The organism is Peristeroidobacter agariperforans (assembly GCF_004138335.1).
GTDB lineage: Bacteria > Pseudomonadota > Gammaproteobacteria > Steroidobacterales > Steroidobacteraceae > Steroidobacter > Steroidobacter agariperforans.
In genome coordinates this window covers 173,015-288,357 of sequence record NZ_RYFW01000006.1, presented here as the reverse complement: position 1 = coordinate 288,357, position 115,343 = coordinate 173,015, and the positions used below count along the sequence as shown (strand labels likewise).

Here is a 115,343-nt window from a genome sequence, read left to right as displayed (position 1 = left end):
CGGCGTATTCCAACCCTTGTGAGAAGTGAAATGCACCAATCGGCAATGCCGGGCTGGCCAGGTGCAGGATGCGAAGCAGGTGTGTGCTAGGCGTGCGCATGCGGGGCGAGTGCGGCATGCGAGTGCCCGCCATAGGCGCCGGCCTCGGGCTCGAAAGGCGCTTGTTCGACGGTGACAGCAAGCCCCAGGCCGCGGACCATTTCGTCGAGCACGTGATCGTGTTGATAACGAACCCAGCCGGGGCCGATCTGCAACGCGACGTGTCGATTACCCAGATGATAGCTTGCCCGACACAGAGCCAACGGCTCGGAGGCGCGCACCGTCGACACCGTCTCGGGCTCCGCGATGACTTCCACGACGCGGCCATCCCCTGCAAGCAACAAGTCTCCGCCACGCAGGATCGATCCACGCTCGAGAATCAGGCCCACTTCTTCACCCGTATCGAGCGTGGTGCGCAAGCGGCTCTTGTTGCGCAGTTGAAACGGCAGCACGAGTTTTACTTGGGCGGGCGTTGTGGAGGAACGCAGTTTGCGAGTGATATTCAACACGGTGGTGAACTTCAGAAAAGAAAATATCGCTGAGCCAGCGGCAGCACTTTGGCCGGCTCGCAGGTGAGCAACTGGCCGTCGGCGCGCACTTCGTACGTTTGGGAATCCACGTCGATCGTCGGCTGATAGTCGTTCAGCACCAGATCGCGCTTGCGCACGGTGCGCGTTCCTTGCACGGCGACCAGGCGCTTGTCGAGCTTCAACCGCTCGGCCATGCCGTTCTCGAGCGCCGCTTTGGAAACAAAACTGACGGACGTGGTGGAGCGCGCGCGGCCGAGCGCGCCAAACATCGGGCGATAGTGGACGGGCTGCGGCGTGGGAATCGACGCATTCGGGTCGCCCATCGGAGCGGCGACGATCATGCCGCCCTTGATGATCATGGCCGGCTTGGCGCCGAAAAAAGCCGGGCGCCACAGCACGATGTCCGCGAGCTTGCCGGCCTGGATCGATCCCACTTCGTGCGCGACTCCATGCGTCAAAGCCGGATTGATCGTGTACTTGGCGAGATAGCGACGCACGCGAAAGTTATCGTTGCGCGCCGTGTCGGGCGCCAGCGAGCCACGCTGCACTTTCATCTTGTGCGCCGTCTGCCAGGTGCGTGTGATGACTTCGCCAACGCGGCCCATGGCCTGCGAGTCGGAGGAGATCATCGAGAAGGCCCCCAAGTCGTGCAGGATGTCCTCGGCGGCGATGGTCTCGCGACGAATTCGCGATTCGGCGAACGCGACGTCCTCGGCAATCCCCGGATCGAGGTGATGACACACCATCAGCATGTCGAGGTGCTCGTCGATGGTGTTGACGGTGTAGGGGCGCGTCGGATTGGTCGAGGAGGGCAGCACGTTGGCCTCGCCGCAGACCTTGATGATGTCGGGCGCGTGACCGCCACCGGCGCCTTCGGTGTGATATGTATGTATCGCACGTCCTTTGAATGCGGCGATCGTGTCCTCTACGAAGCCGGACTCGTTGAGCGTGTCCGTATGGATGGCCACCTGAACATCGTAGCGGTCGGCGACCGCGAGGCAATTATCGATCGCCGCCGGAGTCGTGCCCCAATCCTCGTGCAGCTTCAATCCCATGACGCCCGCTTCGATCTGTTCCTCGAGCGGGCGGGGCAGGCTCGCGTTGCCCTTGCCGAGCAATCCGAAGTTCATTGGCAGCGCTTCCACGGCCTGATACATGCGCTCGATATACCAACGGCCGGAGGTGCAAGTGGTCGCATTCGTGCCGGTCGCGGGACCCGTGCCGCCGCCGATCATGGTCGTAATGCCGGACATCAAGGCCTCCTCGACCTGCTGCGGGCAGATGAAATGAATGTGCGAATCGATCGCGCCAGGCGTCGCGATGAGCCCTTCGCCGGCGATCACTTCGGTGCCCGCGCCGATCACGATGTCGACGCCCGGTTGCACATCGGGATTGCCGCCCTTGCCGACGCGGACGATCCGTCCGTCCTTGATGCCGATGTCGGCTTTGACGATGCCCCAGTGGTCAACGATCAGCGCATTGGTGATGATGGTGTCGACAACGTCGGCGGCGTTGCGCTGGCCCTGGCCCATGCCGTCGCGGATGACCTTGCCGCCGCCGAACTTCACTTCCTCGCCATAGATCGTATGGTCGCGCTCGACCTCGACGACCAGCTCGGTGTCGCCCAGGCGCACTCGGTCGCCGGTCGTGGGGCCGTACATCTCGGCATACGCGGTCCGGCTGATGGAAGTCATAGTTTGCCCATCACCTGTTGATTGAATCCATACACCACGCGATCGCCGTCGTAAGCGACTAACTCCACCTCGCGCTCCTGGCCGGGCTCGAAGCGGACCGCCGTTCCGGAGGCGATGTTCAGGCGAAAGCCTCGCGTCGCCGCTCGATCGAAGCGCAGCGCCGTGTTGGCTTCGAAGAAGTGATAGTGCGAGCCGACCTGGATCGGACGGTCGCCGGTGTTCGCCACTTTGATGATGACCGTCGGGCGGCCCACGTTGAGCTCGAGCTCGCCGTCTGCAGGAAACACTTCGCCGGGTATCATGAGTCCTCGCGTCGATCTGCGTCAGGCGATCGGCTGGTGTACGGTGACGAGCTTGGTGCCGTCTGGAAAGGTTGCCTCGACCTGCACGTCGGGGATCATCTCGGCAATGCCATCCATTACGTCGTTGCGCGTCAGGATGGTGGCGCCATAGCTCATCAGCTCTGCCACGGTCTTGCCGTCGCGCGCGCCTTCCATGATCGCGGCGGAGATCAAGGCGACCGCCTCGGGATAGTTCAATTTCAGGCCGCGAGCCTTGCGGCGCTCGGCGAGCAGCGCGGCGGTGAAGATGAGCAGTTTGTCTTTCTCTCTTGGTGTCAGTTCCATGGCGTGTCTCAAGTTGCCCAGATGCGCGGCGGCACGGCCGGGCGATCGAGCAAGGATGGCCGCAACGTTTTCCAGGCTTGGATGAACGCACGCTTGATCGGCTCGGCCTGCGCGCCGAGCGCTCTGCAGACCAGCACGTTATCTACCAGCGTGACTCCCAGTTCGACATCCGGCGGTTGCAGGTTCCGGACAGCGTCGACCATCCGCCGTGTCGCAGGATACGCGAGCAATGTTCCGATGGACTCATGGCCGCCGAGGCCCCGGCGAGTGCCTCCAGAAATGCGCAGCCGATCGATCAGTAGCGGCGCGCCGGCCGCCCACAGCTCCAGGTGCAGTCGCAGCTCGCCGCGATCGAAGGGTTGATTGCGAGCCGGCAGGCCAAGACAGGCGATCTCCCAGCCAATGAACCTGGCGCGCGCTGCCAGCTCGATGCGAGTCACACTGCGCACTCGGGCCTGGGGATAGAAAATGCTCTCCTGGGGTAACCACTCGAGCGTCGTGCCATCGGCACGCAGAATCTGCTCCTGTCGAGCCGTGCGGCCGTCGCTGCGATAGAACTTTGCCGCGGCCGGCGTCGTCAGCAATGCGTGCGCGTCGTTTCTTGTTTCGACGTGCAGTTGCAACTCGTCGCCACCCACGACGCCACCCGGCGGATGAACGATGTAGGCGTGACAAACGTCGCCCTCGGGATAGAACGGCCTCTGCACAAGCAGTGGGCCGTGATGTTGTCGCGCGACGATGCGCGTTCGTCCTGCGGCTCGGGCGAACGTCAGCTGCAATCGTGCGCGCCACCCCGACGTTGGCGATTGCTCGCCGCTTGCGCTCATACCGTGAGGTGCTGGCGTACCAAGTCGTCGGTCAGCTCGGGAATCCTGCCACCGGCGACGACCCGGCCCTTGTCGAGGATGCGAAATTCGCTGGCGACGCGCCGGGCAAACGGCAATTTCTGTTCGACCAGCAGCACGGTGAGGTTCGCCTCTTGGTTGAGTCGCAGGATGATATCGCCGATTTCATGAACGATGTTCGGTTGAATGCCCTCGGTCGGCTCATCCAGGATCAGCAGGCGCGGCTCCAGGACCAAGGCGCGAGCGATGGCGAGTTGCTGCTGCTGGCCGCCGGACAGGTCGCCGCCGCGCCGACGTAACATTTTCTTCAACACTGGAAACAGCTCGAAGATCTGCTCCGGAATGTCACGGACTTTGCGCTTGCGTGCCGACAGGCCGATGCGAAGGTTCTCTTCCACCGTGAGTTGCGAAAAGATCTCGCGACCCTGCGGCACGTAGCCGATGCCGAGTCCGGCGCGGCGATCGGCGGCGAGTCGAAGGAGGTTCTGGCCGCCGTATGAAAGCTCGCCAGTCGCAGGCAGCAGGCCCATGATGCAACGGAGCAGGGTGGTTTTGCCCATGCCGTTGCGCCCCATCAGGCAGGTGCAGGAACCGGCGGCAATGTTCATGTCCACGTCCCAGAGAATGTGGCTGCCGCCGTAGAACTGATTGAGCTGTCGGATTTCCAGCATCGTTTGTCTCTGTTACTCGCCCAGATACACTTCCACGACGCGTGGATCGTTCTGGACTTCATCGATCGTGCCTTCCGCCAGCACGTGGCCTTCGTGCAGCACGGTGACTTTGTGCGCGATGGACCGGACGAAATCCATGTCGTGCTCGACCACCATGACGGAGTGTTTGCCCGCCAGCGATAGCAAAAGCTCGGCGGTGCGCTCTACCTCCTGCGGTGTCATGCCGGCAACGGGCTCGTCTACGAGCAGCAATCGTGGCTCCTGCGCGAGCAACATGCCGATCTCCAGCCATTGCTTCTGGCCGTGCGAGAGCATGCCGGCGCGCATGCTGCGGCGATCCTGCAAACGAATGGTTTCGAGCACCTCTTCGATACGCTCGTGTTGCCGGCGGTCGAGCGGGGAGCGGAGTGTGGTCCAGAGGGTCTTGTGGCCGGCGACCGCCAGCTCCAGGTTCTCCATGACGGTGTGCTGCTCGAATACGGTGGGCTTCTGAAATTTCCGGCCGATGCCCGCTTCGGCGATCTGCGGTTCGCTCAATGTCAGCAGATCGGTGGTCTGGCCGAACCACGCGGAACCTGCGTCGGGACGCGTCTTGCCGGTGATGACGTCCATCATCGTGGTCTTGCCGGCGCCGTTCGGCCCGATGATGCAACGAAGCTCGCCGGCGTCGATGTACAAGGTGAGCGCATTGAGCGCCTTGAAACCATCGAAGCTGACGCTGATGTCTTCGAGATACAGGATCGTGCCGTGCGAAGTATCGCCTGGCGCCGGACGAGCGCCCCGCGCCCCCGCGCCGAAGACCTTTTGCCAACCATTGCGAATCGCGGTGCTGGCGTTCATGCGGTCACCGTTCGAGCTGCGGGGCGGCGCAAGGCGAATTTATCGGCGAGCCCGACGACTCCCTTCGGCAGGAACAACGTAACGATCACGAACAGCGTACCGAGCGCGTACAGCCACAGCTCGGGGATGGTGGCGGTGAAGTATGTTTTCGCGTAGTTGACGAGCACCGCGCCGGCGACTGCGCCATACAACGTCCCGCGGCCGCCCACCGCTACCCAGATGACGATTTCGATGGAGTTGATGGGTTGGAATTCGCTGGGATTGATGATGCCGACCTGAGGCACATACAGCGCGCCGGCAATGCCGGCGAGGACTGCGGAGAACGCGAACACCCACAGCTTGTACGACTCTACGCGGTAGCCGATGAATCGCGTCCGGCTCTCGGCATCGCGAATTGCCTGAACGACGCGACCGGCACGCGACAAGGTGATGTAACGACATGCGAGATAGCCGAGCCCGAGTGCGGCCGCTGACGTTAGAAACAACGCGACTCGCGTCTCGGACGCGTTGATATTGGCGCCGAGGATGTCTTTGAAGTCCGTCAGTCCGTTGTTGCCGCCGAAGCCCATGTCATTGCGGAAGAAGGCGAGCATCAGCGCGTAGGTCAGCGCTTGCGTGATGATCGACAGATACACCCCGCTGACGCGCGAGCGAAATGCCAGCCACCCGAACGCCAGCGCCAGCAGTCCGGGCACGACGATGACCATGAGCGCGGCGAACCAGAACATGTCGAAGCCTTGCCAGAACCACGGCAGCTCCTTCCAATTCAGGAACACCATGAAGTCGGGCAGCAGGGGATCGCCGTAGACGCCGCGCGTGCCGATCTGCCGCATCAAGTACATGCCCATCGCGTAGCCGCCGAGTGCAAAGAAGGCGGCATGGCCGAGGCTCAAGATGCCGCAATAGCCCCAGACCAGGTCGACGGCGATGGCGAGCAGGGCATAGGTCATGTACTTGCCCATGAGCGTCATCGTGTAGCTGGACAGGTGCAGGGCCGAGCCTTCCGGAAAGGCCAGGTGCATGATCGGCGCGGCTACGCCGACAGTGAGCAGCAACGCTAGAAACACTTGCGTGCCACGCTCGCCGATGAGAAGTTGGATGGCGGGATGGGATGTCTGCATGGTCAACTCTCGGCGGCACGGCCTTTCTGCGGAAACAGGCCACGCGGGCGTCGCTGGATGAACAGGATCAGCGCGATGAGCACGAGGATCTTCGCCAGGACGGCGCCCGCGTACGGTTCGAGCGCCTGGTTCACGACGCCCAGTGACATACCGCCAATCAGTGTGCCCCACAGATTGCCGACGCCGCCGAACACGACGACCATGAACGAATCGATGATGTAGCTCTGACCGAGATTGGGTCCGACGTTGGTGAGCTGGCTCAATGCCACGCCGGCGACGCCTGCGATCCCCGAGCCCAGTCCGAAGGTGAGTGCGTCGACCCATTCGGTGCGCACGCCCATGGACTTCGCCATCGCGCGGTTTTGCGCCACTGCCCGCACCTTCAAGCCGAGCGAAGTCTTCTTCAGCACCAGTTGCAGGATCGCGAACACGATCAGCATGAACAGCACGACGTAGAGTCGGTTGTAAGTAATCGAGAACGCTTCGTTGACCTGCAGCGAACCGGCCATCCACGCCGGGGTTTCCACCGGGCGATTGTTGGCGGAGAAGATGTCGCGCACGATCTGTTGCAACACCAGGCTGACACCGAAGGTGGCCAGCAATGTTTCCAGCGGCCGACCGTACAGGAACCGCATGACGCCACGTTCGATCAGGACACCGACGCCGCCCGCAACCGCGAAAGCCACCGGAATCGCGACCAGTACCGAGGCGCCAATGTGTTGCGGCATGAGCAGCTGGATGACGTAAGTGGTGTAAGCGCCGAGCATCATCAGCTCGCCGTGCGCCATGTTGATCACGCCCATGACGCCGAAGGTGATGGCGAGCCCGATCGCGGCCAGCACCAACACCGAGCCCAGGCTGAGGCCGAAAAACAAGGTTTCCAGCGTGCTATAGAAGCTGCGCCAGTTATTGATCGCGTTGAGCGCGGCGCGCGCCGCATTGCGCACGTTTTCGTCCGGCTCGGCGTAACTGCCGTCGTCGGCCCGGGCAACACTGGCGCTGAGCCGGTTGAATGCCTCCGGATTCAGGCTGCCTTCGAGTTGGTCGACAGCGGCCAGCCGAACATCGGCATCGGCGCTGTCCAGATCCGCGATTGCCAGGCCGGTTTGGATGGCCGTGCGGACCGCATCGTTGTTTTCGGAGCTTTGCCGCGCGCGCAGGATGGAAACGCGGTCCGCATCCAGGGAACGCAGCAGCTCATTCACAGCGGCCAATCGCACGTCCGCATCGGGATCGGCAAGGTCGAAGCTGGCCAGCGCGCTCTTCAGTGCTTTACGCAACTGGTTGTTGGTCGTGATCTTGGTGCAGTCCGATGCGTCGGCGATCCCTGCGTCTGACATCGTCAACGGATCTTGCAGTCGCAGGCTCGTATCCTGCGCAGCACCGATGAACACGCGCTTGTCGTCTTTTCGATAGTAGAGATTGCCTTCCAGCAACGCGTTCAACACGGTGCGCGTGTTGGCATGGCGAGCGTCGAGCAACTCGCCGACGGCACGTTCCTTTTGTTTGAAGTTGGTGGTTGCGAGGTTGCCGAGCGCCTGCTCGAATGCAGTCGACTCCGCGGCGGCAGCGGGGCGCACGAGCATCCCGAGCATCAGGGCGAACGCGAGCCACCACAGTGCGCGGCGGGCAAGGAACGGCGGTCCCGGACTTGCGCCCGGGACCGCGTACAACGTGCAACTGAGATTTGTCACCGCTGACCCATCATTCGTAGTTCTGTCCGGAACACTTCAAGGTCTTGGTGTTGTAGTTGCCGCACTTGAGTTTCACCCAGTCGGCTTCGATGTCCTTGCTGCCCGGCAGGTAGTCGGACCATGCGTCGCCCGGCACCAGGCCATCGGTCTGCCACACAGTGTCGAACTGACCGTCGGCGCGCACTTCGCCGATCAGCACGGGCTTGGTCAGGTGATGATTCGGCAGCATCTTGGCGGTGCCGCCGCTCAAGTTCGGCACTTCGATGCCGACCATGGCGTCGATCACCTTGCTCACCTCGGTGCTCTTGGCTTTCTCCACCGCCTTGACCCACATGTTGAAGCCGATCACGTGCGCTTCCATCGGGTCGTTGGTGACGCGCTTGTTGTTCTTGATGAAGGCGCGCCACTTCTTGATGAACTCGGCATTCGCCGGCGTATCGACGCTCATGAAATAGTTCCAGGCCGCGAGATGGCCGACCAGCGGCTTGGTGTCGATGCCCGAGAGCTCTTCTTCCCCGACCGAGAAAGCGACCACCGGAATGTCCTCGGCCGAGATCTTTTGATTGCCGAGCTCCTTGTAGAACGGCACGTTGGCGTCGCCGTTGATGGTGGAGACGACGCCGGTCTTTTTCCCCGCTGAGCCGAATTTCTTGATGTCAGCGACGATGCGCTGCCAATTGGAATGCCCGAAGGGCGTGTAGTTGATCATGATGTCCTCGTCCTTGACGCCCTTGGCCTTCAAGTACGCTTCGAGGATCTTGTTGGTAGTGCGCGGATAGACGTAGTCGGTGCCCGCCAGCACCCAGCGCTTCACGCCTACTTCGTTCATCAGGTAATCGACGGCTGGAATCGCCTGCTGGTTGGGCGCCGCGCCGGTGTAGAACACGTTCTTCGAGGATTCCTCGCCCTCGTACTGCACCGGATAGAACAACAAGCCGTTGTTCTTCTCGAACACGGGCAGCACGGACTTGCGCGAGACTGAGGTCCAGCAGCCGAACACGACCGACACTTTGTCCTTGACCAGCAGTTGCTCGGCCTTCTCGGCGAACAAGGGCCAGTTGGAGGCGGGATCGACGACCACGGCTTCGAGCTTCTTGCCCATGACGCCGCCTTTCTTGTTCTGCTCGTCGATGAGCATGAGCACGGTGTCCTTGAGCGTCGTTTCCGAGATCGCCATCGTGCCCGACAGCGAGTGCAACACGCCGACCTTGATGGTGTCGGCGGCTTGCGCTGCCATGGCCGACATGAGTGCGATGGCGGCCGCAAGTTGCTTCAGTCCGCCCGGTTTTGTTTTACGCATGAATGATTGCTCCGAAGGAAGAGTGGGGACTAGATCTGAACCTGCAGGCCGACGCCCATTTGCTCGAGGTCGGCGCCGATGTTGGGGTCGAAGCTGGAGTCGATGTAGAACAGCGTGACGCGCGCGTTGAAGTCCTTGATCAGGTAAGTCAGGTTCAACTCGGTCGTGGTTTGATCGAGCTCTGCGAAGCCGTAGTCGTAGGTGGCCTCGCCGTACTTGGCGAGCACCTGGAACTTGCCGATGCCGATGGTTTGCGGAAAAACATAGGCGCCGAGCAGGTAGTAGCCATCGCTCGAGTCGTACGGGATGGGGCCGTTGATGCCGGACGCCGGCGAGGGATAACCGCCGAGGCCGTCATACTTGGCGTACTCCGCTTCGATCGTCACGACGCCGCTGTTGGCGAGCTTCTTCTCCAGCAGGAAGTCGACGGAGTAGGCGTTGTCGCCTGCGGCTGTTTGAGCCGCGATGCCGACCGCCAGCAGATCCTTCTCGCCGTAGTAGGTGCTGTTCAGGTAATAACCGCTCTCCGGATCCCAGAAATCCAGCTGTACGCGGCCCGCGTACAGCACATCCGAGCTGCCCTTGGTGAGGCCTTGTACGTCGAAGGCGCCCGCGGAAACTTTCGCGATGCCGAACTGGCCCCAATACATCACGCCGTCGTTGCGGCCTTCGGTCTCGAACGGATAGCCGTCCTGGACGCCGTCGCGATACACGCCCCAGTGATTTGCGTAGTAGGGGCCATAGAGATTGGCGCGGTCGCTCGGCGGCAGGAAACGGCCGGCCCAGATGTTGAATTCGTCGGAGAACGAGAACTGCGCGACGGCGTCGATGACGCGCACGGATTCCGGCGTCGCGCCGCCGGCGTTGTAGTCGGTGTTGAACATCAAGCTGATGTTCTCGGTCACTTTGCCGCTGATGTAGATGCGCGCGCTATTCAGTTCGAAATCGCTGACTTCATCGCCGAAGTCCGGATCGGAGTATGTGAAGCTCGAGCGCACGCCGGCGCCGACCGACACGGGTGGCAAATCCACCTCGGCGGCGAGCAGGTTGCTCGCGGGCAGCGCGGCCAGCGCGCCGATAGCGACGACGCGCAAGCCCGCAGTCGTCCGGCAGTTGATCGATGGTTGTCGCATGAAGGTTCCCTGCAAGTCGTGATTGTTGGTGCGGCCAGAGGAGTTCGTGTCCATCCCTGGCGTCGCACGCTATGCGGGCTGGCGACGTGCGCATACACGTCATTTGACGTACTCGTGGTCGGTGAGCCGTGCACGACCCATCACTGTGCAGCCGGCCTGAACGCTGCACCTCGATGTAGCACGGGCGTGCACCAGCATTGGGGAAGGGGGCCGCCGCGCCGCCCTGGAACGTTGCCTGGCACATCGCTTGCTTATGGAACGGCAACGACACAAGAACATCGAGAATGGCTGCACGACAACGGATCGTTCGAGAGCGCCGTCAGTACAACCAATGGGTGGCGAGTCAGACGCTCGAAGACTATGCGCTGCGCTACACGGCGGATCGCGCGCGCAAGTCTTCTTTCCGCGTCGGCAATACTGCGTTCGGTCCGATCGCGTTCCTGGCGTGCGAGGCGATCGGCGGCGCATTGACGATTGCCTATGGCTTTCCGAATACGGCGTGGGCGATCGCGGTGTTCTGCGTGCTGATGTTTCTGATCGGCCTGCCGATCTGCTCGTATGCGGCCCGCTATGGCGTGGACATCGACCTGCTGACGCGCGGCGCCGGCTTCGGCTACATGGGCTCGACGATCACCTCGCTGATCTATGCGTCCTTCACGTTTCTGCTGCTGGCGATCGAGGCGAGCATCATGTCGATGGCGCTGCAGATGCTGTTCGACATTCCGCTCGCCATCGGCCATCTGATCAGCTCGCTGATCGTCATTCCGATCGCGATCTATGGCATCAGTCTGATCAGCAAAATGCAGCTGGTGACGCAGCCGATCTGGCTGCTGCTGCAGTTCCTGCCGATTGCATATATCGCCTGGCGGAGTCCCGCCGACGTGTCGGCGTGGACTGGGTACGCGGGCCAGCAGGGCTCCGCCGACGGCTCGCTCGATCCGCTGTTGTTCGGTTTGGCGGTGTCCATGCTGCTGTCACTGCTCCCGCAGATCGGCGAGCAGGTGGACTATCTGAGATTCTTGCCGAACCGTGACCGTCGCAATCGGCTCGCCTGGTGGACGGCGCTGATCGCCTCGGGGCCCGGCTGGGTGTTCATGGGCGGGTTCAAGCTGCTCGCCGGTTCCTTCCTGGCGTACTTCGCCTTGCGCCACGGCGTGTTGCCGGCGCAGGCGGATGAGCCGACGGGCATGTATTTCCTCGCGTTCAGGGAAACGTTTCAGTCGCCGAGCTTTGCGCTGGTGCTGACCGGCGTCTTCGTCATCGTCTGTCAGCTGAAGATCAACGTGACCAACGCGTACGCCGGATCGATCGCGTGGTCGAACTTCTTTTCGCGTCTCACGCACAGTCATCCCGGCCGCGTCGTGTGGCTGGTGTTCAATGTGCTGCTCGCGTTGCTGCTCATGCAGACCGGCATCTTCAACGCGATCGAGAGCATCCTGGTGATCTACGCCAACTTCGCCGCGGGTTGGATTGGCGCCTTGACGGCGGACCTGGTGATCAACAAGCCGCTGGGCTATAGCCCGCCGTACATCGAGTTCAAGCGCGCGCATCTCTATGACATCAATCCCGTCGGCGTCGGCGCATTGTTGTTGTCGATCGTGATTTCCAGTCTCGCGTTCCTCGGCGTGTTCGGCACGTTCCCGCAGATTCTTTCGCCGTTGGTGGCGTTGGTGGTCGCCTTCGTCGCCGCGCCGGTAATCGCGTGGGCGACCAAGGGGCGCTACTACCTGGCGCGTCAGCCGGCGGGTCTGCCGGAGCAGGAGCCCGAGATCCGCTGCACGATCTGCGAGAATGTGTTCGGACGGAACGACATGGCGATGTGTCCGGCGTATTCCGGCCCGATCTGCTCGTTGTGCTGCACGCTGGAGGCGCGTTGCCACGATCTGTGCAAGACCGACAGTCGCCTTACGGAACAGCTGCAAGGATTCTTCGCGAGCATCCTGCCCGAGCGCGCGGCCCTGTCGTTGAACACGCGGGCCGGGCATTTCTTCGGCCTGTTGCTGGTCTTCAATCTGGCGACCGGTTTGTTGCTGTCGCTGATCTATCAACAGTCCGGCGGCGTCACTACGGCCGATCGCGAGGCGATCGGCATGACGTTATGGGTGGTGTTCATCAGTTTGTTCGTGCTGACCGGCGTTGCTGCGTGGCTCATCGTCCTCGCACACGAGAGTCGGCGCGGCGCCGAAGCGGAATCGGCGCGCCAGACCGCGATGCTGATGGACGAAATCGAGGCTCACAAACGCACGGACGCGGCCCTGCAAAAGGCGAAGGAGGTCGCGGAAGCCGCCAATGTTGCCAAGACGCGCTATATCGTCGGCATCAGCCACGAGATCCGCTCGCCGCTGAATGCGATCTTCGGTTATGCGCAGCTGCTCGAACGAGAGATCGCCGGACCTGCCGATAATGCCGCACGCGTGATCCGGCGTAGCGCCGAGCATCTGACCAACCTGATCGACGGCTTGCTGGACATCTCACGCATCGAGAACGGCATGCTGCGGCTGAATCGGGACAAAGTGCAGCTGGTGGAGTTTCTCGACCAGATCGTCGACATGTTTCGGTTGCAGGCGGCGAGCCGTGGCATCGAGTTTCGCTATCAACGGCCGCCCCACCTGCCGGCGCAGGTGTACACCGATCAGAAACGGCTGCGCCAGATCCTGATCAATCTGTTGTCGAATGCGATCAAATACACCGAGCGCGGCTATGCCAGCCTGGTGGTGCGCTATCGCAATCAAGTGGCGGAGTTCGAGATCTCCGATACCGGCCTGGGCATTGCGGAGGCCGATCTCGAGCGGGTCTTTCAACCTTTCGAGCGCGGTGAGGCGCCGACGGTGCGCGCCGTGCCGGGCATCGGCCTGGGACTCACGATCACGAAGCTGCTGACGCAAATCATGGGCGGAGAGCTGCTCGCGCGCAGCACGCTGGGCGAGGGCACGATGTTTACTGTGCGGCTGCTGCTATCCGAGGCGATGCACTCGGTCCAGCAATCGTCGCTGCCAGGGCGCATCACTGGCTACGCCGGCGCTCGCCTCAAGCTGCTGCTCATCGATGACGATCCCGCGCATCTCGATATCGTGCAGCGCCTGCTGCAGCCATTGCAGTTCGAGGTCATCACGGCGTCGAATGGCACATCGGGCATCGCGGTCGCGATCCGGGAGCGGCCCGCGTTGGTCATGATCGATATTTCGATGCCGGATCTATCGGGTTGGGAAGTCGCGAAGCATCTGCGCGATCACGCGGCGCTCACGTCGATGAAGATCGTCATGGTGTCGGCCAACGCCCATGAATACGGCGCGGGTGGCCCCGATTGCCCGCACGATGGCTTTGTGATGAAGCCCGTCGATATGCAATTGCTGCTCGATACCGTTGCGGGCCTGCTCGGGCTGCAATGGACGTACGCGACCGAAGACGATGCGCTAGAGGAGGTCGGCGCCTCGTGCGAGTTGCCATTGCACTCGCGACATCACGTCAACGATCTCTACCAGCTCGGCCGGATCGGACATGTGCGCGGCATTCAAGCCAAGCTGCGCCAGATCGAAGCCGACGATCCGGCGAGCAAACCCTTCACCACCCACATGCAGTCGCTGGTCGCGAACTTCGATCTGAAGCGCTACATGAACGTGCTGGAAACCCTGCGAAATGACGATGACTTCTGAGGTGAGCACCCGCCGCGATACCGTGCTGGTCGTGGATGACACGCCGGAGACGCTCAGCTTTCTCACCGACACGCTGGATCAGGCAGGGTTCACCGTGCTGATCGCCACCGACGGCGACAGCGCGCTGGAGCTGGTCGATCAGATCACGCCGGATCTGGTGCTGATGGATGCCGTGATGCCCGGCATCGACGGCTTCGAGGCCTGCCGACGCCTGAAGCGAGAGAAGCTGTTGTCACACTTGCCGGTCATCTTCATGACCGGGCTGAGCGATACCGAACACGTGGTCGAGGGACTCGCTGCGGGCGGCGTCGACTATGTCGCCAAGCCCATCGTCATCGACGAGTTGCTGGCGCGGATCCGCGTACACCTGGCGAATGCGAGGATCGCCTCCGGCACGCATGCGGCGCTGGATGCGACTGGACGTTTCCTGCTGGCGACCGATTTGAGCGGCCGGCTGCTTTGGTCGACGCCCAAGGCCAGGGCGCTGCTTGCCGAGTTGTTTCCGGGTCAAAACGAACAGGCCGCGAACCTGCCGGCGGAGTTGGTGCAGCAGCTGATGCAATTACGGCAGGGTGCGAAAGGCGGGGGCACGGCAGTCATGGAAGTCGGAGCGCGGCGGCTGGAGATTTCCATGCTCAGCCGTATCGGCCCGGACGAATTGTTGTTCCGGCTGGCTGAGTCGGGCACGCAGGGCGACGAGCAACAATTGCAGAGCGCACTGTCGCTCACCACGCGCGAAGCGGAGGTGCTCTTATGGATCAGTCGCGGCAAATCCAATCGAGAGATTGGCGAAATCCTCAGCATCAGCCCGCGCACGGTGAATAAACACCTGGAGCAGGTGTTCGTGAAGCTGGGCGTGGAGAATCGCGCCGCGGCCGCCGCTCGCGCGGTTCGCACTTTGGCGCGATGAGAGCGGAGGGGACTACTGTTTCAACATTCCCTCGCGTTCAATGAACGCGATCACTTTGTCCAGCCCTTCGCCCGTTTTCAAGTTCGTGAATACGAAGGGCCGCTCGCCACGCATCTTGCGCGCGTCTCGATCCATGACCTCGAGCGAGGCGCCCACATGAGGCGCCAGGTCGATCTTGTTGATGATCAGCAAGTCCGACCGCATGATGCCCGGCCCGCCCTTGCGGGGAATTTTGTCGCCGGCAGCGACATCGATCACGTACAAGGTCAGGTCCGACAGTTCGGGGCTGAACGTCGCAGCCAGGTTGTCGCCGCCGCTCTCGACGATGATCATGTCCAGCCCGGCGAATTCCTGCATCAGGCCATCGATGGCCGCGAGATTCATCGACGCGTCTTCGCGGATGGCAGTGTGCGGGCAGCCGCCCGTTTCGACGCCGCGAATACGCTCCGGTGGCAGGGCCTGGCTGCGAATCAGGAACTCGGCGTCCTCGCGCGTGTAGATGTCGTTGGTCACGACCGCGATGTTGAATCGCTCGCGCATGCGCTTGCAGAGATTGTCGACCAGCGCCGTCTTTCCCGAACCGACCGGACCGCCGACTCCAAGCCGCAATACTTCAGCTTTCGACATCGATCTTCCTCGCCCACTGGATGCTTGCGTATCATACGTTTCCCATAACTGGCCGCCTACGTCATTTGACTCAGGGCGGGAACGTCGCATCGAGGGCATGCTGGTGGTCATGTTACGTCGTACATCGTTGCTCGGATCGTTTCTCTATCTGTCGCTGCCCGCCACGGCTTTGGCACACACGGGGCATGCGACGCACAGCTTCCTGGCTGGCGTCCTGCATCCGCTTGGCGGCCTGGATCATCTGCTCGCCATGCTGGCGGTGGGCTTGCTAGCGGGCTGCAGTGCTGGGCGCCTGCGGTGGGGCCTGCCGGCGAGCTTTGTGATGGCGATGATCGTTGGTGCAATGATCGGAGCGGGCGGGGTGGAGGCGCCGTTCATCGAGATTGGCATTGCGCTGTCGCTCGTTGCGTTTGGGGCGGCGCTTGTTTGGAAACAAACGTTCCGCGCGCCGGTGCTGCTCGCGCTGACGGCAGGGTTCGCCTTGTTTCACGGTCACGCGCACGGCGCGGAGATGGGCGTGGACTTGTCGGCTGCGTCGTATGGAACGGGGTTTGTTCTGGCGACGGCGCTGTTGCACGCCTTGGGCATGCTGCTCGCGACGAGGATGGTGCAGTCTGGTCAGCTGCTGTCGCTGGTTCGATGGGGCGGGAGTGCGATTGCAGCCGTTGGGGCTGCCTCACTCGCCTTGCTTCTCGTCATTCCCTCGTGACAATCACGTGAAAATTCTTCCCTGCGTCGCTTCCAGGAGACATTGAGCCGCGAATTCAACTTCGGGAGGCCATCACTCTCGCTGCGATGAAACATTCGCAGACATCTTGTCAACGCGTGAGTGTCACGTTTAGGCTTGGTGCACGAGACGGGCGATTCGACGCTGGCATGTTGAAGCCGGGACCATCCCAAGGTGCAATATGAGTCTAGTGGATACTCTCGCGCGCAGGTCCTATCGGGCCGTCATCACCGGACTCAACTTCCAACACACACGCCAGTGTCCCATGTGCGGTTGGACGGGCTTTCAGTTTCTGCCCGCGAACCAGGGACCCTTTTTCAGGTTCGATGCAACCTGTCCCCGCTGCAAGTCGCAGGAACGGCACCGGCTCGCTTACGTGTTGCTCGCCGAGCGTCTGCCCACGCGATTGGGTAAGGTGTTGCACTTCGCGCCCGAGCCTTGCATGACCAAATGGCTGGCGTCCCGGTCGGATGACTACCACACCGCCGATCTCCTCTTGCCGACGGTCATGCACAAGGAAGACATCTGCGACATGAGCTTCGCAGACGACACCTTCGACCTCGTGTGGTGCTCTCACATCCTCGAGCACGTGACGGATGATCACAAGGCGATGCGCGAGATCCGCCGCGTTCTGAAGCCGAATGGCCTCGCCGTCATTCAGGTGCCGGTATGGGGCGCGAAGACGAGCGATGAGCCGCTGCACACGCCTGCAGAAAGAGTCTTGAAATATTTCCAGGAAGATCATGTGCGCCGCTATGGAGCGGACATCGAGAACCGGCTACGCGCGGCCGACCTCGCATTGCAAACATTGCGCCTGGGCGATCTCGACCTGCACGTCGTGCTGCGACATGGGCTTTCCGATCTGTGCGGCAGCGATGTCTTCCTGACGAGTAAGGTCAATGGGAGCGAGCGCTCAGCAGCAGCTTGATCCCGAAAAGACCGATGATGACCCCGCCGATGCGATTGATGGCAGTACGCATCGACTGATAGCGTTCGCGCACGGTGGGCAGCGCCAGGCAGGCAGCGACGAAACAAAACCACGCCAACGGCAAGACAGCGGACATGCCGATCATGGCGAGCTTGGTTGCCAGGGACGCCTGGGGCGTCAGGGCTGCTGCAAACAGACTGCCGAAGAAGACCACGACCTTGGGGTTGGTGAGATTGGTGAGCAATCCCGTGAGATAGGGGTTGCGATGACGAACCGGGATCGTTTCCGAGGATGCTGCCGGCGTGCTCGATTGCAGCATCTTCCAGGCCAGCCACAGCAGATAAAGGCCGCCCAATATTTTGATGGCGATCGTCAGCCACGCTGCACGGCTTAACACGTACGCAAGACCCAGTACGGCGAGCGCCGCATAGAAGGCCACTCCGGAAGCAATGCCAGCGGCAGTCCAGGCGCCGGCGGCGAATCCGCGGGACAAGGCGGTCTGAGACACGATGAAAAAGTCCGGGCCGGGCGAGATCATGGCCGCCAGAAACACCGGAACGAGACCGAAGAGCGCGATTGAATCGATCATGGCGATAACAAGTTGATAGCCGTGCGCGGGAGTCTAACGTACGCGATCATCTCGCTGTTGCCGGCCGCAGATTTGCCCGGCATTGCCGCAAGCGTTGCTACGCGAATGTTTGGTTGTGGTCGAGCAGTATCAAGCTGCGTCGATCAGAGCTGCGCCTTGTGATGGTTTCGCGAGTTCGGCGATCAATTGATCGGCGATCATGCGAACGGAGGGAAGCTGCCCACGACGATGTGGGATCAGCAGGGTGGTGGCCACGCCAGTCCCGGTCCAGTCCGGCAACAGCCGAACGAGCGCGCCGGATGCGACGAGTGGCCCGCAAAAGCTGCTGGCGAGACAGGCCACACCCAGCCCGGCTTTGGCAGCTTCCAGCAGGCAGACGGTCTCGTTCGCGACATAGCGGGTCGACGGTGTGATCTCGGCAACGACGCCCTGATCGTTCTGCAGCCTCCAGACCGTGTCCGAGCTCGATGCCATGAGTCCATCGAGCCCGTTCACATCCTCGGGTCCAGCCGGCATGCCTTTCTCTTGAATATATTCGCGTGAGGCGACCAGCCAGGCGGGGTCGAGACAGATGCGACGTTGCACGAGATCGGTATCCGGCAGTGGCGCGAAGTGGTTGCGGATGGCGATGTCGAAGCCCTCCTGCACGATGTCCACGAACCTGTCGCTGACATGGAGCTCGATGCGCACCTTTGGATAGCTGGCGGCAAGGCGAGGCAGTACTGGCGCGAGGCGGAACTGGGCGATCGGCAGCGATGTAGTGATGCGCACGGTTCCGCTGGGTTCCGCGAGACGGCCTTTGATCACATGCTCCGCTGCCTCCGCTTCGATCAGCATGGCGGCGGCATGGCGATGAAAATCCCGCCCGATCTCGGTCACGACAAAGCTGCGCGAGGTTCGCTGGACCAGGCGCACCCCGATCTCTTTCTCCAACGCCGAGAGTCGTTGGCTGAGCGTAGATTTCGGAATACCCATCGCGCGGCTCGCCGCAGCGAAGCCGCCGTAATCCACGACCCGAACGAAGATGAGGAGGTCATTGAGATTCAGCATGGGGATCGTTCCGATCTATGGACTATGCGTCTGCAGCTAGCGTACTACTGCTTCGGCGTCCAATACGTCATCTTTTGCGTCGACCGCTCGAATACACAAAGGACGCACACTCATGGCGAACATTTCGATCCTCGGCCTCGGCGCGATGGGGCAGGCGCTAGCCACTCGCTTTTTGCAGCGGGAGCACCGGGTCACTGTCTGGAACCGCACGCCGGGTAAGGCCGCATCACTGATCGCCCAAGGCGCTCGCGAGCGGAACTCCGCCGCCGAAGCGATAGCCGCAAGCGATGTGACGGTCATCTGCGTACTCGACTACGGCGCAGCGGGTTCGGTGATTGATGCCGCGGCTTCGATTCTTTCAGGGCGCGCGCTGGTCAATCTCACCAACGGCACGCCGGCCCAGGCGCGTGCCACCGCCAAACGGGTTGCGGAGCTCGGCGCCGAATATCTCGACGGCGGCATCATGGCGACGCCTCCGATGATCGGCGGCGAGCACGCGCTCATCCTTTACAGCGGATCGAGAGCGACCTTCGATGCGCATGCCGATTCGCTCGAGGCGCTCGGCGCCGCGAACTATCTGGGTGCGGACCCCGGCCTGGCCTCGCTGCACGATCTCGCGCTTCTCAGTGGCATGTATGGCGTTTTCGCCGGCTTCTTCCATGCCACCGCCCTGGTGGACTCCGAAGGCATTCGCTCGGACTCATTTCTCAGGCTGCTCGGCCCATGGATGGCGGCGATGATGGGCGAACTGCCCGGATACGCGCAGAAGATCGACAGCGGCAGGCACGGTGTGAATGTGGTTTCGAACCTCGGCATGCAGGCCGCGTCTCTTGAGAACATCCTTACCGCCACGCGAGAGCAGGGCGTCGCCACCGATCTGCTCGAGCCCATGCTCGAATTGTTCCGACAGCGGGCCAGTGCTGGCTTTGGTCACGAAGATATCTCGGGCATCTTCGAGCTGATGCGGAGGACGCGACCGGGGAGTCGAGTTCCGTCCGGCCGGGCCAAGCCTGCCGGTGCGCCGTAAAACGCGACACCGGCAGGGGGCAGAGACTTACTGGATCTGCGTGACCGTCACCGAGTAACCGTCGTGAGCCGCGCTTTCGGCGGCGAAGGCGCCGAGTGACAGGCTGCCGCTGACGATGACAGCCGACAGGAACATGCACACGACGGCCTGGGTTTTGCGGCTGATGGCGGTGAGCATGACGGCCTCCTGAATCTCTTTTCTGCGATGTCCGCGTTATTGCGGGGCTTGCTGTTAGGACACGGCAGGGTGCTCGGGGGTTACATCGAAAGTGAGATTGCCGGCGAATGGCGCCGGCATACCGGCGAACGACGCTGGCGCGGCCGCCCGCTCTACGCATTCCTGCGATCTCGGAGATCTGATACGCCTCCGCTCAGGTGCTTGTTTGGCGGATCGGCTTACGGAGCGAAGGAGATGCGGTACACGCCGTCGTTCTCGCGCCGCTATGTGCTGCTGATCGCGATCATCAGCCCGGCGTTGCTGGGTTCACAGTTCAAGTGCGCCGCGGTCAGCAATCCGTCTCTGGCGACGGTTCGCATCGATCAGCTCGAACCCGCTGCGCCGCGAGTGGGCGACGTCGTGCAAGCTATTGCCAGCGGCAGCGGCACACCGCCACTGCAGTTCGCGTGGGACTTTGGCGACGGCGGGCCACTCGCGTATGGCGGGCAGGCTGCCCATGTTTACACCGCTCCGGGAAGCTATCGCGTTACGCTCACCGTTCATGATGCGAGGGGCGAGGTCGCACTAGACTCGGAGCAGGTTACGGTTTTGGCTCGGCTGCCGCCTTCGATGCCCACTCTCGTGATGGTCTCTGAGGCGATCGCAAACCAGCCCGTTGAGTTCGTGGCACTGACGTTCGAAGCCGATGCCGAAGCACTGAGCTATGACTGGACGTTCAGTGATGGGCAGTCAGCGATCGGGCCTCAGACTGCTGCGATATTCCCGGTCGCCGGCGTTTATCGGGCCTCGGTTACCGTGACCAACGCTGCTGGAGAGATCGCCGTCGCACAAGCCGTCTTCAAGGTGGCGGAGGCAAGCCGCTGAAACTCTGAGCTTCGCTGAGCCACGGAGGCCATCCGGCCTCCGCGGGTCTTTGTGCCCTCAGGGCTGGAATAGAGAGAAGTTGTCTACTTCCGCCGCGGTCTTATACATCACCACACCGGCACGTTTTGCAACAGAAGTATTCGTGACATCGGCCGCCTCGAGCCGCAGTTCCCCATTCACATAAGCACGAACTCTCGATCCCACCGTTTCCAGCCGCACTCGATACGTCGTGTTCGTGGCGACCGAGAAGGGGACGGAGGCGAGCGTTTGAATTGCGCCGTTGACCAGCTTCTTGATCTGCAGCGTGTTGGAACTGCGCAGGGTCACGTAAACATAGTTATTCGCGTCTATATGGCGTGCGGCAAGTCCGATCCAGCGATCGGCGCCGTCAAACTGCGTGGGCCGCAGGTCGGCCTCGACGATCTGATCGCCATAGGTGCCCATATCGCCCCAGGTGTTGGTCAGCAGGCTCGCGCCGCCGGTCAGGTCCTCCTGAAGATACAGTCCCCACCAGACGAGGCTCCAGGAGCCCGTGGTCGGCACCAGCTTCCAGCGCTGCTCGGTGAAGTCATCGACGACCGCAGGAACGCCGGGATTTGCGTTGACCAGCACGTTGTCATAGTCGGCGCGCGTTCGGTACATCATCACGCCCGGCTGCCCGCCTGAAATATCATCGTCACGAACCGAGATGACGGGCCGGTCGTTCACCAGCACGCGCACATGATCGCCGACCGCTTCGAGCCGCAGGCGATGCGTTCGATTGAGCGTGACGGTGAGCGGTGCGGAGCCCAGCGTGGTGAAGGACCCGCCCACCATTTTCTTCAACTGCACTCCGCCACCGCTGCGAGCGGTGACGTAGTAATAGTTGGTGGAGTTCACATAGCGCGCCACCAACCCGAACCAGCGATCCGTTCCATCGAACGCGCGGGGAACGATATCGGCCTGGATGGATTGGTCGGGGTAGCTGGCGTTCGCCAACAGCGCAGCTGCGTTGCCAGTGGTGTTTGTTTGCCGGTAGACGAGTGACGTGCCGCCGGACACCACGCTGAAGCTGCCGCCGAGGGGCGTCCAGCCCTGCGCGTTGCCGTCCTGAAAACCATCCTGGAGCAACGCGGGCCGGTCCAACGTCGTCGGCAGCTCGAAAACGAAAGCTTGTCCGTTGACGACCGCTCCTGTGGGGGCGCCGGCGGCCACGACTCGCTTCGAATTTATGTCGACGCGATTCAGCTCGGATTCAACGCTGGTCGTCAACTCGGCCACTCGCGGCCACGCGCCGGAAGCATCGCGCTGATAAACCCAGTCGAGCTGAAAGGCTGCCTCTCCCGCGACCACCGTGCTTTCGTCGTCATCGAGCGCGTCCGCCCGCGTCGAGGTGTTGGTGAGCTCCCAGGTACCGTTGGAATTGCGTTCGAATATCCAACCTGCCGCGAGCAGCGTGTTGCCGCTGATCGACACAGGGCCGTTGAAGTCGCCGTTGATGTCCGGGTGTTCCCACGAGGTCACCGTCGGCGTAGCCCAGTCGCCGTTGGCGCCCGGCGAATAGATATTGAGGTGCCCTGGCGCCGGTCCGTGTTCGAACAGTGACGGTGTGCCGAAAACCGCCGCGCCAGCGGTGACGTCGACGTGCGGCCCCATATAGGTGGGGTCTTCTTCAGCAAAGCTATCGCTGTACGAAGCCACCCGTTGCCAGCCGGCGGAACTGCGTCGATACAGCGCAAGGCCATTGTCGTCACGATGGCTGATCGCGATCAGATCCCCTTGGACGGCGACCGAGAATCCATTGCCAGTGCCGTAAGTCGGGCTCGGGGCCAGGCCGAGCTGGGCGGTGCGCACCCAGCTGGAGCCTTGTTTTTCGAAGACGTGGACGCGCTCGCGATCGGGATCGCCGACGGCAATGACGTTGCCGTCGACTGCGACATCGAAGCCGAACGCATCGGGCGGATTCGTGCCCACGAGCTTCGCCGTTTGCTGCCAGGCGCCTTGAGAATTGCGTTCGAACACATAGGCTGCGCCTCGCGTCGTGGTGCCGCTGCCTGGATGCTGTTGACTGGTGGCGCCGATGACGGCGATGTTGCCGTCGATGGCCACGCTCCGGCCGTAACCTCCGTCAGGTGCGCCGTCCGCGGGCATCAAACGCGCCGTTTCCAGAAGAACCGCGGGATCGGCGAGGGCCAGCGCCGAATTGAATAACAACAACAGAGGAAACACTCGTCTCCAGCGGCCGAACCCACGACGGACATATGCGTCGTTGCGCATGACTCCCTCCTGACGTCGCGTTGCTTGTTCTTCAGATCTTTGGCGCCGCTCGACTAAATAAATATGAACTGAAGCGTGCGGCGTGACGCATGAACGGAACGTCTCTGCTGCAAGTTCCGACAGGAATCGACCGGCGGAAGGAATATTTCTCCGGGGGCGGTCCGGCATCGGTAAAACGAGGGCATCGATGCGATGAAGTGTCAAATGGATCGACGGCGGCCGAACCGGCGTGCAGCCATCGATAGAGGCATCGCGCATTGAAAGATATATCGATGCTATCGATCGATACTGACTGCCGGGTCAAATTATATGATCGAATATGATTGGTTTGTCTGAGCAATTGCGCTACTGTGAGCGCCGCCAAGAAACGCTTCACGCGTTGAAGCGCCGGGGGTTCTGTAGGAACGAAATCAACTAACGCTGGGCTGTGGCCTTGCGGGCTGGGTCGTGCGCGACTCCACAGCCGACAGCGCTGACATGATGCAAAGGAGCAGTCATGAGGCATCAAGGATGGATGCGGGTTTGTTTGTTATTCCCCGTGCTGGTTGCAGCGACGCTCGATGCGCACGCTCAAGCGCAGATGGAGCGGCTATCGCGCGGCGTCGTGGCCGTTCGCAGCAGTAGTTCCTCGGTTTATGTGGGCTGGCGCTCGTTTGGCAATGATCCTTCCGGAATTGCCTTCAACCTGTATCGCTCCACGGCCGGTGGCGCAGCCACGTTGCTGAATGGCACGCCCATCACGGCGAGCACGAACTTCGTCGACAACTCGGCGCCGACGACACAAGCCAATGCTTACTTCGTCAGGCCGGTGCTGAATGGCGTCGAGCAGGCCAACAGCGCCTCGTTCACGCTGCCAGCCAACGCGGCGACCCAGCAGTATCTGCAGATTCCTTTGCAGATTCCTGCGGGGGGCACGACGCCGAGCGGCGAGGCGTATACCTATACAGCGAATGACCTGAGCATTGGCGACCTCGACGGCGACGGCGAATATGAGTACGTGCTCAAGTGGGACCCGAGCAACGCCAAGGACAACTCACAATCCGGCTACACAGGCAATGTGTATCTCGACGCCTACGAGCTCAATGGCACGCGCCTGTGGCGCATCGACCTCGGTCGAAACATCCGCGCCGGCGCGCACTACACGCAATTCATCGTGTATGACCTCGACGGCGATGGTCGAGCCGAGGTGGCGGTCAAGACTGCGGACGGCACACGCAGTGGCACCGGCCAGGTCATTGGCAGTTCGAGCGCCGATTACCGCAACAGCAGCGGTTATGTGCTGAGCGGGCCGGAGTTTTTGACCCTCTTCAACGGACAGAATGGCGCGGTCCTGGCGACCACCAACTACGTGCCGGCCCGTGGCACTGTCAGCTCCTGGGGCGACAGCTATGGCAACCGCGTCGATCGTTTCCTCGCCGGTGTCGCCTATCTGGATGGGCAACGGCCCAGCTTGATCATGTCGCGCGGGTATTACACTCGAGCCGTGATCGCGGCGTGGGATTGGCGCAACGGTGCGCTTACTCAGCGATGGACATTCGACAGCAATGCATCGGGTAACTCTGCCTATGCAGGGCAGGGCAATCACAACTTGTCCATTGCCGATGTCGACGCCGATGGGCGGCAGGAAATCGTCTTCGGGGCCGCAACCATCGACGACAACGGCCAGGGGCTTTACGTGAGCGGCCTGGGTCACGGCGATGCGCTACACGTCGGCGACTTCGTTCCGTCGCGCTCCGGGCTGGAGATCTGGGACATTCATGAGTCCAGCTCGGTGCCCGGTGCAGACCTTCGCGACGCTCGCAGCGGCGCGCGGATATTTGCTATCAACAATACTTCGGGTAGCGAGGGGCCCGGTCGAGGCGTGGCCGCGGATATCTACTCAGGAAATGCCGGCGCAGAGTTCTGGGGCTCCGGGCCGGGGATGACGAATCTTTTCAACGCGTCCGGCGCATCGATCGGCCGCACGCCAGGCTCAGCCAATTTCCTGGTTTGGTGGGACACGGACACCGTACGTGAGCTGCTAGATAGCAATCACGTCGACAAGTACGGCACGTCGAGCGACACGCGATTGCTCACGGGCTCCGGCGTCACCTCTAACAATGGGACCAAGTCCACGCCGGCGCTCAGTGGCGATGTGCTCGGCGACTGGCGTGAAGAGGTGATCTGGCGCACGACCGACAATGCCTTCTTGCGCATTTACACCACGATCAACGTCGCAACGAATCGTTTCTATACCTTCCTGCACGATCCGCAGTATCGAGTGGCGCTGGCATGGCAGAACGTGGCTTACAACCAGCCGCCGCATCCGAGCTTCTTCGTCGGCGCCAACATGTCGCCCCCGCCGACGCCGAACATCACGATCATTGGCGGCGGCGAGAATCCGGGGACGCAGAACACGTATCAGGCCGAGAACGGCGCGGTTGGCGGCGGAACAGTCACTGAAACGACCAACGCAGGCTACATGGGCAGCGCCTATGTGAACTCCTCGGCCAACGGTGGCTATCTCGAGATCCAAGGCGTGGATGGTCAGGGCGGCGGGGGCAAGACGCTGAGCATCCGCTACGCGCTGGGAGTTACATCGAGTCGCACTGGTCGATTGTTGGTGAACGGCGTGGCTCAAAACATCACGTTCAATCCGACTGGCGCCTGGACCACGTGGTCGACGTTGAATGTTTCCGTCCCGCTCAACAACGGCAGCAACGTGCTGCGGTTCGAGTCGACCGGGCAGGACCTCGGCAACATCGATCAGGTGACCGTCCAATAGCGCTTTGAGTCATGGTCAACAGACCCAAGGAGGGGTTATGAAGGCTGTATTTCAGCATCTTGCGCGACTGCTGCTTCTTTCGTTGCTGCTCGCGCCCGGTCTCAGTTTCGCCGGCTTTTCCATTCAGAGCGGTCAACTGGTGGACAACAACGGCGTGCCGTTCATCATGCGCGGCATCAACTACCCGTACACGTGGTACCAATCGCGGCCGACTCAACAGGACTTCGCCGCGATGGCGGCTACCGGAGCGAACACGGTGCGTATCGTGCTGTCGACGGGTGGGCAGTGGGCGCGTGTGCCGGGCGCTCAAGTGAGCCAGGTCATTCAATGGGCCAAGGACAATCGCATGATTGCGGTGCTCGAGGTCCATGATTCCACGGGCTGGAGCGAACAGACCACGGCGGTGCCGATCTCGAACGCGGTCGCATATTGGACCAGCGCGGATATTCGGGCTGCGATCAATGGCCAGGAAAACTTCGTGATCATCAACATCGCGAACGAGCCGTTCGGCAATACGGCCAATGCGAATTACGTTCCCGACACGACCGCGGCGATCCAGGCACTACGGACGGCGGGTCTCACGCACACCATCATGATCGACGCGGCGAATTGGGGCCAGGACTGGTCCAACACCATGCGCACCAACGCCATGCAGTTGTGGAATGCCGACTCCCGCCGCAACCTGCTGTTCAGCGTGCACATGTACGAGGTGTATCAAACGGCGGAGCCGATCATCGCTTACATGCAGGCGTTCGATGACATGGCGCTGCCGCTGGTGATTGGCGAATTCGGTCCGCAGAACAACGGTCAGCCGGTCGACGTGGAGACGATCTTTTCGCAGGCCCAGCAGCGCGGCAATGGCTATATCGGCTGGTCCTGGTCGGGCAACGGCAGCGGTGGCGTCGTGCTCGACATGGTGCAGAACTTCAGCACGACGTTCTCGCCGTGGGGCGAACGGATCGTGAATGGAGCAAACGGCATCCGAGCCACCTCGGTGATGGCGAGCGTGTTTCAGGGGACGGGCAACAATCTCAACGTATCGCCCGCGTCGCTCTCGTTAGCTGCTGGCGCGTCTTCAGCGGCAGTCGCCGTTACATCCAACGTCAGCTGGACGGCTACGGATAATCAGACCTGGCTCAGCGTCGCGCCCGCTTCGGGCGCCAACAACGGAAGCTTTACCGTGAACGCGACCGCGAACACTGGAACGACCGCGCGCACCGGAACAGTCACCGTCAGCGGCGGCGGGATCTCACGACCCATCGCGGTAACGCAAGCGGGGCAGAGCTCTCCCGTTGGATCGGTGACCGCCACCGGCGTAGTGACGAGCAGCAGTGGCTGGTTCAGTGAAGAACAGCTGCGGCTGTCGAATACGGAGGCCATCACTGCGCTGTCGATCACGATCACGGTGCAGCGAACGGCGGGGGTGAGCGCCTCGGGTCAATACAACACGATCGGCGGCATCATCTCCCAAAGTAACAGCAGCACGGCCAGCGCGATAACCTATGTGTTTTCGCTGAATTCCGGCCAGACGCTGACGCCTGGAACCAATCGCACCTTTGCCGTGCAGATGAGTGGCAATGGCACGGTGCATCCGACCAGCGGCGACACCTATATCGTCACGGGAACGGCGAGCGGACAGCCGTTTACGTTGAGCGGTACGTTCTAACGGGCTGGGGAGAAGTGGGGCGCACCGCTACGGCCGTGCGCCTCTTTCGGCGTAGATGTCTTTCTTCGCTATCCCGAGCACGCCCATCCGCTTGTGCAGATAAGGTCGGCGCACCCCCAGCTCAATCGCCGCCTGGCTCACATTGCCGTTGTGTTTGCGTAGTACGGCGAGGATGTACTCCCGCTCAGTCTTGTCGCGGAATTCGCGCAGGGCGGAGTTGGCATTCGAGGTGTCGCTCTCGGTGGCAAAGATTTCGTCGGGAAGGTTCATCACCGTGATGCGCTCGCCGCTCATGATCAGCATGCGTTCGAGCACGTTCTCCAGCTCGCGCACGTTGCCCGGCCAGGCGTAGCGCTTGAGCTCCCACAGCACGTCCTCGTCGATCTGCTTCTCTTTCAAGTTGTTCTTCGCGCAGAGGCGCTGGGCGATGACGCGGATGAGAAGCGGAATGTCTTCGGCGCGGTCGCGCAGGCTGGGAACACGAAGTGGGACGACATTGAGCCGATAATACAGATCCTCGCGGAAGGCTCCGTTCGCCACGGCTTTCTTCAGATCCTTGTGCGTGCCCGACAGCACGCGCACGTCCACCTTGAGGCTGCGCTCCGATCCGACCTTTTGAATCTCGCCACTTTGCAAGACGCGCAGGATCTTGGCTTGAGCGGGCAGGGCGAGGTCGGCGATTTCATCGAGGAAGAGCGTGCCGCGATTGGCGACTTCGAACAGTCCTCGCTTGGCGCTGGCAGCCCCGGTGAAGGCGCCGCGCTCGTGGCCGAACAACTCGCTTTCGATCAAGTTCTCCGGAATCGCCGAGCAGTTGACCTTGACGAACGGCGCATCGCGTCGCGAGCTGTGAGCGTGAATCGAATTTGCGACGAGCTCCTTGCCCGTACCGCTCTCGCCCAAGATCAGCACGCTCGCACTGGTCTGCGCGACGCGCAGCGCTTCGGCGACCAGCTTTCTGATGGCAGGTGAGTCCCCGACAATCTGCGGTACTTGCGCCAGCGCTTCCGAACCGCTCAGACGGCGCTGCAGTTGCGTGTATTCGAGGCAGCGCCGAACGCTTACTGCCAGCTTCTCCGTCGTGAACGGCTTCTCCAGAAAATCGAAGCCGCCGAGTTTCACCGCTTGCGCAGCTTCGGTGAGCGTGGCGTGACCCGAGATAAAGATGACAGGAACATCGATCCCGTCGCTCTGCAGCTTCCTGAAGAACGTGAGACCGTCGATATCGCCCAGTCGAATGTCGAGCAGCAAGAGATCCACGACGCGTTCATTCAGCGTGCGCATTGCAGAGGCGGCGTCGTGTGCCGACAGGACGTGGTAACCCTCCGACTCGAGCGCGATCTCGATCGACCCACGAATGTTCTTTTCGTCGTCGAGGACGAGAACGGTCGGCTTCGCGGTGTCGATGACTGTCATGACACTCTCGGCAGCGTGATGACAAAGGCCGGCTGGCCAGCTTGCTCGATATAGGCGATGTCGCCGCCGTGCTCGATGACGATCTTCTTCACGATTGCGAGTCCCAGGCCCATGTTGTTGTTGCCGGTCTTGCTCGATACGTAGGGATCGAAGATGCGCGGCGCCAGATTGGTCGGGACGGGTACGCCATCATTCGTCAGCGTCAGCCGGACCTCACTCGCATCGGACGTGAGATCGACAACGAAACGCACGAGTCGGTCCGGATTCGCCTCGAGGCCGTTGCGAACGATGTTGGTGAGCACCTGCCGGAGCAATGTCGAATCGATACGTGCTCGTACGCCGCTGGTCTGGACGCGCAGATCGATCTCAGCGCATTCGATGGCGTGTGCAAGGATCTTTACCTGCTGCGCCAGAACCTCCGCCACGTCTTGCTCTGCGACGACGACCTGGGGCAGCTGCGCGAACTCGCCGAATCGGTTGACGGTGTTCTTGAGATGGGCGAGCTCCTCGTTGATCATGCTTTCCGTCTTGGCCAGCTGCGCCCGGAACTCGGGCTCGGTCTTTTGCAGATACGAGCGTGACAGCGAGCTCACCAGCACCTCGATGGGCGTCAGCGGATTCTTGATCTCGTGCGCGAGCATCCGCGCGAGCTCCTGCCACGAGGACATTTCTTGCAGGTAGCGCACCTTCTCGCGCTGACTCGTCAGTTCCTCGAACACGAGCCGATAGCGCCCGGCGATTCGTCGGCTCAGCAGGGCGGCCGCAAGCACGGCCAGCAGGACCGTGGCGATGAGCCCGGCGCCGAAATAGATTTTGAGCGAGCCTTCGATGCCACGACGGATCAGCGCCGGATCGCTGTAGACCTGTTTCAGACTCTGCACCTCCTCGAAGTGCGCTCGATAGGCGTCGCGGTGTTCGGCATCGAGGCGACCGAGCGTGCGCAGATGTTCGGAGGACCGATCGAGTACCCGTACCACCTGCGGGTTGAAGCCCAGGTTGAGACTGGTCGCGAGCGTCTGATCGAGTAGATAGAAGGCGGCGAGCAGCGGCGCGGCGCTCATGACGAGGATGGTGAGAAAGAGCGGAATCCGCACGTCACCGGCTTTCATCGGTGAGCTCCTGGAGCCGAAAGGGCCGGGACGTCGATGTTTCCTGCCAGACGGCCGCGAGGTCGGCGCCCTTGGCGTATTGCTCGAAGATGCGGTTGAAGAGGGTGACGGACAGAGCGCCGCCCGCCGTGCGGCCGCCGATGTCGGCGGGAGGAATGCTGTTCTCCGCGACCCACTTTTTGATCATCTCCATGCGCTCGCGATCGACCGGGTTCAACAGGATTTCGGCCGTTACTGTGTGAGCTTGCGCGGCGGCGACACCATCGCCTGCAAACAATGGTGGCAAACGCAGCTTGCGCAAAGCTGCCTGCATTTCCTCCGCATTCCGAATCGTGCGAGCCTCGGCGGCCACACCGTCCAGAGTTACGTTCATCGTGAAACGCTCGTCCCACAGATCGTACCTGATGGCGATCTCGACGGCGCGCTGTTGCACGATCTCGGCGCCGCGCGCGAGGCGCACGCGGATGAGAATGCGATTGGTCAATCCGCTGGTGAGATCTTTGCGCAGTGTGGCTGGCCACTCGGTCGCTTCGATCAGCACGGTCAGCTGCCCGGAATCCAGGGAGGGCGTGAGTTGCCCGGTCCAGCCGGCGGCGGCATACAGCAGCAGCGTGAACGTCGCCACGCAATGCCGGATCATCGGTCTTCATCCCATGAGCCCAGCACGTACAAGTCGATCAAGCCGAGCGTCGATGTTTCCAGCCGGATGCCGACCTTGAGGCCGAGTTCGTTGATGAGCTGGCCGCCCTCGCGGTAGCCGGCGTGGCTGTTGCCGGCCTCGACGTACCAGCGGCCCCGCTGAATGAAGTCGCTGGGCGGCAGCGCTCGCGCATAGGCGACTGAGAGGAACTGGCTTTCGCTGAATGTCTGGCGGTATTCCGGACTCGGATCGCCGCCGAGCTTCACCGAGACGAAGCCGCCCACCAGCGGCCAGGTCTTACGGAACTGGAGATGGAATTCGTTGTCCGGGTCATCGGTGCCGCTGTTCCAGCCGAAGCCGGTTTGAAAGCTCGAGCCTTGCGTCGGGAAGTAGATATCGTCTTCGGAGTTCCAGCCGTACAGCACGTCGACAGCGTGCCGATTGCGGTTCTCCTTGAGCTCGAAGGTTCCGTCCTTTTGCCAGCGGCCGGTGCGTTGTTCGAGGCGGGCGCGATAGCCGTAACCGATGCTGAGATAGGAGAAGTCCCAGAGCCGGCGTCCGAGCGTCGCGCCGAAGCGCAGCATGGTGTTTTCACCGAAATTGCCGTCGCGCGTCCCGACTTCCGCGTCGACATAGCTCGCTGTCACGATGCCGAAGTAGCGTCGCGAGCCGAACAGATGCGGGTCGGCATAACGCAGCGCTGCTACGTAGGCCTCCTCGGAAGGACCGTTGAGCGGCTGGACCGTGATCAGTGACAGATCGGCGAACTTGCCCGCGCCGAACAGGTTTTGATTGGTGAGGCGTCCTGCCGTGACGCTCCTGAAGGCGCCAAGGCGATAAGACGCGCCTACCAGCCACTCCGTGGCGAGTTGATTGGCTTCAGCCACCTCGACGATGACGATGGCTTTGCCGCGTGCCGAACCTTTCTCGAGGTAGATGTTGACGGACTTGAACATGCGCAGCGTGGCGAGTCGCAGCTGCGCATTGCGGACTTCCGCTTCATCGAGCGCATCGCCGCGTTCCAGGTACAGATAGCCAAGGATGAAATCGCAGGTCGTCGCGGTGTTGCCTCGACACTGCAGATCCTCGACCTCGAGGCGACTTTCATCCGGCGCTTGAGCGATCGATGCGAGCGGCGCGAGCATGCCGAACAGCATGATCGCGGCAACCGTTCCCCTGGCTGACCTGTTCACGCGCGTGACCTTAGAATTGGTAGACGATGCCGGCCGAAACCACGTCGAAATCGCCGTCGCTCACGTCCACGACTTCGTATTCCGCTCGGAGCCTGAGCCCTCGGAGCACGGCAAGCTCGACACCGATGCCGTACGCCAGATCCTCGCCACTATCGCTATCGCGGGCCACGAGATCGCCGAGACGCCCGGTGGCCTCGGAGTCGTAGAACGCATAGCCCAGCTTGCCGAACACAGCGAACTGCTCGCCGAGCGGCAGACGGGCCACCGCGCTTGCAATCACGCCGGTGCTTTCATTTTCGATAAGCACGCTGTCGACGGTATCCGCCTGTGTGCCCGCATCGATATAGGCGAGCTCGATGCCGAAGTAGCGATTGAAGGCGTAGCCAGCGGTCAGCTTGAATGCAGTGTCGCTGCCTTTGAATTCGCCTACTTCGTTGCTCGCCTCGCCGACGCTGGCGCCGAGGTATGCGCCCGCCGATTCCTGTGCTTGAGAGTTGCAGGCGCAGCCGAGGCCGACCATGAGAATGCTTGCTCGGAGACCGTTCCGCATTTTCTGCTTCCTTTGGTGAATGGTAACAGGAGCAGAGCAAGCGGCGTACCAACTCGCCTGGGCGAGTGAGACACGAACAATCGCGTGAATTTCCGAGCGCGCACGCAACGCTGGGTGTCCACATCGGTGGACAGGTGTCTGCGATGTGATGTGCGCCGCAAGCTTCGCATCGACTCGTCGAGTCCGGCTGGTCGCGAACCCGGCCGTTGCAGTACTCTTCGCGCTCCATTCGAACAGTGCTCGAGGAAGAAACAATGAAGAAGGTCGCAGTGGTGGTGATGGCCGCGGCGTGTTTGACTGCCGGTGTCGGCATTGGCTATGCGGCAAAAACCAAGGGTCCTGGCATGACCCTCCTGAGCGGCAAGCCTGCGAAGGAAGCTGGCGTCGCCGCGCTGAAAGAAGCCGAACGTCTGGCCGAAGGCGGCAGCTGGGAGTTGATTCAGATCGGCCGCGCCTACTACCTGTCCGGCGACAAGGCCACGGGCCAGGCCCTGTTCGACAAGGTGTTGAACGGCGGTGGCGAGTCGGGCGACTGGTTCCGAATCGCGCGTGTCTACGTCGAGGCCGGCGAAAATGCCAAGGCTGAACCGTTGTTCCTGCGCGCGCTCGCGGCAGAGCCGAAGGATGACAGCGGCCAGGCCGAAGTGGGGGCGTGGTACATCCGCACCGGCCAACGCGAGAAGGGCGAGGAACTGCTGTCCAAAGCCTTTGCGCGTAACTCGGAAGAAATCTGGCACTACGTCCGCGCCGGCGAGGCGTACATGGGCGTGTCCCCGAAGTAACCAGCTTCGGGAAGCCAGTCGGGGTCCATGCCTGCTTCATGAGCATGGACCCGCTGCTGCGCCGGTCGGTCAGAACGTCACATTCAACCGCAGCGAGAAGGCGTTGAATGCCGCGGCGATGTGACGATGAAGCGGTACTTTGTCGATGGTGAGCCGCGAGCGTTGCATCCGATCGTGCGTGAAGAAGGGATCCTGATCGCGCGGGAAGCGCTCGCCAACGCGCGTCGGCATGCTCACAACCTCGCCCCCTGGGACATTTTGTCCCGCTGATTGTCGCCGACTTAATTTGATTCGCAGGGCAGGCGTCGCTACGCTTCCCTGGATGAATCGGTTCTCATTCTCATCAATCCGCGGCCAATGGCTGGCGCGGATCGTGGCTTCCATGGCCTGGCTCGTGCTGTTCGGGACGAACGGGGCCATGTCGGCGGAGGATGACAACCTCGATCTGCAGGTCCGCCAGCTCTGGCAGCTCATCGATTATGTCGCGGTGGATTACGCCGGCGCCGTGCTCGACGGACAGGTCAGCGACGCCGGCGAATATAAGGAGATGGTGGAGTTCACGGCGACCATTCGGGAGCGCGTGGAGTCATTGCCTTCGCGCGAAGATCAGGAGCTGCTGGCTCAGCAGGGCCAGTTGCTGGAAACAGCCGTATCTCAGCAGGCCGACGCAGCCAAGGTGGCACAGATCGCCCGCGGGCTCGCCAATCAACTGTTGGCGATCTATCCGGTGCCGATTGCGCCGAAGGCTGTGCCCGATCTCGCTCGCGGAGCGGCGTTGTATCAAGAGCAGTGTGTGGCTTGCCATGGCGTTGCAGGTCATGGCGATGGGCCCGCTGCAGCTCAACTCGATCCGCCGCCGATCGCATTTACCGATGCAGAGCGAGCGCGTTCACGAAGTCTTTATTCGTTGTATGAAGCGATCAGCCAAGGTGTCGCGGGCACAGCGATGCCGGGATTCTCGTCGCTGTCGGCGGAGGATCGCTGGGCGTTGAGTTTCTACGTCGGCACGCTTGCTTATCCGGCAACTGCGCGTGACGAGGGCGCCAAACTCTGGCGGCAAGACCCAACGCTGCGTGAACGCATTCCGGGTCTGGAAACGTTGGTCCGCCAGACCGAGAACGAGCTTTCCGGCGAGCTGGATCCGAATCGCGCACAGGCCGTGCTTTCTTATCTCCGAGCTACTCCAACTGCGCTTGCCGGCGAGACTGGTGTGGCGCTCGCGCGTTCTCGTTTGCATCAGAGCTTTGCGGCTTACCAGTCGGGCAACACCGAGGGGGCGTCGCGACTGGCATTGTCTGCATATCTCGATGGCATCGAGCCGATCGAGCCGCGGCTGGCGGCACGCGATGCCAAACTCATGGCGCGCGTGGAAGAGGTGATGTCGGAATATCGAGCGCGTCTGGATCGGGGCGCGACGACTGCCGAACTGAAGCAGCACCTCGCGGTTGTCGAAGAGGTCCTGAGCTCGGCGAATGAAGTTCTGGAGCGAAGCAACACCGGCGCGGCGACGACGTTCATCGCGAGCTTCACGATCCTCGTGCGAGAAGGATTGGAAGCACTGCTGCTGGTGGTGGCCATCGTTGCGTTGCTTCGCAAGTCCGGACGCCAGGAGTTGATGCCCTATGTTCACGGTGGCTGGATCTCGGCGCTTGCGGCCGGTGGCGTCACCTGGCTGGTCGCGAGATATCTGATCGACATCAGCGGTGCGAGTCGTGAGTTGACGGAAGGATACGCATCGCTGTTCGCTGCGTTCGTGCTTCTGACCGTAGGCTTGTGGATGCATCAGAAGAGCGTCGCCGGGCACTGGCAGCGCTACTTGCAGAGCAATCTCTCCGGGATCTTGCAAGGCCGGTCGGCGTGGCTGCTCGCGGGCCTTGCGTTCCTGATGGTGTATCGCGAAGTGTTCGAGACCATCCTGTTCTATGCGGCGCTGAGCAGCGAGGGCAATGGAGCCGCGCTACTGGGTGGCCTGGTCGCGGGTGCGGCGGTGCTGGCTTTTGTTTCCGCCGCGCTGCTGAAATTCAGTGCGCGCCTGCCGATCGGCAAGTTTTTTTCCGTCAGCTCCATTCTCATCGCGGTACTCGCGGTGGTGTTAGCGGGCAAGGGAGCCGAGGCGTTGCAGGAAGCGGGAATTTTGTCGGTACAGACATTGCCCTTGCCACGGATCGAGCTGGTGGGCGTGTTTCCTTCCGTACAGACGTTGTTGTTACAAGGCCTCGTCGCGCTCGCGGCCATCGCGGGCTTCGTCTACAACGCGCGCTCTGCCCGGCAGGCGCGCGTCGACTGATAACTCGAAGGCGTCCAACACAGTCGTTACTTGCCCGACTGCTTCACAAATTCCTCGGAGCGTCGGCCCATCTCCTCGGGCGTCAGATCTTCCACGTGCGTACTCACAGTCCAAATGTGGCCAAAGGGATCCTGCAGGGTCCCTGAACGGTCGCCGTAGAACTGATCTTTGACGGCTTGCAATTCTTGCGCGCCCGCGGCGATGGCGCGCTTGAAGACTTCATCGACCTTCTCGATATACAACATGATGCTGATGCCCGCGCCGCCGATTGACAGAGGGCTGCGATAACCCATTTCCGGGTACTCGTCGGCCAGCATGATTCTCGAGTCGCCGATGGCAAGCTCGGCGTGGCCGATCGTCCCATCGGGCTTCGGCATACGCATGACTTCGGTCGCGCCGAATGCGCGCTTGTAGAACTCGATCGCGTCGCTCGCTCCCTTGATGATGAGGTAGGGAGTGATCGAGTGATAACCTTCGGGAATGGCTTTGACCATGATCGTCTCCTCCTTCGGCTGGCTGAAAGCGCAGGGTAGGGGCGAATCATGACACCTGCTGGCATGCGGGCGTCAAATGCTGATCGGTTCGTCCAGGCAGCTTCGGAAAAACACCGACTAACCTCACACGATGAACAGTTCTGCCTTCATCTCCTGTGACGAGAGTGTCATTCGCGGCACTCGGCCCGGCGATTCTGTTTGTCCGGAAAACGCCAAGCCCTGGGTTTTGGCCGCAACGATCGTCGGCTCGAGCATGGCGTTCATCGACACCTCGGTCGTCAACGTTGCACTGCCTGCCATTCAAGCAGATCTCGCTGCAGCGGTGCGGGAAGCTCAGTGGATCGTCAATGCATACATGCTGATGCTTGGCGCGTTGCTTCTTGTCGGCGGCGCCGCTGGCGATCGATTCGGTCGCAAGCGTGTGTTCATCATCGGTGTCACGGTCTTCGCGGCCGCTTCGATAGCGTGTGCTTGGGCGCCGAACGCCGCTGCACTCATCGCAGCAAGAGCCGTGCAAGGCGTCGGCGGGGCTATGCTGGTTCCAGGCAGTCTCGCGATCATCAGTGCGATGTTTCCCGAACAGGAGCGAGGTCGCGCCATTGGCACGTGGGCGGGCGCTTCGGCGCTCACGACTGCTCTGGGGCCGGTGTTGGGCGGGTGGCTCGTGGACACCTGGTCGTGGCGAATCATCTTTCTGATCAATGTTCCGATTGCACTGGTCGCTGTTGCGCTCACGATCTGGCGCATGCCCGAGAGTCGGGATGAATCGAGCAATGTGTCTGTTGATTGGGGCGGTGGGGCGCTTGCCGTCGTGGGGCTGGGCGCGCTTGCCTATGGATTGACGCTGGCATCGGAGCAGGGATGGCGGGGAGTGACCGTGCGGGGCTCGCTATTGCTTGCGGTGCTCATGCTGTGCTTGTTCCTGTGGCGCGAGGCGCGAGTAAGCCATCCAATGATGCCGCTAGAGTTGTTCCGGTCGAGAAACTTCAGCGGTGCAAATGCGATCACGCTGCTGTTGTATTTCGCGCTGGGCGGCGCGATGTTTTTCATCCCGTTCAACCTGATCCGGATTCAGGGTTATTCGGCGGCGCTGGCCGGTGCGGCATTCCTGCCTTTCAGCCTCGTCATGGGCGTGCTGTCGCGCTGGTCGGGCGGGCTGATCGATCGGTATGGCGCGCGCACGCTGTTAACGGTGGGACCGGCAATCGTGGCGATCGGATTTGCGCTGCTCGCCTTGCCGGGCATCGGCGGCTCCTATTGGACGACGTTCTTCCCACCGATGGTCGTGGTGGGCTTCGGCATGGCGGTCAGCGTGGCGCCGCTCACAACGAGTGTCATGCGCGCCGTCGATGATCGGCACGCGGGCGTTGCGTCGGGCATAAACAACGCAACTGCACGCATCGCTGGGATGCTCGCGGTGGCTGTGTTGGGAATGGTGGCCGTTGCCGCGTTCGGCAAGGCGGTGGATGAGCGTCTGGATCGAATGTCACTGTCGAGCGAAACGCGCGCGCTCGTGCGTGCCGAGATTCCGAAACTGGCTGAAGCTCAACCGCCTCGCTCCATGGACGAAGCGCGACGAGATGAGCTTCAACAAGCTTTCAAAGAGTCGTTCGTCTACAGCTTTCGGCTGGTGTCGCTGGTCGCAGCCGCGCTCGCTTTCGCGAGCGCGGTGTGCGGGTGGTTGACTATCGAGCCGAACCGTCAGAACTTGATCGTCGCGCCCAGCGTGTAGGTGCGGCCGATGTCGGTCTGGAACAGCGTGTCTTCGCGGACGCTGTCGATGAACAACGTGTTGCGCTCTTCGGTGAGGTTCTGCGCTTCCAGGATCAGCGTCAGATAGTCATTGAAGTTCCACGAGGCCGCGGCGTCGAGATAGAACGTGTCGCCGTTACCCTGCAGGTCGCTGCCAGCGGAAGCCGGAATACCGCGAATGTACTTGTCACGGTAGGTGCCGGTGGTGCGAATGCTGAAGACGCCGTCATCGTAGAACAGCGTGCCGCTCGCGGAGTTCTTCGACAATCCGACGAGATCGGCCGTGGTCGAGGACGTGACGACACCGCCGCTGCTGGTCAGGATGTACTCGATCTCCGATTCGACGCGCGTGTAGTTGGCAAGCACGCCGAAGTGGCTCCAGATGCCTGGCAGCATGTCGAGCTGCAGTTGCGCGTTGAGCTCGAAGCCCTTGAGCGGACCGCCGTCGGTGTTCTCCAGTCGGCTCACGTTGAACACGTCGGTGGGCGAGGCCGGAGTGCCAGCGAGCAGCGCGTCAGGCAGCCCCAGCTCGGTGTACACGACCGGGCTGGTGATGCGCTGAATGTAAGTCTCGATGTCCTTGTAGAAGTACGCGACCGACAGCAGCGAGCCCGGGCGGAAATACCACTCGAGACTCAGGTCCGCGGTCTTGGCGCGAATCGGATCGAGGAACGGATTGTTCACGGTGCCGGTGCGCGTCGTGGCGGTAATCGTTGCGGTCGGGGTCAGATTGCCGAGTTCGGGGCGTGACATGACCTTTGCCGCCGAGAAGCGCGCCAACAGATCGGGTGTGAGATCGACCACCACGTTCAGAGATGGCAACGTGTCGCTGTATTCGCGGTCAACCTGATTGCGCTGCCCGACGGTGGGGTATGGCGCGCCGGCGGGAGCGGCGACAGGAATGTGGCCGATGGCCGTCTGGTCCGTCTTCACATAGCGCACACCGACATCGCCGCGGACCGGGAAGCGCCAGTCGCTGCCGCTGTCGAACGAGAACTGGAAGAAGCCGCTGGTGACTTTCTCCAGGATCTGCGACTGACCGGCGCCGCATTCGACGCCGCAGAAATCCATGTCGCCGAAGTTGAACACGTCGCGCCATTTCTTCGAGTCGACCGCTACCCAGCTCGCCGGTGCGCCGGCTCCGAACAGATCGTCCAGATCGGTGATCCGAGTTGAAATGTCAGCCACGGTCACGCCGTTCGGCAGCGCCTGCACCGGAACCTGCGAGGGCACGAGGTTCGAGTTACGGGCATGGAAATCGTTCTCGCGATACTGGCCGCCGAGCGTCAGCGCGATCTGATCCGTGGCCTGCCACTCGCCGGCCAGATCGAAGTTCGCGATCTGAGTCACGTTGCGGGACGGTTTGCCCTGCGTGGAGAAACCGCCGAGCACAGTCTGATTACCATCTGGGGTCGGGGCGTACTCGAAGCTGCCCGGGTCGTTCACGTCGATGCCGAAGCCGATCAGCGGAGTTTCGCGGCCGCCGCGGAAGTCGAGTGTGAAGTTGGGGGTGTCGATGGCGTCGAGGAACGTCTGCAGACGCATCGGGCCGTCCCAGATTGAGTTGGACCGGCCGGCCAGACCGCTGATCTTGAATTTATCGTTGAAGCGGTGTTCGAACGTCAGGTTCGCCTGCTCGAAGGTGGAGACGAATTGATCCACCAGACCTTCGGAGCGCACGTCGACACCGTCGAACACGGCGTATTCCACCGAGCCGTTGCGATCGAATGAAATGTCCTGAACCGACACCATCGGCTGGCCACTGTTGGTGAGATTGCGGCCGAACGACAGACCGAGGATGTAATTGTCGCGGCGCTCGACTTGATAGCGTGACAACAGGCCATCGAGGGCGATGTCTGTATTCTCGTTCGGTTTCCACTGCAGCGAGAGGGTGCCGCCAGTGCGCTCGGTGTCTTGCTCCGAGTTCACGTAGCGCGGCAGGCGAGGCAGGAAGGCGCCGCTGCCCGGAGTATTGGGGGCACTCTCGCGACGCAAGTTATAGACCGTGTTGAAGGCGTCCAGGTTGCTCGAGCGGGCAGTGCGGGAGCTGCAGTTCGTGTCCGTTGCTCCGCGGCTGCCAGGCACGGGGCTCGGTGCAGTCGCGGTCCAGCCGATCGGCGTGCAGTAGGGCAGCAGGATCGGGGCCGCGTTGGTGCCGATATTGTTGGCGTTGGTATTGGCCGAGAGAATGTCGACGGCCGAATAACCGACTTCGCGAATGTTACGTTTCTGGAAGGCCGCGGAGGCCAGGACGCCAAACGTGTTATCGAAGAGCTTTTGCGAGAACAGCATCGAGGCGCGAGGATCGACGTCTTCGCTGATCGTATTGAACACGCCGCGGCCGGTCAGCGTGAACACCCGATCCTGCTCGAAATCGAACGGGTGGGGCGCTTTCAGATCGACGGTGGCGCCGAGCGAGCCTTCTTCGACATTCGCCGAAGGCGTCTTGCGGACTGCGAGCTGCGAGAAGATCTCGGTGGGGAAGACGTTGAAGTCAAAGCTGCGGCCGCTGTTGCCGGCGCCGTAGATATCGCTGGAGCCGCTCTGCGCAGCGGCTTCCATGCCATTGATCCGGACTCGGGTGAACAGTGGACCCAGACCACGCACCGAGATATTGCGGCCTTCGCCGCCATCGCCGCGAGACAGCGTCACGCCAGGAATGCGCTGCATGGATTCGGCCAGGTTGCTGTCCGGGAATTTGCCGATGTCCTCGGCTGCGATGACATCGATAGCCGCAGTCTCCGCGCGCTTTTCAGCCAGTGCTGTGTTCAGCGAGCCGCGGAAGCCGGTGACTACGATCTCTTCGAGCTGGGTGTCTTGCTGGTCAGTCTCCGCAGCCGAGGCTGCCAGGGGGATGACATAGGCGGAACTCAACAAGGCCGCGGTCACAGCGGCAGAAACGACAGATCGACGATTCGACATCGACATAGGTCCCCCATCATTCGTTATATGAGCTGTTCGCCCGGCATGGGGTAACCGGTTACCTCCGGCGCCCACAATTGTCCGAGTTAGATGGCATCATGACAGTTCCTGATTGAAAGTGAAATATTTTGAAGCTAAATGATGGCTTGCCGGGGACAGGAAAGCATTTTGCAGAGCAACGAAAGCCCGCTGGCTCACCCGGGTCTGGCGTGTCGAGTTCTCGGAAAGTCAGAGAGTTAGACCACGCCTCCGCACCCGCCACAGGTGCGGTGCATTCGGCGTCCGGAGTCGCGAAAGCATCCTGTGCGCTCTTGTTTCCTCCCGGCAAGCGCGATGTGAAATTCACACGCGCACCGAGCTTGTCGGTGAACGCGAGTTGCTCTTCGTCGTTCAGGCCGATGCGAGGAAACACCAGCACACGCGCTTCAAGCAACTCCAGACAGCGGCGCGACCTCGTCGTCCCGGAGCGCGACCTTTTCCACGTGAACGGCGGTTCCAATGGCAGGCCTGATGTCTTCGGTCTTCATGGCCTGTCCGGGCGTGGCGACGAGAGCTCTACCGTAAGAGCCGCACGACAGCCGAACCGCCTTTTCCGCCAAAAGTGCGCATGGCTGTACTAGCGGACTCGACCAGGGTAAAGCCAGGCTCGAGGATGACCGATGCGCTCATAAATACGACGTGCGTGTGCGCCGTGCTCGCGGGTGCATTTGTGTTCGCCGTGTTCGAACAGACGAGCGGCCTGGAGAACTGGACGTTCGAGTCACAGCGTCGAGAACAGGCACGCGCAGGCCGGATGTGGGCGTCGCCGGTTACGCTTGGTGAGAGCTCCGACGTGCGATGGCTTCCCTGGTCCAAGGATGCGAACTCTGGGCGCATCTACATCGTCGACTTCATCTATACGAGCTGTCCGGGGCTGTGCGAGGGGCTCGGAGCGCAGTTTCGATTGATGCAGCGAGAGTTACAGCGCCAGGTTGAAACCATGCCGGTCTCGTTGCTCTCGGTCTCCTTCGATCTGGCCGGCGACACACCAGAGCAACTCGCCGCCTACTCGCAACGACACGGAGCAGACGCGAGTGTGTGGCGTGTGGTACGGCCGGCCGATCAGAGGGAGGCGGACAGACTGCTTCGGACGCTCGGTATCGTTGCCCTCGAGGACGGCACGGGAGGATTCGTTCACAACAGCGCACTGCACCTCATCGATCAGTACGGTCAGGTCCGTGGAATTTACGACTATGGCAACTGGCAGGCGGCGCTCGAAGGAGCGGGATTGCAGGCGCGTGAAACGGCACGTGCGATCGATGAATCGTATCGAGAAACCCGCCAATGAAGCGCGCAGGGGCATACGCCGCGTGCTTCACGATTCTGCCATCCGTGCTGTTCCTGGATGGCGTGCGTCACTTCATCGAGACTCGTATGCTGCTTCATATGCTGCTCGAGTTTCCGCTGTTGTTTCTTTCGGGAGCGGCTGCGGCTGCGCTAATGGTTTCATACGCAGGCGGGACTGCTTGGGTCATCGAAAAGATTGACTATCGTGGACTAACGGCCATCACGTTGGTCCTGTGCGTGTCCGCCTACTGGATGATCCCGGCCTCGCTCGACAACTCACTGCTCCAACCCGGCGTTGCCCTCGCGAAGTACGCGAGCTGGTGGTTCGCCGGGTGGATGCTGGCGCTGAGCTGGCGGCGCATGAGCGAAGTGCTTCGCATGTTCATGCTCGGCAACTTGTGCTGGATGTTTGGCTCGGTGGGCTCGTTATTTCAAGTCAGCGAATCGCGGCTGTGTGTGAACTATTTGTTTGGCGATCAGCAGATGACGGGTCGAGCTCTAGTCGGGGTCGCCGTGAGCCTGGCCGCTCTCCTCATCTACAGAGCTCACGAGTACAGTCGACGCACCGGGGCAACCGCCTGAAAAGCTATTGGCCCAACCTGGCAAGCTCTTCATCGCCGTGAAACGGGCCACGCACCCCGGTCTCTTTGCGCATTTCAGTCACGACCTGCGCCGCAATCGGACCGGCGCCGTTGCCCCAGGCGCCTCGAATATAACTCGCGATTGCGGCGATCTCGTCGTCGCTCAGCATTTCCTTGAATGCCGGCATGACTCCGTTGTACTTGATGGAGCTCACCGTCAGCTCGCCCTCGACGCCGTTGAGGACGATTGCGACGAGCGTACGTTCGGCGCCCTTGACCCATTCCGAATTGGCGAGCGGCGGAAATACGCCTGCCAGGCCCGTGCCGCTAGCCTGATGGCAGGCTGAGCATCGAGCAGTGAATAGCGCGGCGCCATCGAGTGCATTGGTAGCATTGCCGGGAGCGGCGTTGCCGGCGCTCAGCTCGGCCATCGTGCGGCCATCGCCCCAAGCGGGAGACGTGTTGGGGTTCTCGACCAGAATGTAGCCAACGCCATAGATCCCGAGGAGGCCCGCCAACCCGAGCACGAATCTCGGCACCGGCCTGCTGTTCTCGTGCGGGTCGCTGTGTTCGCGGCGCTGCTGAGGAGAGATCTTTCTCATGAGGGGCTTCTAGCGTTCTTGCTCGCGCACGGGATGCGTCCGGTCCAGGCTCAACAAATAACTCACCAGCTCCTGAGCCTCGGGGGTGGCGACCACGACCTTGCCGGCCGGCGCATTGCCCTCCGGAAGTTGCACGACCACATCGCCTGGCTCTGCCTGATCTTTGATGACAAACAAATAGGGATAGCTCGGCATGACGCTGCCGGGAACATATGCGCGTGGTTGATACAAGTGGCCCAGATGCCATTGCACGCTCGGCTGGCGGGCACCGATGTTGAGAAGGTCGGGGCCGGTTCGCATCGTTCCTAGCAGATGCGGCGTGTCGAAGGCATAGTCGCCCGCCACCGATGCACGACCCCAACCCCTTTTCGCATCGGGCGCCATGCTCGCAGCGCGTGGCTGCTGCGAATGGCAATACAAGCAGCCGTTGCTGATGTAGTGCTCCCGTCCGCGCAGCTCGGTCGACGTATAGGGCTTCATGCCCGGTGTGGGCTCGACGTTTGCGACCTGCACATAGGGAATGACCACCAGGGCACTGGCTGCGAAGGCAAGCATTGCCATTGCGCCGATGAGGAGGCGTGACTCGCTTTTCATGTCACGGTGCTCCCGCCGGCGCATCGCCGAGCAGCGTTGCCCCAACGCGCCGTGGACCCAGGTTGAAGATCATGCAGGCAAAGTGGGTTGCAAAGACCAGGTGGCCGAGCCCCATGAGTGCGCCTCCGACGGTGCGTGCTTTGAGGTACGGCAAGGTGACCGCCACTGAGTCCATGAAGGGTTTGCTCGCATCCAGCATGGCCTCACCCTGCAGCCAGCCGCCGACGCACAAGGCGATGACGTAGATGGCAACGCCAGTCGAAGACAGCCAGAAATGAGCAGCGATGAGGCGCGGGTAAGGCCACTCACGGCGCGTGACTCTCGGCACGATGAAGTACATCGCGCCGAAGAAGACCAGTGTCACGAACGCATACAGGCCAAGGTGAGAGTGGCCCACCGTGTAGTGCGTGAAGTGCGTGACGGCATTGACGCTGCGTAGTGCCTCGAACGAGCCTTGCAGCGAGCTGGCGGTGTACATCAGGCCGCCGAGGCCGATGAAACGCAGGGTCGGCGAGTAACGCAGCGCCGACAAGTAGCCATCCAGCGTTTGATACTGGTTGACGGTGAACGCAATCACCGGCAGCACCATCATCATGCTCTGGACGATCGACAGCGTGATCAGCCAGGCCGGCACCGGTCCGCCGATGAGATGATGACCGCCGACCTGGCCGTAGAAGAACGCCAGGCCCCAGAAGCCGATGAGCGACAGATTGTAGGATTGGACCGGGCGGCCGATCACTTTGGGCAGAAAGTAATAAACCGCCGCGAGCGCCAGCGGCGTATAGAACAGCCCCAGCACGTTGTGGCCGAACCACCAGTTCATCGTGGCCTGTTCGACGCCTCTGTGCAGCTCGGGAACGTTTGCGACGACGAACATCACCGGGAACCAGAACAGCGCACAGGCCATGTACCAGACCGAGACATATAAGTGCTCGACCTTGCGTTTCGCCAGGGTCAGCACGAGAGGTACCGCCACCAGCAAGCCGCCGGTCACGAACAGCACATCGATCTGCCACGGAATCTCCAGCCACTCCAGGCCGTCGTTGATGCCCACGGCGATGCTTGCGAGTCCAGAGATCAGCGCCGCATTCCACAGCGCCGCGCCCAGAATCGCGAAGCCGCCGCCTAGCAGCGGCCGGCCGAGCAGGCGAGGCAGCACGAACATCGCGATGCCGAGTCCTGCCATCGGCGCCCAGCCATACGCCACGGCATTCAGATGGACGGTGCGCACGCGCCCGAAGGTCAGCCATGCGTACTGCGTCAGAAAATCGGGCTCGTGAAGTTTGTAAGAGGCGAGCAGACCGGCAGCGGTCGCGACGAGCAGCCACGCGAACGCGGCACAAAACATGAAGAACACGACCGGCGTGCTCGATTCATCAGCCGCGGCTCGCGCTCTCAGATCGCTGACGCTCGCCGGGGCAGCCATCTTGCCGGAGACCTGATTCACCTGCTGTTGCAGGGCATGGGCTGCTGTGGACGTAACCGCCGGTTCTTCGGCTCGGCCGATCTCATCAGCGCCGAAGATGACATTGGCGCCGCTGGAATCGCGGCTGAACAGTCCGTGACGCTGGGACCAGATGAACACCAGCAGCGCCACGAACGACAGGACGAACGCGGACGCCAGTATCACGCTAGTGCTCAAGATGTGCTCCCACGACGAGTCCCGCCCGCGTTGTCGCGGTTCTCTTTGTTGCCGGGGCATTGTCGACAACGTCTGCGGGCGTTTCTTGTAAAAGCGGGCTATTGCTTGAATCGGTGCTACGCTCCGCGTTCAAACTGTCGATGGGAAAGTCATGCGGATAGCGATCGTCGGGGCGGGCGCAATTGGCATCTGGTTGGGCGTGCGACTGGCGAACGCCGGTCAGGATGTGAGTGTGCTCGCCCGAGGGGAGACGCTGGCAGCGGTGAGGCAGTATGGATTGCGTCTCGCCAGCGGCGGCAACACGCAGGCCGCCGCCGTCACTGTCAGCGATCGTGCATCGGATCTCGGCAAACAGGATCTGGTGGTGCTCGCCGTCAAGGGTCAAGCGTTGGCGAGCGTGGCCGAGTCTGTCTCGGCTTTGCTTGATGAAGAGACGATGATCCTGCCGGCGATGAATGGCATTCCGTGGTGGTTCTTTCACGGCTTGCCGGTGACGCTCGACGATACCTCATTGAGCTCGGTCGATCCCGACGGCCGGGTGACTCGGTCGATGCCGCCTGAGCGCGTGCTCGGCTGTGTCGTGCATGCGTCATGTTCTGTGCAGGCACCCGGATATTCCGTTCACAAGAACGGCAACGGGCTCATCGTCGGTGAGCCGCGCGGCGGCAGTTCAGCAAGGCTCGACGCCGCTGTGAATGCGCTTCGTACTGCAGGCTTCGACGTCACTGTCAGTCCCCAGATTCAAAAAGACATTTGGTACAAGCTCTGGGGCAACATGACGATGAACCCCATCTCCGCACTCACGGCGGCCACGAGCGATCTCATTCTGGACGATCCGCTCGTCAGCGGTTTCATCCTGCGAGTCATGACCGAAGCCGCGGCGATCGGTGCTCGCATCGGCTGTCCGATTGCAGAGAGCGGCGAGGATCGCATGGCCGTCACTCGCAAGCTTGGCGCGTTTAAAACATCCATGTTGCAAGATGCGGAAGCGGGCCGTTCGCTCGAAATCGATGCGTTGGTGGCTGCGCCTAGGGAGATCGGCCGCAAGGTTGGCGTCGAAACGCCGAACATGGACGCGCTGCACGGACTCATCCGTTTGTTTGCAAGCGCGCGGAGGAACACTGCGTCCTCTTGAGCTGTTGGAGTGGTGAGCGGATCCGCTCACACGACGGGGAGTGGGGACATGCAAAATCAATTCAGAGCGGCCGCCCAGGCGGCGCGCCGATGCGCAATCGCCCTGGCCTTCAGTTTTTGCGGCATGGCAGCGGGGCAAGCAACCTCGCGAGAACCCATCAATTACTGCGCGTACGAGCTCGGCAGAGGGCTCGTCGCTGAAGCGATCAACAACCAGAATCAGATCGTCGGCACCGCGGCGATGGGTGATCTGGCTCAGGCTTTCATCTGGGATAGCAGCCGCGGCGCTCGGCTGCTTGGCGTGTTGCCGGGGGCTGCGATTTCGCTCGGCAATGACATCAACGATCTCCGACAAGTGGTAGGCACCAGCGGCGCGCGTCCCTTCATCTGGGACGCGCGCAATGGCATGCGACCGTTCGCCACGTTGGGAGGAGAGTCCGCCACGGCCACTCATATCAATGATGCGGGTCAGATCATTGGTTTGAGCGCCACGGCGGCGGAGGACGGCGAACACCTGTACTTCCGGGACGTGAATGGGGACGTGGAGGATTTGGGAGTCGGTCGAATACCTTTTGGGCTGACCGATGCCGGCCAGGTCGGCTTTTCCACTCAGTCGCAGCAGCCGCCGCCCACCGCCGACGTGTTCCTTTGGGATGCTCGCAAAGGCGAGCGAGAGCTGCGTGGGTTCCCGGACAATCGTCTCATCCTGCCCAGCGCCATCAACAATCGTCTGCACATCGTGGGCAGCGCAGTTCAAGACGATCAACTGCCGCACGCGATGCGCTGGACGCGAGGTCAGGGCATGCGGTTTCTGCCATCGCTCAACGAGGAGGGCTTCTCGCAGGCCACCGATGTCAACTCGCGCGGAACGGTCGTCGGCTACGTCGACATGGCGTTTGGAGTTCCGATTCGGCCTTTCATCTGGACCAAGCGATCGGGTACGCGCGATCTGACCACGCTGCTCGCGCCGAGCAGCTTGCCGCTGGCGCAAGCGGATACGATCGCGGCACGCGCGTTGAACGACCTGGGATGGATCGCGATCAATACTTCCGACACCGTTGGAACGAACCCGCGTGCGTATGTGCTGACGCCGAAGTTCCGAGGCGATGAATCGGAGTGCGCGGCGCCTCCGCCGGTGTTCGGAGAAGATTAGATGGTCAGCTCGGCGTCCCGCATCACATAGCGGTCGTAACGATAGTCGCGGATGAAGACGATCCTGCCGTCCCGCCATTTCAACCACATGAAGTACGCGGGCGAAGGATCGCCTTTGTGCTCGTACACCGCGATGACCTCGCGTCCTTCGAGCCACGCGGGTGCGAGCCGGATGCCGTCGATCGTGGCGTACTTGCCGAAGAACCCGCCGACGTCTTTCGATCCGCTGCGCACGGGGTGCGACGATTGTTGAAGCTTCACATCATCGGCCAGCAGCGCGCGCAGCCCTGCCCAATCGTGCTGATTGAATAGCGCGACGTATCGAGAGACGTCGTTTGAATGTGTGCGGTCAGCGGCGGGCGAGGGGATCTGTGCATTGATCTCACGCAGTCGCGCGCGACCGCGAGCCAGATGAGCTTTGACCGAATCCACGGATACATCCAGCAAGCTGGCGATGTCGGCCAGCGGTTCGTCCAGGACATCCTTGAGAATCACGATGCTCCGCTGCACGGTCGGCAGCTCGGTGAAGCGCGACACGGCCGTCTTGATCGCTTCTCGCCGCATGAGGGTCTCCATCGGATCCGGAGTGGCATCGGCGATATCCAACGCGGCCTCGATCGGCTCCGCGTTACGCAGCGCGCGGCCGCGGAGCAGATCCATCGCGCGATTGTGAGCAATACGGAACAGCCAGGCGCGCAGCGCTGCAGGCTCGCCGGATTCCTGCAGTGCCACTACCGCCCGAGCGAGCGTGTCTTGCACCACGTCCTCGCCTTCGATCACCGATCCCATGAGACGTGCGCAATACCGATGCAGCTCGGGCCGCAACTCGCCCGCTCGCGCGAGAAAGTCGGCGCGGCGTTCGGCATCAAGCGGTTGTGATCCTTCGCTCAATCCGCAAGTCCCTCCATCATGGTGACACCGGCATCGCCTGTCAGACCGAAAGCAAAGCCGTCGGCATATTTCGGATCGCTCAGGGCGGATATCACATTCTGTCCAAAGTCCCTTGGCGGCATCGGCGCGCCGAAGCGGGTCACGAACTCCTTCGGCTCGATGCCCAGTGCCTTTGCGTACGCGCCGGCGGCGGTGTCGCCGATGCCCGTGCCCAGAATCATCTGACGCGGGATGATGGTTTGGAAACAGATGCCCAGCTCCCTCTGCGTCGACACGCGATTGGCATACTTGGCCATCATCCAGAGCATGCGCTTGGCGCCGCCATAACCACCCGACATCGGCGAACCGCCCACTGCGGCCCCGCTCGACACTACCAGGACGCGACTGCCTGGGGCGAGCGGGAGGTTCAGTGCGGCCTGCAGCCAATGCAATCCTGCTTTGACGTCATATTCCCACGGCACGGTGAAGTCCGCCCAGCTGATCTGATCCAGTCGCGCCATCACCGGCTTCGCGCCCGCGTTCAAGACGAGGATGTCAGGCCGTACGGTGGCGATGATAGTGCGCGCCGCCGCCTCATCTCTGATGTCCGCAGCGACAGTGTTGACGCCTAACTTCGACCGCACGGCCGCGAGTGCGTCGGACTCACGCGCGACGACAGTGACGCTTGCGCCATGCTCCACCAGCGTCTCGACCAGCCCCAGCCCCAAGCCTCGGCTTCCGCCGGTGACTACAACACTCTTGTTCTTGATGTCCATGCAATCGCTCCGCCTCAACTGGATATAGTCAAGACGGACGAGGGTGGGGAAAAGAGTCAGGGAAGCTGTTGAGTGCTTTCTCAGAACCCATCGAAGAACGATTTGGACGCCTGCAGACAGAACGCCGGCACCAGCACGTCATGGTATTCCTCGACGACCGTGGATCTGCCTTCGATCAATTTCAGCAGGGACTTGGTCCGCGCGAAGCCCTTCCGCAGACTCTTGTAGGGGCCGTCGTGCGAAGGCGGGGCATCCACGTTCAGAACGATGACCGGGCTCTCCGGCGCAGTGACGGCCCAGTATCCTTGCATCAGCTGTGTATTGAGATAGAAGACCACGGGATCCTCATCGCCCGCGCACAGAAGCATCGGCGACGTCGGCGCCCAATCGCGCAGGTCGTTCTTCTTCAACGCTTGTCGTAACGTATTCGCCGGACTGTCGGGCGGCAGACCGCTCGTCGTGTTCGGGTACCCGCCGTCGGGAGCGGCAAGCGCATCTTGCAAGTAGCTCAGTCGATAGTCGTTCGTGATCAGGTGGTCCGTCCCGAACCCATGCGCAAACACCGGGCCAAGTTTGGCGGGTGCGGTTGCCGGAGTCAGCGCGGCGAGCTCGGGAAGCGGCGGTGTGCTGCTGAAGACTGCACTCTCTGGAATCATTCCTTGTGCGACGAGCGTGCCGGTGCCGGTAGTACCTGGAAGCAGTGTGTCGGCTGTCGCGTACTTCGCCTCGTACACATCGGTGGGGCTCGAATAGATGTTTCCGTACGCATGTTGATAGCTCGACGTCAGCATCAGGATTTCCTCGACCGCACCCCTGCCGACCTGGCCCAAGAACATGGCATCCGCGAACGCTGAGAGCGCGTATGGCCCCGACATCGGCGCCGAAGCAGTGACCGGAATACCTGCAGCCTGCAGGGCACGATGCGTTGCCATCGCGACATAGCCGCCTTCGGAGTAGCCGGTTAGAAACAGTTTCTGATTGTCGGCCATATTCGTCGCCGGTAACGCGGCGCGCGCCGCGGCCAGCGCGTCCATCATGTCGCTGGACTGCTGGTCTGCATTCATGAACGCGTGATAGCCGAGCGTGGATGTATCGTATCCGGCGTAGTTCGGCGCCACCGCGATGTAGCCGTCGCCCGCCAGCGCCAGCGCGATGATCAGGCCTTCATAGTTGGTCTGCCCCGACAGGTCCGCGATGTTGAAGAATGTGAGATTTCTCTTGCCATGGGCGTACAACACGATCGGCCGCGGGCTCTGGCACGTGGGGTCCGAGCCCGTCGGAATCATCAGTGCAGCCGATGCGCTCGTCGGCTCGTTCTGGGCCCCGACCGTTGCGTATCGCAACTGGTACACCGTGACTGCGCACCGCGGAGAAAAGGTGCGCCGAAGCAGCCAGCGGGAGATCGTCCCATCCGTGATTTTGGAGATCAGATCGGAAGGCGAGTAGGCCCCGAGCAGCACCGGCGGATTCTCGAGAAGCTGCCCACGCTCGGGCGAAGCGGCGGTGCTTTGGGCGAAGCTTTCGCCTACGTGCGCAGTGCTCGCAAGCCACAGTGTGATGATGAGCAGCGGACGGAGCCGAGGGATCATGGCGCTTTCCCCGTTGATGGGTCAGCCTCTCAGCAGCGCCGCTCTTGTTGGAATACGTAGATGGGGATCTATATTTCCTCGAGTGCTTGCAGAATTGCCTGCTCGAGCGGCGAATACTCTGCGTTCCTGCGATCGAGGCAAATCGGCTCACGTGGCAGCAGTGGAGGTTGCGCCAGGAATCGTGGGTTCTTGCCGCGATGAGGTTGAGCCGCATGCACGATGAATGGATGGCAGAGGTAAACAGTGCCGGCTGCGCCGACTGCCAACGCCTCGGGTCGATGCGCGGAAGCGGCGAAACCATCCGCTGCCAATTCTCGCAAGGTGAGCCCGGCATCTCCTGCTGGCGCGAGTTGCCGGGCAATATCGAGATGTGACCCGACTCGAATGCGCGTCGGTGCGTCGTTTTGTTCGACGTCCGAGAACAGAAACAACATCAACAACGCGCGCCCACGGCTGCTCACATTCGCACGCCATTCCATGAAGTCCGGCGTCTCCATTCCGAAGCTCACGTCGATGTGCCAACCATCGTCACCTGGAGCATTGGCGGAGGGAAAGCGGACGGGGAAGGTGCCGAGCGCGCCCGGAGGCAGCCATCGTCCAGGTCCGACCAGTTGATCGAGGGCTCGGTGCAGGACGGGCGAATGTGCAGCTTCGCGAAACGGAGGCTGAGCGAATTGGCCGAGGCGGATGACGGGGCGGGTCCACGTCGACGGATCGTCGGGATCGCATCCCGTTGCCCGCCAGAGAATGGTGCGCGCCTCCGCGGCCGTCTCCCTCGAGAAAGCTCGATCGACGCGAACGAAGCCATCGCGAATGAACGAGGCAATTTCTGCATCACTCAGCATCGTGCACCCGCGCTTGCCACTGCATCGGCTACTGCAGCCGCATGTCGCTTCGGATACAGCCGCAGGACCTTGCGGGGCGGGTTCACCAAGCCTGCGTCCAGCACATCGATCGCCCACGACGAGCCTGTGGCACCGGGGCCGTCCATCGTTTGTCCGGTCTCGAATTCGGGATTGGAGTGGAGCAGATAAAGCGACACGTTGCGCAAATAGTTATCGACATTCGAAGGTTCGTACTCGTCGCTGGCGAAGATGGCTTCGATGTCCATACGGTCCAGTTGGCTGTTGCCGACCGTGTCCATCAGCGCGAGCTGGTCGGTGAGCTGGAACAGGCGAACGTTGGTCCACAGCGGCAAAGGAATCAGCTCGTCCGCCGCACAATCCCGCCACACTCTCGAGAAGCCGGCGTGATCTCGCAACACTTCGCCGTTCGGATTGAAATAGCACAACACGCCGGCCGCTTCACCTGCGGCCAGCACCAAACGACTCAGGAAGTTCAGCTCATCGACAGGATCGTAGTTCGCGGGCAATAGCGGCGCACCCTCGGCGGCGCCGACCGCATATCTGAGCCGGATGCGGATGAATCCGGAGTGCGCGTCTGCGATGCTCCGGCCCGCGGCCCAGGACCACGCATGCTGTCTGGCACGCTGCAATCCGTTAGGAAACGTCCAGGGACCGAAGTGGCCCATCGACCACGCGCCGAATGTCGTCGTATCGGACTCCGGATGCCCCATCGTGTCGGGCCAGGGCCTGTTGACCAGATCGAGGATCGCACAGCCGTTCACTTCGGGGCGGTAGCCGACTACCACCGCAGGACCGCCAAACTGCCACTGCTTGAGGGGCCGTATTTCTTTGACGATTTCGAAGCTGTGTCTCTGCAGCGCCGACGTCACCTCGAGCAGTGTGGCCTGACCGTCGGTCAGCAGACACACGGATTGACTGAAGAGTCCCTTGGCCATCGACGTTCCTCGAGCTCGAATGAAACCTTTGTCATCGACCTGCACGCCGAGGCGCATTCGCTCGTCATGCACTGGCGACGCAAATATACTTGCCGCCCCTGAATCACCACGGGTAGACCGCAAGATGAAAAAGCATGGCGTCGCCGCCGCGCTCGCTGCCTTTGTCTGGCTCGCAGCCCCTATTGTATCCAACGCCGCCTCCGAGCCCACGCCGCCCGCCGAGCAGGAAAAGAAGGAGGCTGTGGATAAGCAGGAGAAGCCGAAGCCCGAGGCGAAGGTGTGGACCTCGCGCCATCAGATTCGCATCGGCGGCAAGGCCATCGACTACGAGGCTACCACCGGCACGCTGCTGATGAAGGACGAGAAGGACGAACCGATCGCGCTGTTCGGCTTCACCGCTTATGTCCGCCAGGGCCAGAATGCGGGCACCCGTCCGATCGTGTTTGCATACAATGGCGGTCCGGGGTCGGCCTCGGCGTGGCTGCACATGGGCATTCTCGGCCCGCGCCGCGCGGCGATCGAGGATCTCGCCAGCAATACGCGTGGTCCCTTCAAGCTCGTGGACAACGAGTACAGTTTTCTGGATCGCGCCGATCTGGTGTTGATCGATCCGGTCGGCACCGGCTTCTCACGCCCGGTCGGCAAGGCCGAGGGCAAGCAGTTCTGGGGCGTGGACAACGACATCAAGTCGGTGTCCGACTTCATCGTGCGATACCTCGGCGAGTACCGGCGTTGGGCGAGTCCGAAATTCGTGCTCGGCGAAAGCTACGGCGGCATCCGCACCGGCGGCGTGACGTACGACTTGCTGACCCGTCACAACGTGGCGTTGAACGGCATCATCCTGGTGTCGCCTTACCTGGACTTCGTCAGTGGCACGGCCGGCCTGAACACGGACGCGGGCGACTCCAACTTCATGTCCACGTATGCCGCAACGGCCTGGTACCACAAGGCGCTCAACCCACAACCGCCCGAGCTGTTGCCGTTCCTGCGCGAAGTGGAGCAGTGGATCGACACCGTCTATCACCCCATCCTCTACAAGGGCGCGCGAGCCACGCCTGAAGAGCGTCAGGCAGCGCTCGAGGGTCTCGCACGCTACACAGGCGTGAATGCTGCGTACTGGGACGCTGCCAACCTGCGCATGGACGAGAACCATTTTCTGCAAGAGCTGATGCGCGCCCAAGGCAAGACGATCGGTCGCATCGATTCACGCTTCGCCGGCGGCATGCCGAGCCGGATTGCCGAAACGACCGCGTTCGATCCGTATGCGAGCGCCGTTGCGCCGGCCGTCGTCGCCACTTACAACGCTTACGTTCGTGACGAACTGAACGTCCGCTCGGAACTGAAGTACGAGCTCTCGGCCGGTCTGTACAAGGATTGGGATGTGAGTCACGTGCAGCCCGATACCAACGGCCAGAAGGTCCCGTACGCGAACGTGCTGCCCGATATTTCTTACGCGATGACCATGAACCCGAAGATGAAGGTGCTGGTGCAGTCGGGCTATTTCGACCTCGCATGCCCGTACGGCACCGTGAAGCACGCCATCGATCATCTCAACATCACGCCGGAGCTGCGGCGTAATGTGCAGCTCGAGCTCTACGAGGCGGGCCACATGATGTACGTGCATCCCGGCTCGATGGGCAAGTTCAGCGAACACATCAAGACGTTCATCGACGAGAACGCACAGTAAAGCAACGGCTCCCCGGAGGCGTAATGCTTCCGGGGAGCCGTGCCGTCGTGCAAGCAAGCTGACGCGGCCTGTGTCGCCTAACGCTGCACAGCCGCGAAGCAGCTGGCTGCATGTAGCGCTCTTGCGTGCAGCATCGCGCACGCCCTCATTTTGAGCAGCCTTCCGAGTGAGCGAGTCTCACTCTCGTCATAACAAGCTGCATTTCTCGAATCAAAGCGCGCGATGCGGTCGCCAGCACGATGCGCTTCACAGTGGTGCGCCTGCCTGGAATGACCCTGGCATACAAGATGCTTGTATGAGCTCGGATTCGCAGGAGAGCGAGCGCCGGCGGCGACGCCGGCGCTCCGCCGAAGGAGCAATCTCCCATGAACTCTCAGGCTCAAGTACTGCGGATCTGTAATGCCGTCTGAAGAGCGAGGCGCGAGCAGGCACGCGTCTCCACCGACGGGGCAAGCGCGACCTTGAAAGTCGTGCGGAAACTCTCAGGTACCAGGACAGCGGGAGCGGCGCAAACAACCCTAGAAATAAAGGGCGGCGCCGCTTTGTCCGTGCTGAGGGAGTTGAGTCATGTCGAAGCTCACGTCTTGTCTCTCGCTGCGTGCTGCTGTTTCCAGGTGTCTCGGAGTGGTGCTGACATCAGCATCGCTCGCTGCGCTCAATGCCGAAGCGCAGGAAACATCGGCGATGGAGGGCCCGATCGATTCAGTCACGGTCACCGGCACTCGCATTGCGCGTGACGGTTACGATGCGCCAACGCCGGTGAGCGTGCTCGGTGCGGAGGAGATCCAGACTGCGGGCACGGCCAACGTCGCCGACTTTGTGAATACTCTGCCTTCGGTCGTCGGCAGCGCCACGGCGTCCAACTCGTCAGGTGCGCTGAGCAACGGCCAAGCGGGCATCGCTGCGCTGAACCTGCGTTCGCTGGGCACGAATCGCACGCTGGTGCTGCTCGATGGCCAGCGTTCGGTGGCGTCCGCGTCGACCGGCACGGTCGACATCAACACATTTCCGCAAGCGCTGATCGAGCGCGTCGAGATCGTCACGGGCGGTGCTTCGGCAGCTTACGGCTCGGATGCCGTCGGCGGCGTGGTGAACTTCATCCTCGATCGCGACTTCACTGGCGTGAAGACCGACTACGAGTATGGCGTCACGACCTACGACGACAATCCCAATCACACTTTCACGCTCGCGGCCGGTATGCCGTTCGGCGGCGGGCGCGGTCACGTGCTGTTCAGTAGTGAATACTTCACGCAGGACGGTGTTCACACCATCGATCGTGACTGGAACGACGGCGGCTTCTTCCAGATCAACAATCCCAATTACACGGCGACCAACGGTCAGCCTTTTCGTCTGGTGCAGGCTGGCATCGGGCCCAGTCAACACACGCCGGGCGGGTTGATTGTAAGTGGACCCTTGCGAGGCACTTACTTCGGCACGATCGATCAGGCGACGGGGCGCGCAACCGTGGGCCGGCTGGCGTATGGCACGACGAGCGCGAGCAATCCGTGGATGATCGGCGGAGACTGGCAGTACACGAGTCAGGGCCACGCGGGCAGCAATTCGCTCGCGCCCGATGAGGAACGACGCACGATCTTCGGTCGTGCGAGCTTTGAGTTGACGCCGGCGGTGACGGTATTCGCGCAGCTGTCGCACAACGAGTACCAGGGCCTCAGTTACTACCAGCAGACGCCGAATGTCGGCAACGTCACGATCCGCACCGACAACGCCTATCTGCCGGCCTCGGTTGTGCAGCAGATCGCCCAATACAACGCGGCGAACGATCCCGACATTACGTCCTTCGTCATGGGCACGACCAACGCTGGCATTCCGGCAGCGGGCAGCGACAACGAGCGCGAGGTGAATCGGTATCTCATCGGCGCCGACGGCGATTTCGCGTTGCTCGGCCGGGACTGGAATTGGGACGCCTATGCACAGCGAGGCGTCGCCAAACTCAATGAGCAGCTCATCAACACTTGGAGCAACGCGCGCATGGCGCTCGCGCAAGATGCCGTCGTTCACCCAACGACCGGGGAGGTCGTGTGCCGTTCGTCGATTGTCGACCCGGGCAACGGCTGCGTGCCCATCAACCGCATTGGGATCGGCGGCGTAACGCAAGCTGCTCTCGACTACGTCATTCCGAGCAATCCCTATCGCGAGCAGGAGCTGACGCAGGATGTTGCGGCATTCAACTTCGCGACCAATAACATATTCAGCACCTGGGCAGGCCCGGTGTCGCTGGCGTTCGGCGGCGAATGGCGCGAAGAGAAGATCGACGGCTTCGTCGAGACGCAGTATCAGAGCGGCTGGCTCTATGGCAACTACCTGGTCACCAAAGGCGACTATCACGTCACGGAAGGTTACATCGAGACCGTGGTGCCTCTGTGGGAAGGGCTGGATTTCAACGGCGCCTTGCGGTTCACCGATTACAGCCTCTCGGGCAGTGTCGAGACGTGGAAGGCGGGCCTGACGTATCAGCCTGTCGCGGACGTGAAATTGCGTGTCACGGGCTCCAAGGATATTCGCGCGCCGAATCTCAACGAGCTGTTCGCTGCGGGCACGGCACGGACCAACACCGTCAATGTGCCGCCGAGCAATCAGGCAGTGCAGTTCGTACAAAAGCAGACGGGCAGCCTGGCGCTGGTGCCGGAGGAGGCACAGTCGCTCGGCATCGGCGTGGTCGTCACGCCGTCGTTCGCGGCGGGCCTCGCGTTCTCCGTGGACTATTTCGACATCGAGATCGAGGACGCGATCGGCACAGTGACTGCGCAGAACACAGTTGATCTATGTTTCGAGCAGAATGTGCAATCTTTCTGCGACAACATCAGCTACATTACAGTTGGCGACGTGCAGCAGATCGCGGAGATCCTGCTCGTGCCATTCAACTTCGCCAGTCAGAGGACCAAGGGGCTGGACATCGAAGCGAGCTACCGGCTCGCGCTCGGGCACGGCGACCTGACGCTGCGAGGACTGGCGACGCACTACATAGAAAACATCACGGACAACGGCATCGACTTTCCGATCGATTATGCCGGTGTGAACCAGGGGGCGAATGCAACGCCGAGCTGGAGTTATCGCCTCAGTGCGACTTATGCGGTGGACATGCTGTCGTTTACGCTGATCGGGCGCGGCGTGAGCAGCGGCGTTTACAACAACTCCTTCATCGAGTGCGCCAGCAACTGCCCGGTGTCGACAGTCGAGCATCGCACGATCGACGAGAACGACATCGACGGGGCGTTTTACCTGGACGCGTCGGCCACGTATTCATTCACGGTGGGGCCGGCGGAAGCCGAGGCATTTCTTGCCATCCGCAATCTGCTCAACACCGATCCGGAGCTGGTGGGCAACGGTCCGGATGGCAACAACACGCCGGCGTATCCACAGACCAATCGCATCCTGTACGACACCATGGGGCGGGTCTTCCGGCTCGGCGTGCGGATGTCGTTCTAGTACTTCCAATAAACAACCATCGGACCATCAACGGAGATCAACGTGATCAAGACGAGCATTGGAGTTCTGACGGCTCTGTTCGCCCCGGCTGTGCTGGCGCAGGCGGCACCGGAGTTGAAGCAGGCGACCCTCGCAGGCGTCGACAAACGCGCCAAGCTGGTTCAGGAAATGGTCGACTCCATCTACAGTTTTGCGGAGCCGGGCTTTCAGGAGTTCCGCACTTCCGAGTACATCACCGGCATTCTGGAAAAGAATGGCTTCACTATCGAGCGCGGCGTGGCAGGCATTCCCACCGCGTGGACCGCGACGTGGGGAAAGTCGGGGCCGACGATCGCGCTCGGCAGCGATATCGACGCGCTGCTCGGTCTGTCGCAGGTGCCGGGTTCGGCGGCGATCACACCACAATTGGCCGGTGCGCCCGGGCATGGTGAAGGTCACAACTCCGGCATGCCGGCCGTCGTCGCTGCGGCACTCGCTGTCAAGGAAGTGATGGAGAAGAACAAGATCGAGGGCCGCCTGATGATCTGGCCGGGCGTCGCCGAGGAACTGTTAGGCACCAAGGCGTTCTATGTCCGCGCCGGGATGTTCCAAGGCGTGGACGCGTCCATCTTCACGCACGTGAGCAAGGACCTCAGCACCTCGTGGGGACCGGCCGGCAACAACGGCATGGTGTCCGTCGAGTACACGTTCAGCGGCAAGACGGCGCATTCGGCAGGTTCACCGTGGTCCGGGCGTAGCGCGCTCGACGGTGTCGAGCTCATGAACATCGCATGGAACATGCGCCGTGAGCATCTGCCACTCACGCAACGTTCGCACTACGTGATCACCAACGGCGGTGGCCAGCCGAACGTCGTGCCTGGCGTCGGCACCGTCTGGTATTACTTCCGTGATCAGACGTTCGCAGCGATCCGCGATCTGTACGAGGTTGGCAACACCATTTCGGAGGCGGCCGCGCAGGCGACTGGCACGAAGGTCAGCCGACGTTTGCTCGGCTATGCGGCGCCGAATTTCGGTAACAAACCGCTGGCCGAGGCTGCGTACGAGAACATGAAGGCCATCGGCATGCCGCAGTGGAGCGAGGCCGATCAGACGTTCGCGAAATCGGTGCAAGAGGCGAATGGGTTCAAGGTGGAAAAGCTTGCGACCGAGGTGGCGCCGCTGCAGACACCGGAGTCGAAGGAAAATGCCATGCGTGGCGGCTCTGACGACATCGGCGACATCATGTGGACGGTGCCGACGATCACGATCCGCTTCCCGTCGAATATTCCCAACACCATCGGTCACAACGTCACCGCTGCCATGGCGATGGCGACGCCGATTGCTCACAAAGGCGCGGTGACCGGCGCGAAGGCGGTGGCGCTCACGGTGATGGACATGATGACGACGCCGGCGCTGCTCGCGAGCGCGAAGGATTACTTCAACAACGAGCAACTGAAGGATATGAAATACGATCCGGTGCTGGCGCCGGCGGATCAGCCCGCCATTCATCTCAACAAGGAGCTGATGGAGCGGATCCGCCCGCAGATGACCAGGTACTACTACAACCCGAAGAAGTACAGCAGTTATCTCGAGCAACTCGGCATCGCCTATCCGGGCACCCCGGCATCGGCGGTGGCAGCAGGCGCGGCTCCTTGAAGTAGAGGCAGGTCACGCTGGCGTCTTAGTGACGCCAGCGTCGCCGCATGCGCTACCATCGCGGCATGAGTAGCGTTCAATCACTCCTGGCTCTGCTCGGCATCGAGCATCCCATCATCCAGGCGCCGATGGCGGGTGTATCCACGCCGGCGTTGGCGGCGGCGGTTTCGAACAGCGGCGGTTTGGGCTCGCTGGGGCTCGGTGCAAGCAACGTCGAGCAATCTCGCGCGATGATCTGCTCGACGCGAGCGCTCACGTCGCGGCCGTTCAACGTCAATTTGTTCTGCCATCGTCCGGCGATGGCTGATGCTACGCGCGAGGCTGCGTGGCTGGCGTATCTCGAGCCGCAGTTCGCAAGGTTTGGTGCGAAGCCACCGCCAGCATTGCGGGAGATCTATCAGACCTTCGTGGGCAACGAGCCGATGCTCGCCATGTTACTGGAAGAGCGGCCGGCGATCGTCAGCTTTCATTTCGGGCTGCCATCGCCCGAGTGGATCAAGCTGTTTCGCGCGGCCGGCATCGTAACGCTGGCGTGTGCGACGAATGCAGAAGAGGCAAGGCTATGTGAGCACGCCGGCGTGGATGCCATCGTCGCGCAGGGAGTGGAGGCGGGCGGTCATCGAGGTGTGTTCGATCCCTCGCGCGGCGATGATGACATCGGTACCTTCGCCCTCGTTCGAATACTGGTGAAGCAGTGCAGTGTTCCAATCATCGCCGCGGGCGGCATCATGGATGGCCGAGGTATCGTCGCTGCAATGACATTGGGAGCCGCCGGCGTGCAAATGGGCACTGCGTTCGTGCTCTGCCCCGAGTCATCTGCAAACGCCGCGTACAGAGAACAAATGAAGAGCGAACGTGCGCACCACACTCGCATTACGGCCGCCATTTCCGGTCGCGGTGCGCGTGGTCTTCCAAATCAAATGTATGAGCTCGTCGAAGCGGGCGCGCCGGCATTGCCGGACTATCCGATTGCGTACGACGCCGCGAAGGCGTTGCACGCGGCAGCCAGCGCCAAGGGTAATCACGAGTTCGCAGCGTACTGGGCGGGGCAAGCTGCGCCGCTAGCTCGGGAGTTGCCCGCCGCCGTGTTGATGAGCCAGCTCGTTCAAGAGTGGCGCGCGGCAAGCGGCATGGAATGATCGCTGCTGGTGAGGCGGATCAGCCGGCGCTGAGCGCGGACTTCGGGAATGCGCGCTGTCGCGGTGGCGCGCTCGACTCGCGCTCGATGAGCGTGCCGGGCAGGACCTTCTGGGTTCGTTTGTCGTCGTCTGCATCGCCGGCCATGCCTGCAGCGTGCAACATGCGGATCGCGCTTCGCGCCATCTCGGCGATGGGCTGGCGCGCCGTCGTGATGGCCGGCGAAACGATCGAAGCAATGGGCGTGTCATCGAAGCCCACGATGGTGAGATCGTCCGGCACGCTCAGATGATGTCGATGCGCGACCGAGATCGCGGCAGCGGCCATGTCGTCGTTGCACGCGATGATGGCGGTGCACTCGGTGAACGATTTGAGCAGGCGCTCGGTGGCCTCCAGCCCCGATTGGAACGTGAAATAACCTTGCTCGATCGGACATTTCTCGATATCCGCCGCCGCCATGGCCCGCAGGTGTCCACGCAAGCGCTCGGCGCCGCCCTTGGACGCCGGATCCCCGGCGATGAAGCCGATGTGACGATGACCCAGCTCGATCAGCCGCGCTGTCATCCGGCCGGCGATGTCGAAATGATCGGCCGACACACTGAAGGGATGAATTTCCAGATTCGCCGGTGAGATCGCCACCCAGCGCGCCTTCGCTTCTCGCAGTAACTTGACCACGTCGGGCGCATCGCAGGCGGGCGAGGGCAGCAGGAACGAGGTCACGCCACTGCGCAGGAGCGATTCGATCTCTGCGGTGCGGTCATGGCTGTCGGCATCGGCGGTCAATGTGAGCTGCATGCCGAGCTTGCTGGACTCTTTCAGCGCGCCGGTCAGCAACTCGCCGAGATAGGCCTGGCTGGGGTTCGAATAGACCAGGCCCACGCGCGACGGCCCGGAGCCGGCCAACGCGCGAGCGGAAACATTCAACCGGTAGTTGAGTTTCTTGACCGCCGCGAACACGCGTTCCTGAAGGGGCGCGCGCACCAGATGCCCACCACGCAGGACTCGAGATACGGTCATGCGTGAGACGCCGGCTTCCTCCGCCACATCGTCGATGGTGACTTCTTGTATCTGACGGCGGGGTCGCCGTTTGTCCTGCGTAGCCAGCGCTGTCTCCGCCTGAATTGACCGCAGCGCGAGGATGCGCTGCGGCTCGGCGGGGCGTCAAGACTGGCCTGACAGCGAGGGTCAATAGCTGAAGACGATGCCGGCGTGCGCCTGGTCGCCTCGGTCCTCGCCGGACAACGAGTGCAACTGCCAGCCGTAAGCGAAGCGCAACTCGCAGGACTGGCCGAAGGCCATGCGGCCGCCAAGACCGACGCTGCTCAACGTGGCGCGGTCGCGCTCGCCAGGCAACAGACGTTTGTTCGCGCCCTGGGCATAGTCATAGAACACCAGCGGCTGCAGGCGCACGTATAACGAGCTGGCATTCACATGCGGCAGCAACAGCTCGTTGCGGATCATGTAGCCGCCATCGGCGAAGCTGTCGTTCTCGCCGTACCCTCTGACGCCGTACGTGCCCGTGAGCGCGAGCTGCTCGGAGCCGAGCAGGTTGTCGCTCGCGGCTTGCAGCGATGCGGTCAAGCGCCAGGCGAAGTTGGCGGGCAGCTTTGTCAAGCGCTCCAGATCGATGCGGGCGTATGAGTAGTCCGATTCCGCGCCCCAGCGGCTGATGTCGAAATATCGGGTCTCGTTGCGGCTGCCGATCGAGCCAGGCGAATAGACAACGGTGGCGGCGACGCCGGTGCGCCCGTACTTGTCTTCGGCGCTCATTCGGTAGCCGAGCACCGCCTGCACGATATCGGTGGTGTTGTCGGTCACCGGCACGCCGCCGAATTCCAGGTTGTTGTCGGAGCGCTTGAAGTCGGCGCCCGCGAGCAGCGATTGATTCCAGCCGCGCTCGGTGGGTTGCAGCGGCGCTTCGTAGCGAAAGGCCGTTTGCCACGACGTGCCCTGCGAATCGAAATCCACCGGCACGTCGGCATTGATGCGCGACCAGGCGCCGCTGAAGGTCAGCAGGTGATGCCACGGCAAGGGCACGACATAGCTGGCCGAGTGGCCGATGGAACGATCGAAGTCGGCGCTGCTGGTCAGCTGATAGTTGAGTTGATGTCCGCGTCCGAAGGCATTACCCCAATTCACGCCGAGCCCCAGGCGTTCTTCGCCGGTGTTGGGCGAGCCGGTGTTGTCCGCGTTGGCGTAGACGCGCACGGGATAGCGCTCGTTGGCGTGAACGATCAGATTCGTGCCGCCGAAGGATTCGCCGGGCGCCGCCACGATGGTGGCTGCACGGAACGGGTTGCGATTGACCCATGCAATGTTCGCTTCGAGCTGTGATTTCCGCAGCGAATCGCCGGCGCGGAGGCCAAGCGCCGCGAGGTACTGCTCATCGGAAAAGTAGCGATTGCCTTCGACTTTGACCTGTTCGACGCGGCCTTCGACGACGAGGATACGCAACACTCCGTCGGTTACGTCCTGCGCAGGCGCGCTTGCGCTCACGAAGGGCTTGTCATTGGCGGCGTAGAACAAGTTGATAGTGGCCAACAGACGTTTCAGTCCGCTCTGACGCAGCGGCTCGCCGAGATACGGCTCGATGCGATTGCGGAATGTTTGGTTGTCGAGCAGCGGGATGCGGGAGGAATCCACCGCCGCATCGCCTGCCTTCGCTTCAGTGAGCTGCTCGGGTTTGCTGATGAAGATCAGGCTGCGCAGCTCGGGCAACAACAGCGTCGACGACGCAGCCGCGCCGGGAGCATCGCCAACGTTCGGAGTGACGGGCGGAGGCTCGACAGCTGGCACGGGCGCGGGCTGAATACGATTCAAGTCCTGCGCGACAGAAGCAGCAGACCAGCAGCCGAGCGCAGTGAGAAGAGCGAGATGTTTCATATCTTATTTCCGACGCGCTCAGGGACGGTTCTGGAGGGCCTCGAGAGCCCTGAGGGCGTCGAGCCGGGCTTGCACGGCCGAGGGCAAGGAGACGGGCGGCATGTGCTGCGGCAATTGTGGGGGCGTCGGGGCCGAGAACTTCGTGTCATCGGGCTTCTGTGGGAGATTGAGATCGCGGAGGACTGGCGTTTTGACAGCTCCGGCTTGGCTCGCGGCAATCTGCGTCGCGGCTTGAACGACCGACATGACCAAACTAGTGATCGCTCCGGAATACAGCTGCTGCGCTGATTCCCGCATGTCGTTCGCTTTTTCCTGGAGTTCCTGGAGCGCTTGATCGCGGGCAGCCAGGCGTTCATCCAAAGCGCGGTTACGCTGTTCCATTGCCAACTTCGCCATGATGATGGCCAGCTGTTGTTCCAGTATGTGCGGCGACTGCTGCCCCAACAGCTGCAGCACTTCAGGCGACATCGATTTCAGCAGCTGCGAGATCTGGGCGCTGCTCATCCCGGCCGTTTCCTTGCCAGGGGCGCTCTGCACCGCCTGCAGAAACGCGCTCAGCCGCGCGACCATATCTTCGATCTGATCGAGGACCCGCTGTTCCAGCCGCTCCGGCGGCGGCTGATTTTCAGGCGCACCGATCGGTCGCTTGCTGGTGTTCGTGCCTTTGACGTCGGCGAGCTCGGCCAACGCTTCCAGCTGGTCGGTTTTCCCGGTCGACCAGTTCGCCGGGTCGCCTGGTGGCAGAGGCGGCGTGAGCACTCCCAGATTTGCGGCCAGCCGGGAGAAGTCGTCCGGCGAGGGGCGACTGAGCTGCTCGAACGAATTACCATCGAGCGCGGTCTGGATGATCTGCGATGGTGGCAGAGGCGGCGGCTCGGGGATGACCGGCGGATCGACCGGATCCGGAGGATCCACTGGTTCTTCAGGATCGACAGGATCGACCGGGCCAGGATCCGATGGGCCTGGCTCCTGCGGCGCGCTGCCGCTGTAATAGAAGCCGGTGCTGGCGGCGGTCTCGTGCTCCGCCGAATAAGAAACATTGTACTGAGCCGCGCCTTCGAGGCCGCCATTGTCGCCGACGGCAGATGCGTACACGCGCGTGCGGCCGAGTCCCGTGGAGGAGGTGCCGAAAACGTTGGCGCCTGCGGTGGATTGATTGCGTAACACGCCACCGGCCGCAACCAAAGTCACATCGCCACCGACCTGCGTGTGGAACTCCGGTGCCAGTGTCAGATTGCCCGAGGTTCGCACACGGAAATTGCCGTAGGTGGAGTAGCCGATGCCGCCGACATTGCTCGTGGTCAAGCTGAGTCCGCCAGCGCTATCGACGATGTCGACTTCGCCGCTCTGCGCGCGCAGGTCACGCATGAACGTGATGGAGCCGAGTTGGTTCTGCTCATTGGTCAGCCAGGTGGGGCCGCCGATGTCGTAAAGCGTGACGTTCTGCGCGACGACGCGATTCGCGAGATTCACCTGTTCGGCTGCTGACAGCCACAGGTCGCGGACCGTGATGGTCGCGGGCTCGAGATCCGTCACGGCGGCGTTGAGTGAGATCAAATGCAAGGCGCCGTTGCTGCCGTCGATCGCCTGATTGATGTCCACAGTGTCGTCGGCCTGCAAGGTGAGTCGGGTGGCGGCCTGCCAGCTCAGCGGTGCAAACACGTCGATGTAGCGGCCCGCTCCGTTCGCGGCAATCTTCACATTGCCGTAATTCAGCTGCGTAGCGAGCGCGTCGGAGTCGAGGACAGGGAGAATGCCGTCGGTGGGGGCGATGCGCAGATTCGAATAAGCGCTGTCGATGTTCACCGAGCCGAAGCGCGCCTCATCGCCATAGGCACGCAGGTCCGCGAGACCGGTGTACTCGACGCCTTCGCCCGAGTGGATGTTGAACTGCGCCTGCGATGCTCCGCCACGCGCGTGCAGTTCGCCGTGGAAATAGACTCCGGCGCCGCTGAGCTCGATATTGCCCGCGTCGCCGGACAGCGAATTCGCTTCGATGCTGGCGCCCTCGGCAACGATCACTTGATTCGTGTCTTCCTCGGAGCCCACGAATACACCGCCTGCGTTGCCGCTGCCGCCCGAGACGAGCAGGCGAGCGCCATCGTTCAGCTCGATGCGAGACGAATCGATGTTGATGCTGCCGCCCGTCGATGTGGACGAGGCGTTGAGCGTGCCAGTGACGCGAGCTTCACTTTCATAACCGACGCCGGAATCTATGTGGATGCTGCCGCCGGCGCCGTCGCTGTTGCGCGCGGTCAGCGTTCCAGTCACATTGATCTGCGCCGCGTTTCCTGTGAGATAAATGCGACCCCCACGATTCTGGACGCCGGTCGCGGTGATCGCACCGGCCGCATTGACGGCGAGCGCATACAGATTGCCACCGACGGCTTGCAACTCTGCTTGAGCGGCACTTAGATCGCCGGTGTGTTGAATCTGAGCAGCGTCGGCGTCGGTGACGCCGGCGACACGGACCAGAAGGCGCGACGAGCCGGGCGCAGCCAGCATGATGTCATCGCCCGCGGCGAGCGCGATGACGCCTTGCGGGGCGCTGATGGAGCCGCTATTGACGACCCGATCGCCAATGAGCGCGACGTCACCGTCCGAGGCGACGATGGTCCCTAGGTTGTGCACTTCGCCCGAGCCCGTGCCGAGGAAGGTCATCTCGCCGCCGTTCATGAAGTCCTCGTCGGCGAGGTATCGGGTGCTGGCGATGAAGCTCTGCGTCTGCACCATGCCCGTGGCGCCGATGATCACGCCGTTCGGATTGATCAGATAGACGCGGCCGTTCGACGTGAGCGAGCCGTCGATCTGTGAAATCGTTCCGCCTATGACCCGATTCAGCACGGCGCTATCGCTGCTGCCCATCTGAAAGCGCGTCAGCTCGCCGCTGCCAATCGAAAAGGAATTCCAGTTGATGATGGCTCGATCAGTGGTCGAGATGACGTCGAGTTGGCTGGCGCTGCTCTGGGTTATTGTCGCGGAACCCTCGACGATCGTGGCGCCCTGAGGATTGGCCAGCGCGGCGCTGGAAAAGCCGGCGACTACGAAGGACGAGAGCACGCCATTGAGCGGGCGCTTCGGCACAGCCGTGCGCCGCTTGTTCTTGATGATGGACATCGACACCGCAACCTGCCGTCGTCGACAGGTGTCCTGGGCCAAAAGGACTGCCTTTTTAGCGCGGTGCGCAATGAGCCGGCGAGGAACCGCTCACATCCCCGCGACTTCGCGCGGGGCGATCATGAAAATTGCGAGTATCCCTGAATGCGCGGTCACTTATTGTCCGGCCGCGACTCACGTGGCGGTCAGGAACGTTTCGGCGGCTTCGCGGCCCATGTATTTATAGAGCTCACGCTGCTCCACGCGCGTGAGATCGACGACGATCATGCCGTCGACCACATGGCTGAAGTTGGCATCGACGTTGAAGCCGACGACGCGCGCGCCGAGCTTCAGATACTGGCGCAGCAGGACCGGCACGCCCTTGCCATCGGGCTCGATCTTTTCCATCAGTTGCGACAGGCCGTCGAGGTCGCCGAGTCCGGCGAGGTCGCCGCTCAGCGCGGCCAGAGAATGTGTGCGGCGGAACGGCCGGCGCGGCTTGATCAGTTGCGCGAGCTGATGATCGAAGCAGCGACGCTTGATGAAGTCCACCAGCAGCGCCTGCGAGTGCGGGCGGTATTCGGCGCTCATACTCACCGGACCGATCAGCACGCGATAGCGCGGATGGCGGACGACATATTGAGCGATGCCCTTCCACAGCAGTAGCAGGGCGCCGAAGTTGCGCTGGTGCTCCGGCACGATGAAGGAACGTCCGAGCTCCAGTGCATTGCTCACAGCGCGAAGAAAGGGCGCGCCGTAAGCAAACAACGAATGCGTGTAGAGCCCGCGACGCCCGTGCTTCGCCAGAATCTCGTCGACGTGGCCAATCCGGTACGCACCGACGATCGTGCGCTTCTGCGTGTCCCACGAGAACATGTGGACGTAGTGCTCGTCGTACTTGTCGAGATCGCGGCTGCGGCCGGTGCCTTCGTCGACGGCGCGGAAAGCGATCTCACGGAGCCGGCCGATCTCGCGCAGCGTCCAGGGAATCTGCTCGGCACGAGCGAACATTACTTGCGTGCTTTGAGTGGCGGCGAGCACGTTTTCGGTAGGCAGATTGGCGATCTCCGCTTCGAGCAAGGCGGCGGCGACCGGCCCGGCCGTCGGCTCCGGGCTGCGAGCGATCCGACGCTGTACGGTTCGATGAGCTTCCAATGCGTAGGTGCTCAATCGTAACGAGCGAGCCAGCGCCACATCATCCGCTTCATCCGCGAGCGTGCTGGCCTTGATCGGGCGACCCACCGTGACCGGGATTATGCGATTGCGCTTGTTGAGCAGCTCATGTGACAGCATCACGGTTCGCATGCGCGGATGGAGCAGTCCGAGCGTCTGAAAGATGGAGCTGTTGCCGCCACCGAAGTGCATCGGAACGACAGGGCATTCGCACATCCGCAGAAGGCGTGCGGCTGTCGGGTTCCACGGCGGATCGCACACTCGGCCGTTGGATAGGTGCAAATGAGAGACGACGCCCGCGGGAAACAGGATGATCAGCCCGCCGTCCTGAACGTGCCGGAGCGCGACACGCATGCCGCGAGCGTTGGCTTTCGCGGCACGTGAACCTCCGAACGCATCGACGGGGATGATCGCGCCACGCAGCTCGGGAATTCGCTGCAGCAGTTGATTGCCGATGAGTTTGCTGTCCGGGCGCAACTCGAGCAGCAAATGAATCAGATACAGCCCTTCCAAGCCGCCGTACGGATGATTCGCGACCACCGCGACCGGGCCGTTCTTCGGAATCTGTTCCAGACGAGCCAGCTCCAGCTCGAAACGAACCTGCAATATCTCCAGCGCTTCTCGAGCAAACTGCGCCGGCGACAAGTTGCGTCCGGCGAGCTGGCGGTGGATGTTGGCCAAGCGCTGAAACGCGAGGGCACGCTCGGCGACGTTGAGAATGAGAGGACCGACCGCGGGAACGCGCTTCAGCGGTCCAGTGAGTTCGAACGGTGACGCAGAGATCGGCATCGATCACTCAAGCTCACGCCTTGGATGGGCGCGTAACTTAGTCGTCGAAGATGACAGCCGCGTTGCGTGATCGAGGGAAGGGCGGAATATGAGACGTCGGGCACGGCGTATGTGCCGGCCAATGCGCAGTGCGCTCTTTTAAGAGTGGTACAGAGAGGTTTGCTTGGGAGGCTTGGTGTAAGTCATGGAGGGCGGCACTTCGCAGGGCTCGCCGCCGCCGCCGTCGTCGGTGGAGCCGATCATTCTCATGCGCAGCTCGGCATAGGTTTTTACCAGCGAGCTGCGCACCTCCTCGACGGTCGTGTCCAGCTGAGCTGCAATCTCGCTGTGTTTCTCGCCGAGTTTGAACAGCCGGAGGATCTGATAATCGCGCTCCGGAAGCTCCCGCAGAAATTGCTCCATCGCCGCCTCCTCGAAGGGTCGTGACTCGAAGCCGAGCTTGGCAAGCTCGCTGACGGCCCGGTCGATGATGGGGCGGGCGTCAACATCGTCGGAATCGCTTTCCGAGAGCTGGCGCAGATCGGCCGCGGTACGGTCCAGGATGCGACTGACTTCTTCGTGGGGCAGTCCCAGATCGTGGGCGAGCCGGGCACTGGTGCCGGAGTCACTGACGGATGAGCGGTTGGCGGTGCAGGGGTTCGCGGTGGAGTCAGAGTCGGCCGGCGGCTCTCGGACTGATTCCAACCAGTGGCGCACTCTACGACGCAACGACCTCAGCTTTTCTTCGAGTGCCTGCATCATTGGCTTGGCCTTTACTTGAGGTGCAAATCGCCAACACAAAGGCTAGATGATTTCGGCAGTAAGACACAATACGCACCAAAGGCGTCTGTGCCGCCTTTTCTGCAGAAAGTTCACAATTTCGAAGCCCCCTCGGGCAAATACGGATCTGCCCAAGCGCCGTGCGGATGAGCAATCGCCGCTCGCTACGCAAACAAAATTCCGCGAGCGAATGTCGGATACTGGGCGCCGGCCTCGTTCTTGGGCCGTAACGATTTTGTATTTGTCCGCCAACGGAGAAGGACATGTCCGAGTTTGCTGCCCCGGTACCGACCCCGATCGAACAGCGTGAGCTGATCTTGACGCGCACCTTCAAGGCGCCGCGAGCCAAGGTCTATCGCGCCTGGACCGAGCCGGAGCTGGTGAAGCAATGGTTCGCGCCAGCGCCGTGGAGCATTGCCAAAGTCGAATTCGATCTGCGCCCCGGCGGCACCAGTCTGGTGGTGATGCGCAGCCCGGAGGGCCACGAATTTGGGAATCCCGGCGTGTTCCTCGAGGTGGTGAAGAACGAGAAGCTGGTGTTCACCGATGCTTTCGTCAAAGCCTGGCAGCCCTCCGAGAAGGCCTTCATGGTCGCGACTGTCACTTTCGAAGATCACGAGGGCGGCACGAAATACACCGCTCGCGTGCAGCACTGGTCGGCGGCGGATCGCGAGACCCACGAAAAAATGGGCTTTCACGAAGGTTGGGGCCAGTGCGCGGACCAGTTGGGTGCGCTGGTCGCGACGTTGTAACAAGCCGTGACGGAAGCTTTGAGTCGAGCAGAGGTCGCGGCACAGCTGCGTCGCCTCGGCGTGAAGCGCGGAGGCGTGTTACTCGTACACACGTCGTTCCGCGAGGTTCGCCCCGTCGAAGGTGGGCCGCTGGGATTGATCGAAGCACTGTGCGACGTGCTGGGTCCCGACGGTACCTTGGTGATGCCGTCATGGACCGAACTGGATGATGAGCCCTTCGACGCGCTCACGACGCCGAGCGCCCGCGACCTAGGCGTCGTCGCGCAAACATTCTGGCGACGGCCAGGCGTGCGTCGTAGCGATCACTTCCATGCGTTCGCAGCCGAGGGACCACAGGCGGCAGTCATCACTGCCGATCCGTTACCCCTGCCGCCGCATATCCCGGCAAGTCCGGTGGGGCGAGTGCACGACCTGGATGGACAGGTGCTGCTGCTCGGCGTGGGGCACGATGCAAACACCACGCTGCATCTGGCGGAGCTGATCGCCGGTGTTCCGTATCGGACGCCGAGCTATTGCACGGTGCTCGAAAATGGCCGGCCGACGCGGGTCGACTACGGCGAGAACAATCACTGCTGCGTGCGCTTCGCTTTGGCGGACGAATGGTTGCGAGCCCGGGGACTGCAAATAGAAGGGCGGGTAGGGCAGGCGTATTCTCGCCTGGCCAAATCGCGCGATATTGTCCGCGTCGCGCTCGAATACTTATCCATGGACCCGCTGTTATTTCTTCATCCCGTCGACGCGGGCTGTGAGGAGTGCGATCAAGCTAGTCAAAGTGCCGGCGCCGCTCCTTTCATCAAGAACACGGGCTGATTGGCGGCTTTCGAGCTCACGCTGATCCACTGCCACGCATCGATGGTCTGAGGCAGCTCCGCGCCGCTCTCATCGATCAGATCGCAGCCGCTACTGTGATGACTCACGCTTTGCGCCGCGGCGTCGGCGGAAGGGAACGAACCGACGAAGTCGTCGTTGAGCCACAGCTCGCAGTTCATGCTGTCGTCAGTAGCGGCTCGGATGGTCAGCGTTCCCGCGGGAATGACAGTGGCGTACATGAGAAACCTCCGTCCGCTTGTTCGCTGTTGTCGGAGGTCAAACCATATGCTCGCCGCGGTGTGTTTTACAATCCGTATTCCGTAGGAGAACGGCGACAATTGTTGTCGGCGCCGCGACAAGCCCTGTCGGGGCGCGCCTGGGTGCAGCGACGCATAACGTATGTTATGCCGTACCGGGCGTGGGATTTCGCGGGCTTAGCGAACGATGCGCGGCTTTGTCTCAATATCGGTCGCCGCGCGTCGCAACTGTTGCTTGCACGCGCCATCCGTTCGAATGACGCGTCTCCGCAAGCTTACTTCTTGCCGTTCTTGCCCTTGGGCTCGTCCTTGGCTTCTTCGGTCAGGCTCTTGTCGAGCTCGGGCAGCGCCGGCAGATCCTTCTCATCCTTGACCAGCGGCTTGAGCTGCTCGTGCAGCTTGCCCGCGAACGCGTGCGTCTCGGTGTACGCGGTGATCAGCTTGGCGGTCTTTTCGTTCGCCTTGGTGAGCTGCTCATCGGTCTGCTGCTTTTCCTTGCGCAGGGTGGCCATGTTGGCCTCGGCGGTACGGCGGCCATCGGCCTCGTCCTGCTTCTCCTTGCGCAGCGCCTTGAGCTTCTTCACCACGTTCTCGGGCGTATCGGCCAGCGCGGCATTGATCGCCTTGACTGTCTTGTCCTTCTCGGCCACGACGCTCTTCATCTGCGCCATTTCTTTGGTGAAATTCGCGCGCTCGATTTCGATCTGGCGCGTGGCGTTGTCCTGAGCGACGCGGGTCTCCTCGGCGGAGGCCAGGGCGATCGCGCGAGCCTTCTCGGCGATCTGCAGCTTCTTCTCCATCTCGGCGATCGCCTGCTTGGCTTCCTGGCGCGCGGTGGCGACGCTCGAGTCGGCCTCGGCAATCTTCTTGATGACGGCGTCAAGCGCTACTTTGAGTTCTTCCTGAGAGCAGTTGGGATCCAGCTTCAAGGCGTCGGTCGCCGACCGCATCAAAATCTGCTTGCTGATCGCAAGCTCTTTCCAAACTTTCAACTGCAGCTCAAGTTGCGCTTGTTCCACATTCACTTCCTGGGGTTGGTTACGGGGAGTAGACAAAACGTAGCTCGCCATTAAGGCCAATAATTGGACAGATCAGCTAGCGGGAGTTTTTCGGGGCGCGGATTGTATGCCAAAACGCGGCCGCTGGGGCCGCCTCTAACACGGGTTTCACCGGGAAATTTGACTCAATGGGGGGTCAGATTCGCACTCAATTCGCCGCCAGTTCGCCTCAAACGGCCGGCACGGATTTAACTTAGCCGCCGCGGGACGCCCGCCAGAAGTGGGGCTGCCCCTGAAAAATCCAAGGCTTAGGCTGAAAAATTGTTCCTCGTCATGGGCTGCGTGCCGGCGCCCCGTCAGGGGCGCTGGAGCCACGCATGAGTCCGAATAATACCTTGGACCCCTGTCAGGCGGGCAGTGCCCCGGCAATCTGAACCCGGTTCCGACCTGACCTTTTTGCGTCATAGACGGCCGCATCCGCGCGGGCGATGAGGTGTTCGCCCCACACGCCGAGGGTGTCGCTCGTTGCCACTCCGATGCTACACGTCACCCGGATGGGCTCGCCAAAGCCTTCGACTCGCACATCGGCGACCCGATTGCGGATGCGCTCGGCGATCGGGCCGGCGGCCGCGATGTCGGCACTGCTCAAAATGACCACGAACTCCTCGCCGCCATAGCGACCGATGACATCTGACTGACGCAGTTCCGCGTGGATGGGCCCGATGACGGCGCGCAGGCAGGCGTCGCCGGCCTGGTGACCGCGCGTGTCGTTGATCTCCTTGAAGTGGTCGAGGTCGATGAACAACAGGGCGATGGGCAGCCCTCGCGCACGAGCGCGCAGACACGCCGCCTCGAGTCGTTCGACCAGTGAGCGTCGATTCAGCACGCCGGTGAGGGGATCTGTCTGCGCACGCTTTTCCGCATCCGACAGCGCGAGCCTCTGATCGCGCAGCCGATCGGCGACGCCCAGCGCAATCAACACGGCCGCGGCGACCATCGACAGCGGCAGGCCGTAATACAGCAGCCCTTCGGCGCCCTCGGGATCGGTGACCAGCAGCCGGATCGCCGTCGCGATGGTAAAGCCTTCCAGCAGTCCCCAGGCGATCAAGAACCAGCCGGCGGCCCGGTTGTTTCGCTGCCAGGCCAGGAAGGCCACGATCAGCGTGAACACCGCCGATCCAAGGAACACCAGGTTGCCGATCGCGGCAACCACACCCCCGAGCCCGATGTGCTGAGCGACGTTGGCGAACGCGAGCACGACGAATGTAATCGCCATCCAGCCGAAGATTGCATAGACCTTCGGCGAGTAGATCCGCAGCTCCGCAATCTCCCGTACGAACAGGCACGCAGCCGCGCCGCTCAACGCTGCCGTGACATTCCAGGTGTAGCTCATGACCGGCGCAGCCAGTTCGAGCAGCGGCCAGTCGAAACCCTGGCCGGAGAGGTATGCGACATATAACGCCTGCAGCGAGAACAGTGTCGCGTAGAACAGCAGCAGGCGGTCGGAGAGCACCAGCCAGATCAGCAGCGAGGAGAACGCCATCGCCAGCAGCGCGCCGAACGCAATGGCGATCATGCGTGCGTGCTCGGCGCCGGTCGCGAGAGTTTGCTCGAGCGTGGAGACGCCGAACTGTAATCCTTCCCAACCCTGACCCTGCGGGTCGATGCGAACGTACAGCAGCTGACCTTCGACGAGCCGATCCGGCAGGGCGAGCACCATCTGGTGCATGCCGCGGAAGCCGGGCAGGTAAGTCGCCGTTCGCAGTGGCACAGTGCGACCGTCTGCCACTGTGTAAGCCTGTATTTGCAGATGCCGGCCCTTGCTGATGTTCAGCGTCGGCACCGAGCCAGGCGTGGAATTTTCTTCGGCGCGCAGTCGCAGCCAGAATGCGCCGTCTCGTTCCCGGGCGGCAGCGAAATCGAATGGATGAAAGCGTGGGTCGAGTGCGCCGCTGCTCAAGGTTTCGATGCTGGCATCGCCCGCCGCCGGATCGAGCATCTGGATTTGCAGGCTCGTGCCGCTGGCGACGACCGCGTTCGCAGCGCTGCCCAAGGACGGCACAGCCAGCAGGCAGGCGCCCAGCGCCAGCAGCCACGTGGCCAACCATTCACGCACGATCTGCCTCCCATCCCGATGACGTCCCAACGGTGCTGATTTGGACCAGCCTCCCCCCGTTTGGAACGGCGGGCATCGTAGCATGGCCAACATCCAAACCGGCGCGCTCGTCGAACATCCGTTCAGGCTGGCCCTGACTGCGAGTGACATGCACCGGATGAGCAAGATTTTCCGCCGCTGCCTGCTGGCGGCGTTGCTGGCAGCGCCCTGGCCCGCGCTGGCCAATCACACCTGGGACTTTCGGGTGTTCCTCGATGAAAAGGAGATCGGCGCCCATCGCTTCGATCTGATCGATCGCGACGGCCAGCGCGAGCTGATCAGTGAGGCGCGCATGAAGGTCAAGCTGCTGTTCGTGACTGCCTACACCTACGAGCATCGGGACGTCGAGCATTGGCAGGGCGATTGCCTGAGCAAGCTGTCATCCACCACCGATGACAACGGCGAGAAACATCGTGTCGACGTGCAGCGGCGCGAGGGCGCGACCATCGTGCAGACCCTCGAAGGCACGCAACGCTTGGGCGAGTGCGTGCTGACATTTGCGTACTGGAATCCGGCGATGCTGCAGCAGACGCAGTTGCTCAATTCACAGGATGGCGAGCACGTGAAAGTGAAGATCACGGACGCGGGGGCGGACTCCATCGTCGTGCGCGGCGTGAAGACGCCGGCGCGCCGCTATGAGCTGCGCAGCGAGAAGCTGTCGATCGATCTGTGGTATTCGGAGCAGCAGGAGTGGCTGGCGCTGGAGTCGAAGACCGAGCGCGGCCAGAAGCTCATATATAAGTTGAAGTAGCAGCGGGCGGCAGCAGCGCCGCCCGCTCCCGAAGCCTGCTTACGCAGCGCCGGTGGCGATGAACTGCTGAGTGTGGAAGTCAGCATCGCCCAACGTCAGGTCGATGGCCGTCAAACGTTTGAAATAATGACTGACCATCAGTTCCTCGGTCATGCCCATGCCGCCATGGAGCTGCACCGCCTGCTGGCCGACGAAGCGACCGGCCTGACCGACGATCACTTTGGCCGCCGACAAGGCGCGCCGACGCTCGCCCGCATCCGCATCGACGCATTTGATCGCCGCCAGATAGCTCATCGATTTGGCCTGCTCGCCGTGCAGGAACATGTCCGCCATCCGATGCTGCAACACCTGGAATTTCGCAATCGGCTGACCGAACTGCTTGCGATTCTTGGTGTAGTCGAGCGTCGTGGCATTCACGGCCTTCATGATGCCGACGGCTTCGGCGCACAGCGCACTCAACGCTTGATCGTGAGCCGCTTCGATTGCGGCGAATGCCTTGCCCTCAGCGCCCACGAGAGCGGAGGCGGGCACGGTCACTTTCTTCAGTTCAATGTCGGCGGCGCGCAGGCCGTCGATGGTGCCGTACTCCCTGACGGTGACGCCCGCAGCCTTCGGATCGACGCGGAAGACGCTGACGCCATCGGTGTCCCCAGTGCGGCCGCCGGTGCGTGCGCTGATGAGTAATTCGTCGGCGGCTCCGCCGCCGATGATCACGTTCTTGAGACCATCGATCACATAGCCGGCGGAAGATTTCTCCGCGCGCGTCGCGACGTGATTGATCTCACCGCGAGTCTGCGGCTCCTGATGCGCGAGGATCACGATGCGCTCGCCCGATGCAATGTTCGGGAGCAATTGCTCGGCCGCGGCTTTATCGCCAATCCGGGTCAAAAACACCGGCGTGATCACGGCGGCGGCGAGGAACGGCTCGACCACCAGGCCTTCGCCGAGCGCGTTCATCACCAACATGGTTTCCACGGGGCCGTTGCCGAGGCCGCCGTGCTCTTCGGGAACGTTGATCGCGGTGAGACCGAGACCGGCGAGCTCCTGCCACATCTCGCGGCTCCAGCCAGCCTTGCCTTGCAGGATGGCGCGCCGGGCCTCGAACGAATAGTTGTCGCGGACGAAACGCTGGACGGAGTCCGCCAGCAGCTGCTGTTCATCGCTGAAATTGAAATCCATGGAGGTTCGCCCTTAAATTTTGCTCAATACGTGCCACCAACAGGCACAGGGATGTGCCCGCCGCCGCAGGCGGCGAGCGCAGGGGGAAAAGTCACGCCTTTTCCCCTCTGCGCCACAGCGCGAGTGGCAGGATGCCCGAGTCGCTGTTTCATTAGAGGCCCAGAATCATCTGGGAAATGATGTTGCGCTGAATTTCGTTGGAGCCGCCGTAGATCGTGACCTTGCGGACGTTGCAATAGGTCGCGGCCAGCGGCGCGGCATAGTCGGGGCCGGCGACGCTGGTCAGGTCGCCTTCTTCGATGGAGGCGCGCTCGAACGGCAGGGCATACGGACCGACCGCATACATCATCAGCTCGGTGAGCGCCTGCTGAATCTCCGTGCCCTTGATCTTGAGAATGGAGGCTTCCGGCCCGGGCGCACGCTTCTCGGATTCGGCCGACAGCGCACGCAGATTCGTGATCTCGAGCGCCATCAATTCCATCTCGACCTGCGCGACGCGCGCGGCGAACAACGGATCCTCCAGCAGCGGGCGACCGTTTTTTGTTTCTTTTTGCGCGATGGCCTTCAAGCGGCCGAGCTCGCGCTTCGAGGCGCCGACGCCAGCGATGTTGGTGCGCTCGTGGCCGAGCAGGAACTTGGCGTAAGTCCAGCCTTTGTTTTCTTCGCCGATCCGATTCTCGACCGGCACTTTGACGTTCTCGAACCAGACCTCGTTCACTTCGTGCGCGCCGTCCATCGTGATGATGGGACGCACGGTGATGCCCGGGGTCTTCATGTCGATCAGCAGGAAAGAAATACCTTGCTGTTGCTTGGGCGCGTTCGGATCGGTGCGCACCAGGCAGAAAATCCAGTCGGCGTATTGGCCGAGGGTGTTCCAGGTCTTTTGGCCGTTCACGATGTAGTGATCGCCTTGTCGCTCGGCGCGCGTCTTCAACGATGCGAGGTCGGACCCGGCGCCGGGCTCGGAGTAGCCCTGGCACCACCACACCTCGCCATTGAGGATCCCCGGCAGGAAGCGCTGCTGCTGAGCCGGCGAGCCGAACGCCATGATCACCGGCGCCACCATCTTCAACCCAAAAGGAATGGTCCGAGGCGCACCGGCCGCGGCGGCTTCCTCATCGTAGATGTGCATTTCGACCGGGCCCCAGCCCGGACCGCCGAATTGTTTCGGCCAGCCCGGCGCACCCCAGCCGCGCTGAAACAGGATTTTCTGCCAACGGGTGTAGTCCTCGGCGCGTAGCGCAAGCCCGTTCTTGACCCGCTGCGCTATGTCCTGTGGGAGCTGATCGCGCAGGAATTGGCGGACTTCGTCGCGAAATGCCAGCTCGGCGGGTGTGAAATTCAAATCCATTGGAGACCTGCTTTGGCTGCTGTGCAGAACAATAATTCTCGATGCAGACCGCGATGATAGGGGCTCGACCTTTCTATTCGCAACCGCGCGCCACTCGGGCGCAGCTTTCGTGGTCTCGCGCTGTCAGTCCAGACATTCCGCCGGAGTGACCCTTGCGGAGCGATATATGCTCACATACCTTCACGGACCGGTGGCTTGGTTGCGCACTGCGAGATGTGATAATTTTTGGGCAGAACGGTCGCCCGCATTGTGGAATAACGACGGGTGCCGAGACCAACTGACGAGGGGTGCCGGATCGCCTTGCGGCACGGAGCTTGGCCAAAGCTTCGCGACGCAGGAGCTGTTGCTGGCGTTGCAAGGACCAGTGGGGGAACGGGGAGCATGTCCCAAAAGCATTTCGATTTTTGGCCTGTCGGCCTGCCACGCAATATCACATCGCCGGCGACCAACCTGTTCTACAACGTGGAGGTTTCCGCGGCCCGGTATCCCGACAAGCCGTACCTGATCTTTTTCGAAGCGCCGCTCTCGTACGGGCAATTCAAGGAGCAGGCGGAGCGCCTGGCGGGCTTTCTGCAGCAGGATTGCGGCGTCAAAGCCGGCGATCGCGTGCTGCTGGTGATGCAGAACAGCCCGCAGTTCATCCTCGCTTATTACGGCGTATTGCGAGCGAACGCGGTCGTCGTGCCGGTGAACCCGATGAGCGTCACCGCCGAGCTCGAGCACTACCTCCACGACAGCGGCGCGAAAGTGGCTCTCGTGGCACAAGAAGTTTATCCGCAGCTGCAGCCGCTGCTCGGCAAGCTCGATCGCACCGTCGTTGCGGCGTACAGCGATTACATCAAACCGACGACGGACCTGCGCATGCCCGAGGTGGTGAGCGCGCCGAGGCAGCCGATCGGGGAACAAGGCGTGACGTTGTGGGTCGACGCGCTAGCGGCGAAGCGCACGCCGGGACCACTAACCGTCGGGCCCGACGATCTCTGCGTCATTCCGTACAGCTCGGGCACGACGGGCCGGCCGAAGGGCTGCATGCTCACTCATCGCAATGTGATGCACACGCTGCTCACCAATGCGTTCTGGTTCGGCGGCAACTCCGATACCAGTCAGCTGGTCGTGCTGCCGTTCTTCCACGTCACCAGCATGCAGGGTGGCATGAACGCGCCGATGTTCTATGGCGGCACCATCGTGCTGATGTGTCGTTGGGACCGCGAGGTCGCGGCCGAGCTGATCCAGCGATACAAGCTGATGTCGTGGACCGCGATCGCGACCATGGTGATCGATTTCCTCGCGAACCCGAAACTCGACCAATATGACTTGTCGTCGCTCGTCCGCGTGTCCGGCGGCGGCGCGGCCATGCCGGCTGCCGTGGGCGAACGATTGCAGCAGCTGGTCGGCTCGCCGTACATCGAAGGCTACGGTCTGACCGAGACCATCGCGCCGACCCACGTGAATCCGCCGGATCGGCCGAAGCGTCAGTGCCTGGGCGTTCCCATCTTCAATACCGACTCGCGCGTCATCGACCCGGACACGCTGCAGGAAGTGCCGCAGGGAACGGTGGGCGAGATCGTCACGAACGGGCCGCAGATCTTCCAGGGCTACTGGCGCAATCCGCAGGCCACCGAGGCGGCGTTCCTCGCCATCGACGGCAAGAAATTCTTCCGGACCGGCGACCTGGGCTACGTCGACGAGGACGGTTATTTCTTCCTGGTCGACCGGCTCAAGCGAATGATCAACTGTTCCGGCTTCAAGGTGTGGCCGGCCGAGATCGAGGCGCAGATGTACAAGCATCCGGCCATCCAGGAAGCCTGCGTGATCGGAGCCAAAGACGCGCATCGCGGTGAGACGGTGAAAGCCGTGGTGGTGTTGCGGGCTACTCACAAAGGCAAAGTGAGCGAAGCAGAGATCATCGAGTGGACGCGCCAGAACATGGCGACTTACAAACATCCGAGGATCGTCGAATTTGTCGAGGCGCTGCCCAAGTCGGCGACCGGCAAAGTCCAGTGGCGTCAATTGCAGGAAGCTGAAATGGCGCGCGCGGCGCAGGCTTAGCGCGCTTCGTAAGCGCGCTCAGAGAAACAGTCAAACGAGATACTTCAAATCGGACGACAGGCCGTTACGAATTAAGGCGGGAACTACCATGGCGACCAGAGCATCAGAAACGACTCGCATGATCGAGACCAGCGGAGCGGCGCACGCAGCGGCTGCACCGAAACCCCACGTGGGCAAGCAGGACCGGCATTTCGTCACCGCGTTGTCGCGCGGCCTGGACGTGCTGTCGTGCTTCCGCAGCGGCAGCCGGTTGCTGGGCAATCAAGATATTTCCGAGCGCTGCCGGCTGCCCAAGTCGACCGTGTCCCGTCTGACCTACACGCTGACCAAGCTCGGCTACCTGCACTACGTGAAGGAGTCGGGCAAATATCGCCTGGGCACGGCGACGCTGGCGCTCGGCAGCGCGGTGCTCGGCCGCTTCGAAGTGCGCGATCTCGCCCGGCCGCTGATGCAGGAGCTGGCGGACGCAACCGGGACCTCGGTGGCGTTGGGCGCGCGGCAGCGTCTCAGCATGGTGTGCGTCGAAGTCTGCAAGGGCAACGCGGTGCTCTCATTAAATATGGAAGTGGGCATGCGCCTGCCGCTGGCGACGGCCGCCATCGGTCGCGCCTATCTCGCGGTGTGCAGCGACACCGAGCGCGCCGATCTGCTCGATCAATTGAAGGAGCTGGATCACCTGGCGTGGCCGGGCTTGAAGCTGGGCATCGACAAGGCGCTCGCGATGTATTCGGATCTGGGCGTGTGCGCCTCGTTCGGCGATTGGCAGCCGGATGTGAACGGCATCGCCGTAGGCTTCCGTCCAGGCAATGGCTTGCCGCCTATGTCCATCAACTGCGGCGCCCCGGCCTTCAAGGTCTCGCAGGATTATTTGCTGAACGACGTGCGGCCGCGGCTGGTCGAGCTGGTGCGCCGGATCGAAGAGGGGCTCGGCCAGGCTCGTTCCTGACGCACTACTGAACCCGAAAGCGAACGGCGTGCACCCAAGGGTGCACGCCGTTTTTTATTGCCGTTCGCAATGTCACCAAGGTGTCATTGACTTCAGACGTGTCTGCAAGCCGACGCCCCATGCGAGCTGGAACTTTTATGGTGCAAGGCCAGTTAACTGGCAGCCGTGGTAATTTTGTATCAATCAGCGAATCATGCGCGAAGCACCGCAAGCAGATAACACCCGCGCTGATTCGCGCGGCTCTGCTGCGCACGCCTTCGACTATGTCGCAGCGAGCCGTCGTCGCAGTCAGCGTGTTCATCGCGGCACGTCGGAGCCGCCCACTGTCGCTCTACTCAGACACGTTCTGAACCCATCGGTCATCGTGCTGACCCTGATGTTCTGTGCATTTCTGTTCGCACAGGAACTGACGCCTGCTTATTTCGCGCTTGCGGCGCTCGCTTTTTTGATCGCCTCGCAAGTGGTGAGCGAGCCGGTGATGGATTGTTCGGTTCGCAACGGCCTCACCAATCTGCTCCAGCACCGCATTTTCGCCGAGTGGTTGCTGGTCTCCGCCGCGCTGCTGCTGATGGCGTTTGCGTTCAAGGTCACTGAGACTTTTTCGCGACGGGTAATTCTTACTTGGTTCGCGATTACACCGTTCGCCGTCGTGTTGGCCGAAGCTTGCTTGCGTCGCTACGCCGCATTTTCAGCGTTGCGCGGCAAGATTCAGCAGAGTCACGTCATCATCGGCGCCAACGAGGCGGGCTCGCGTCTGGCCCGGCGCCTGATGGCGCATCCGCACCTGGGTCTGTTCAAAGGCTTCTTTGACGACCGCGACACCGCGCGCTTGCCCGATATGCCGCAGGAGCAATTGCTGGGCGGCATGGCCGACATCGTCAATTACGTCCGCATCAACGCCGTCAGCAACATTTATATCTGTCTGCCGATGCGCGCCGACGAGCGTGTCAACAAGCTGCTGGAGGAGCTGAAGGACACGACCGCGTCGGTGTACTTCGTGCCCGATATCTTCATGTTCGATCTGATCCAGGCGCGCGTTTGCGACATCGACGGCATTCCGATGCTGGCGGTGTGCGAGACCCCGTTCGCGGGACTCGATGGCGTGATCAAGCGCGCCAGCGACATTGTGTTCTCGTCGCTGCTGCTGCTGATGGTGTGGCCGCTGCTGTTGGCAATTGCCGTCGGTGTGCGAATGAGCTCGCCAGGACCTACTCTGTTCCGCCAGCGCCGCTATGGCATGTATGGTGAAGCCATCAACGTTTATAAGTTCCGAAGCATGACGGTGTGCGAAGACGGCGCCACGGTCACGCAGGCTCAACGTAACGATCCGCGGGTGACACGCTTCGGCGCGTTCCTCCGGCGCACGTCATTGGATGAGCTGCCGCAACTCTTCAATGTCTTCCTCGGCTCGATGAGCCTGGTCGGGCCGCGGCCGCACGCGGTCGCTCACAACGAGGAATATCGCCGCGTCATCGAAGGCTACATGTTGCGCCATAAGGTCCGACCCGGCATCACGGGCTGGGCGCAAGTGAACGGGCTGCGAGGGGAGACGGATACGGTCGACAAGATGCAGCGTCGGGTCGAGTACGATCTCGACTATCTGCGGAACTGGTCACTGGGACTGGACCTCACCATTCTGTTGCGGACCGCCTCGCTGGTGTGGCGCGACCGTAACGCGTATTGAAGGGTAGAGCCATGCGTAAAACACAACTCAACGTCTGGATCGCCATGATGTTCTGCGCGCTCGCGATGGCCGCGCAGGCAGTGCAAACCGGCGCCATTCACCTGCCGTTCTGACGGATATGCAACAGCCCAAAGGCATTGAGGCCGATGCGCCTCGCCTCGGCGCATTACTTCGTTATCTGCAAACGGAGCAGGTCGAGCACGTCGTCTCGGATGAGCCAGTCGAGGATGATTGTTCACGCGTGAGCCTGACCGCGACGATCGTGGTGGCGGCGGAAACTTTGCCGCTATTGCCGCCGCTGTTGAATGAATTTTGTCGTCGTCACGATATGCAGCTGGTCCACAACTGGTGCCACGGCGGCGACGAGCTCTTCATGTTCAGCTGGCTCAATGAGCGGCAGCGACCGGACTTCATGTCGTTGCGTGTCCAGCGGCACGCGGCGAAGCAGGGCAGTTGGTGGCAACGAAAGCGCGAGCAACTGCGTCGCTGGCGCGAACCGTCCGGACTCTTGATTGCATGCCTCGGGCCGCCCGGTAGTGGACGAAGCAACGTCGTAGAGCAGTTGGGCGCGCAGCCGCTGGCGCCGTTCGCGGCCGCTCATGTGATCAACATCCGGCCGCGCCTGATGCGGCCCGTGCCCGTGGATCCGGATTCGCGAGTGCCGCGTGGCCGGTTGGGCACCATCGCCAAGCTCATGATGTTCGTGGCCGATTACTGGCTGGGATATTGGTGGCGCATTCGTCCGAAGCTGGTGGCATCGACCATGGTGGTCTCGAACCGCTACTTCGATGACATCCTGGTCGATCCCGGCTACTACCGCATCGACCGATTCAGAAGCCTGGCGCGCTGGTTGTTGCCCTGGGTTCCGCGGCCCCAGCTGTGGCTCGTGTTCGATGTGCCCTCCGAGGTTTTGCAGACCCGGACGCGTGAAGTGGCCGAGGAGGAGGCCGGACGACTGCGCAGCGAGTACCGCAAGGTGCTACGGCGTCGTGAAGACGTGGTGGTGCTCGATGCCAGTCAGACGCTCGATGAATTGAGCGCCGAAGCCGAGCGGGCCATCGTCGCTCAACTCGCGCGTCGCACGGCGCTACGCCTCGGTTTGCCCGATACCAGCAAGGACAATCCGACCTCGACGGACGTGCTGCTGTTCTTCTGTCGCCGGCACGTGCCAGTGTTGAGCAAGCTGGTGCGCGTGCTGTTCAACAGCGACATTCATTGCCGGCTGCCTGGCGACGTCCACATGCCGCATCCATACGGCATCGTGCTCCACCGACAGGCTGTCATCGGCCATCGCGTGACCATCATGCAGCAGGTCATGATCGGCGGCCGCGACGGCAATCCGAATATCGCACCGGTGATCGGCGATGACGTGACCATCGGCGCAGGCGCACGCATTCTCGGGGACGTTCGCATCGGCAAAGGCGCTACGATCGGCGCGAATGCCGTCGTGACCCGCGACATTCCGCCCGGCGCCACGGTGGTGGGTGCGGATCGCATCGTCGCCACGAGTCGCAATTCGGCGACGGGCGATATCGAGGCGAAAGTCGCCAAATTCCCGCTGCCACCCCGGCGAAATACCGCCGCCTGAGCGCTGAAATCGGCAACTCCGACCCCATCATTGCCCCATGATGGACCGGGTGTCAGCCACGCGCTCAGTAGGTCAGGGTGTGAAATCGATCTCGCTAAGCACGCGACTTATCACACTGCGTTTCTCAACCGCAGCGTGGTTCGGCTACAATGCCGGCCCTCTAAAATGTCCGTCCATGGCCAACGCGGGCCCCATCTTCCATAGTCCCAACAGGAACTTGCGAGCGCAATGAGCGACTCTTTGCGAGCTTTGCTCGACTCTACGCCTCTCGGGGCTGGCAACGCCCCCTACATCGAATCCCTCTACGAACAGTTTCTCGCTGATCCAGCATCGGTCGAGCCCAAGTGGCGCGACTACTTTGCTGGACTCGGAAAACCAGGCGCCGCCAGCGACGTAGCGCATGGCCCGATTCGCGATGCACTCGCCAAGCGCGCCTACACGATTGGCGCTCCGGCAGCGGCTGCCGCGGCCACCTCAGTCTCCAGCGACGCTGCTGCCAAACAGGGCGCCGTCTCTCGACTGGTGCAGGTTTATTCCAATCGCGGCCACCTGGTTGCAGACATTGACCCCCTGGGCCTGATGAAGCGCCCCGTGCCGGAGGTGCTCGAGCTGTCGCACTTCGGTCTGAGCAATGCGGACCTGGAGACCGAGTTCTTCACCGGCTCGCGCACCGATGCGATCGCGAAGCGCATGAAGCTGAAAGACATCGTCGCTCAGCTGCGCCAGATCTACTGCGGCACCATCGGCGCCGAGTTCGCACACGTATCCAATTCGACCGAGCGCCTGTGGCTGCAGAATCGCTTCCAGGAAGGTCGGGTGACCAATCGCTTCTCCGCCGAGGAGAAGAAGACGTTCCTCCGGCACCTGACCGCGGCCGAAGGCCTCGAGCGTTACCTCGCCACCAAGTATCCCGCGCAGAAGCGCTTCTCGCTGGAAGGCGGCGATGCGCTGGTGCCGCTGGTCGACGACCTGATCCAGCAGGGCGGCCTGCGTGGCATCGAAGAAATGGTCATCGGCATGGCCCACCGCGGCCGCTTGAACCTGCTGGTGAACGTGGTCGGCAAGTCACCGCAGAAGCTGTTCTCCGAGTTCGAAGGTCACTATGACGTGAACCACATGCAGGGCTCGGGCGACGTGAAGTACCACAAGGGCTTCTCGACCGACATCAAGACGCCGGGCGGCAACGTACACGTCGCGATGGCGTTCAATCCTTCGCACCTCGAAGTCGTGAACCCGGTGGTCGAAGGCTCGGTGCGTGCCCGTCAGCAGCGCCGTAGCGACACGAAGGGCGACAAGGTGATGCCGCTGCTGATTCACGGCGACGCTGCCTTCGCGGGCCAGGGCGTGGTGATGGAAACGCTGCAGATGTCGCAGGTGCGCGGCTTCTACACCGGCGGCACGGTGCACGTGATCATCAACAACCAGGTCGGCTTCACCATCTCCAAGCCGGAAGATGCCCGCTCGACCATGTACTGCAGCGACGTGGCGAAGATGATCGAAGCGCCGATCTTCCACGTGAACGGCGACGATCCGGAAGCCGTGGCGTTCGTCGCGCGCCTCGCGCTCGATTACCGCATGACGTTCCACAAGGACGTCGTGATCGATCTGGTCTGCTACCGTCGTCTGGGTCACAACGAGTCGGACGAGCCGGCGGCCACGCAGCCGGTGATGTACTCGAAGATCCGCGCGCACAAGACGCCGCGACAGATCTACGCCGATCGCCTGGTCGCCGAAAAGGTGATCACCATGGCGGATGCCGATGCGATGGTCGATCAGTACCGTCGCGAGATGGACGAGGGCAAGTCGCAGGCCAAGCAGTCGCTCGGCTTGATCGGCAACAAGCACACGGTCGACTGGACCAAGTATCACGACGTGGACCTCACCGAAACGGTGAATACGGGCGTCCGCATCGAGCAGCTGCGCGAGCTCGCCACCAAGCTCACGACGCTGCCGTCGAACCTGACGTTGCACCGTCAAGTCGCGAAGATCGTCCAGGATCGCGAGAAGATGGCTGCAGGCCAGCTGCCGCTCGACTGGGGCTTCGCCGAGAATCTGGCGTACGCAACGCTGCTCACCGAAGGCTATGAAGTGCGCCTGATCGGTCAGGACAGCGGCCGCGGCACGTTCTTCCATCGGCACGCGGTGTGGCACGACCAGAACAGCGAAGAAAACTACATTCCGCTGCAGCACCTGGCGCCGAGCCAGCCGCGCTTCGATGTGTACGACTCGTTCCTGTCGGAAGAGGCGGTGCTCGGCTTCGAGTACGGCTTCTCGACCACCGAACCGAACAGCCTGACGATCTGGGAAGCTCAGTTCGGCGACTTCGTCAACGGCGCGCAAGTCATCATCGACCAGTTCATCAGCTCCGGCGAAGCGAAGTGGGGCCGGCTGTGCGGTTTGACCATGATGTTGCCGCACGGCTATGAAGGCCAGGGTCCGGAACATTCCTCGGGGCGCCTGGAGCGCTTCCTGCAGTTGTGCGCCGAGCAGAACATGCAGGTGTGCGTGCCCTCGACGCCGGCGCAGATGTTCCACATGCTGCGTCGGCAGATGAAACAGAACTTCCGCAAGCCGCTCATCATCATGTCGCCGAAGAGCCTGCTGCGTCACAAGCTGTCGGTGTCGCAGCTCGACGATCTGACGCAGGGCTCGTTCCGCACCGTCATCGACGAGGTCGACGACATTCAGGCGAGCAAGGTCACGCGCGTCGTGTTCTGCTCCGGCAAGGTTTATTTCGACCTGCTCGACTCGCGTCGTGGCGACGGCTTGCACAACGTCGCGATCGTGCGCGTCGAACAGCTGTACCCGTTCCCGGCGGAAGAGTACGCGGCGATCGTCAAGAAGTATCCGAATGCCAAGGAAATCGTCTGGTGTCAGGAGGAGCCGCAGAATCAGGGCGCCTGGTACCAGATTCGCCATCGTTTGCAGGAGTCGCTGTCGAAGGATCATCAGCTGCTGTACGCAGGCCGCGCTCCGGCGGCCGCTCCCGCCACGGGTATCGCCCAGATGCACCAGGAACAACAGCAGGCGCTGGTCGACGCCGCGCTGCGTTCCACCAGCACCGAAGAATCCCTCCGGCATACCACGCGCCTGAAGGCCGCGAACAAGTAACGCCGCGGTCAATAACAGGATCAAATGATGAGTATCGAAATCAAGGTTCCGCAATTACCCGAGTCCGTTACCGACGCCACCCTGGTGTCCTGGCACAAGAAGCCCGGCGAGGCCGTCAGCCGCGATGAAAATCTGGTCGACCTGGAAACCGACAAGGTGGTGCTCGAAGTGCCGGCGCCGTCGGCAGGCGTGATCAAAGAGCTGAAGGTCGAGAACGGCGCGACTGTCACGAGCGGTCAGGTGCTGGCGATTCTGGAGGCGGGCGAGGGCGTTGCTGCTGTTCCTGCTGCCAAGAGCGAAGCGAAGGCCGAAGCGGCTCCTGCCGAGAAGGCTGCTGCCGCTGCCGGCGGCAAGCTCGCTCCGGCCGCGAAGCGCATGGTCGAAGAGCACAAACTCGATGCCACGCAGATCGCTGGCAGCGGCCGCGATGGCCGCGTGAGCAAGGGCGACGTGATTCAACACATGGCGGGCAAGCCGGCTCCGGCGGAAGCGAAGGCGCCGGCCGCGAAAGCTCCGGCTGTGAAGTTGCCGGCGGCTGTTGGCTCGCGCAACGAGCAGCGCGTGCCGATGACTCGTCTGCGTGCTCGCATTGCCGAGCGTTTGATTCAAGCGCAGTCCACGGCTGCGATGCTGACGACGTTCAACGAAGTCGACCTGACGGCGGTGAACGAGATCCGCGCCCGCTACAAGGACAAGTTCGAGAAGGCGCACGGCGTGAAGCTGGGCTTCAGCTCGTTCTTCATCAAGGCGGCGATCGAAGCGCTGCGCAAGTTCCCGGCGGTGAACGCGTCCATCGACGGCAACGACATCGTCTATCACGAGTTCTACGACATCGGCGTCGCGGTCTCCACGGAGCGCGGCTTGATGGTGCCGGTGCTTCGTAACGCTGAAGCGCTGAGCTTCGCCGAACTGGAGCAGGGCGTGGGCGACTACGCCAAGAAGGCCCGCGACGGCTCGATCTCCCTGGAAGAGCTGACCGGCGGCACGTTCACGATCACCAACGGCGGCGTGTTCGGCTCGCTGATGTCGACGCCGATCCTGAATCCGCCGCAGGTCGCGATCCTCGGCATGCACAAGATCCAGGAGCGTCCGATGGTGGTCGACGGCGAGATCAAGATCCGCCCGATGATGTACCTGGCGCTCACTTACGACCATCGCATCGTCGACGGCCGCGAGTCGGTACAGTTCCTGGTGGCGATCAAGGAAGCGCTGGAAGATCCGGCGCGCCTGCTGCTGCAGCTGTAACCTGCCTGCTGGGGATGGACGCTGCGCTTGCAGCGTCCATTCCTGTCCCCATTTTGTTTCCTAGATAAAGAATAGTTGCGGAGCTCGCATGTCCCAGTACGACGTCATCGTCATCGGCGGTGGTCCCGCCGGTTATCCCGCCGCCATCCGCGCCGGCCAGAACAAGCTCAAAGTGGCCTGCATCGATGAGTGGGTGAACAAGGACGGTTCGTATGCCTTCGGCGGCACCTGCTTGAATGCGGGCTGTATTCCTTCCAAAGCGCTGCTCGAATCCTCGGAGCTGGTGCACCGGGCCCAGCACGAGTTCGCGGTTCACGGCATCAAGGTCGGCGATGTGTCCGTCGATGTGGCGACGATGCAGAAGCGTCGCGCCGGCATCGTGAAGGCCTCGACTCAGGGCATCAGCTCGCTGTTCAAGGCCGCGGGGGTCACTGGTCTGCAGGGCCACGGCAAGCTGCTCAAGGGCAACAAGGTCGAGTTCACCGGCAAGGATGGCAAGAAGGAAGAGCTGACCGCCAAGCACGTCATTCTCGCTTCGGGCTCCTCGCCGACCGAACTGAAGAGCATGCCGTTCGACGGCAAGCAGATCGTCGACTCGTGGGGCGCGTTGGAATTCGACAGCGTGCCGAAGCGTCTGTGCGTCGTCGGCGCCGGCGTCATCGGTCTGGAGCTCGGCAGCGTTTGGCGTCGTCTCGGCTCGGAAGTCGTGGTGCTCGAAGCGCTCGAAACGTTCCTGCCGGCTGCCGACGGGGCCGTCGCCAAGGAAGCGCTCAAGCACTTCAAGAAGCTCGGTCTCGACATCCGCCTGGGCGCCAAAGTCAGCGGCGCCGACAAGTCGGCCAGCGGCGTGAAGCTGAAGTACAGCGACGCCAAGGGCGAGCAGACCCTGGAAGTGGACAAGGTCGTGGTCGCGATCGGCCGTCGTCCCTTCACCAAGGATCTGCTCGGTGACGGCACCGGCGTGCAGATCGATGAGCGCGGCTTCATCAAGGTCGATCACGACTGCAAGACCGACGCAGCCAACGTGTGGGCGGTCGGTGACGTCGTGCGCGGCCCCATGCTCGCGCACAAGGGCAAGGAAGAGGGCGTGATGGTCGCCGACCTGATCGCCGGCAAGATCGCCGAAGTGAATTACAAGACCATTCCTTCGGTCATCTACACCGCGCCCGAAATCGCCTGGGTCGGCCTGACCGAAGAGGAAGTGAAGAAGAGCGGCCGTGCTTACAAGGTCGGCTCGTTCCCGTTCCTCGCCAGCGGTCGCGCTCGTGCGATGGAAGCGACCGCAGGCTTTGCCAAGATCGTCGCGGCGACGGATGACGATGAGATCCTGGGCGTTCACATCATCGGCCCGATGGCCGGCGAGCTGATCGCCGAAGCCGTGCTGGCGATGGAGTACTCGGCGAGCACCGAAGACCTGCAGCGGACCATCCACGCGCACCCGACCCTGTCCGAGGCTGTGCACGAGGCGGCGCTGAACGCGGACAAGATCGCGATCGACTTTCCGAATCGTTGATCGAATTCGGGCCCACCGTCCGCGCCCGCGGGCCGGACGGTGGGTACGATCCATGAAATGATGATTTTGAACTCCTAGGCGCTGGTCTCTTGCGCCTTCGCATCGGCTATCCTCCGGCCGATGCACGACACTAATAACACCTCGGCCGTTCAGGCCGGCAATCCGGACGCACTGTTGGCCCGCGAGCTGGGGACCCGCCAGCTGGCAGCGACCATCTTCAACTACACGGTGGGCAGCGGCATTTTCGTGCTGCCGGCCTTCGCCGTCCTGCAGCTCGGCACCGCCGCGCCGCTGGCCTATGTGGCCTGCGCAATCATCATCGGCCTGGTGGTCATGTGTTTCGCCGAGGCAGGCAGCCGGGTTTCCGCGACCGGCGGGCCCTATGCCTATGTGGAAACAGCGATCGGACCGATGTGGGGCTTCGTGGCTGGATGTTTGGTGCTGGCCACCGGTACCTCGGCCGCGGCGGGTGTTTGTAACGTGCTGGCTCGATCCATTCTGACGCTGGCGCCAGGCAGCTCAGCCTGGGTTTACCGGGCTGTCGTCGTGTTGCTCGTCGGCACCCTCGTCGCGATCAACTATCGCGGCGTGAAAACCGGGGCGCGCGTCATCGAGGGAGTCACGGTCGCCAAATTGTTACCGCTGCTCGCGTTCGTCGCGATCGGCGTGTTCTTCATCGAGCCGTCGAATCTGGTCTGGACCCACGTTCCCGAAGCGAGCAGCGTGCTGAGCACGGCGGGCATCGTGATCTTCGCTTTCTCGGGCATCGAAGGCTCGCTGATGCCGAGCGGTGAGGTGAAGAATCCCTCCAAGACCGTGCCACGTGCGGCGTTCATGGCGCTGGGTGCGGCGACGCTGTTGTACCTCGCGATTCAATTCGTCGCGCTCGGCATCATGGGCACGGACCTGGCGAACGATCGCACCACGCCGCTGGCCAGCGCGGCGGGCGCAATCGTCGGGCCGGTCGGACGCACGATCCTGGTCGTGGGCGCCGTGATTTCGATGTTCGGCTATTTGAGCGCGAATGTTCTGTCCGAGCCGCGCGGCCTGTTCGCGATGAGCCGCGACGGGTTCCTGCCTCGCACGCTGTCTTCGGTGCATCCGTCCTTCCAGAGCCCGCACAAAGCCATCGTCGTTTATGGTGTGATCGTCGCTTCGATCGCGTTGTCGGGCACGTATGAAACATTGACCATCTTCGCGAACCTGTCGGCGTTGAGTCTTTATTTCCTGTGTGCGATCGCAGCCTATGTCCTGCGCAAGAAAGACATCCGCACCGACGGCGAGCCGTACCTGACCCCCGGCGGGCCGCTGGTGCCAATCGCGGCGTGCCTGTCGTTGTCGTGGCTGTTCTATGAGACGGTGACGGGCGAGCAGTTCACTGCGTTGGTCGTCGTGCTGGCCGTGGTGTTCGTGCTGTACGGGCTGCGAACGTGGCGACTGAAGGCGCAGACCGCGTAACGTCCTTGCTGGCTTCGACGCCGACGTTTCTGCGTCGGCATCCGGCGTTGCTGGTCGAATGGCTGCGGCTCCTTAATTGGTTGTCACGGTGGCGTGGGGAGGGCAGTAAGACCGTACTGCTGGTCTTAAGTGTTCTCGCGGTGGTGATCGCGCTGTTGTTTGCGTGGTCGGGGCACGTCGTTGGCGCCATCGAGGGGCTGGCGGACTATTGGGTCTTACTGGCCGTGGTGGCGGCGATCTATGCCGCGAGCTCCGTGAGTGGACGCCGGCGACAGCTCGAAGAAGCGAAGTCCCAGTCGTGGCTCATCGCCACGCCCATCCCGCCCCGAAGCTTGCTCGTCTCGCACGCGATTCGCGTGCTGCTGCCGCTGGTTGTCATCGCAGTGATCGTGGTGCTGTTTCCTGCGTTGGTCGCAGTGACGAACGAGGGCATCGCTGCCGCCGCTGAAAAAGTTGCAGGCGCCGCGGGGGGCGCATTACTCATTGGTGGCGTTTTCGGATGGTGGACGGGTGGGCGAGCGAGGGTGTCAGGCGTCGTTCCTTCGCGTTACGTGCCACGACCCTCGGGCAGGCCGGCGAACGAGAGCATGCGCCCGGATGCGGCCGCATTGGCCGGATGGCCCATCGCTCAGGTGCTGGCGTGGAGCCGTCCGGAAAACTCGCGTTACGTGCTGGTCGCAGCCTTGCTCGCCGTGCAGGGCGGCTCGTCCGCCATCGCCGGGCTGTCGGTCGTCGCGATGTACTTCGTTGCGAGTTACCTGGCGGCGCTGGTATCGGCGATGACGACCGTCGCGAAATCGGCCGCCGCATGGCTGCGCGCAACGCCGATCACGCTCGTGGGGTTCGTCTGGTCAGTATCGCGCCGTGCACTCACGCATCAGATCATCGGTGTGGTACTGGCGGTCGGCTGCATGGTCATGCTCGGTGCGCCTATTGGCGTGGCGCTGCAGGTCGCGGCACTCTGGCTAGGGCTGTTCGTTTCAATCGCCGGGTTCGCGCTGGTCGACAACTATCGCGGCCGATCGCCAGTAGTGAAGATCGCGCTAGCCGTTGCCGCAGTCGCGGCCTTCGCGACCATCTTACAACTGCGCGCCGGAGCCAAGACATGACGTCCTGTGAAGATCACGCGAGCGATGAGGAAAGCCTGCCGCTGTTGCGTGCAGGAGCAGGAACATGACTTCGATCGTGCTCGATGTTCGCCAGGTGCACGCCAAGTACGGCAAGCGTGAAGTGCTGAGCGGCGTGAGTTTGCAGGTGCCGGCGGGTGAGTGGTTTTGCTTGCTCGGGCCGAATGGCGTCGGCAAGAGCACGCTGCTTCGTTGTATCAGCGGCGCGCTCACGCCATCGTCGGGTGATCTCTTCATCGCCGGACATTCCGCGACTACCGAGCCGCTCGCAGCCAAGCAACGACTGGGTTATGCGTGCGCGCCAGAGCAACTGCCCGGATTGCTCACCGGCCGCCAATGTCTCGAGGTGTACGCGCAGGCGAAAGGACTGACAGAGATCGGCGCTGATGTCCTCGCGCTGGCGCACGAGCTGCGCTTCGATGGCTACTTCGACAGCTTTGTCGATACCTATTCGCTGGGCACACGACAGAAGCTTTGCATCCTGCTCGCACTGCTCGGCGAGCCGACGGTGATCGTGCTGGATGAGGCGTTCAATGGACTCGACCCGGCCAGTGCGCTGCTGGTCAAACATCACTTGCAGCATCGACTGACCAACGGCCGCTGTGCCGTGCTACTGGCTACACACTCATTGGACATCGTCGAACACTACGCCGACAAAGCGGCGCTGCTGATCGACGGCCGTATCGTGCGTGAGTGGAGCGAATCCGAGATCGCCGCGTTCCGTGTGCAAGGAAACAGCGCCATGGAAACAGCGCTGGCCGCTGCCTCGACTTAAGAAAGAGACGGTACGCGCGCGCCCACCGGCGCCGTTTTGATCCAACGCTGAAAGTCAGCCGTAGACTGTCCTTCCTCCGGCGCCCATCGCGCGAACTCGGCAGCGGTCGTGGGATCGTAAGGCCCTTCTTTCACTTCGACGAACGCGGCGCCGTCAGTGAGCGTCAGCAACGTGTGCCACGTCTGCGCTGGCAGTTCGTACGCGATATTCGGCGTACCCTCACCGACGACGGTTCGCTCCGTGATCGTGCCGTCAGCGTCGAACACGACGACTTCGAAACGTCCGCGCACCACCGTGCACAGCTCCGACTTGGTCAGGTGTCGATGCGGGCGAATATAGGTATCGCTCTGGGCCACGATGACGAAGCGCTGCACCGGATCGCTCGGTGAAGTGTGTAGATTGTGGTGGGCCCGGCGGCGCGGGCTGGCCGCCGCCTTGGCTGTCATTTCATCGAGCAGAGTATTGGAAACCAGCTTCATAGTTGGACCTTGCGTCGGGCGCTGAGCACGTTGGGTAAGCCCTGGATGCGGGCCAGCACCCGGGACAGCTCTTCCAGATCGTGAACCGTGACCTTCAGGTTCATGTCGGCGATGCCATCGGTTTCGTGTGTCAACGTGTTCATGGCGTGGATGTTGATCTTGGAATCGGCGAGCACGGCGCTCACGTCGCGCAACAGGCCGCGCCGGTCGTAAGCGCGAACGTTGATGTCGACCGGGAACGAGCGCTCGCCGCCCGAGCCCCATTCGACCGGAATGACGCGCTCCGGGTTTGCGGTCGCGAGCCGTTTGAAATTGGCGCAGTTATCGCGATGGATGCTGACGCCACGACCGAGCGTGATGTAACCGGCAATGGGTTCGGGTGGCACGGGGCTGCAGCAGCCGGCGAAGTTCGACAGCAGATCATCGACGCCATCGATGGTGATGCCGGAGGCCTTCTTCGGCTCGGCCATCGGACGGCGCAACACCGGCGTCGGCAATTCCTGCGGCTTGGCGCGCCGCTGCACGGCGCCGCTGATCTGGGCGACGTTGATTTCGCCTTCGCCGATCGCCCGATACAGCTGATCGGCGTTGTCGAAATTGAACTCGCCGATCAGCTCCGGCAGCGTCACCGAGTGAATGGCGAGCCGCTGCAATTCACGTTCGAGAATCTGTCGGCCCTGCTGGGTGTTCTGCTGCTCGTCCAGCTTACGGAAGAACGAGCGAACCTTGTTCCGGTTGCGCGGCGAGGCCAGATAGCCGAGCGAGGGCACCAGCCAGTCGCGGCTCGGATTGAGCTGCTTGCCGGTGATGATCTCGACCTGATCGCCGTTCTGCAGGACCTGATTGAGCGGCACCATGCGGCCGTTGACCTTCGCGCCCCGGCAGCGATGACCCAGATCGGTGTGCACGTGATAGGCGAAATCGAGCGGCGTCGCGCCGCGCGGCAGGTCGACCACTTCGCCTCGCGGTGAAATGGCGTAGACCCGATCCTCGAACAGCTCCGAGCGCACCCGATCCAGAAACTCGCCTTCGGTTTCCTCGCCGCGCTCGGTGGGCTCGAGCACTTGCCGGAGCCAGACGATCTTCTGCTCGTAAGCCGGATTCGCCTTGCCGCCTTCCTTGTAGCGCCAGTGAGCTGCGACGCCGAGCTCGGCATGCGCATGCATCTCGCGCGTGCGGATCTGCACTTCCAGCGGCAGCTTGCCCGGGCCGATGACGGCCGTGTGCAGGGAGCGATAGAGGTTGTCCTTGGGCGTGGCAATGTAGTCGTCGAACTCGCCGGGAATGTAAGGCCACATGCCGTGCACGATGCCGAGCGCGGCATAACAATCGGCGATCGAATCGACCAGCACGCGCACGGCGCGCACGTCGTAGAGCTGATCGAACTGCAGCCCCTTGCGATGCATCTTTCGCCAGATGCTGTAGATGTGCTTCGGCCGGCCGGCGATTTCCGCGCTCGGGATGTGCGCCTTGTCCAGCTCCCGGCGCAGCACTTCGATGACCTCGCCGATGTAACGCTCCCGGTCGATGCGCTTGGAGGCGAGCCAGCCGGCGATGGTCTTGTAGCTCTCCGGATCGAGGTAGCGGAAGCTCAGATCCTCCAGCTCCCACTTCAGTTGCCACACACCGAGGCGATTCGCGAGCGGGGCGTAGACCTCCCGCGTTTCATAAGCGAGACGTTCGCGTTCGACGGCCGGCGCGTCCTTGCTATCGCGCAGCTGCTGCAATTGAGCCGCGAGCTTGACGAGTACGAGCCGTGGGTCGGTGACGATGGCGAGCAGCATCTTGCGCAAGCCCTCGGCTTGATTGCTCGAGAGCGACGGCGCGGTCCGAGCGCCGGCGGCGCCCGTCGGGATGCTGATATTCAGCGAGCCCAGTCGCTGCAGCTCGGTGGCGATCCGGTTGGCTGGTGCGCTGAGCGTCGCGGTCGCCTGTTCCGGCGTGATCACCTCGGCTTCGAGCAGTGGCAAGAGCAGGGCGCCGCCGAGAATGTCGTCGTCATCGGTCAACGTGACCAGGATGTCGACGATGGCCTGCGCACGCGCCAGTGCGGCTGGCGCCTTGGGCTTGTCCTCACCGACCGCGGCCGCGAGTTTCGACAGCAGCTCTCGGGCCCGGCGGCGGGCGTTCGCGGTCTGCTCGGTGTCGGATGCAGCGTCGTCGACGGAAGGCATGGAAAGCGCGGATCGTGTCGGTTTGTAGCCGTTGCCGGTATCATACCGGCTTCGCAACTCAAGACCCGCGCGGGTCCAGGCAGAGGGAGTCCTTGCGCAGACACAGGCGCCCGAAAAGTCTCGCCGAGCTCAACCTCGCCCGGGGTGACACAAAGGTATCGGCGGCTGTTCTGAGCCTTCGGCAGCGCTCGGTGGCCGCGACGACGACAATGGCGGCGCCGGCAGCGAGTGTTCGAATCCTGGGCCTGGATCCGGGCTCACTGTGCACCGGTTACGCGGTGGTGGAGACCGGGCCGAAGGTTACGTACGTGGTGAGCGGATCGATCCGTGCCCGCGGCGCTTCGCTGGCCGATCGGCTGCAGGAAATTTTTGCCGGGGTGGATAAGCTCGCCAACCAGTACCAGCCCGACGAGGTCGCGATCGAGCGCGTGTTCATGCATCGCAATGCCGACAGCGCGCTGAAACTCGGGCAGGCGCGAGGGGCGGCCCTGAGTGCGACTTTTGCCGTGCGTCCTCGTGTTTTTGAGTACGCGCCTCGTGAGGTGAAATTGGCCGTCGTGGGAACCGGCGCCGCTCAGAAGGAACAAGTGCAGTTGATGGTGCGACGTTTGTTGAATCTGTCCGGGCCGCTCGGCGCCGACGCGGCCGACGCGCTGGCCATCGCGCTTTGTCACGCGCATTCCCGCAATCTCGACCGCCAGCTGCAGCAGCTCGCCGCAGGCTCGGCCCAATGATCGGTTTTCTGCGCGGTCGGCTGACCGCCAAGCAGCCCCCGCAGCTGGTGATCGACGTGGGCGGCGTCGGCTACGAGCTGGAAGCGCCCATGTCGACGTTCTATGGGCTGCCCCAGGCCGGCGCGGATATTCATTTGTTCACGCACCTGGTGGTCCGTGAGGATGCGCACATCCTGTTCGGCTTCGGCACCGAGCGCGAGCGACGGCTGTTTCGCGAGCTGCTGAAAGTTTCCAATGTGGGGCCGAAGCTGGCTCTGGCGCTGCTGTCGGGCCTCACCGTCGACGCCTTCCTGATGTGCATCGAGGCCCAGGACATCGACACGCTGGTGCGCACGCCGGGCGTGGGACGCAAGACCGCCGAGCGACTGGTGGTCGAGATGCGCGACCGGGTGAAGGGATTTGGCGACACCGGGCAGGCTGTGCTGCCTTCGGGGGGAACCGGCGAGGCTGCGATCGGTCCACAAGCGGAGGCTTTCAGCGCGCTGGTGGCTCTGGGTTACAAACCCGCCGAGGTGACGCGGCTGTTGAAGGCGGTGGATGCGTCGGTGCAGACCACCGAGGAAATCATTCGCGGCGCGCTGCAAGCCGCTGTCAGCCGCTAATTCACACTTATACCTAAGGCATGATCGAGCAGGACCGCATCGTTTCCGCCGCCTCGCAGGGCGATGAAGCCGCCTTCGACCGCGCCGTGCGGCCGAAGAAACTGGCCGATTACGTCGGCCAGACGGCGGTCAAGACGCAGATGGAAATATTCATCCAGGCGGCGCGCAACCGGCGCGAAGCGCTGGATCACGTGTTGATCTTCGGTCCGCCGGGCCTGGGCAAGACCACGCTGGCGAACATCGTCGCGAACGAGCTCGGGGTCAATCTGCGGCAGACCTCGGGGCCGGTGATCGAGCGCGCCGGGGATCTGGCGGCGCTGCTGACCAATCTGCAGGCCAACGACGTATTGTTCGTCGACGAGATTCATCGGCTCAGCCCGCAGGTCGAGGAGATCCTGTATCCGGCGATGGAAGATTTTCAGCTCGACATCATGATCGGCGAAGGGCCGGGCGCACGCTCCATCAAACTGGACCTGCCGCCGTTCACGCTGATCGGTGCGACCACGCGCGCCGGCCTGCTGACTTCGCCGCTGCGAGACCGGTTCGGCATCGTGCAGCGTTTGGAGTTTTACGATCAGGCTGAGCTGCAACGCATTGTGACTCGCTCCGCGAGCCTGCTGGGCGTGCCGGCGGATACGGCGGGCGCGGGCCGGATAGCCCAGCGCTCCCGTGGAACTCCGCGTATCGCCAATCGATTGCTCCGGCGCGTACGTGACTACGCCGAAGTGCGCGCCAGTGGCCGGATTACCGACGAAGTGGCGCAGGCGGCGCTCGATTTGCTGGACGTGGACCCGCTCGGCTTCGATGTCATGGACCGCAAGCTGCTGCTGACCATCATCGAAAAATTCGACGGCGGGCCGGTGGGCGTGGAAAGCCTGTCGGCGGCGCTGGGCGAGGAGCGCGGCACGATCGAGGATGTGATCGAGCCCTATTTGATCCAACAAGGTTTCATCATGCGCACCGCCCGCGGCCGGATGGCGACGCGCACGGCGTATCATCACTTCGGTCTGAAATTGCCGGAACGGCCCGGGACTGGCGAGCTGTTTGATGGCTAAGCCCTTTGCCTGGCCCGTTCGCATCTATTGGGAAGACACTGATGCCGGCGGCATCGTGTACTACGCGAACTATATGAAGTTCATGGAGCGCGCCCGCACCGAATGGCTGCGCGCCGCAGGCATCGAACAGCTGCCTTTGAAGGAGCAGCACGGCTTGATGTTCGTGGTCGTCGATATCGAAGCGCATTATCGCCGGCCGGCGCGATATGGCGATGAGCTGCTGGTTACCTGCGAGATCGCGCAGCGCACGCGCGCCAGCTTCACGTTCCAGCAACAGGTGTTTCGCGGCGGCCTCGAGGGCGAGCTGCTGGTCGAAGGCAAGGTGCGCGTGGCGTGCCTGGATGCCGTGAGCTTGAGGCCGACGGCCCTACCAAAAGAATTCGCTTGGGAGTGACGGGAATGATGTCAGAGAACCTGGATCCTTTGGAGCTGGTGCTCAACGCCAGCATCGTGGTGCAGATCGTGATGGCGCTGCTGCTGCTGGCGTCGCTGGTGTCGTGGTCCATCATGCTGCGCAAACGTGCCGAGCTGAAGAAGGCGCGCACCGATGCCGACCGCTTCGAGGAAACATTCTGGTCGGGCGGCGATCTCACCGCCATGTTTCGCACCATCGACCAGAGCCGCCGGGTCACCCGGGGCATGGAGGCGATCTTCGAGCAGGGCTTTCGGGAGTTCTCACGCCTGCGCCAGCAAGGCGGCATTGCTTCCGCACAGCTGATCGAAGGCGCACGACGCGGTATGCGCGTAGCGCTGCTCAGGGAAAGCGACCGTCTGGAGTTGGGCCTCGCGATGCTCGCAACCATCGGCTCGACCAGTCCGTATGTCGGCTTGTTCGGCACCGTGTGGGGCATCATGAATGCGTTCCACGGCCTCGGTAACGTGCAGCAGGCGACGCTCTCGATGGTTGCTCCCGGCATCACCGAGGCGCTCATTGCTACGGCCATGGGTTTGTTTGCCGCTATTCCCGCGGTGGTCGCATACAACCGCTATGCCGACCAGGTGAGCCGCATCGAAGTGCGCTACGACACGTTCACCGAAGAGCTGTCGACGATCCTGCAGCGTCACGCATCGGCTTCTCGTGAGTCGCAGCGTAGCGCCGAGGCGCACGCATGAGCCCGATGAATGCCCGCCGCGGCAAGCGGCTCGTCGCCGAGATGAACGTCGTGCCATACATCGACGTGATGCTCGTGCTGCTGATCATTTTCATGATCACCGCGCCCATGCTCACTCAGGGCATCAAGGTGGATCTGCCCAAGGCGGCCGCCGAGCCGCTGCCGGAAGACCTGATGCGCCAGCACCAGCCGTTGATCCTGAGCGTCGACTCTTCGGGGCAGTACTACTTGAATATTGGCAAGGACGAGGAAACGGCGCTCGAAGAAAACGCCGTGGTCGAGCGGGTCGCCACGGTGTTGAAGCGTGAGCCGCAGACGCCGGTGCTGGTGAAGGCCGACACCAATGTGCCCTATGGCCGCGTCGTCAACGGCATGGTGCTGTTACAAGAAGCGGGCGCCGAGAAGGTGGGGTTCATCACCGATCCGGCGGAAGCGCGGAATAACAAGAAGCGCTAAGGCCTCATGGTCGATTTCGTCAAACAACACTGGACGTACATTCTCGGCGCGCTGCTGCTGCACGCGGTGTTTGCGGGCATATTTGGCCTGACCATGCTGAATATGCAGCGCACGCCGCCGCCCGTGCAGCTGGCGATCCAGGCGGTGGTCGTCGATCCGAAAATGCTGAATGACGCTGCCCGTCAGCAACGTCAGCAGCGGGAGCGGGACCGCGCCCAGCAACAGCAGCGCGAACAGCAGGCCGAGCGCGAACGCGAGCGGGAAGCCGAGCAACAGAAGCAACGCGAGCAGGAGCAGGCCGCCGACCAGCAACGCCGGGAGCAGGAAGAGGTTCAGCGCAAGCAAGCGGAACAACGGGCCGAGCAGGAGCGTCAGATCGAATTGAAACAACGCCAGGACGCTGAACAGCGCCGCCAGGCGGAAGAGCAGCAGCTGCGCGAGCGCCAGGAGGCGGAGAAGAAACGGGCCGCCGCCGAAGCGGAGCGCAAGAAGCGCGCCGAGGAAGAAGCAAAGCGCGTGGCCGAGATCCAGCGCAAGCAGCGGGAAGAGGCCGAGCGGCGCAAGGCGGCCGATGACAAACGTTTGCGGGAGGCAGCGGAGTCGGATTTGCAGCGTCAATTGCAGGAAGAAGAGGCTAACGCCGCCGCCGATGCGGCCGCCGCGAGCTCACCGGAGATGGCGCAGTACATTGCCATGGTCGCTCAAGCGGTCGAGCGTCGTTGGAATCGTCCGCTCTCGGCACGGGACGATCTGCTGTGCCAGGTGACAGTGAGGCAAACCCCTGCCGGCGTCGTGCTGTCCGCGAAAATTGGCAGCTGCAACGGTGACGCCGCGGTCAAACAGTCTGTCCAGAACGCAGTGATGAACGCATCGCCGTTGCCGACACCATCGAATCCGCGCCTGTTCAGGGCGGACCTGACGTTCAATTTCAGGCCCGGCGCCGGTTGACGCGCCTGGCCATCCGATTTCGCTCGAAGGAGCTGTGACTGATGAAAAAAACTTTTGCCGTTTTCGTTTGCTTCGCACTGTCGTGGTTCGCGGCCGCGGCCAACGCGCAACTGGTCATCGAGATCACCAAGTCCGCCGAGGATGCGGTGCCGATCGCGATCGTGCCATTCGGCTGGTCCTCCAGCGGCGCCGCGCCGTTCGACGTGGCCGAAGTCGTGGCCGCCGATCTGCGGCGTAGCGGCCGTTTCGCGCCGCTGGATCGCAAGGAGATGATCGATCGGCCCACGCAGGGCGATCAGATCCGATTCCAGGATTGGCGCTATCTGAAGTCCGACTTCATCGTGGTCGGCAAGCTGATGCCCGAAGGGCAGGGCTATGCCGCGCAATTCGAGATCTACAACGTGCTGACGGGACAGAAGCTGGGACAGCCGTCCGACCCCCGGCGTGTTACGGCGAACGCGAATAACATGCGCGCGCTGTCGCACCGTGTCGCGGACATCATTTTCGAGCAGCTCACCGGTGTGCGTGGCGCCTTCTCGACCCGTGTTGCATTCGTCAACGCGGAAGGGACACCGCCCAAACAGCGTTACAAGCTGGTCGTTTCGGATTACGACGGCGAGAATCAGCGGACGCTGCTCAGCTCGGACGAGCCGATCATGTCGCCGGCCTGGTCGCCCGACGGTCAGAGCCTCGCGTACGTCTCGTTCGAGAGCAAAGCTTCGGCGATCTATGTGCAGACAGTGCGCACGGGCGAGCGCAAACGAGTATCCGCTCGCGCGGGCATCAACGGTGCGCCGGCGTGGTCGCCGGACGGCAAGACCCTGGCGCTCACGTTGTCGCGCAAGGACGGCGATGTCGACGTCTATACGTTGGAGCTCAATAGTCAGGTGCTCACGCGCATGACCTTCGATCCGGGCATCGACACCGAGCCGAGCTGGTCGTCCGACGGCAAGAAGCTGTACATCAATTCCGATCGCGCCGGCGGGCCGCAGATTTATGAGATCGAGGTGGACAATCCGAAGCGCGCCACGCGCGTCAGCTTCGAGGGCGGCTACAACGCCCGGCCGCGCGTCTCCCCGGATGGCAAACAGCTCGCGGTCGTGACCCTGGATCGTGGCAATTACCGAATTGCTGTCATCGATCTGGCCTCGAAGGGCATGCAGGTGCTGTCGGAGGGACGCCAGGACGAGAGTCCGAGCTTCGCGCCCAACGGCGCGGTGTTGATCTATGCGACGCAGGATAGAGGTCGTGGCGTGCTGGCGACGGTCTCCACCGACGGCCGCACGGCGGAGCGGTTCACCAATACGGTGGGCGAAGTGCGCGAGCCGGTGTGGGCGCCGTTTTCACCCGCGCCGAACGCGAATTAGCAGGAACAGGGCAGGAAAAAGTCCGTCGAAGGCCCGTGTGCCGGCCCGAGTTGTGGCAAAATTCGCCGCAGTTTTGGTCTGTAAATGGCGACAGGCGGATTTTTCAGCGGGTTCGCCGGTCGTAACAATCAAATTCAGGAGAGTGTAGATGCGTGTAACGCAGCTGATGCTGATCGCGGTGAGTGGCCTGATGCTGGCGGCCTGTGGCAACAAGCCCCTGCCCGAGGCGCAGAACACGTCCGAGGCGGTGGGGCCGTCGACCAGCACCCAAGGTGCGGACAGCAGCGGCGTCGGCAGCAGCGCGCTGTCGGCCGAGCAGCAGGCGATGGAAGCGGCCAAGGCCGCCGGTGTGATCGTGTACTTCGATTACGACCGCGCCGAGATCAAGCCGGAGTTCGTGCCGGTGGTGGCCGCGCACGCGAAATTCCTGAACGGCAGCCCGCAGCGGAAGGTTCGTCTGGAAGGCCATTCCGACGAGCGCGGCTCGCGTGAATACAACATCGGCCTGGGCGAGCGTCGTGCGCAGGCGGTGCGTCGCGCGTTGATGCTCCAGGGCGTGACTGAAAATCAGATCACCACCGTGAGCTACGGCGAAGAGCGTCCGGCCGTGCAGGGCAGTGATGAATCGGCGTATGGCAAGAACCGCCGCGTCGAGCTGGTCTACGGTCGATGAGTCGAAGCGCCATGAGAGTTGTGCCAAACATTGCTGCCGTTCGCGTCGGACTGATCGCCGCCGCGGCGGCGGTGCTGTCGGGCTGCGTCACGACGCCTCCGGAAGCCGATCCGACAGTGCAGAAGCTGTCCGAGCTCGACAGCCGTCTGTTGCGGCTCGAGCGCGTGCTCGCCAATCAGAGTTTGCTGGATCTGTCGCAACGGATCGAAGCGGCGCAGTCGGAAACGCGCGTGCTGCGTGGTCAGCTGGACGAGCTTCAGCATCAGGTCACGCAGAGCCAGACGCAGCAGCGTGAGATGTACGGTGACGTCGACCGACGGCTGTCGGCGCTCGAAGGCAATCCCGGTGCGGCGGCGTCCACGGTCGTACCCCCGGCGGGCGGATTGCCGATCCCGCAGGGTGACGATCGCGCCAACTATCAGGCCGCTTTCGATCTGCTGAAGGATGCGAAATATCCGGAAGCGATCAACGCGTTCAAGCAGTACCTGACGACGTTCCCGAACGGCCCGCTGGCCGACAACGCGCAGTACTGGTTGGGCGAAGCGCACTACGTGACCAAGCAGTATCCGGACGCGCTGCGCGATTTCCGCACGGTGATCGAGAAGTATCCGGAGTCGCGCAAGATCCCGGATGCGCTGTTGAAGATCGGTTACTGCAATTACGAGCTGAAGAACTGGACCGAGGCGCGCTCCGCACTCAGCCAGGTCGTGCAGCGTTTTGGCGATACCACCGCCGCCCGTCTCGCGAGCCAGCGGCTCGCGAAGCTGGACAGCGAGGGCAGATAATCATTCTGGCGCCCCTCACTGGGGCGCCCTGAGTGATGCCGTCGCGCAAGTGGTTAGATCAGGCCCATGAATCTCGCTGACTCAACCACCGTCGATCCCGCCGTCACCGGCCCCGGCGCCGCGCGCGTCAAGCTCACCGAGATCTTCCTCTCGATTCAAGGTGAAGCCGACAGCGTCGGTTGGCCCACGGTATTCGTGCGTCTCACCGGCTGTCCGCTGCGCTGTCAGTATTGCGATACGGCTTACGCGTTTTACGGGGGCGAATGGGCTTCGCTCGACGATGTGCTGGCGAAGGTCGCGACGTTCGACACGAAACATGTCTGCGTCACGGGCGGCGAGCCGCTTGCGCAGAAAGGATGTTTCCCGCTGCTACAGAAGCTGTGCGATGCCGGTTATCGCGTGTCTCTCGAGACCAGCGGCGCGATCGATGTGAGTAATGTCGATGCGCGCGTCGTGCGAGTCGTCGATGTGAAGACGCCCGGAAGCGGTGAGGTCGAGCGCAATCGCTACGAGAATCTCGAGGTGCTGCGGCCGGAAGAGCAGGTGAAGTTCGTGCTCTGCAGCCGCGCCGATTTCGAGTGGGCGCGAGATTTCATTCGCGAGCGTCGGCTGTACGAGCGCTGCACGGTGCTGTTCAGCCCGAGCTACGGCCAGGTGGAAGGACGCGATCTGGCGCAGTGGGTGTTGGACGAGCGGCTGCCGGTGCGGCTGCAGATTCAGCTGCACAAAGTGTTGTGGGGCGATACGCCAGGTAAATAGACACTCGATCCCTGGACCACTGGATTGAACGTCCAGTGTTCTACCGAGCGGGCTGATGAGAAGCTTTGAGTAATGGCTAATAATTGCGCAGTCGTGCTGTTGTCCGGTGGCTTGGATTCCGCCACCGTGCTCGCGATCGCTCGCGAGCAGGGATTTCAGTGCTACGCGCTGAGCGTGGATTATGGTCAGCGGCATCGGGCCGAGCTGGACGCGGCCGACCGGGTCGCAAGATCGCTCGGCGCCGTCGAGCATCGCACCCTGCGCATCGATCTCGGCGGCATCGGCGGATCGGCGCTGACTGATACGAGTATCGCCGTACCCGAGTCGCCGCAGGTCGGCATTCCCGTCACCTACGTTCCCGCTCGCAATACGGTGATGTTGTCCTTTGCCCTGGGGTGGGCCGAAGTACTCGAGGCGCCGCGCATCTTCATCGGCGTGAATGCGGTCGACTATTCAGGTTATCCGGACTGCCGGCCGGCTTTCGTCGCCGCCTTCGAGCGCGTCGCGAACCTGGCGACCAAAGCGGGCGTGGAGGGCACGGTGGCCTTCAAGATCGTTACGCCGCTGATCGACTTGACCAAGGCCCAGATCATCCAGCGCGGCGTTTCCCTGGGTGTGGACTATTCCCTGACAGTGTCGTGTTACCAGGCCGACGCCGACGGCCGGGCCTGTGGCAGCTGCGATTCCTGCCGTCTCCGCCGGGCCGGTTTCCAGTCCGCCGGCGTGCCGGATCCGACACGGTATTTTCGATGAATTTCCGCGCCTCTTTAGGTATGATGCGCGCCCCGTCAGGCCCCCGGGCCTGATGCGCCTTTCCCAGTGGGTCGGTAGCTCAGTTGGTAGAGCACTGGACTTTTAATCCATTGGTCCTGGGTTCGAGTCCCAGCCGACCCACCATTCATATCAACCAGTTCCCCAGCTCGCGCATTCGCACAGAGTAAGCGCGCTCCATTCCCATCCGAATGCACGGCGTTCGGTCGTCCTGGTTGGCGGCTCACGTGCCAGCACTCGCTTCTGTTCGATTGCGGGGCGACTCTGTCTGGTGCCGTTCGGTGTCTTCGGACGCACCTTTGCAGGTCGCGTGTGGCGGCGACTCGCCTATGGATCGAAACCTGAGCCCGTCGATCGTTGCTCGTGCGCGCAGCGAAAACGGGGAGGACGACGCGGAAGAGGTTCGAACGATAATGAAAAGTGGGTTGCGTTCGAAGAACGCAAAGATGTAGTGACCCAGCGATTCCTGCTCAAGTCATGCTGCTAATTTAAAAGCCTCAGCTGGCGTTCTCATCCCCAGCGATTGATGAGGTCTGCCGTTGTTGTAGAAGCCGATCCAGTCGCTGATAACCCGACTTGCGGGCTGTAGCGTCTCGAAACGATGCCGATGCACGCATTGGTCCTTCAGTGTGCGGATCACGCGCTCAACCATGCCGTTCTGCTCCGGCGAGTGCGGCGTGATGAACTCCTGTTGAAGCCCATAACCCCGCTCGCTTCCAATCCTTCGAGTGGACCGACCTCATAGTGGCCACAATCATCGGGGTCCGCAGGGGTGTAACCGGTCAGAAGCTCGAGTGAAGCTGCAGCCTTCCTTGCAGACATTCTCGCGAGCAAACGGACGTTAGCGGGCGAATCAATGGCGTCTTCTTCGACCCCTGGCGCCCGTTCGGCTGAAGGCAGGAAGCAATCTGCCCGAGGTGGCCGGGAACGTGACCGTGGTGTGCGATGTGCTGGTGGGCGACGCATAATTCCGTTTGGTCACATCCTATGACTTAGACTGGCTAAGAAACTGCGTGATCTCCTAGGCCCGATTGTTTGTTTGCGCTGCACGGAGCCATCGCCAGTGTGCAAGTGCAGCGGTGAGGGTCACTGGGGCCCCCCTTTACCGACGGCCCTTGCAGGGCGAGTAGCACGTTCGGTGGCACGCGAACAAGCCCCACTGCGCTGCCGCACGCCATTTGGGCGCTCCGCGGCTTTCCAGGCGCGGCGGATTTGGCCAACATGTTTCAATACCGAGTATCCACGAGCAGTTTGCGGGCGTCGTCGACGGAGGAAACATGATCACCGACACTACCACGGGCACGAACATCCAGGAGATCGGCCCCGGCATCTACCGGATCAACACGCCGATCGCGATCGGGGCGGGCTCGGCCTTCAGCTTCAACCAATATCTCATCGTCGACGACGAGCCGGTGTTGTTTCATACGGGACAGCAGAAGTTGTTCCCGGTCGTGCAGGCGGCGATTGCGAGCGTCATGCCCGTTGCGCGGCTCAAGCATGTGGGGTTGTCGCATTTCGAGGCGGACGAATGCGGCGCGCTCAATGCATTTCTCGCCGCTGCCCCACATGCGACGCCTTTCTGCAGCCACATCGCGGCGATGACCAGCGTTTCCGACTTCGCTACGCGTGCGCCGCGCGCGCTGGCCGATGGCGAGGAGTTCGTCACCGGCAGCCGTCGGTTTCGCTGGTTCTTTACACCGCACGTCCCGCACTCATGGGAGTGTGGATTGCTGATGGAAACAACGACGCACACCTTCTTTTGCGGCGACTTGTTCACCCAAGGCGGCAAGGGCGAACCTGCGCTCACAACAGACGACATTCTCGAGCCCAGCGAAGCGTTCCGGGGTCCTATGGATTACTTCGCTCACGCACCACAAACGGTGACTACACTGGACCGACTGGCGGAGCAGCAGCCCACGACGCTGGCTGTCATGCACGGCAGCGCGTGGCAAGGAGACGGCGCGCAGTTGTTACGAGCTTTGGGACGCCGGCTTATAAGTTGATTATTTGTATGCAATGGCGGCGCTGCAGGCGCCTGCCAGGGGCAGCACTTCATAGCGCTTGAAGCCAACGGGCTGGCACCAGGTCCAGAAGTCGGCGCCGGTGAAGTCGAAGGCGTCGCCGAACTCGATGAGCATGTTGAGCGACATCATGAGACCGAAGGCATTCTCGCGCCGCGCGTCGTCGATCAGGTTTTCGATCGCGATGAAGGCGCCGCCGGCTGGCAGCGCTTCGTAGGCGAGGCGGATGAGCTGCTGTTTCTTCTCCAGGTTCCAGTCGTGAAGAATCATGCCCATGGTGATGACATCGGCGCGCGGCAGCGCTTGCTCGAAGAAGTTTCCCGATACTGTCTGCACGCGGTCTGACAGGGATGCTTTGGCGATCCAGCGACGCGCGATCGGCTCGACCGGGGGCAGATCGAAGCTCACACACTGCAAGTGGGGATGGCGGCTTGCAACGAGTGTCGACAGCTGTGCTGTCGCGCCTCCGACATCGCACAGCGTTCGATACTTCGAGAAATCGAACTTCTCGGCCAGCGCTCGAAAGTTGGGCGCCGAGATTCCGCGCATTGCGCTCATGAACTGCTCGAGCCCAGCCTCATTTGCGTACAGCGCTTCGAAGATGGATTTGCCAGTGTGCTTCACTTCGTTCTGCGGCCGGCCGGTTCGCAGCGCTTCGCCCAAGTCGGCCCAGAAACGAAACAGGCGCTGGCTGCCCATCTCGAAGATGCCGCCGATATAGCTCGGCAGATTCTTGTCCAGGAACTGGGCGGTAGCTGCTGTGTTTTTATAGCGCGCCGTAGCTCCGTCGCCGTCGCGGTCAAGAAAGCCCAGCGCGACCAGTGCGTCGAAAAAATCCCAGAGGCCGCGCGGATGCAGGGCCAAGGTGCGACCGAGCTCTTCACCTGTCATAGAGCGGCCGCTCAATCGGGTAAACACTTCGAGCTCGACCGCGGTCAGCAGTACTTTGGAGGGCCAGAAGCCGAAGCCGACTTCCATAATGTGGGCAACATCGCCGGAAGGGTCGCTCATGATGACGCTCACAGACAGGGGAAGGGGAAGCTCCGCCAGAGCAGTTGATCCGTGCAGTCGTGCGCATAATAAGGAGGAATGATCGGCAAACGAAAGCAACTCGTGTGCTGCGCTCGCACCGTTGCAGGTCCACGCGCACCGGGCGGCCGGAGCATTCCTACAACGCTTCAAGCACCCTTCTTCGTTGTACGATCGGCAGCGGTGGCTGCGTCGGTGCTCCCCGGCGCAGTCCGTCAGTTCTTTGTCAGCGCGATGTTCCTAACATTGGTGGCTGTTACAGAGTGAGCACTGATGCACGTACCCCGCGCCCAACTGTACGTCGCCTTCCTGGTGGCCCCATTGAGTTGGTGGTCCATCGGCGCCCACGCGAACGAAGCTGAGGAAGAGGAGCAGGAAACCGAGTCCGTCGTGGTGTTCGCGACGCGCAGCGAGGCGCTGGTTCGCGATCAGCCCATCCGCGTCGAGGTTCTGCCGGAGGAGGAGATCGAGGAGAACCTCACGATGCAGCCCGGCAACCTGACGACACTGCTCAATGAGCTCGGTGGCGTGCGTATTCAATCGACGGCGGCGGGCTTGGGTGGCGCGACACTGCAAATGCGAGGCTTGCCGGGGCGGCACACGCTGGTGCTGCAGGATGGCCTGCCACTGCTCGGCGCACAGCCGGACGGATTCGGTTTGTTACAGACACCGCCGCTCGATCTTGGCCGCGTCGAGGTCATCAAGGGTGTGGCATCCGCGCTCTACGGCAGCGGCGGTCTGGGCGGCGTGTTGAATTTGATGTCGCGTCGGCCGGGTAGTGAGCCTGAGATTCTTCTAAATAGAACATCGCGTGGCGGGACGGACGGCGTGGGCTTTTTCTCCGATGAACTATCGCCGCAATGGGGCTACAGCGTGATCGCCGGCGCATACGATCAAAGGCGCGAGGACATCGATGACGATGGTTGGGCCGACCTCGCCGAGTATCGTCGCTACACAGTGCGGCCGAGGCTGTTCTGGGACAACGGCCAGGGCTCAACGATGTTTGCGACGGTGGGATTGATGGATGAGTCGCGACAAGGAGGCAGCATGCGCGGTCGCGTGCTCCCTGATGGCACGACGTTCCGCGATACGTTGGACTCTCGTCGCGCTGACGGCGGCCTCGTTGCTCATATTCCGCTATCCGGCGCGAACTCGTTCGGCTCCCGATGGTCGTTCGTGCGGGTGGAGCGCGATCGCGATTTCAACGGTGCGATCAGCGAGGACGTGCGCACATCCGGTTCCGGCGAAGCCACGGTGTCCGGTGTTCACGATCGACACGCCTGGCTTGCCGGCGTGGCATTCGATTACGACCGCTTCGAGTCGGCGCAAGCCACGGGTGTGAACTATCGTTACGCGGTGCCCGCGCTGTTCGCGCAGGACGAATACACTGTGAATGACAGCATCAAGCTTGCCGGCAGCGCACGCGTCGATGCGCACAACGAATACGGAACGTTTGTGAGTCCCAGGCTCTCGGCGCTGTTCCGGCTGGAGGAAGACTGGTCGCTGCGAGCTTCCATTGGCGGCGGCTTCGCCGCGCCGACGCTGGTGTTCGATGAAATCGAAGCGACGAGCATCACGCTGGTGGAGCCGCTGCGCGACCTGGATGCCGAGCGTGCGACCAGCGCTTCGATCGATATGAAATGGGCCGAAGGGATCTGGGAGGTCAATGGCAGCATCTTCGGCTCGCGCATTCGAGATCCGTTGGTCGTGAACTCCGATGTGGTTCCAGGCAGATTGCTGATCGCCAATGATGACGGCCCGCGCGATGTCGTCGGCGCCGAGCTGCTCGTGCACTACACCCTCGGCAAGCTGCACGTGATTGGCAGCTCCACTTACATGAAGGTCACCGAGGAGGCCCCTGGCGGCGGCAGAAGAGATGCCGAGCTGGTGCCTCGACTCTCGGGCGAACTGTGCGCCTTGCTCGAAGACGAAGATCGGGGCCGCATCGGGCTCGAATTCTCTTACACCGGCAGCCAGCGGCTCTATGACAATCCGTATCGGACCGAGGGCTCGCCCTACGTCGAGATCAATGTGCTCGCGGAGATCAAATTGGGTGACGTCGCGATCTTCCTGAATGCGCTCAATCTGACAGATCGCCGTCAAACGCGATTCGATCCGCTCCTGCGGCCGCTGCCCGCGGCCACCGGTGAAAGGATTGTCGAGGCCTGGGCGCCCTTAGCTGGGCGCGTGTATAACCTCGGCGTGCGGATCGAGCTGTGATCTATGAACGCGGCTCAGACGGGCTCGTGCGTCTCGAAGCCCGAGGTCCCCAGGCCATTGCAAGAGACTTCGACCCGTTCGCTGCGCTCGGCTGTATAAGCCATGTTAACGAGTGCGTCGGCTGCCACGTCGGCTTTGCTATCGAAACGCAGCAGGCGGCCGTCAGGCATCGTCATGTAGACGGCGACAACGAGATTGCACTGGGTGACCACCACGGACGTGAGCGGATGACCCTCGACCTGCGGTGCGTTCTTATCGGCCGCGACTTCGCTGCCGCCGGCAGGCAGACCTTCGGCGGACGCTGTAGAGCACGCTGCGACAATCGCAGCCATATAAAGAAGACGTTTCACTGCAAGCCTCGCAAACAAACTGTATGGCTCGCTTCTAGCGCCTGAGGAGCGCAAAGGGTTCCTAAGGCAAACGCGGCAGACGATGTCAGCATACCTCGTAGGCTGCGCAGAACGCCTGAGACTTGAACTCAAACCACGGCACGTGATGCGAGCGGATCGAACTCGCGCAGCAGTTGCGCCGCTGCTTGCAGGTCGTAGGTCGCAAACCCTTCTGTGAATCGGCCGTAAGTTGTCGCCAGCAACTGACTAGCTGCCATTTGGTCGCCCCGGCGCGCGCGAATGCGCGCCAGGTCCAGCGATGAGCGCAGCTCCCAAGACAAGGCCGATTGGCGACGCGCGATCAGGCGGGAGCGCTCCAATAGACGTAGCACTCGTTGTTCGTTGGTGTCTGACATGGAAAAGAGAATCTGTGCCTGCAGACGCAACAGCTCGGGTAAGAGCACAGCCTCGGCTCTGCTCACAGCGTCGCGGCGCGCGCTTTGAACGACTGCCAGCGCTTCCTCGGTGCGTCCCGCCGCCGCCAAACCTTCTGCCATCCAGCACGCGACAGAGGTTGCGACGGCGTTCTGCCGTTCGTCGCGCATTTTCTGCTGAGCGTCCTGGATCATCGTTGTTCCTTGCTCGAAATCCTTGCGCCCGATGCGCACCGCGCCTTGCATGGCCGCCGCGCTGGAATGGAAGGGCTTCAGCACGGGCCAATGGGTGTGATTGACCAATTGCTCCAGCACGTCCTGCGCGGTTTCCCAGTCGCCGCACCAAAGATAGACGGGTGTGGTGAAGAGCAGGGCGAAGCAGCTATCGAGCGGCTTACCGGACCTGAGCGCAGTGGTGACCGCCCGGCGGGCGGTATCCATCGCTCGGTCCGGCAAACCTGACAGCCACAGGGCGCGGGATTGCACGATGAGTCCGCGCACGCGGTGATCGTTGCCGCACAGCTGGAGATTTCGCTCGCCGGCCTGGCCAAAGCCCGCATCGAAGTGTCGTCTGGCGGCGGCTTGATTGCCTCGGAAATGTCGAGCCACGCCCTGCATCAGATCGGAGATCGCCAGGCAAGTCACGTCGTCCACTTGCCGGGCCGCGACATCCCATTCTTTCGCGGCCGCGAGTGCGCCACGGAAGTCGGCGATGCGCGTTAGAAACAGATGTCGGGTGGCGAGCATGCGCAAGCGCTGCGACGGCTCGTTTTCAGGATGCGCGAGCTGCATGCCCCGCGCGATCGCCGTGAGCACATCTTCGGTGTTTCCTCGCATCCACATCGCTGAAATCGCCCAGGTACTTTGCAGCAGCATCTCGCGCCTGCCGCCGCGCGTGTCCGCATCGAGCGCGTTCAGGCCGGCCGTACTCCACTTGTATGCTTCGCTTAGTAGCGAGAGCTCGAAGAACACCGGCGCTGCGGCGGCGGCGAGGTCCACTGCAAGCGGGGCAACGGTGACTTTGTCATCTGTAGAAAAGCACCATTCGAGCGCAGCACGCAGATTGCCAAGATGTTCTCGCAATTTGTGAGCACGGCCGGTGTATTCGAGATCGATCTGCCCGCCGTGACGGGAATTGAGTAGCGTCGTGAAGTGCTCCGCGTGGCGGCGCGCGGCGAGATCGGCATCGCCACTTTCCTGCAGCTTCTCGCGGGCATAGATGCGAGTGGTTTCGAGCAGTCGATAGCGCTCCGAGCCGTCATCGCTGACCTGCGCGGACATGAGGGACTTCGCCACCAGGGCATCGAGCGTGCTGAGCATCGCGGCTTCATCGGTGCGTCCGCCGTGCACGATCGCGCTGGCCGCTTCGAGCGTAAATGCACCGACCAGCACCGACAGCCGGCGCAACGCCAGTTGCTCGGCCTCGGGGAGCAGGCCATAGCTCCAGTCGAGCAGCGCACGCAATGTTTGATGGCGGGGCAGAGCGGTTCGTCGTCCATGCCAATCGAGGCCGAGGTTCTTGTTCAGCAGATCCGCCGTGGCGGCGATGCCATGACTGCCGGCCCGGCCGGCCGCGAGCTCGATGGCGAGCGCGATGCCCTCGAGCCGACCGCAGATGCCGGCCACGATCGGCGCATTGTCATCGTCCAACGCGAACCGATGCCCGCTCGCCGCCGCACGCTCCATGAACAGCTGCACCGCTGGAAATTGCAGCACGTCGACGGCCTTCATGCTGGACTCGGGCGAGGGGCATGCCAGTGCCGGCAGCCAGTAGACGTGCTCGCCTTCGACGCGCAGCGCCTCACGGCTCGTGGCGAGAATGTGCACACCGGGTGCTTCCCTGAAGATCGCTTCGAGCAGGGTGGCGACCGACTCGATCACGTGCTCGCAATTGTCCACGACCAGGAACATGCGCAGCGTTCGCAGGTACTCGATCAGGGCCGGGGTGGCGTCGGCGGTCTGCACCGACAGCCCGAGCGAAGCGGCGATCGTGGCGGGAACGAGCCTCGCATCAGCGACGGCGCCGATGTCGACGAAGCACACCGCGCCGGCGAACTCGTTGAGCAGATCGTGAGCGACAGCGATGGCGACGGTGGTCTTGCCCATGCCGCCGGGACCGATGATGGTGATGAAGCGCTCGGCGATCAAGTCCTCGCCAATGGCGTGCACGATTTGTTCGCGGCCGACCATTCCGGCCAGCTTTGGCGGCGGCAGGAGTCGCTTGTGAGCAACATCTGGGAATTCGGCAGGCACCGCGGGCGGTGTTGCGTCCGGAGACTCGCGCGTGACCTGGGCAACGAAACAGTAGCCCTGGCCGGTGACGTTCTCGATGTAGCGAGCGCCGCCTTTGCCGTCGCCGAGCGCCTTGCGTAGCGCGCTCATGTGGACGCGGAGCGTGCCCGGGCTGACCACCAGATCGCGAAACACGTGAGCCGTCAGGTCGCGATGACTGACGATCTCGCCGGGGCGTGCGACGAGTGCAATCAGGATGTCCAACGCCCGATCGCCCAAGGCGAGCGGCACACCATCCCGCTCGATGACGCGGGCTACCGGAGACAGTCGGAACGGCCCGAATGCTGTGATCCCGCTGTGTTGAGAATTCATGACAAGGGAAGACTCCGCGTCCAGTGTCCCACCAATTCAGAGCGCGCGCGCCGGGACCAAGGGCTAAGGTATTGCTCCGAGGAGTCGCAGGGCTCAGAGTTGTCGACTCATCATGACGCATCCCATCCAGCTTTTCGATCCTCGCACTGGCAAGCGCTACCCTTTGCTCGAGCCGCGCTGGCGCTCGGACGACCGGGGGCCATTGCTGGTCGAGGCCTTGCCCGGCATCGGCAAGGACGACGTCGACACCCAATCCCCGTCGCTATGGCGCTATCGCGCCTCATTGCCGCTCGACTTGCCGCAGCCCATTTCACTCGGCGAGGGGTGCACGCCGCTAGTCGAGAAGGCCTGGGGCGAGCAGCAGCTGTTGTTCAAGCTCGATTGGATGTCGCCCACCGGCAGCTTCAAGGACAAGGGCGCGACGGTGATGGTGTCGTTCCTGAAACATCTGGGCATCGACGCCATTCTCGAAGACAGCTCGGGCAACGGCGGCGCGGCGATTGCAGCGTATGGCGCTGCCGCCGGCATGCACGTGCGCATTCTTTGCCCCGAATCGACGCAGTCCGCCAAGGTTGCGCAGATGAAGATCTTTGGCGCCGACGTGCGACTCATTCCCGGGACGCGCCAGGACACGGAGAACGCAGCCCTGCAACAGGCGTCGGAGGTTTTCTACGCGAGTCACAACTGGCACCCGTTCTTCATCCAGGGAACGAAGATGACAGCGTACGAAATCTGGGAGCAGCTGGGCTTTCGTGCACCGGACAATGTGATCGTCCCCGTGGGCGCGGGCAGCAATGTCCTCGGATGTGACTTGGGCTTCAGCGAACTGCTGGCCGCGGGTCAGATCAAGAAATTGCCGCGCATCTTCGGGGTGCAGCCCGCTGCCTGCGCGCCGATCAAGGCGAGCTTCGACGCTGGCGTGGATGAGCCGGTGCCTACCGATTTCAACACGACCATCGCGGAAGGCGCGTCGATTCGTAAACCCGTGCGACTGAAGGAAGTGCTGTCAGCCGTGCGTCGCTCTGGCGGCAGCATCGTCAGCGTCGGCGAGGACGACATCCTCAAAGCACTTTATCGACTTGCCAGCATGGGCTTGTTCGTCGAGCCCACCTCGGCCATCGTCGGCGCGTCGCTGGATCAGTTGTACGCGAGCGGCAAAATCCGAGCGGGCGAAACGACCGTCGCATTGCTGTCGGGCTCCGGTCTCAAGGCAAGCGCGTTTGTCACCAAACTGTTTGGCGGCTGACTAGCCCGGATCGATAAAGCTGTTGATCGACAACCGGCCAGTGCGCGGATCGGCGTCGGGCGCGAAGCTCTCGTCGATGGAGCCGGAGTGCAGCGAGTTGCGTCGGTACACGAGCATGCGGTTGAACACGCCCTCGGCTTGCTCAATTCGTTCGAACAACGCAGTGTCGCCATTGATGTACTGCAGTTCGGGGCTGTCCGGGCCAGCGCTCTCGGCTTGCAGCACATTGAAATATTCCGGCCCTCGC

Annotated in this window: 97 protein-coding genes, 1 tRNA gene, 1 pseudogene and 1 riboswitch (2 of these 100 running past the window's edge); of the genes and pseudogenes, 49 read left to right on the top strand and 50 right to left on the bottom strand. The window is 62.4% G+C overall.

Annotated elements, in window-relative coordinates; all coding sequences use genetic code 11:
- From EK373_RS30425 to EK373_RS30370, 12 genes are all read right to left on the bottom strand, one after another.
- Positions 1-100, bottom strand: partial view of an urease accessory protein UreF gene (locus tag EK373_RS30425; RefSeq protein WP_157994613.1) — the beginning only. 566 nt of this gene lie to the left of the window's left edge; only the first 100 of its 666 coding nucleotides appear in the window; the start codon lies at positions 98-100; the stop codon falls past the left edge of the window.
- Entirely contained in the window at positions 87-548 is a 462-nt protein-coding gene (ureE, locus tag EK373_RS30420; RefSeq protein ID WP_129649026.1) for an urease accessory protein UreE, read from the bottom strand. The genes EK373_RS30425 and ureE overlap by 14 nt, the downstream gene beginning before the upstream one ends.
- A gap of 11 nt (positions 549-559) precedes the next feature.
- Positions 560-2,263, bottom strand: coding sequence for an urease subunit alpha (ureC, locus tag EK373_RS30415; RefSeq protein WP_129649023.1), 1,704 nt, complete (start codon positions 2,261-2,263; stop codon positions 560-562).
- The gene (locus tag EK373_RS30410; protein WP_129649020.1) at positions 2,260-2,565 is read right to left on the bottom strand and encodes an urease subunit beta; all 306 of its coding nucleotides are present in this window, start codon (positions 2,563-2,565) and stop codon (positions 2,260-2,262) included. The genes ureC and EK373_RS30410 overlap by 4 nt, the downstream gene beginning before the upstream one ends.
- A 21-nt stretch (positions 2,566-2,586) precedes the next feature.
- A complete protein-coding gene (gene ureA, locus EK373_RS30405) occupies positions 2,587-2,889 on the bottom strand; it encodes an urease subunit gamma (RefSeq protein WP_129649017.1) in 303 nt (100 codons plus the stop codon).
- 8 nt (positions 2,890-2,897) lie between these two features.
- A complete protein-coding gene (locus EK373_RS30400; protein ID WP_129649014.1) occupies positions 2,898-3,716 on the bottom strand; it encodes an urease accessory protein UreD in 819 nt (272 codons plus the stop codon).
- Complete coding sequence (gene urtE / locus EK373_RS30395; RefSeq protein ID WP_129649011.1) at positions 3,713-4,405, bottom strand: urea ABC transporter ATP-binding subunit UrtE; 693 nt, start codon at positions 4,403-4,405, stop codon at positions 3,713-3,715. Before urtE ends, EK373_RS30400 begins: the two co-directional genes overlap by 4 nt.
- A 12-nt stretch (positions 4,406-4,417) precedes the next feature.
- Positions 4,418-5,245: an urea ABC transporter ATP-binding protein UrtD gene (gene urtD, locus EK373_RS30390; protein WP_129649008.1), complete on the bottom strand. Its 828-nt coding sequence runs from the start codon at positions 5,243-5,245 to the stop codon at positions 4,418-4,420.
- Entirely contained in the window at positions 5,242-6,366 is a 1,125-nt protein-coding gene (urtC, locus tag EK373_RS30385) for an urea ABC transporter permease subunit UrtC (protein WP_129649005.1), read from the bottom strand. Before urtC ends, urtD begins: the two co-directional genes overlap by 4 nt.
- Positions 6,367-6,368: 2 nt before the next feature.
- Positions 6,369-7,961 carry an urea ABC transporter permease subunit UrtB gene (gene urtB / locus EK373_RS30380; protein ID WP_129649101.1) on the bottom strand — a complete coding sequence of 531 codons (1,593 nt, stop codon included), beginning with the start codon at positions 7,959-7,961 and terminating at the stop codon, positions 6,369-6,371.
- A 109-nt stretch (positions 7,962-8,070) separates the two neighbouring features.
- Positions 8,071-9,306 (bottom strand): urea ABC transporter substrate-binding protein, encoded by a 1,236-nt coding sequence (gene urtA, locus EK373_RS30375; protein WP_407676231.1) that lies wholly within the window; start codon positions 9,304-9,306, stop codon positions 8,071-8,073.
- 83 nt (positions 9,307-9,389) lie between these two features.
- Positions 9,390-10,493 (bottom strand): porin, encoded by a 1,104-nt coding sequence (locus EK373_RS30370; RefSeq protein WP_157994612.1) that lies wholly within the window; start codon positions 10,491-10,493, stop codon positions 9,390-9,392.
- A 284-nt stretch (positions 10,494-10,777) separates the two neighbouring features.
- On the opposite strand from EK373_RS30370, the gene EK373_RS30365 reads away from it, so the two are divergent.
- Together EK373_RS30365 and EK373_RS30360 are read left to right on the top strand one after the other, a co-directional pair.
- Positions 10,778-14,146 carry a hybrid sensor histidine kinase/response regulator gene (locus EK373_RS30365; protein ID WP_129648996.1) on the top strand — a complete coding sequence of 1,123 codons (3,369 nt, stop codon included), beginning with the start codon at positions 10,778-10,780 and terminating at the stop codon, positions 14,144-14,146.
- On the top strand, positions 14,130-15,056 hold the full coding sequence (locus EK373_RS30360; protein WP_129648993.1) for a response regulator: 927 nt from the start codon (positions 14,130-14,132) through the stop codon (positions 15,054-15,056). The genes EK373_RS30365 and EK373_RS30360 overlap by 17 nt, the downstream gene beginning before the upstream one ends.
- A gap of 12 nt (positions 15,057-15,068) precedes the next feature.
- Here EK373_RS30360 and ureG read toward each other — a convergent pair whose 3' ends face one another.
- Entirely contained in the window at positions 15,069-15,683 is a 615-nt protein-coding gene (gene ureG, locus EK373_RS30355; RefSeq protein ID WP_129648990.1) for an urease accessory protein UreG, read from the bottom strand.
- Between the two features lie 109 nt (positions 15,684-15,792).
- Between ureG and EK373_RS30350 the strand changes: the two genes are divergently transcribed.
- Positions 15,793-16,392: a HupE/UreJ family protein gene (locus EK373_RS30350; RefSeq protein ID WP_129648987.1), complete on the top strand. Its 600-nt coding sequence runs from the start codon at positions 15,793-15,795 to the stop codon at positions 16,390-16,392.
- Between the two features lie 199 nt (positions 16,393-16,591).
- A complete protein-coding gene (locus tag EK373_RS30345; protein WP_129648984.1) occupies positions 16,592-17,338 on the top strand; it encodes a class I SAM-dependent methyltransferase in 747 nt (248 codons plus the stop codon).
- On the opposite strand, the gene EK373_RS30340 is transcribed toward EK373_RS30345, so the two are convergent.
- On the bottom strand, positions 17,307-17,927 hold the full coding sequence (locus tag EK373_RS30340; RefSeq protein ID WP_129648981.1) for a LysE family transporter: 621 nt from the start codon (positions 17,925-17,927) through the stop codon (positions 17,307-17,309). The genes EK373_RS30345 and EK373_RS30340 overlap by 32 nt on opposite strands.
- A 129-nt stretch (positions 17,928-18,056) precedes the next feature.
- Positions 18,057-18,977, bottom strand: a complete 921-nt coding sequence (locus EK373_RS30335) for a LysR substrate-binding domain-containing protein (protein WP_129648978.1) — start codon at positions 18,975-18,977, stop codon at positions 18,057-18,059.
- Positions 18,978-19,089: 112 nt separating this feature from the next.
- Between EK373_RS30335 and EK373_RS30330 the strand changes: the two genes are divergently transcribed.
- Positions 19,090-20,004: an NAD(P)-dependent oxidoreductase gene (locus EK373_RS30330; protein ID WP_129648975.1), complete on the top strand. Its 915-nt coding sequence runs from the start codon at positions 19,090-19,092 to the stop codon at positions 20,002-20,004.
- Between the two features lie 27 nt (positions 20,005-20,031).
- Here the strand turns inward: EK373_RS30330 and EK373_RS33270 are convergent, their stop codons facing one another.
- Positions 20,032-20,181 carry a hypothetical protein gene (locus EK373_RS33270; protein ID WP_157994611.1) on the bottom strand — a complete coding sequence of 50 codons (150 nt, stop codon included), beginning with the start codon at positions 20,179-20,181 and terminating at the stop codon, positions 20,032-20,034.
- Between the two features lie 234 nt (positions 20,182-20,415).
- On the opposite strand from EK373_RS33270, the gene EK373_RS30325 reads away from it, so the two are divergent.
- Positions 20,416-21,045, top strand: coding sequence for a PKD domain-containing protein (locus EK373_RS30325; protein WP_198683773.1), 630 nt, complete (start codon positions 20,416-20,418; stop codon positions 21,043-21,045).
- Between the two features lie 57 nt (positions 21,046-21,102).
- Here the strand turns inward: EK373_RS30325 and EK373_RS30320 are convergent, their stop codons facing one another.
- Positions 21,103-23,301 carry an FG-GAP repeat protein gene (locus tag EK373_RS30320; RefSeq protein WP_157994610.1) on the bottom strand — a complete coding sequence of 733 codons (2,199 nt, stop codon included), beginning with the start codon at positions 23,299-23,301 and terminating at the stop codon, positions 21,103-21,105.
- Between the two features lie 577 nt (positions 23,302-23,878).
- Here EK373_RS30320 and EK373_RS30315 point away from each other — a divergent pair.
- From EK373_RS30315 to EK373_RS30310, 3 genes and pseudogenes are all read left to right on the top strand, one after another.
- Positions 23,879-25,666: pseudogene (locus tag EK373_RS30315) on the top strand (rhamnogalacturonan lyase); the annotation flags it as partial.
- On the top strand, positions 25,655-26,065 hold the full coding sequence (locus EK373_RS34470; protein ID WP_407676230.1) for a carbohydrate-binding protein: 411 nt from the start codon (positions 25,655-25,657) through the stop codon (positions 26,063-26,065). The pseudogene EK373_RS30315 and the gene EK373_RS34470, both read left to right, overlap by 12 nt.
- A 37-nt stretch (positions 26,066-26,102) precedes the next feature.
- Positions 26,103-27,731 (top strand): cellulase family glycosylhydrolase, encoded by a 1,629-nt coding sequence (locus EK373_RS30310; RefSeq protein WP_129648962.1) that lies wholly within the window; start codon positions 26,103-26,105, stop codon positions 27,729-27,731.
- Between the two features lie 27 nt (positions 27,732-27,758).
- Here EK373_RS30310 and EK373_RS30305 read toward each other — a convergent pair whose 3' ends face one another.
- Genes EK373_RS30305 through EK373_RS33265 form a run of 5 tightly spaced genes read right to left on the bottom strand, consistent with a single transcriptional unit; the run spans position 27,759 to position 32,639 of the window.
- Positions 27,759-29,147 carry a sigma-54-dependent transcriptional regulator gene (locus EK373_RS30305; RefSeq protein ID WP_198683772.1) on the bottom strand — a complete coding sequence of 463 codons (1,389 nt, stop codon included), beginning with the start codon at positions 29,145-29,147 and terminating at the stop codon, positions 27,759-27,761.
- A complete protein-coding gene (locus tag EK373_RS30300) occupies positions 29,144-30,256 on the bottom strand; it encodes a sensor histidine kinase (RefSeq protein WP_129648959.1) in 1,113 nt (370 codons plus the stop codon). The genes EK373_RS30305 and EK373_RS30300 overlap by 4 nt, the downstream gene beginning before the upstream one ends.
- Entirely contained in the window at positions 30,243-30,896 is a 654-nt protein-coding gene (locus EK373_RS30295; RefSeq protein WP_129648956.1) for a hypothetical protein, read from the bottom strand. The genes EK373_RS30300 and EK373_RS30295 overlap by 14 nt, the downstream gene beginning before the upstream one ends.
- Positions 30,893-32,089, bottom strand: a complete 1,197-nt coding sequence (locus EK373_RS30290) for a BamA/TamA family outer membrane protein (protein ID WP_157994609.1) — start codon at positions 32,087-32,089, stop codon at positions 30,893-30,895. The genes EK373_RS30295 and EK373_RS30290 overlap by 4 nt, the downstream gene beginning before the upstream one ends.
- Positions 32,090-32,099: 10 nt before the next feature.
- Complete coding sequence (locus tag EK373_RS33265; protein WP_157994608.1) at positions 32,100-32,639, bottom strand: porin family protein; 540 nt, start codon at positions 32,637-32,639, stop codon at positions 32,100-32,102.
- 254 nt (positions 32,640-32,893) lie between these two features.
- Between EK373_RS33265 and EK373_RS33260 the strand changes: the two genes are divergently transcribed.
- Positions 32,894-33,421 carry a tetratricopeptide repeat protein gene (locus tag EK373_RS33260; RefSeq protein WP_157994607.1) on the top strand — a complete coding sequence of 176 codons (528 nt, stop codon included), beginning with the start codon at positions 32,894-32,896 and terminating at the stop codon, positions 33,419-33,421.
- Between the two features lie 69 nt (positions 33,422-33,490).
- Here the strand turns inward: EK373_RS33260 and EK373_RS33255 are convergent, their stop codons facing one another.
- Positions 33,491-33,652, bottom strand: coding sequence for a hypothetical protein (locus tag EK373_RS33255; protein ID WP_157994606.1), 162 nt, complete (start codon positions 33,650-33,652; stop codon positions 33,491-33,493).
- A 151-nt stretch (positions 33,653-33,803) separates the two neighbouring features.
- Here EK373_RS33255 and EK373_RS30280 point away from each other — a divergent pair, with 151 nt between their 5' ends.
- A complete protein-coding gene (locus tag EK373_RS30280; protein WP_198683771.1) occupies positions 33,804-35,708 on the top strand; it encodes an FTR1 family protein in 1,905 nt (634 codons plus the stop codon).
- 26 nt (positions 35,709-35,734) lie between these two features.
- Here the strand turns inward: EK373_RS30280 and EK373_RS30275 are convergent, their stop codons facing one another.
- Positions 35,735-36,205 (bottom strand): VOC family protein, encoded by a 471-nt coding sequence (locus EK373_RS30275; protein WP_129648950.1) that lies wholly within the window; start codon positions 36,203-36,205, stop codon positions 35,735-35,737.
- A 127-nt stretch (positions 36,206-36,332) separates the two neighbouring features.
- Here EK373_RS30275 and EK373_RS30270 point away from each other — a divergent pair, with 127 nt between their 5' ends.
- The gene (locus tag EK373_RS30270) at positions 36,333-37,934 is read left to right on the top strand and encodes an MFS transporter (protein ID WP_129648947.1); all 1,602 of its coding nucleotides are present in this window, start codon (positions 36,333-36,335) and stop codon (positions 37,932-37,934) included.
- Here the strand turns inward: EK373_RS30270 and EK373_RS30265 are convergent.
- Positions 37,904-40,876: a TonB-dependent receptor gene (locus tag EK373_RS30265; RefSeq protein ID WP_198683767.1), complete on the bottom strand. Its 2,973-nt coding sequence runs from the start codon at positions 40,874-40,876 to the stop codon at positions 37,904-37,906. The two genes, EK373_RS30270 and EK373_RS30265, sit on opposite strands and share 31 nt — an antisense overlap.
- A gap of 652 nt (positions 40,877-41,528) precedes the next feature.
- Here EK373_RS30265 and EK373_RS30260 point away from each other — a divergent pair.
- Positions 41,529-42,203: an SCO family protein gene (locus EK373_RS30260; RefSeq protein WP_157994605.1), complete on the top strand. Its 675-nt coding sequence runs from the start codon at positions 41,529-41,531 to the stop codon at positions 42,201-42,203.
- Positions 42,200-42,784, top strand: coding sequence for a hypothetical protein (locus EK373_RS30255; protein WP_129648938.1), 585 nt, complete (start codon positions 42,200-42,202; stop codon positions 42,782-42,784). The genes EK373_RS30260 and EK373_RS30255 overlap by 4 nt, the downstream gene beginning before the upstream one ends.
- A gap of 4 nt (positions 42,785-42,788) precedes the next feature.
- On the opposite strand, the gene EK373_RS30250 is transcribed toward EK373_RS30255, so the two are convergent.
- The 3 genes from EK373_RS30250 to EK373_RS30240 are packed head-to-tail and all read right to left on the bottom strand — an operon-like array spanning position 42,789 to position 45,621.
- Positions 42,789-43,385 (bottom strand): c-type cytochrome, encoded by a 597-nt coding sequence (locus EK373_RS30250; RefSeq protein ID WP_129648935.1) that lies wholly within the window; start codon positions 43,383-43,385, stop codon positions 42,789-42,791.
- 9 nt (positions 43,386-43,394) lie between these two features.
- A complete protein-coding gene (locus EK373_RS30245) occupies positions 43,395-43,979 on the bottom strand; it encodes a cbb3-type cytochrome c oxidase subunit II (protein WP_129648932.1) in 585 nt (194 codons plus the stop codon).
- A 1-nt stretch (position 43,980) separates the two neighbouring features.
- The gene (locus EK373_RS30240) at positions 43,981-45,621 is read right to left on the bottom strand and encodes a cbb3-type cytochrome c oxidase subunit I (protein ID WP_129648929.1); all 1,641 of its coding nucleotides are present in this window, start codon (positions 45,619-45,621) and stop codon (positions 43,981-43,983) included.
- Positions 45,622-45,772: 151 nt separating this feature from the next.
- On the opposite strand from EK373_RS30240, the gene EK373_RS30235 reads away from it, so the two are divergent.
- Both EK373_RS30235 and EK373_RS30230 read left to right on the top strand, forming a co-directional pair.
- Positions 45,773-46,756, top strand: coding sequence for a 2-dehydropantoate 2-reductase (locus tag EK373_RS30235; protein ID WP_129648926.1), 984 nt, complete (start codon positions 45,773-45,775; stop codon positions 46,754-46,756).
- Positions 46,757-46,804: 48 nt separating this feature from the next.
- Positions 46,805-47,908, top strand: coding sequence for a hypothetical protein (locus EK373_RS30230; protein ID WP_129648923.1), 1,104 nt, complete (start codon positions 46,805-46,807; stop codon positions 47,906-47,908).
- Here the strand turns inward: EK373_RS30230 and EK373_RS30225 are convergent.
- From EK373_RS30225 to EK373_RS30205, 5 genes are all read right to left on the bottom strand, one after another.
- Entirely contained in the window at positions 47,905-48,798 is an 894-nt protein-coding gene (locus EK373_RS30225; protein WP_129648920.1) for a sigma-70 family RNA polymerase sigma factor, read from the bottom strand. The two genes, EK373_RS30230 and EK373_RS30225, sit on opposite strands and share 4 nt — an antisense overlap.
- Positions 48,795-49,553, bottom strand: a complete 759-nt coding sequence (locus tag EK373_RS30220; protein WP_129648918.1) for an SDR family oxidoreductase — start codon at positions 49,551-49,553, stop codon at positions 48,795-48,797. Before EK373_RS30220 ends, EK373_RS30225 begins: the two co-directional genes overlap by 4 nt.
- An 80-nt stretch (positions 49,554-49,633) precedes the next feature.
- Entirely contained in the window at positions 49,634-51,142 is a 1,509-nt protein-coding gene (locus EK373_RS30215; protein ID WP_129648915.1) for an alpha/beta hydrolase family protein, read from the bottom strand.
- Positions 51,143-51,210: 68 nt separating this feature from the next.
- Complete coding sequence (locus EK373_RS30210; protein WP_129648913.1) at positions 51,211-51,987, bottom strand: phytanoyl-CoA dioxygenase family protein; 777 nt, start codon at positions 51,985-51,987, stop codon at positions 51,211-51,213.
- Positions 51,981-52,943 carry a DUF4261 domain-containing protein gene (locus EK373_RS30205; protein WP_157994604.1) on the bottom strand — a complete coding sequence of 321 codons (963 nt, stop codon included), beginning with the start codon at positions 52,941-52,943 and terminating at the stop codon, positions 51,981-51,983. The genes EK373_RS30210 and EK373_RS30205 overlap by 7 nt, the downstream gene beginning before the upstream one ends.
- A gap of 124 nt (positions 52,944-53,067) precedes the next feature.
- On the opposite strand from EK373_RS30205, the gene EK373_RS30200 reads away from it, so the two are divergent.
- The 4 genes from EK373_RS30200 to EK373_RS30185 all read left to right on the top strand — a co-directional run bounded on the left by EK373_RS30200 (position 53,068) and on the right by EK373_RS30185 (position 60,851).
- On the top strand, positions 53,068-54,630 hold the full coding sequence (locus EK373_RS30200) for a S10 family peptidase (protein ID WP_157994603.1): 1,563 nt from the start codon (positions 53,068-53,070) through the stop codon (positions 54,628-54,630).
- A gap of 300 nt (positions 54,631-54,930) precedes the next feature.
- Positions 54,931-55,029, top strand: a riboswitch (glycine riboswitch).
- A 168-nt stretch (positions 55,030-55,197) separates the two neighbouring features.
- The gene (locus EK373_RS30195) at positions 55,198-58,077 is read left to right on the top strand and encodes a TonB-dependent receptor plug domain-containing protein (protein WP_198683766.1); all 2,880 of its coding nucleotides are present in this window, start codon (positions 55,198-55,200) and stop codon (positions 58,075-58,077) included.
- Between the two features lie 42 nt (positions 58,078-58,119).
- Positions 58,120-59,712 carry an amidohydrolase gene (locus tag EK373_RS30190; protein WP_198683765.1) on the top strand — a complete coding sequence of 531 codons (1,593 nt, stop codon included), beginning with the start codon at positions 58,120-58,122 and terminating at the stop codon, positions 59,710-59,712.
- A gap of 65 nt (positions 59,713-59,777) precedes the next feature.
- Positions 59,778-60,851 carry an NAD(P)H-dependent flavin oxidoreductase gene (locus EK373_RS30185; protein ID WP_129648902.1) on the top strand — a complete coding sequence of 358 codons (1,074 nt, stop codon included), beginning with the start codon at positions 59,778-59,780 and terminating at the stop codon, positions 60,849-60,851.
- 19 nt (positions 60,852-60,870) lie between these two features.
- Here EK373_RS30185 and EK373_RS30180 read toward each other — a convergent pair whose 3' ends face one another.
- The 5 genes from EK373_RS30180 to EK373_RS30160 all read right to left on the bottom strand — a co-directional run bounded on the left by EK373_RS30180 (position 60,871) and on the right by EK373_RS30160 (position 69,531).
- Positions 60,871-61,893 (bottom strand): LacI family DNA-binding transcriptional regulator, encoded by a 1,023-nt coding sequence (locus tag EK373_RS30180; protein WP_198683764.1) that lies wholly within the window; start codon positions 61,891-61,893, stop codon positions 60,871-60,873.
- A gap of 141 nt (positions 61,894-62,034) precedes the next feature.
- On the bottom strand, positions 62,035-63,732 hold the full coding sequence (locus tag EK373_RS30175; protein ID WP_129648899.1) for a ShlB/FhaC/HecB family hemolysin secretion/activation protein: 1,698 nt from the start codon (positions 63,730-63,732) through the stop codon (positions 62,035-62,037).
- An 18-nt stretch (positions 63,733-63,750) separates the two neighbouring features.
- Positions 63,751-66,849, bottom strand: coding sequence for a two-partner secretion domain-containing protein (locus EK373_RS30170; RefSeq protein ID WP_129648896.1), 3,099 nt, complete (start codon positions 66,847-66,849; stop codon positions 63,751-63,753).
- A gap of 174 nt (positions 66,850-67,023) precedes the next feature.
- Positions 67,024-68,790: a lysophospholipid acyltransferase family protein gene (locus tag EK373_RS30165; RefSeq protein ID WP_129648893.1), complete on the bottom strand. Its 1,767-nt coding sequence runs from the start codon at positions 68,788-68,790 to the stop codon at positions 67,024-67,026.
- A gap of 138 nt (positions 68,791-68,928) precedes the next feature.
- A complete protein-coding gene (locus tag EK373_RS30160) occupies positions 68,929-69,531 on the bottom strand; it encodes a sigma-70 RNA polymerase sigma factor region 4 domain-containing protein (RefSeq protein ID WP_129648890.1) in 603 nt (200 codons plus the stop codon).
- A 281-nt stretch (positions 69,532-69,812) separates the two neighbouring features.
- On the opposite strand from EK373_RS30160, the gene EK373_RS30155 reads away from it, so the two are divergent.
- Positions 69,813-70,301 carry an SRPBCC family protein gene (locus EK373_RS30155; RefSeq protein WP_129648887.1) on the top strand — a complete coding sequence of 163 codons (489 nt, stop codon included), beginning with the start codon at positions 69,813-69,815 and terminating at the stop codon, positions 70,299-70,301.
- Positions 70,302-70,307: 6 nt separating this feature from the next.
- Positions 70,308-71,111 (top strand): AAC(3)-IV family aminoglycoside N-acetyltransferase, encoded by an 804-nt coding sequence (gene aac(3)-IV, locus EK373_RS30150; protein WP_129648884.1) that lies wholly within the window; start codon positions 70,308-70,310, stop codon positions 71,109-71,111.
- Here the strand turns inward: aac(3)-IV and EK373_RS30145 are convergent.
- From EK373_RS30145 to EK373_RS30135, 3 genes are all read right to left on the bottom strand, one after another.
- Positions 71,069-71,350 carry a YecA/YgfB family protein gene (locus EK373_RS30145; RefSeq protein ID WP_129648881.1) on the bottom strand — a complete coding sequence of 94 codons (282 nt, stop codon included), beginning with the start codon at positions 71,348-71,350 and terminating at the stop codon, positions 71,069-71,071. The genes aac(3)-IV and EK373_RS30145 overlap by 43 nt on opposite strands.
- 293 nt (positions 71,351-71,643) lie before the next feature.
- Positions 71,644-72,387: a GumC domain-containing protein gene (locus tag EK373_RS30140; protein ID WP_129648878.1), complete on the bottom strand. Its 744-nt coding sequence runs from the start codon at positions 72,385-72,387 to the stop codon at positions 71,644-71,646.
- 385 nt (positions 72,388-72,772) lie between these two features.
- Positions 72,773-74,482: a sensor domain-containing diguanylate cyclase gene (locus EK373_RS30135; protein WP_198683763.1), complete on the bottom strand. Its 1,710-nt coding sequence runs from the start codon at positions 74,480-74,482 to the stop codon at positions 72,773-72,775.
- Between the two features lie 82 nt (positions 74,483-74,564).
- On the opposite strand from EK373_RS30135, the gene EK373_RS30130 reads away from it, so the two are divergent.
- Complete coding sequence (locus tag EK373_RS30130) at positions 74,565-75,272, top strand: DUF6134 family protein (RefSeq protein ID WP_198683762.1); 708 nt, start codon at positions 74,565-74,567, stop codon at positions 75,270-75,272.
- Positions 75,273-75,311: 39 nt separating this feature from the next.
- Here the strand turns inward: EK373_RS30130 and EK373_RS30125 are convergent, their stop codons facing one another.
- Positions 75,312-76,451 carry an acyl-CoA dehydrogenase family protein gene (locus EK373_RS30125; protein WP_129648869.1) on the bottom strand — a complete coding sequence of 380 codons (1,140 nt, stop codon included), beginning with the start codon at positions 76,449-76,451 and terminating at the stop codon, positions 75,312-75,314.
- Between the two features lie 151 nt (positions 76,452-76,602).
- Positions 76,603-77,802, bottom strand: coding sequence for an acyl-CoA dehydrogenase family protein (locus EK373_RS30120; protein ID WP_129648866.1), 1,200 nt, complete (start codon positions 77,800-77,802; stop codon positions 76,603-76,605).
- Between the two features lie 381 nt (positions 77,803-78,183).
- Between EK373_RS30120 and EK373_RS30115 the strand changes: the two genes are divergently transcribed.
- From EK373_RS30115 to EK373_RS30070, 10 genes are all read left to right on the top strand, one after another.
- A complete protein-coding gene (locus EK373_RS30115; RefSeq protein WP_129648863.1) occupies positions 78,184-79,851 on the top strand; it encodes a long-chain fatty acid--CoA ligase in 1,668 nt (555 codons plus the stop codon).
- A gap of 88 nt (positions 79,852-79,939) precedes the next feature.
- Positions 79,940-80,797 carry an IclR family transcriptional regulator gene (locus tag EK373_RS30110; RefSeq protein WP_198683761.1) on the top strand — a complete coding sequence of 286 codons (858 nt, stop codon included), beginning with the start codon at positions 79,940-79,942 and terminating at the stop codon, positions 80,795-80,797.
- Between the two features lie 193 nt (positions 80,798-80,990).
- Positions 80,991-82,481, top strand: a complete 1,491-nt coding sequence (locus EK373_RS30105; RefSeq protein WP_198683760.1) for an undecaprenyl-phosphate glucose phosphotransferase — start codon at positions 80,991-80,993, stop codon at positions 82,479-82,481.
- 118 nt (positions 82,482-82,599) lie between these two features.
- Positions 82,600-84,069, top strand: coding sequence for a hypothetical protein (locus EK373_RS33535; RefSeq protein ID WP_198683759.1), 1,470 nt, complete (start codon positions 82,600-82,602; stop codon positions 84,067-84,069).
- Between the two features lie 228 nt (positions 84,070-84,297).
- The gene (locus EK373_RS30095) at positions 84,298-87,180 is read left to right on the top strand and encodes a 2-oxoglutarate dehydrogenase E1 component (RefSeq protein ID WP_129648860.1); all 2,883 of its coding nucleotides are present in this window, start codon (positions 84,298-84,300) and stop codon (positions 87,178-87,180) included.
- A gap of 27 nt (positions 87,181-87,207) precedes the next feature.
- Positions 87,208-88,425: a 2-oxoglutarate dehydrogenase complex dihydrolipoyllysine-residue succinyltransferase gene (gene odhB, locus EK373_RS30090; protein ID WP_129648857.1), complete on the top strand. Its 1,218-nt coding sequence runs from the start codon at positions 87,208-87,210 to the stop codon at positions 88,423-88,425.
- A gap of 88 nt (positions 88,426-88,513) precedes the next feature.
- Positions 88,514-89,938 carry a dihydrolipoyl dehydrogenase gene (lpdA, locus tag EK373_RS30085; protein ID WP_129648855.1) on the top strand — a complete coding sequence of 475 codons (1,425 nt, stop codon included), beginning with the start codon at positions 88,514-88,516 and terminating at the stop codon, positions 89,936-89,938.
- 120 nt (positions 89,939-90,058) lie between these two features.
- On the top strand, positions 90,059-91,396 hold the full coding sequence (locus EK373_RS30080; RefSeq protein WP_129648853.1) for an APC family permease: 1,338 nt from the start codon (positions 90,059-90,061) through the stop codon (positions 91,394-91,396).
- Positions 91,369-92,505 carry a hypothetical protein gene (locus EK373_RS30075; RefSeq protein WP_129648851.1) on the top strand — a complete coding sequence of 379 codons (1,137 nt, stop codon included), beginning with the start codon at positions 91,369-91,371 and terminating at the stop codon, positions 92,503-92,505. The genes EK373_RS30080 and EK373_RS30075 overlap by 28 nt, the downstream gene beginning before the upstream one ends.
- Before the next feature lie 64 nt (positions 92,506-92,569).
- A complete protein-coding gene (locus tag EK373_RS30070; protein ID WP_129648849.1) occupies positions 92,570-93,298 on the top strand; it encodes an ABC transporter ATP-binding protein in 729 nt (242 codons plus the stop codon).
- Here the strand turns inward: EK373_RS30070 and EK373_RS30065 are convergent.
- Positions 93,295-93,777 (bottom strand): WbuC family cupin fold metalloprotein, encoded by a 483-nt coding sequence (locus EK373_RS30065; RefSeq protein ID WP_129648847.1) that lies wholly within the window; start codon positions 93,775-93,777, stop codon positions 93,295-93,297. The two genes, EK373_RS30070 and EK373_RS30065, sit on opposite strands and share 4 nt — an antisense overlap.
- Positions 93,774-95,951, bottom strand: coding sequence for a RelA/SpoT family protein (locus tag EK373_RS30060; protein WP_129648845.1), 2,178 nt, complete (start codon positions 95,949-95,951; stop codon positions 93,774-93,776). The genes EK373_RS30065 and EK373_RS30060 overlap by 4 nt, the downstream gene beginning before the upstream one ends.
- Positions 95,952-96,142: 191 nt before the next feature.
- Here EK373_RS30060 and ruvC point away from each other — a divergent pair, with 191 nt between their 5' ends.
- From ruvC to EK373_RS29995, 13 genes are all read left to right on the top strand, one after another.
- Positions 96,143-96,685 (top strand): crossover junction endodeoxyribonuclease RuvC, encoded by a 543-nt coding sequence (ruvC, locus tag EK373_RS30055; protein ID WP_232831391.1) that lies wholly within the window; start codon positions 96,143-96,145, stop codon positions 96,683-96,685.
- Positions 96,682-97,287 (top strand): Holliday junction branch migration protein RuvA, encoded by a 606-nt coding sequence (gene ruvA, locus EK373_RS30050; RefSeq protein ID WP_129648843.1) that lies wholly within the window; start codon positions 96,682-96,684, stop codon positions 97,285-97,287. The genes ruvC and ruvA overlap by 4 nt, the downstream gene beginning before the upstream one ends.
- A 20-nt stretch (positions 97,288-97,307) precedes the next feature.
- A complete protein-coding gene (gene ruvB, locus EK373_RS30045) occupies positions 97,308-98,342 on the top strand; it encodes a Holliday junction branch migration DNA helicase RuvB (RefSeq protein WP_129648842.1) in 1,035 nt (344 codons plus the stop codon).
- Positions 98,335-98,736, top strand: a complete 402-nt coding sequence (ybgC, locus tag EK373_RS30040; protein ID WP_129648840.1) for a tol-pal system-associated acyl-CoA thioesterase — start codon at positions 98,335-98,337, stop codon at positions 98,734-98,736. Before ruvB ends, ybgC begins: the two co-directional genes overlap by 8 nt.
- Positions 98,737-98,744: 8 nt before the next feature.
- Positions 98,745-99,455 (top strand): protein TolQ, encoded by a 711-nt coding sequence (tolQ, locus tag EK373_RS30035; protein WP_129649079.1) that lies wholly within the window; start codon positions 98,745-98,747, stop codon positions 99,453-99,455.
- 5 nt (positions 99,456-99,460) lie between these two features.
- Positions 99,461-99,910, top strand: coding sequence for a protein TolR (gene tolR, locus EK373_RS30030; protein WP_129649077.1), 450 nt, complete (start codon positions 99,461-99,463; stop codon positions 99,908-99,910).
- A 6-nt stretch (positions 99,911-99,916) separates the two neighbouring features.
- Positions 99,917-100,858 (top strand): cell envelope integrity protein TolA, encoded by a 942-nt coding sequence (gene tolA / locus EK373_RS30025; RefSeq protein WP_129648838.1) that lies wholly within the window; start codon positions 99,917-99,919, stop codon positions 100,856-100,858.
- Between the two features lie 41 nt (positions 100,859-100,899).
- On the top strand, positions 100,900-102,225 hold the full coding sequence (tolB, locus tag EK373_RS30020) for a Tol-Pal system beta propeller repeat protein TolB (protein ID WP_129648836.1): 1,326 nt from the start codon (positions 100,900-100,902) through the stop codon (positions 102,223-102,225).
- A gap of 148 nt (positions 102,226-102,373) precedes the next feature.
- Positions 102,374-102,898, top strand: a complete 525-nt coding sequence (gene pal / locus EK373_RS30015) for a peptidoglycan-associated lipoprotein Pal (protein WP_129648834.1) — start codon at positions 102,374-102,376, stop codon at positions 102,896-102,898.
- A gap of 11 nt (positions 102,899-102,909) precedes the next feature.
- Positions 102,910-103,683 (top strand): tol-pal system protein YbgF, encoded by a 774-nt coding sequence (gene ybgF / locus EK373_RS30010; protein ID WP_198683757.1) that lies wholly within the window; start codon positions 102,910-102,912, stop codon positions 103,681-103,683.
- Between the two features lie 66 nt (positions 103,684-103,749).
- Positions 103,750-104,442 (top strand): 7-carboxy-7-deazaguanine synthase QueE, encoded by a 693-nt coding sequence (gene queE / locus EK373_RS30005; protein ID WP_129648830.1) that lies wholly within the window; start codon positions 103,750-103,752, stop codon positions 104,440-104,442.
- A 72-nt stretch (positions 104,443-104,514) separates the two neighbouring features.
- On the top strand, positions 104,515-105,195 hold the full coding sequence (gene queC, locus EK373_RS30000; RefSeq protein WP_129648828.1) for a 7-cyano-7-deazaguanine synthase QueC: 681 nt from the start codon (positions 104,515-104,517) through the stop codon (positions 105,193-105,195).
- Positions 105,196-105,263: 68 nt separating this feature from the next.
- A tRNA-Lys gene (locus EK373_RS29995) sits at positions 105,264-105,339 on the top strand.
- Positions 105,340-105,688: 349 nt separating this feature from the next.
- On the opposite strand, the gene EK373_RS29990 is transcribed toward EK373_RS29995, so the two are convergent.
- Positions 105,689-105,934 (bottom strand): integrase core domain-containing protein, encoded by a 246-nt coding sequence (locus EK373_RS29990; protein WP_269813763.1) that lies wholly within the window; start codon positions 105,932-105,934, stop codon positions 105,689-105,691.
- 556 nt (positions 105,935-106,490) lie between these two features.
- Here EK373_RS29990 and EK373_RS29985 point away from each other — a divergent pair.
- Positions 106,491-107,216: an oxygen-binding di-iron domain-containing protein gene (locus EK373_RS29985; RefSeq protein WP_129648826.1), complete on the top strand. Its 726-nt coding sequence runs from the start codon at positions 106,491-106,493 to the stop codon at positions 107,214-107,216.
- Here the strand turns inward: EK373_RS29985 and EK373_RS29980 are convergent, their stop codons facing one another.
- Positions 107,217-108,245 (bottom strand): methyltransferase, encoded by a 1,029-nt coding sequence (locus EK373_RS29980; RefSeq protein WP_129648825.1) that lies wholly within the window; start codon positions 108,243-108,245, stop codon positions 107,217-107,219.
- A 291-nt stretch (positions 108,246-108,536) separates the two neighbouring features.
- On the opposite strand from EK373_RS29980, the gene EK373_RS29975 reads away from it, so the two are divergent.
- A complete protein-coding gene (locus EK373_RS29975; protein ID WP_129648823.1) occupies positions 108,537-110,483 on the top strand; it encodes a TonB-dependent receptor plug domain-containing protein in 1,947 nt (648 codons plus the stop codon).
- 14 nt (positions 110,484-110,497) lie between these two features.
- On the opposite strand, the gene EK373_RS29970 is transcribed toward EK373_RS29975, so the two are convergent.
- On the bottom strand, positions 110,498-110,833 hold the full coding sequence (locus EK373_RS29970; RefSeq protein WP_129648821.1) for a hypothetical protein: 336 nt from the start codon (positions 110,831-110,833) through the stop codon (positions 110,498-110,500).
- A gap of 128 nt (positions 110,834-110,961) precedes the next feature.
- Entirely contained in the window at positions 110,962-113,850 is a 2,889-nt protein-coding gene (locus EK373_RS29965) for an ATP-binding protein (protein WP_129648819.1), read from the bottom strand.
- Between the two features lie 112 nt (positions 113,851-113,962).
- On the opposite strand from EK373_RS29965, the gene EK373_RS29960 reads away from it, so the two are divergent.
- Positions 113,963-115,096, top strand: coding sequence for a threonine synthase (locus EK373_RS29960; RefSeq protein ID WP_129648817.1), 1,134 nt, complete (start codon positions 113,963-113,965; stop codon positions 115,094-115,096).
- On the opposite strand, the gene EK373_RS29955 is transcribed toward EK373_RS29960, so the two are convergent.
- On the bottom strand, positions 115,097-115,343 hold the 3' end of the coding sequence (locus tag EK373_RS29955; RefSeq protein WP_129648815.1) for a DUF6445 family protein. 449 nt of this gene lie beyond the right edge of the window; only the last 247 of its 696 coding nucleotides appear in the window; the start codon falls outside the window, past its right edge; it ends in the stop codon at positions 115,097-115,099.

Bases quoted from the DNA above. Each gene is read 5' to 3' on its own strand.
- ureC (WP_129649023.1), bottom strand. From the start codon at position 2,263: ATGACTTCCATCAGCCGGACCGCGTATGCCGAGATGTACGGCCCCACG.
- EK373_RS30410 (WP_129649020.1), bottom strand. From the start codon at position 2,565: ATGATACCCGGCGAAGTGTTTCCTGCAGACGGCGAGCTCGAGCTCAAC.
- ureA (WP_129649017.1), bottom strand. From the start codon at position 2,889: ATGGAACTGACACCAAGAGAGAAAGACAAACTGCTCATCTTCACCGCC.
- EK373_RS30400 (WP_129649014.1), bottom strand. From the start codon at position 3,716: ATGAGCGCAAGCGGCGAGCAATCGCCAACGTCGGGGTGGCGCGCACGA.
- urtE (WP_129649011.1), bottom strand. From the start codon at position 4,405: ATGCTGGAAATCCGACAGCTCAATCAGTTCTACGGCGGCAGCCACATT.
- urtD (WP_129649008.1), bottom strand. From the start codon at position 5,245: ATGAACGCCAGCACCGCGATTCGCAATGGTTGGCAAAAGGTCTTCGGC.
- urtC (WP_129649005.1), bottom strand. From the start codon at position 6,366: ATGCAGACATCCCATCCCGCCATCCAACTTCTCATCGGCGAGCGTGGC.
- urtB (WP_129649101.1), bottom strand. From the start codon at position 7,961: ATGCTCGGGATGCTCGTGCGCCCCGCTGCCGCCGCGGAGTCGACTGCA.
- urtA (WP_407676231.1), bottom strand. From the start codon at position 9,306: ATGTCGGCCATGGCAGCGCAAGCCGCCGACACCATCAAGGTCGGCGTG.
- EK373_RS30370 (WP_157994612.1), bottom strand. From the start codon at position 10,493: ATGCGACAACCATCGATCAACTGCCGGACGACTGCGGGCTTGCGCGTC.
- EK373_RS30365 (WP_129648996.1), top strand. From the start codon at position 10,778: ATGGCTGCACGACAACGGATCGTTCGAGAGCGCCGTCAGTACAACCAA.
- EK373_RS30360 (WP_129648993.1), top strand. From the start codon at position 14,130: ATGACGATGACTTCTGAGGTGAGCACCCGCCGCGATACCGTGCTGGTC.
- ureG (WP_129648990.1), bottom strand. From the start codon at position 15,683: ATGTCGAAAGCTGAAGTATTGCGGCTTGGAGTCGGCGGTCCGGTCGGT.
- EK373_RS30350 (WP_129648987.1), top strand. From the start codon at position 15,793: ATGTTACGTCGTACATCGTTGCTCGGATCGTTTCTCTATCTGTCGCTG.
- EK373_RS30345 (WP_129648984.1), top strand. From the start codon at position 16,592: ATGAGTCTAGTGGATACTCTCGCGCGCAGGTCCTATCGGGCCGTCATC.
- EK373_RS30340 (WP_129648981.1), bottom strand. From the start codon at position 17,927: ATGATCGATTCAATCGCGCTCTTCGGTCTCGTTCCGGTGTTTCTGGCG.
- EK373_RS30335 (WP_129648978.1), bottom strand. From the start codon at position 18,977: ATGCTGAATCTCAATGACCTCCTCATCTTCGTTCGGGTCGTGGATTAC.
- EK373_RS30330 (WP_129648975.1), top strand. From the start codon at position 19,090: ATGGCGAACATTTCGATCCTCGGCCTCGGCGCGATGGGGCAGGCGCTA.
- EK373_RS33270 (WP_157994611.1), bottom strand. From the start codon at position 20,181: ATGCTCACCGCCATCAGCCGCAAAACCCAGGCCGTCGTGTGCATGTTC.
- EK373_RS30325 (WP_198683773.1), top strand. From the start codon at position 20,416: ATGCGGTACACGCCGTCGTTCTCGCGCCGCTATGTGCTGCTGATCGCG.
- EK373_RS30320 (WP_157994610.1), bottom strand. From the start codon at position 23,301: ATGCGCAACGACGCATATGTCCGTCGTGGGTTCGGCCGCTGGAGACGA.
- EK373_RS30310 (WP_129648962.1), top strand. From the start codon at position 26,103: ATGAAGGCTGTATTTCAGCATCTTGCGCGACTGCTGCTTCTTTCGTTG.
- EK373_RS30305 (WP_198683772.1), bottom strand. From the start codon at position 29,147: ATGACAGTCATCGACACCGCGAAGCCGACCGTTCTCGTCCTCGACGAC.
- EK373_RS30300 (WP_129648959.1), bottom strand. From the start codon at position 30,256: ATGAAAGCCGGTGACGTGCGGATTCCGCTCTTTCTCACCATCCTCGTC.
- EK373_RS30295 (WP_129648956.1), bottom strand. From the start codon at position 30,896: ATGATCCGGCATTGCGTGGCGACGTTCACGCTGCTGCTGTATGCCGCC.
- EK373_RS33265 (WP_157994608.1), bottom strand. From the start codon at position 32,639: ATGCGGAACGGTCTCCGAGCAAGCATTCTCATGGTCGGCCTCGGCTGC.
- EK373_RS33260 (WP_157994607.1), top strand. From the start codon at position 32,894: ATGAAGAAGGTCGCAGTGGTGGTGATGGCCGCGGCGTGTTTGACTGCC.
- EK373_RS33255 (WP_157994606.1), bottom strand. From the start codon at position 33,652: ATGCCGACGCGCGTTGGCGAGCGCTTCCCGCGCGATCAGGATCCCTTC.
- EK373_RS30280 (WP_198683771.1), top strand. From the start codon at position 33,804: ATGGCCTGGCTCGTGCTGTTCGGGACGAACGGGGCCATGTCGGCGGAG.
- EK373_RS30270 (WP_129648947.1), top strand. From the start codon at position 36,333: ATGAACAGTTCTGCCTTCATCTCCTGTGACGAGAGTGTCATTCGCGGC.
- EK373_RS30265 (WP_198683767.1), bottom strand. From the start codon at position 40,876: ATGTCGAATCGTCGATCTGTCGTTTCTGCCGCTGTGACCGCGGCCTTG.
- EK373_RS30260 (WP_157994605.1), top strand. From the start codon at position 41,529: ATGACCGATGCGCTCATAAATACGACGTGCGTGTGCGCCGTGCTCGCG.
- EK373_RS30255 (WP_129648938.1), top strand. From the start codon at position 42,200: ATGAAGCGCGCAGGGGCATACGCCGCGTGCTTCACGATTCTGCCATCC.
- EK373_RS30250 (WP_129648935.1), bottom strand. From the start codon at position 43,385: ATGAGAAAGATCTCTCCTCAGCAGCGCCGCGAACACAGCGACCCGCAC.
- EK373_RS30245 (WP_129648932.1), bottom strand. From the start codon at position 43,979: ATGAAAAGCGAGTCACGCCTCCTCATCGGCGCAATGGCAATGCTTGCC.
- EK373_RS30235 (WP_129648926.1), top strand. From the start codon at position 45,773: ATGCGGATAGCGATCGTCGGGGCGGGCGCAATTGGCATCTGGTTGGGC.
- EK373_RS30230 (WP_129648923.1), top strand. From the start codon at position 46,805: ATGCAAAATCAATTCAGAGCGGCCGCCCAGGCGGCGCGCCGATGCGCA.
- EK373_RS30220 (WP_129648918.1), bottom strand. From the start codon at position 49,553: ATGGACATCAAGAACAAGAGTGTTGTAGTCACCGGCGGAAGCCGAGGC.
- EK373_RS30215 (WP_129648915.1), bottom strand. From the start codon at position 51,142: ATGATCCCTCGGCTCCGTCCGCTGCTCATCATCACACTGTGGCTTGCG.
- EK373_RS30210 (WP_129648913.1), bottom strand. From the start codon at position 51,987: ATGCTGAGTGATGCAGAAATTGCCTCGTTCATTCGCGATGGCTTCGTT.
- EK373_RS30205 (WP_157994604.1), bottom strand. From the start codon at position 52,943: ATGGCCAAGGGACTCTTCAGTCAATCCGTGTGTCTGCTGACCGACGGT.
- EK373_RS30200 (WP_157994603.1), top strand. From the start codon at position 53,068: ATGAAAAAGCATGGCGTCGCCGCCGCGCTCGCTGCCTTTGTCTGGCTC.
- EK373_RS30195 (WP_198683766.1), top strand. From the start codon at position 55,198: ATGTCGAAGCTCACGTCTTGTCTCTCGCTGCGTGCTGCTGTTTCCAGG.
- EK373_RS30185 (WP_129648902.1), top strand. From the start codon at position 59,778: ATGAGTAGCGTTCAATCACTCCTGGCTCTGCTCGGCATCGAGCATCCC.
- EK373_RS30175 (WP_129648899.1), bottom strand. From the start codon at position 63,732: ATGAAACATCTCGCTCTTCTCACTGCGCTCGGCTGCTGGTCTGCTGCT.
- EK373_RS30170 (WP_129648896.1), bottom strand. From the start codon at position 66,849: ATGTCCATCATCAAGAACAAGCGGCGCACGGCTGTGCCGAAGCGCCCG.
- EK373_RS30165 (WP_129648893.1), bottom strand. From the start codon at position 68,790: ATGCCGATCTCTGCGTCACCGTTCGAACTCACTGGACCGCTGAAGCGC.
- EK373_RS30160 (WP_129648890.1), bottom strand. From the start codon at position 69,531: ATGATGCAGGCACTCGAAGAAAAGCTGAGGTCGTTGCGTCGTAGAGTG.
- EK373_RS30155 (WP_129648887.1), top strand. From the start codon at position 69,813: ATGTCCGAGTTTGCTGCCCCGGTACCGACCCCGATCGAACAGCGTGAG.
- EK373_RS30145 (WP_129648881.1), bottom strand. From the start codon at position 71,350: ATGTACGCCACTGTCATTCCCGCGGGAACGCTGACCATCCGAGCCGCT.
- EK373_RS30130 (WP_198683762.1), top strand. From the start codon at position 74,565: ATGGCCAACATCCAAACCGGCGCGCTCGTCGAACATCCGTTCAGGCTG.
- EK373_RS30125 (WP_129648869.1), bottom strand. From the start codon at position 76,451: ATGGATTTCAATTTCAGCGATGAACAGCAGCTGCTGGCGGACTCCGTC.
- EK373_RS30120 (WP_129648866.1), bottom strand. From the start codon at position 77,802: ATGGATTTGAATTTCACACCCGCCGAGCTGGCATTTCGCGACGAAGTC.
- EK373_RS30115 (WP_129648863.1), top strand. From the start codon at position 78,184: ATGTCCCAAAAGCATTTCGATTTTTGGCCTGTCGGCCTGCCACGCAAT.
- EK373_RS30110 (WP_198683761.1), top strand. From the start codon at position 79,940: ATGGCGACCAGAGCATCAGAAACGACTCGCATGATCGAGACCAGCGGA.
- EK373_RS30105 (WP_198683760.1), top strand. From the start codon at position 80,991: ATGCGCGAAGCACCGCAAGCAGATAACACCCGCGCTGATTCGCGCGGC.
- EK373_RS33535 (WP_198683759.1), top strand. From the start codon at position 82,600: ATGCAACAGCCCAAAGGCATTGAGGCCGATGCGCCTCGCCTCGGCGCA.
- EK373_RS30095 (WP_129648860.1), top strand. From the start codon at position 84,298: ATGAGCGACTCTTTGCGAGCTTTGCTCGACTCTACGCCTCTCGGGGCT.
- odhB (WP_129648857.1), top strand. From the start codon at position 87,208: ATGAGTATCGAAATCAAGGTTCCGCAATTACCCGAGTCCGTTACCGAC.
- lpdA (WP_129648855.1), top strand. From the start codon at position 88,514: ATGTCCCAGTACGACGTCATCGTCATCGGCGGTGGTCCCGCCGGTTAT.
- EK373_RS30080 (WP_129648853.1), top strand. From the start codon at position 90,059: ATGCACGACACTAATAACACCTCGGCCGTTCAGGCCGGCAATCCGGAC.
- EK373_RS30070 (WP_129648849.1), top strand. From the start codon at position 92,570: ATGACTTCGATCGTGCTCGATGTTCGCCAGGTGCACGCCAAGTACGGC.
- EK373_RS30065 (WP_129648847.1), bottom strand. From the start codon at position 93,777: ATGAAGCTGGTTTCCAATACTCTGCTCGATGAAATGACAGCCAAGGCG.
- EK373_RS30060 (WP_129648845.1), bottom strand. From the start codon at position 95,951: ATGCCTTCCGTCGACGACGCTGCATCCGACACCGAGCAGACCGCGAAC.
- ruvA (WP_129648843.1), top strand. From the start codon at position 96,682: ATGATCGGTTTTCTGCGCGGTCGGCTGACCGCCAAGCAGCCCCCGCAG.
- ruvB (WP_129648842.1), top strand. From the start codon at position 97,308: ATGATCGAGCAGGACCGCATCGTTTCCGCCGCCTCGCAGGGCGATGAA.
- ybgC (WP_129648840.1), top strand. From the start codon at position 98,335: ATGGCTAAGCCCTTTGCCTGGCCCGTTCGCATCTATTGGGAAGACACT.
- tolQ (WP_129649079.1), top strand. From the start codon at position 98,745: ATGTCAGAGAACCTGGATCCTTTGGAGCTGGTGCTCAACGCCAGCATC.
- tolR (WP_129649077.1), top strand. From the start codon at position 99,461: ATGAATGCCCGCCGCGGCAAGCGGCTCGTCGCCGAGATGAACGTCGTG.
- tolA (WP_129648838.1), top strand. From the start codon at position 99,917: ATGGTCGATTTCGTCAAACAACACTGGACGTACATTCTCGGCGCGCTG.
- tolB (WP_129648836.1), top strand. From the start codon at position 100,900: ATGAAAAAAACTTTTGCCGTTTTCGTTTGCTTCGCACTGTCGTGGTTC.
- pal (WP_129648834.1), top strand. From the start codon at position 102,374: ATGCGTGTAACGCAGCTGATGCTGATCGCGGTGAGTGGCCTGATGCTG.
- ybgF (WP_198683757.1), top strand. From the start codon at position 102,910: ATGAGAGTTGTGCCAAACATTGCTGCCGTTCGCGTCGGACTGATCGCC.
- queE (WP_129648830.1), top strand. From the start codon at position 103,750: ATGAATCTCGCTGACTCAACCACCGTCGATCCCGCCGTCACCGGCCCC.
- queC (WP_129648828.1), top strand. From the start codon at position 104,515: ATGGCTAATAATTGCGCAGTCGTGCTGTTGTCCGGTGGCTTGGATTCC.
- EK373_RS29985 (WP_129648826.1), top strand. From the start codon at position 106,491: ATGATCACCGACACTACCACGGGCACGAACATCCAGGAGATCGGCCCC.
- EK373_RS29980 (WP_129648825.1), bottom strand. From the start codon at position 108,245: ATGAGCGACCCTTCCGGCGATGTTGCCCACATTATGGAAGTCGGCTTC.
- EK373_RS29975 (WP_129648823.1), top strand. From the start codon at position 108,537: ATGCACGTACCCCGCGCCCAACTGTACGTCGCCTTCCTGGTGGCCCCA.
- EK373_RS29965 (WP_129648819.1), bottom strand. From the start codon at position 113,850: ATGAATTCTCAACACAGCGGGATCACAGCATTCGGGCCGTTCCGACTG.
- EK373_RS29960 (WP_129648817.1), top strand. From the start codon at position 113,963: ATGACGCATCCCATCCAGCTTTTCGATCCTCGCACTGGCAAGCGCTAC.